Annotated in this window: 113 protein-coding genes and 4 pseudogenes (2 of these 117 cut by a window edge); 51 read left to right on the top strand and 66 right to left on the bottom strand. The window is 68.0% G+C overall.

Annotated elements, in window-relative coordinates; genetic code table 11:
* Together ACFVSU_RS13030 and ACFVSU_RS13025 are read left to right on the top strand one after the other, a co-directional pair.
* A protein-coding gene (locus ACFVSU_RS13030; RefSeq protein WP_387143293.1) for a hypothetical protein crosses the window boundary here: on the top strand, positions 1-888 show its 3' portion. The gene continues 264 nt to the left of window position 1, outside the view; 888 of the gene's 1,152 nt are visible here — the last part of the coding sequence; its start codon lies beyond the left edge, outside the window; the stop codon is at positions 886-888.
* Positions 889-1,118: 230 nt separating this feature from the next.
* The gene (locus ACFVSU_RS13025; RefSeq protein ID WP_387143290.1) at positions 1,119-1,664 is read left to right on the top strand and encodes a hypothetical protein; all 546 of its coding nucleotides are present in this window, start codon (positions 1,119-1,121) and stop codon (positions 1,662-1,664) included.
* A gap of 62 nt (positions 1,665-1,726) precedes the next feature.
* Here the strand turns inward: ACFVSU_RS13025 and ACFVSU_RS13020 are convergent, their stop codons facing one another.
* On the bottom strand, positions 1,727-2,941 hold the full coding sequence (locus ACFVSU_RS13020; protein ID WP_387143288.1) for an MFS transporter: 1,215 nt from the start codon (positions 2,939-2,941) through the stop codon (positions 1,727-1,729).
* A gap of 159 nt (positions 2,942-3,100) precedes the next feature.
* Between ACFVSU_RS13020 and ACFVSU_RS13015 the strand changes: the two genes are divergently transcribed.
* Both ACFVSU_RS13015 and ACFVSU_RS13010 read left to right on the top strand, forming a co-directional pair.
* Positions 3,101-3,508, top strand: coding sequence for a YciI family protein (locus ACFVSU_RS13015; RefSeq protein WP_310287479.1), 408 nt, complete (start codon positions 3,101-3,103; stop codon positions 3,506-3,508).
* Positions 3,505-4,653 (top strand): RNA polymerase sigma factor, encoded by a 1,149-nt coding sequence (locus ACFVSU_RS13010; RefSeq protein ID WP_387143285.1) that lies wholly within the window; start codon positions 3,505-3,507, stop codon positions 4,651-4,653. The genes ACFVSU_RS13015 and ACFVSU_RS13010 overlap by 4 nt, the downstream gene beginning before the upstream one ends.
* Here ACFVSU_RS13010 and ACFVSU_RS13005 read toward each other — a convergent pair.
* Positions 4,638-5,744 carry a fatty acid desaturase family protein gene (locus ACFVSU_RS13005; RefSeq protein WP_387143531.1) on the bottom strand — a complete coding sequence of 369 codons (1,107 nt, stop codon included), beginning with the start codon at positions 5,742-5,744 and terminating at the stop codon, positions 4,638-4,640. The genes ACFVSU_RS13010 and ACFVSU_RS13005 overlap by 16 nt on opposite strands.
* A 186-nt stretch (positions 5,745-5,930) precedes the next feature.
* Positions 5,931-6,134 carry a cold-shock protein gene (locus ACFVSU_RS13000; RefSeq protein ID WP_159849084.1) on the bottom strand — a complete coding sequence of 68 codons (204 nt, stop codon included), beginning with the start codon at positions 6,132-6,134 and terminating at the stop codon, positions 5,931-5,933.
* Positions 6,135-6,751: 617 nt separating this feature from the next.
* On the opposite strand from ACFVSU_RS13000, the gene ACFVSU_RS12995 reads away from it, so the two are divergent.
* On the top strand, positions 6,752-7,966 hold the full coding sequence (locus ACFVSU_RS12995) for an MFS transporter (protein WP_387143528.1): 1,215 nt from the start codon (positions 6,752-6,754) through the stop codon (positions 7,964-7,966).
* On the opposite strand, the gene ACFVSU_RS12990 is transcribed toward ACFVSU_RS12995, so the two are convergent.
* The 5 genes from ACFVSU_RS12990 to ACFVSU_RS12970 form a co-directional block, all read right to left on the bottom strand.
* A complete protein-coding gene (locus tag ACFVSU_RS12990; RefSeq protein WP_387143282.1) occupies positions 7,951-8,496 on the bottom strand; it encodes a hypothetical protein in 546 nt (181 codons plus the stop codon). The genes ACFVSU_RS12995 and ACFVSU_RS12990 overlap by 16 nt on opposite strands.
* 147 nt (positions 8,497-8,643) lie before the next feature.
* Positions 8,644-9,063 (bottom strand): hypothetical protein, encoded by a 420-nt coding sequence (locus tag ACFVSU_RS12985; protein WP_387143279.1) that lies wholly within the window; start codon positions 9,061-9,063, stop codon positions 8,644-8,646.
* A gap of 49 nt (positions 9,064-9,112) precedes the next feature.
* Positions 9,113-9,607, bottom strand: coding sequence for a hypothetical protein (locus tag ACFVSU_RS12980; protein ID WP_387143276.1), 495 nt, complete (start codon positions 9,605-9,607; stop codon positions 9,113-9,115).
* 122 nt (positions 9,608-9,729) lie between these two features.
* Positions 9,730-10,299, bottom strand: a complete 570-nt coding sequence (locus tag ACFVSU_RS12975; protein ID WP_387143273.1) for a dihydrofolate reductase family protein — start codon at positions 10,297-10,299, stop codon at positions 9,730-9,732.
* Between the two features lie 99 nt (positions 10,300-10,398).
* Positions 10,399-11,010, bottom strand: coding sequence for a TetR/AcrR family transcriptional regulator (locus tag ACFVSU_RS12970; protein WP_387143270.1), 612 nt, complete (start codon positions 11,008-11,010; stop codon positions 10,399-10,401).
* A 94-nt stretch (positions 11,011-11,104) separates the two neighbouring features.
* Here ACFVSU_RS12970 and ACFVSU_RS12965 point away from each other — a divergent pair, with 94 nt between their 5' ends.
* Complete coding sequence (locus tag ACFVSU_RS12965) at positions 11,105-11,695, top strand: hypothetical protein (protein WP_387143267.1); 591 nt, start codon at positions 11,105-11,107, stop codon at positions 11,693-11,695.
* A 76-nt stretch (positions 11,696-11,771) separates the two neighbouring features.
* Positions 11,772-12,920 carry a serine hydrolase domain-containing protein gene (locus ACFVSU_RS12960; protein ID WP_387143264.1) on the top strand — a complete coding sequence of 383 codons (1,149 nt, stop codon included), beginning with the start codon at positions 11,772-11,774 and terminating at the stop codon, positions 12,918-12,920.
* A gap of 20 nt (positions 12,921-12,940) precedes the next feature.
* Here the strand turns inward: ACFVSU_RS12960 and ACFVSU_RS12955 are convergent, their stop codons facing one another.
* The 12 genes from ACFVSU_RS12955 to ACFVSU_RS12900 all read right to left on the bottom strand — a co-directional run bounded on the left by ACFVSU_RS12955 (position 12,941) and on the right by ACFVSU_RS12900 (position 24,529).
* Positions 12,941-13,324 (bottom strand): DUF2255 family protein, encoded by a 384-nt coding sequence (locus tag ACFVSU_RS12955; RefSeq protein ID WP_387143261.1) that lies wholly within the window; start codon positions 13,322-13,324, stop codon positions 12,941-12,943.
* 70 nt (positions 13,325-13,394) lie between these two features.
* Positions 13,395-14,429, bottom strand: a complete 1,035-nt coding sequence (locus ACFVSU_RS12950; RefSeq protein ID WP_387143258.1) for a zinc-dependent alcohol dehydrogenase family protein — start codon at positions 14,427-14,429, stop codon at positions 13,395-13,397.
* Positions 14,430-14,451: 22 nt separating this feature from the next.
* Positions 14,452-15,864 (bottom strand): MFS transporter, encoded by a 1,413-nt coding sequence (locus ACFVSU_RS12945; protein WP_387143255.1) that lies wholly within the window; start codon positions 15,862-15,864, stop codon positions 14,452-14,454.
* Positions 15,865-15,935: 71 nt separating this feature from the next.
* Complete coding sequence (locus ACFVSU_RS12940) at positions 15,936-16,949, bottom strand: sugar phosphate isomerase/epimerase family protein (protein ID WP_387143251.1); 1,014 nt, start codon at positions 16,947-16,949, stop codon at positions 15,936-15,938.
* Positions 16,950-16,998: 49 nt separating this feature from the next.
* Positions 16,999-17,769: an SDR family oxidoreductase gene (locus ACFVSU_RS12935; RefSeq protein ID WP_387143248.1), complete on the bottom strand. Its 771-nt coding sequence runs from the start codon at positions 17,767-17,769 to the stop codon at positions 16,999-17,001.
* 34 nt (positions 17,770-17,803) lie between these two features.
* Positions 17,804-18,796: a LacI family DNA-binding transcriptional regulator gene (locus tag ACFVSU_RS12930; RefSeq protein ID WP_387143245.1), complete on the bottom strand. Its 993-nt coding sequence runs from the start codon at positions 18,794-18,796 to the stop codon at positions 17,804-17,806.
* 61 nt (positions 18,797-18,857) lie between these two features.
* Positions 18,858-19,634, bottom strand: coding sequence for an RraA family protein (locus ACFVSU_RS12925; protein WP_194396259.1), 777 nt, complete (start codon positions 19,632-19,634; stop codon positions 18,858-18,860).
* Positions 19,635-19,696: 62 nt separating this feature from the next.
* Positions 19,697-20,188 (bottom strand): RpiB/LacA/LacB family sugar-phosphate isomerase, encoded by a 492-nt coding sequence (locus tag ACFVSU_RS12920; RefSeq protein WP_387143241.1) that lies wholly within the window; start codon positions 20,186-20,188, stop codon positions 19,697-19,699.
* Position 20,189: 1 nt separating this feature from the next.
* Positions 20,190-21,101, bottom strand: a complete 912-nt coding sequence (locus ACFVSU_RS12915; RefSeq protein WP_194396261.1) for a carbohydrate ABC transporter permease — start codon at positions 21,099-21,101, stop codon at positions 20,190-20,192.
* A 1-nt stretch (position 21,102) separates the two neighbouring features.
* Positions 21,103-22,050 carry a carbohydrate ABC transporter permease gene (locus tag ACFVSU_RS12910; RefSeq protein ID WP_194396262.1) on the bottom strand — a complete coding sequence of 316 codons (948 nt, stop codon included), beginning with the start codon at positions 22,048-22,050 and terminating at the stop codon, positions 21,103-21,105.
* An 8-nt stretch (positions 22,051-22,058) separates the two neighbouring features.
* Positions 22,059-23,378, bottom strand: a complete 1,320-nt coding sequence (locus ACFVSU_RS12905; RefSeq protein ID WP_387143238.1) for an ABC transporter substrate-binding protein — start codon at positions 23,376-23,378, stop codon at positions 22,059-22,061.
* A gap of 62 nt (positions 23,379-23,440) precedes the next feature.
* The gene (locus tag ACFVSU_RS12900) at positions 23,441-24,529 is read right to left on the bottom strand and encodes a ribokinase (protein WP_387143235.1); all 1,089 of its coding nucleotides are present in this window, start codon (positions 24,527-24,529) and stop codon (positions 23,441-23,443) included.
* On the opposite strand from ACFVSU_RS12900, the gene ACFVSU_RS12895 reads away from it, so the two are divergent.
* The 8 genes and pseudogenes from ACFVSU_RS12895 to ACFVSU_RS12860 all read left to right on the top strand — a co-directional run bounded on the left by ACFVSU_RS12895 (position 24,486) and on the right by ACFVSU_RS12860 (position 33,834).
* Positions 24,486-25,457 carry a LacI family DNA-binding transcriptional regulator gene (locus tag ACFVSU_RS12895; protein ID WP_387143232.1) on the top strand — a complete coding sequence of 324 codons (972 nt, stop codon included), beginning with the start codon at positions 24,486-24,488 and terminating at the stop codon, positions 25,455-25,457. The genes ACFVSU_RS12900 and ACFVSU_RS12895 overlap by 44 nt on opposite strands.
* Positions 25,458-25,511: 54 nt before the next feature.
* Positions 25,512-26,570: a serine hydrolase domain-containing protein gene (locus ACFVSU_RS12890; RefSeq protein WP_387143229.1), complete on the top strand. Its 1,059-nt coding sequence runs from the start codon at positions 25,512-25,514 to the stop codon at positions 26,568-26,570.
* Between the two features lie 26 nt (positions 26,571-26,596).
* Complete coding sequence (locus ACFVSU_RS12885) at positions 26,597-26,791, top strand: hypothetical protein (protein WP_387143226.1); 195 nt, start codon at positions 26,597-26,599, stop codon at positions 26,789-26,791.
* Between the two features lie 33 nt (positions 26,792-26,824).
* A pseudogene (locus ACFVSU_RS12880) lies at positions 26,825-27,780 on the top strand (alpha/beta hydrolase).
* Positions 27,781-27,840: 60 nt separating this feature from the next.
* Positions 27,841-29,025, top strand: coding sequence for an MFS transporter (locus ACFVSU_RS12875; protein ID WP_387143223.1), 1,185 nt, complete (start codon positions 27,841-27,843; stop codon positions 29,023-29,025).
* 116 nt (positions 29,026-29,141) lie between these two features.
* Entirely contained in the window at positions 29,142-30,047 is a 906-nt protein-coding gene (gene ppk2, locus ACFVSU_RS12870; protein ID WP_310244997.1) for a polyphosphate kinase 2, read from the top strand.
* Positions 30,048-30,103: 56 nt separating this feature from the next.
* Complete coding sequence (gene arr, locus ACFVSU_RS12865; RefSeq protein ID WP_387143220.1) at positions 30,104-30,514, top strand: NAD(+)--rifampin ADP-ribosyltransferase; 411 nt, start codon at positions 30,104-30,106, stop codon at positions 30,512-30,514.
* A gap of 272 nt (positions 30,515-30,786) precedes the next feature.
* Positions 30,787-33,834, top strand: a complete 3,048-nt coding sequence (locus ACFVSU_RS12860) for a M14 family zinc carboxypeptidase (RefSeq protein WP_387143217.1) — start codon at positions 30,787-30,789, stop codon at positions 33,832-33,834.
* A gap of 117 nt (positions 33,835-33,951) precedes the next feature.
* On the opposite strand, the gene ACFVSU_RS12855 is transcribed toward ACFVSU_RS12860, so the two are convergent.
* The gene (locus ACFVSU_RS12855; protein ID WP_387143214.1) at positions 33,952-35,076 is read right to left on the bottom strand and encodes a Gfo/Idh/MocA family protein; all 1,125 of its coding nucleotides are present in this window, start codon (positions 35,074-35,076) and stop codon (positions 33,952-33,954) included.
* Positions 35,073-35,897 carry a sugar phosphate isomerase/epimerase family protein gene (locus ACFVSU_RS12850; RefSeq protein WP_387143211.1) on the bottom strand — a complete coding sequence of 275 codons (825 nt, stop codon included), beginning with the start codon at positions 35,895-35,897 and terminating at the stop codon, positions 35,073-35,075. Before ACFVSU_RS12850 ends, ACFVSU_RS12855 begins: the two co-directional genes overlap by 4 nt.
* A gap of 124 nt (positions 35,898-36,021) precedes the next feature.
* Between ACFVSU_RS12850 and arfB (ACFVSU_RS12845) the strand changes: the two genes are divergently transcribed.
* A complete protein-coding gene (arfB, locus tag ACFVSU_RS12845; protein ID WP_387143208.1) occupies positions 36,022-36,459 on the top strand; it encodes an alternative ribosome rescue aminoacyl-tRNA hydrolase ArfB in 438 nt (145 codons plus the stop codon).
* 31 nt (positions 36,460-36,490) lie between these two features.
* Here the strand turns inward: arfB (ACFVSU_RS12845) and ACFVSU_RS12840 are convergent, their stop codons facing one another.
* The 3 genes from ACFVSU_RS12840 to ACFVSU_RS12830 form a co-directional block, all read right to left on the bottom strand.
* Positions 36,491-37,132: a lysophospholipid acyltransferase family protein gene (locus tag ACFVSU_RS12840; protein ID WP_387143206.1), complete on the bottom strand. Its 642-nt coding sequence runs from the start codon at positions 37,130-37,132 to the stop codon at positions 36,491-36,493.
* 125 nt (positions 37,133-37,257) lie between these two features.
* On the bottom strand, positions 37,258-37,392 hold the full coding sequence (locus ACFVSU_RS12835) for a hypothetical protein (protein WP_387143203.1): 135 nt from the start codon (positions 37,390-37,392) through the stop codon (positions 37,258-37,260).
* A 67-nt stretch (positions 37,393-37,459) separates the two neighbouring features.
* Positions 37,460-37,816, bottom strand: a complete 357-nt coding sequence (locus ACFVSU_RS12830; RefSeq protein WP_387143200.1) for a metalloregulator ArsR/SmtB family transcription factor — start codon at positions 37,814-37,816, stop codon at positions 37,460-37,462.
* A 90-nt stretch (positions 37,817-37,906) separates the two neighbouring features.
* On the opposite strand from ACFVSU_RS12830, the gene ACFVSU_RS12825 reads away from it, so the two are divergent.
* The 4 genes from ACFVSU_RS12825 to ACFVSU_RS12810 all read left to right on the top strand — a co-directional run bounded on the left by ACFVSU_RS12825 (position 37,907) and on the right by ACFVSU_RS12810 (position 40,927).
* Positions 37,907-39,223 (top strand): NAD(P)-binding domain-containing protein, encoded by a 1,317-nt coding sequence (locus ACFVSU_RS12825; protein ID WP_387143197.1) that lies wholly within the window; start codon positions 37,907-37,909, stop codon positions 39,221-39,223.
* Between the two features lie 14 nt (positions 39,224-39,237).
* Positions 39,238-39,729: a GNAT family N-acetyltransferase gene (locus ACFVSU_RS12820; RefSeq protein WP_387143525.1), complete on the top strand. Its 492-nt coding sequence runs from the start codon at positions 39,238-39,240 to the stop codon at positions 39,727-39,729.
* 68 nt (positions 39,730-39,797) lie between these two features.
* The gene (locus tag ACFVSU_RS12815; RefSeq protein WP_387143194.1) at positions 39,798-40,205 is read left to right on the top strand and encodes an arsenate reductase ArsC; all 408 of its coding nucleotides are present in this window, start codon (positions 39,798-39,800) and stop codon (positions 40,203-40,205) included.
* Positions 40,202-40,927, top strand: a complete 726-nt coding sequence (locus ACFVSU_RS12810; RefSeq protein ID WP_387143191.1) for an aquaporin — start codon at positions 40,202-40,204, stop codon at positions 40,925-40,927. Before ACFVSU_RS12815 ends, ACFVSU_RS12810 begins: the two co-directional genes overlap by 4 nt.
* Positions 40,928-41,054: 127 nt before the next feature.
* On the opposite strand, the gene ACFVSU_RS12805 is transcribed toward ACFVSU_RS12810, so the two are convergent.
* From ACFVSU_RS12805 to ACFVSU_RS12790, 4 genes are all read right to left on the bottom strand, one after another.
* Positions 41,055-41,807 (bottom strand): ABC transporter permease, encoded by a 753-nt coding sequence (locus ACFVSU_RS12805; protein WP_387143188.1) that lies wholly within the window; start codon positions 41,805-41,807, stop codon positions 41,055-41,057.
* 127 nt (positions 41,808-41,934) lie between these two features.
* Entirely contained in the window at positions 41,935-42,876 is a 942-nt protein-coding gene (locus ACFVSU_RS12800) for an ATP-binding cassette domain-containing protein (RefSeq protein ID WP_387143185.1), read from the bottom strand.
* 7 nt (positions 42,877-42,883) lie between these two features.
* Positions 42,884-44,005: an outer membrane lipoprotein carrier protein LolA gene (locus tag ACFVSU_RS12795; RefSeq protein ID WP_387143182.1), complete on the bottom strand. Its 1,122-nt coding sequence runs from the start codon at positions 44,003-44,005 to the stop codon at positions 42,884-42,886.
* A gap of 65 nt (positions 44,006-44,070) precedes the next feature.
* Positions 44,071-44,661, bottom strand: coding sequence for a dihydrofolate reductase family protein (locus tag ACFVSU_RS12790; RefSeq protein ID WP_387143179.1), 591 nt, complete (start codon positions 44,659-44,661; stop codon positions 44,071-44,073).
* 66 nt (positions 44,662-44,727) lie between these two features.
* On the opposite strand from ACFVSU_RS12790, the gene ACFVSU_RS12785 reads away from it, so the two are divergent.
* Positions 44,728-45,408, top strand: a complete 681-nt coding sequence (locus tag ACFVSU_RS12785; protein WP_387143176.1) for a DUF2461 domain-containing protein — start codon at positions 44,728-44,730, stop codon at positions 45,406-45,408.
* 36 nt (positions 45,409-45,444) lie between these two features.
* On the opposite strand, the gene ACFVSU_RS12780 is transcribed toward ACFVSU_RS12785, so the two are convergent.
* Positions 45,445-46,494 (bottom strand): helix-turn-helix transcriptional regulator, encoded by a 1,050-nt coding sequence (locus tag ACFVSU_RS12780; RefSeq protein WP_387143173.1) that lies wholly within the window; start codon positions 46,492-46,494, stop codon positions 45,445-45,447.
* A 2-nt stretch (positions 46,495-46,496) separates the two neighbouring features.
* Between ACFVSU_RS12780 and ACFVSU_RS12775 the strand changes: the two genes are divergently transcribed.
* Together ACFVSU_RS12775 and ACFVSU_RS12770 are read left to right on the top strand one after the other, a co-directional pair.
* Entirely contained in the window at positions 46,497-47,729 is a 1,233-nt protein-coding gene (locus ACFVSU_RS12775) for an MFS transporter (RefSeq protein WP_387143170.1), read from the top strand.
* A 26-nt stretch (positions 47,730-47,755) separates the two neighbouring features.
* On the top strand, positions 47,756-48,799 hold the full coding sequence (locus ACFVSU_RS12770) for an alcohol dehydrogenase catalytic domain-containing protein (protein WP_387143167.1): 1,044 nt from the start codon (positions 47,756-47,758) through the stop codon (positions 48,797-48,799).
* Between the two features lie 468 nt (positions 48,800-49,267).
* On the opposite strand, the gene ACFVSU_RS12765 is transcribed toward ACFVSU_RS12770, so the two are convergent.
* Positions 49,268-49,753, bottom strand: a complete 486-nt coding sequence (locus ACFVSU_RS12765) for a GNAT family N-acetyltransferase (RefSeq protein ID WP_387143164.1) — start codon at positions 49,751-49,753, stop codon at positions 49,268-49,270.
* Between the two features lie 179 nt (positions 49,754-49,932).
* On the opposite strand from ACFVSU_RS12765, the gene ACFVSU_RS12760 reads away from it, so the two are divergent.
* The gene (locus tag ACFVSU_RS12760; RefSeq protein WP_387143161.1) at positions 49,933-50,613 is read left to right on the top strand and encodes a phosphatase PAP2 family protein; all 681 of its coding nucleotides are present in this window, start codon (positions 49,933-49,935) and stop codon (positions 50,611-50,613) included.
* A gap of 72 nt (positions 50,614-50,685) precedes the next feature.
* Here ACFVSU_RS12760 and ACFVSU_RS12755 read toward each other — a convergent pair whose 3' ends face one another.
* Positions 50,686-53,562: an HAD-IC family P-type ATPase gene (locus ACFVSU_RS12755; RefSeq protein WP_387143158.1), complete on the bottom strand. Its 2,877-nt coding sequence runs from the start codon at positions 53,560-53,562 to the stop codon at positions 50,686-50,688.
* A 111-nt stretch (positions 53,563-53,673) separates the two neighbouring features.
* On the opposite strand from ACFVSU_RS12755, the gene ACFVSU_RS12750 reads away from it, so the two are divergent.
* Complete coding sequence (locus ACFVSU_RS12750; protein ID WP_387143155.1) at positions 53,674-54,585, top strand: ABC transporter ATP-binding protein; 912 nt, start codon at positions 53,674-53,676, stop codon at positions 54,583-54,585.
* Between the two features lies 1 nt (position 54,586).
* Positions 54,587-55,327, top strand: a complete 741-nt coding sequence (locus ACFVSU_RS12745; RefSeq protein ID WP_387143152.1) for an ABC transporter permease — start codon at positions 54,587-54,589, stop codon at positions 55,325-55,327.
* A gap of 27 nt (positions 55,328-55,354) precedes the next feature.
* Here the strand turns inward: ACFVSU_RS12745 and ACFVSU_RS12740 are convergent.
* From ACFVSU_RS12740 to ACFVSU_RS12725, 4 genes and pseudogenes are all read right to left on the bottom strand, one after another.
* Positions 55,355-56,406, bottom strand: a pseudogene (locus ACFVSU_RS12740) (AI-2E family transporter).
* Positions 56,407-56,526: 120 nt separating this feature from the next.
* A complete protein-coding gene (locus tag ACFVSU_RS12735) occupies positions 56,527-57,159 on the bottom strand; it encodes a SemiSWEET family sugar transporter (protein ID WP_387143149.1) in 633 nt (210 codons plus the stop codon).
* 27 nt (positions 57,160-57,186) lie between these two features.
* Positions 57,187-57,993, bottom strand: a complete 807-nt coding sequence (locus ACFVSU_RS12730; protein WP_387143146.1) for an LLM class F420-dependent oxidoreductase — start codon at positions 57,991-57,993, stop codon at positions 57,187-57,189.
* Positions 57,990-58,916 carry a helix-turn-helix transcriptional regulator gene (locus ACFVSU_RS12725; RefSeq protein WP_387143143.1) on the bottom strand — a complete coding sequence of 309 codons (927 nt, stop codon included), beginning with the start codon at positions 58,914-58,916 and terminating at the stop codon, positions 57,990-57,992. Before ACFVSU_RS12725 ends, ACFVSU_RS12730 begins: the two co-directional genes overlap by 4 nt.
* Positions 58,917-59,017: 101 nt before the next feature.
* On the opposite strand from ACFVSU_RS12725, the gene ACFVSU_RS12720 reads away from it, so the two are divergent.
* Both ACFVSU_RS12720 and ACFVSU_RS12715 read left to right on the top strand, forming a co-directional pair.
* The gene (locus ACFVSU_RS12720; RefSeq protein ID WP_387143140.1) at positions 59,018-59,485 is read left to right on the top strand and encodes a cyclophilin-like fold protein; all 468 of its coding nucleotides are present in this window, start codon (positions 59,018-59,020) and stop codon (positions 59,483-59,485) included.
* Positions 59,486-59,585: 100 nt separating this feature from the next.
* Entirely contained in the window at positions 59,586-60,326 is a 741-nt protein-coding gene (locus ACFVSU_RS12715) for a phosphatase PAP2 family protein (protein ID WP_387143137.1), read from the top strand.
* A 56-nt stretch (positions 60,327-60,382) separates the two neighbouring features.
* Here ACFVSU_RS12715 and ppk2 (ACFVSU_RS12710) read toward each other — a convergent pair whose 3' ends face one another.
* Entirely contained in the window at positions 60,383-61,267 is an 885-nt protein-coding gene (gene ppk2 / locus ACFVSU_RS12710) for a polyphosphate kinase 2 (RefSeq protein ID WP_387143522.1), read from the bottom strand.
* Between the two features lie 189 nt (positions 61,268-61,456).
* Here ppk2 (ACFVSU_RS12710) and ACFVSU_RS12705 point away from each other — a divergent pair, with 189 nt between their 5' ends.
* From ACFVSU_RS12705 to ACFVSU_RS12695, 3 genes are all read left to right on the top strand, one after another.
* Entirely contained in the window at positions 61,457-63,028 is a 1,572-nt protein-coding gene (locus ACFVSU_RS12705; RefSeq protein ID WP_387143134.1) for a molybdopterin-dependent oxidoreductase, read from the top strand.
* A gap of 234 nt (positions 63,029-63,262) precedes the next feature.
* Complete coding sequence (locus ACFVSU_RS12700) at positions 63,263-63,835, top strand: YdeI family protein (protein WP_387143131.1); 573 nt, start codon at positions 63,263-63,265, stop codon at positions 63,833-63,835.
* Positions 63,836-64,046: 211 nt separating this feature from the next.
* Entirely contained in the window at positions 64,047-64,778 is a 732-nt protein-coding gene (locus tag ACFVSU_RS12695; RefSeq protein ID WP_387143127.1) for a flavodoxin family protein, read from the top strand.
* A 208-nt stretch (positions 64,779-64,986) separates the two neighbouring features.
* Here ACFVSU_RS12695 and ACFVSU_RS12690 read toward each other — a convergent pair whose 3' ends face one another.
* Positions 64,987-65,928, bottom strand: a complete 942-nt coding sequence (locus ACFVSU_RS12690; protein ID WP_387143123.1) for a diacylglycerol/lipid kinase family protein — start codon at positions 65,926-65,928, stop codon at positions 64,987-64,989.
* A gap of 696 nt (positions 65,929-66,624) precedes the next feature.
* On the opposite strand from ACFVSU_RS12690, the gene ACFVSU_RS12685 reads away from it, so the two are divergent.
* Together ACFVSU_RS12685 and ACFVSU_RS12680 are read left to right on the top strand one after the other, a co-directional pair.
* Positions 66,625-67,665 carry a CorA family divalent cation transporter gene (locus tag ACFVSU_RS12685; RefSeq protein ID WP_387143120.1) on the top strand — a complete coding sequence of 347 codons (1,041 nt, stop codon included), beginning with the start codon at positions 66,625-66,627 and terminating at the stop codon, positions 67,663-67,665.
* Between the two features lie 207 nt (positions 67,666-67,872).
* A complete protein-coding gene (locus ACFVSU_RS12680; protein ID WP_387143117.1) occupies positions 67,873-68,556 on the top strand; it encodes a DUF1345 domain-containing protein in 684 nt (227 codons plus the stop codon).
* Between the two features lie 137 nt (positions 68,557-68,693).
* Here ACFVSU_RS12680 and ACFVSU_RS12675 read toward each other — a convergent pair whose 3' ends face one another.
* A complete protein-coding gene (locus tag ACFVSU_RS12675) occupies positions 68,694-69,200 on the bottom strand; it encodes an alpha/beta fold hydrolase (protein ID WP_387143114.1) in 507 nt (168 codons plus the stop codon).
* A gap of 271 nt (positions 69,201-69,471) precedes the next feature.
* Between ACFVSU_RS12675 and ACFVSU_RS12670 the strand changes: the two genes are divergently transcribed.
* A complete protein-coding gene (locus ACFVSU_RS12670; protein ID WP_387143111.1) occupies positions 69,472-70,275 on the top strand; it encodes an alpha/beta fold hydrolase in 804 nt (267 codons plus the stop codon).
* A 44-nt stretch (positions 70,276-70,319) separates the two neighbouring features.
* Here the strand turns inward: ACFVSU_RS12670 and ACFVSU_RS12665 are convergent, their stop codons facing one another.
* Positions 70,320-71,135: a hypothetical protein gene (locus ACFVSU_RS12665; protein WP_387143108.1), complete on the bottom strand. Its 816-nt coding sequence runs from the start codon at positions 71,133-71,135 to the stop codon at positions 70,320-70,322.
* Positions 71,136-71,253: 118 nt separating this feature from the next.
* Between ACFVSU_RS12665 and arfB (ACFVSU_RS12660) the strand changes: the two genes are divergently transcribed.
* The gene (arfB, locus tag ACFVSU_RS12660) at positions 71,254-71,691 is read left to right on the top strand and encodes an alternative ribosome rescue aminoacyl-tRNA hydrolase ArfB (RefSeq protein ID WP_387143105.1); all 438 of its coding nucleotides are present in this window, start codon (positions 71,254-71,256) and stop codon (positions 71,689-71,691) included.
* A 62-nt stretch (positions 71,692-71,753) separates the two neighbouring features.
* On the opposite strand, the gene ACFVSU_RS12655 is transcribed toward arfB (ACFVSU_RS12660), so the two are convergent.
* Positions 71,754-72,230 (bottom strand): DUF6326 family protein, encoded by a 477-nt coding sequence (locus ACFVSU_RS12655; protein ID WP_387143102.1) that lies wholly within the window; start codon positions 72,228-72,230, stop codon positions 71,754-71,756.
* Between the two features lie 88 nt (positions 72,231-72,318).
* Positions 72,319-73,359 (bottom strand): NAD(P)-dependent alcohol dehydrogenase, encoded by a 1,041-nt coding sequence (locus ACFVSU_RS12650; protein WP_387143099.1) that lies wholly within the window; start codon positions 73,357-73,359, stop codon positions 72,319-72,321.
* A gap of 115 nt (positions 73,360-73,474) precedes the next feature.
* Here ACFVSU_RS12650 and ACFVSU_RS12645 point away from each other — a divergent pair, with 115 nt between their 5' ends.
* Positions 73,475-74,149, top strand: coding sequence for a TetR/AcrR family transcriptional regulator (locus ACFVSU_RS12645; RefSeq protein ID WP_387143096.1), 675 nt, complete (start codon positions 73,475-73,477; stop codon positions 74,147-74,149).
* 184 nt (positions 74,150-74,333) lie between these two features.
* Here the strand turns inward: ACFVSU_RS12645 and ACFVSU_RS12640 are convergent.
* Positions 74,334-74,525, bottom strand: a pseudogene (locus ACFVSU_RS12640) (recombinase family protein); the annotation flags it as partial.
* A gap of 221 nt (positions 74,526-74,746) precedes the next feature.
* Between ACFVSU_RS12640 and ACFVSU_RS12635 the strand changes: the two are divergent.
* Positions 74,747-75,292 (top strand): hypothetical protein, encoded by a 546-nt coding sequence (locus ACFVSU_RS12635; RefSeq protein WP_387143093.1) that lies wholly within the window; start codon positions 74,747-74,749, stop codon positions 75,290-75,292.
* A 338-nt stretch (positions 75,293-75,630) separates the two neighbouring features.
* Positions 75,631-76,977, top strand: coding sequence for a DUF1214 domain-containing protein (locus ACFVSU_RS12630; protein ID WP_387143090.1), 1,347 nt, complete (start codon positions 75,631-75,633; stop codon positions 76,975-76,977).
* Positions 76,978-77,353: 376 nt separating this feature from the next.
* Here the strand turns inward: ACFVSU_RS12630 and ACFVSU_RS12625 are convergent, their stop codons facing one another.
* The 4 genes from ACFVSU_RS12625 to ACFVSU_RS12610 form a co-directional block, all read right to left on the bottom strand.
* Positions 77,354-77,953: a DUF305 domain-containing protein gene (locus tag ACFVSU_RS12625; RefSeq protein WP_387143087.1), complete on the bottom strand. Its 600-nt coding sequence runs from the start codon at positions 77,951-77,953 to the stop codon at positions 77,354-77,356.
* Between the two features lie 99 nt (positions 77,954-78,052).
* Complete coding sequence (locus ACFVSU_RS12620; protein ID WP_387143084.1) at positions 78,053-78,493, bottom strand: DUF6153 family protein; 441 nt, start codon at positions 78,491-78,493, stop codon at positions 78,053-78,055.
* 513 nt (positions 78,494-79,006) lie between these two features.
* Positions 79,007-79,681 (bottom strand): response regulator, encoded by a 675-nt coding sequence (locus ACFVSU_RS12615; RefSeq protein ID WP_387143082.1) that lies wholly within the window; start codon positions 79,679-79,681, stop codon positions 79,007-79,009.
* A complete protein-coding gene (locus tag ACFVSU_RS12610) occupies positions 79,678-80,886 on the bottom strand; it encodes a sensor histidine kinase (protein WP_387143079.1) in 1,209 nt (402 codons plus the stop codon). Before ACFVSU_RS12610 ends, ACFVSU_RS12615 begins: the two co-directional genes overlap by 4 nt.
* A 151-nt stretch (positions 80,887-81,037) precedes the next feature.
* Between ACFVSU_RS12610 and ACFVSU_RS12605 the strand changes: the two genes are divergently transcribed.
* Positions 81,038-81,736 carry an ABC transporter ATP-binding protein gene (locus ACFVSU_RS12605; RefSeq protein WP_387143075.1) on the top strand — a complete coding sequence of 233 codons (699 nt, stop codon included), beginning with the start codon at positions 81,038-81,040 and terminating at the stop codon, positions 81,734-81,736.
* A complete protein-coding gene (locus ACFVSU_RS12600; RefSeq protein ID WP_387143072.1) occupies positions 81,733-83,037 on the top strand; it encodes an ABC transporter permease in 1,305 nt (434 codons plus the stop codon). The genes ACFVSU_RS12605 and ACFVSU_RS12600 overlap by 4 nt, the downstream gene beginning before the upstream one ends.
* Positions 83,038-83,629: 592 nt before the next feature.
* Here ACFVSU_RS12600 and ACFVSU_RS12595 read toward each other — a convergent pair.
* The 4 genes from ACFVSU_RS12595 to ACFVSU_RS12580 all read right to left on the bottom strand — a co-directional run bounded on the left by ACFVSU_RS12595 (position 83,630) and on the right by ACFVSU_RS12580 (position 87,511).
* On the bottom strand, positions 83,630-84,079 hold the full coding sequence (locus ACFVSU_RS12595) for a hypothetical protein (protein ID WP_387143069.1): 450 nt from the start codon (positions 84,077-84,079) through the stop codon (positions 83,630-83,632).
* Positions 84,080-84,130: 51 nt separating this feature from the next.
* The gene (locus ACFVSU_RS12590) at positions 84,131-84,358 is read right to left on the bottom strand and encodes a hypothetical protein (RefSeq protein WP_387143066.1); all 228 of its coding nucleotides are present in this window, start codon (positions 84,356-84,358) and stop codon (positions 84,131-84,133) included.
* 173 nt (positions 84,359-84,531) lie between these two features.
* Positions 84,532-86,256, bottom strand: coding sequence for a hypothetical protein (locus ACFVSU_RS12585; RefSeq protein ID WP_387143063.1), 1,725 nt, complete (start codon positions 86,254-86,256; stop codon positions 84,532-84,534).
* Positions 86,257-86,413: 157 nt separating this feature from the next.
* Entirely contained in the window at positions 86,414-87,511 is a 1,098-nt protein-coding gene (locus ACFVSU_RS12580) for an ATP-dependent endonuclease (protein ID WP_387143060.1), read from the bottom strand.
* Between the two features lie 868 nt (positions 87,512-88,379).
* Between ACFVSU_RS12580 and ACFVSU_RS12575 the strand changes: the two genes are divergently transcribed.
* Positions 88,380-88,940 carry a GNAT family N-acetyltransferase gene (locus ACFVSU_RS12575; protein WP_387143057.1) on the top strand — a complete coding sequence of 187 codons (561 nt, stop codon included), beginning with the start codon at positions 88,380-88,382 and terminating at the stop codon, positions 88,938-88,940.
* A gap of 87 nt (positions 88,941-89,027) precedes the next feature.
* Here ACFVSU_RS12575 and ACFVSU_RS12570 read toward each other — a convergent pair whose 3' ends face one another.
* Positions 89,028-89,552, bottom strand: a complete 525-nt coding sequence (locus ACFVSU_RS12570) for a hypothetical protein (RefSeq protein ID WP_387143054.1) — start codon at positions 89,550-89,552, stop codon at positions 89,028-89,030.
* Positions 89,553-89,643: 91 nt separating this feature from the next.
* Positions 89,644-89,952 carry a hypothetical protein gene (locus tag ACFVSU_RS12565; RefSeq protein ID WP_159841679.1) on the bottom strand — a complete coding sequence of 103 codons (309 nt, stop codon included), beginning with the start codon at positions 89,950-89,952 and terminating at the stop codon, positions 89,644-89,646.
* 265 nt (positions 89,953-90,217) lie between these two features.
* Here ACFVSU_RS12565 and ACFVSU_RS12560 point away from each other — a divergent pair, with 265 nt between their 5' ends.
* The 5 genes from ACFVSU_RS12560 to ACFVSU_RS12540 all read left to right on the top strand — a co-directional run bounded on the left by ACFVSU_RS12560 (position 90,218) and on the right by ACFVSU_RS12540 (position 93,046).
* Positions 90,218-90,736: a LysM peptidoglycan-binding domain-containing protein gene (locus tag ACFVSU_RS12560; protein ID WP_387143051.1), complete on the top strand. Its 519-nt coding sequence runs from the start codon at positions 90,218-90,220 to the stop codon at positions 90,734-90,736.
* Between the two features lie 43 nt (positions 90,737-90,779).
* On the top strand, positions 90,780-91,256 hold the full coding sequence (locus ACFVSU_RS12555; protein ID WP_387143048.1) for a hypothetical protein: 477 nt from the start codon (positions 90,780-90,782) through the stop codon (positions 91,254-91,256).
* A gap of 43 nt (positions 91,257-91,299) precedes the next feature.
* Positions 91,300-91,737 carry a hypothetical protein gene (locus tag ACFVSU_RS12550; RefSeq protein ID WP_387143045.1) on the top strand — a complete coding sequence of 146 codons (438 nt, stop codon included), beginning with the start codon at positions 91,300-91,302 and terminating at the stop codon, positions 91,735-91,737.
* A 432-nt stretch (positions 91,738-92,169) separates the two neighbouring features.
* Positions 92,170-92,562 carry a hypothetical protein gene (locus ACFVSU_RS12545; protein WP_387143042.1) on the top strand — a complete coding sequence of 131 codons (393 nt, stop codon included), beginning with the start codon at positions 92,170-92,172 and terminating at the stop codon, positions 92,560-92,562.
* A 43-nt stretch (positions 92,563-92,605) separates the two neighbouring features.
* Positions 92,606-93,046 carry a hypothetical protein gene (locus tag ACFVSU_RS12540; protein WP_387143039.1) on the top strand — a complete coding sequence of 147 codons (441 nt, stop codon included), beginning with the start codon at positions 92,606-92,608 and terminating at the stop codon, positions 93,044-93,046.
* 490 nt (positions 93,047-93,536) lie between these two features.
* On the opposite strand, the gene ACFVSU_RS12535 is transcribed toward ACFVSU_RS12540, so the two are convergent.
* The gene (locus ACFVSU_RS12535) at positions 93,537-94,571 is read right to left on the bottom strand and encodes a hypothetical protein (protein ID WP_387143036.1); all 1,035 of its coding nucleotides are present in this window, start codon (positions 94,569-94,571) and stop codon (positions 93,537-93,539) included.
* A gap of 107 nt (positions 94,572-94,678) precedes the next feature.
* Between ACFVSU_RS12535 and ACFVSU_RS12530 the strand changes: the two genes are divergently transcribed.
* Positions 94,679-95,347: a hypothetical protein gene (locus ACFVSU_RS12530; RefSeq protein ID WP_387143034.1), complete on the top strand. Its 669-nt coding sequence runs from the start codon at positions 94,679-94,681 to the stop codon at positions 95,345-95,347.
* Between the two features lie 1,205 nt (positions 95,348-96,552).
* Here ACFVSU_RS12530 and ACFVSU_RS12525 read toward each other — a convergent pair.
* The 6 genes and pseudogenes from ACFVSU_RS12525 to ACFVSU_RS12500 form a co-directional block, all read right to left on the bottom strand.
* A pseudogene (locus tag ACFVSU_RS12525) lies at positions 96,553-99,711 on the bottom strand (efflux RND transporter permease subunit); the annotation flags it as partial.
* Positions 99,712-99,802: 91 nt separating this feature from the next.
* Positions 99,803-100,174 carry a fluoride efflux transporter CrcB gene (gene crcB / locus ACFVSU_RS12520; RefSeq protein ID WP_387143031.1) on the bottom strand — a complete coding sequence of 124 codons (372 nt, stop codon included), beginning with the start codon at positions 100,172-100,174 and terminating at the stop codon, positions 99,803-99,805.
* Positions 100,171-100,584 (bottom strand): CrcB family protein, encoded by a 414-nt coding sequence (locus tag ACFVSU_RS12515; protein WP_387143028.1) that lies wholly within the window; start codon positions 100,582-100,584, stop codon positions 100,171-100,173. Before ACFVSU_RS12515 ends, crcB begins: the two co-directional genes overlap by 4 nt.
* Positions 100,585-100,746: 162 nt before the next feature.
* Entirely contained in the window at positions 100,747-101,715 is a 969-nt protein-coding gene (locus ACFVSU_RS12510) for a DNA topoisomerase IB (protein ID WP_387143025.1), read from the bottom strand.
* Between the two features lie 72 nt (positions 101,716-101,787).
* Positions 101,788-102,054: a Rho termination factor N-terminal domain-containing protein gene (locus ACFVSU_RS12505; RefSeq protein WP_387143022.1), complete on the bottom strand. Its 267-nt coding sequence runs from the start codon at positions 102,052-102,054 to the stop codon at positions 101,788-101,790.
* A gap of 36 nt (positions 102,055-102,090) precedes the next feature.
* Positions 102,091-102,975: an SDR family oxidoreductase gene (locus ACFVSU_RS12500; RefSeq protein ID WP_387143019.1), complete on the bottom strand. Its 885-nt coding sequence runs from the start codon at positions 102,973-102,975 to the stop codon at positions 102,091-102,093.
* A 213-nt stretch (positions 102,976-103,188) separates the two neighbouring features.
* On the opposite strand from ACFVSU_RS12500, the gene ACFVSU_RS12495 reads away from it, so the two are divergent.
* Positions 103,189-103,353: a hypothetical protein gene (locus ACFVSU_RS12495; RefSeq protein WP_181911764.1), complete on the top strand. Its 165-nt coding sequence runs from the start codon at positions 103,189-103,191 to the stop codon at positions 103,351-103,353.
* Positions 103,354-103,504: 151 nt separating this feature from the next.
* On the opposite strand, the gene ACFVSU_RS12490 is transcribed toward ACFVSU_RS12495, so the two are convergent.
* Complete coding sequence (locus ACFVSU_RS12490; protein WP_387143015.1) at positions 103,505-104,287, bottom strand: MerR family transcriptional regulator; 783 nt, start codon at positions 104,285-104,287, stop codon at positions 103,505-103,507.
* A 184-nt stretch (positions 104,288-104,471) separates the two neighbouring features.
* On the opposite strand from ACFVSU_RS12490, the gene ACFVSU_RS12485 reads away from it, so the two are divergent.
* On the top strand, positions 104,472-105,398 hold the full coding sequence (locus tag ACFVSU_RS12485; RefSeq protein WP_387143012.1) for a DUF4097 domain-containing protein: 927 nt from the start codon (positions 104,472-104,474) through the stop codon (positions 105,396-105,398).
* Between the two features lie 2 nt (positions 105,399-105,400).
* The gene (locus tag ACFVSU_RS12480; RefSeq protein ID WP_387143009.1) at positions 105,401-106,009 is read left to right on the top strand and encodes a PadR family transcriptional regulator; all 609 of its coding nucleotides are present in this window, start codon (positions 105,401-105,403) and stop codon (positions 106,007-106,009) included.
* Positions 106,010-106,169: 160 nt separating this feature from the next.
* On the opposite strand, the gene ACFVSU_RS12475 is transcribed toward ACFVSU_RS12480, so the two are convergent.
* A complete protein-coding gene (locus ACFVSU_RS12475) occupies positions 106,170-106,709 on the bottom strand; it encodes a universal stress protein (RefSeq protein WP_387143006.1) in 540 nt (179 codons plus the stop codon).
* A 168-nt stretch (positions 106,710-106,877) separates the two neighbouring features.
* Here ACFVSU_RS12475 and ACFVSU_RS12470 point away from each other — a divergent pair, with 168 nt between their 5' ends.
* Positions 106,878-107,075 carry a DUF3073 domain-containing protein gene (locus tag ACFVSU_RS12470; RefSeq protein WP_141895483.1) on the top strand — a complete coding sequence of 66 codons (198 nt, stop codon included), beginning with the start codon at positions 106,878-106,880 and terminating at the stop codon, positions 107,073-107,075.
* A gap of 78 nt (positions 107,076-107,153) precedes the next feature.
* Here the strand turns inward: ACFVSU_RS12470 and ACFVSU_RS12465 are convergent, their stop codons facing one another.
* The 4 genes from ACFVSU_RS12465 to purM form a co-directional block, all read right to left on the bottom strand.
* Positions 107,154-108,392 (bottom strand): CynX/NimT family MFS transporter, encoded by a 1,239-nt coding sequence (locus tag ACFVSU_RS12465; protein WP_387143002.1) that lies wholly within the window; start codon positions 108,390-108,392, stop codon positions 107,154-107,156.
* A gap of 242 nt (positions 108,393-108,634) precedes the next feature.
* Positions 108,635-108,862, bottom strand: coding sequence for a hypothetical protein (locus ACFVSU_RS12460; RefSeq protein ID WP_387142999.1), 228 nt, complete (start codon positions 108,860-108,862; stop codon positions 108,635-108,637).
* Positions 108,863-109,184: 322 nt separating this feature from the next.
* Entirely contained in the window at positions 109,185-110,645 is a 1,461-nt protein-coding gene (gene purF / locus ACFVSU_RS12455) for an amidophosphoribosyltransferase (RefSeq protein WP_387142997.1), read from the bottom strand.
* Positions 110,646-110,678: 33 nt separating this feature from the next.
* Positions 110,679-110,918: the 3' portion of a phosphoribosylformylglycinamidine cyclo-ligase gene (gene purM / locus ACFVSU_RS12450; RefSeq protein ID WP_387142994.1), read on the bottom strand. Its footprint extends 930 nt past the window's final position; the window shows 240 of its 1,170 coding nt (coding positions 931-1,170); its start codon lies beyond the right edge, outside the window; the stop codon is at positions 110,679-110,681.

Raw genomic sequence — 110,918 nt, 5'->3', positions numbered from 1 at the left:
GCCGCGTCGGTGAGCTATCGCCTTGCCGCCCGCGATCCGCGGCAGGCCTGGCTGAAAGGCGTCACGCGTGCTCGGCGGGCATGGATGACGGCGGCCGTCGGGGTCTCGCTCGCGGCGGTGTTCGGCATGGTCCAGTGGATGCTGTTCCACGCCGCATCGATGATCTGGCCGGGGGCTGCGGTCGACACGCTCACGGCGACGATGATCGTCGCGTTCGTGGCGGGCGGATGCGGCTACACGGCGTTCGCGGTCGCGGCACACGTCACCGCGACCCGGCTCGTGCTGCTGCTGTTCGCCGTCGTGGCGACCGGGTTCACGGTGAGCGTCGCGACCACGCAAGACGACGAGTGGTACCGGCTCAACTTCAGCGAACTCGGCGGCCGGGGCGGGATCACCTCCGCGGTGTTCAACGCGACCTTGATCATCGCGGGTGGGGTCACGGCGCTGCTCGCGATGTACCTCTTGACGAGCCTGCAGGCGTGGGCGCGCACCGAATCTCGAGTGACCCCCACGCGGGCCGTCATCGTCTACTTCGTGTTCCTTGCGCTGGCGGCGTGCTTCCTGGGTGCCGCACTCGTGCCGGTCACGTTCAGCCAGGTCGGCCACAACATCTTCGCCATCGGAATGGCCATCGTCTTCGGAGCGTTCCTGCTCGGCCTGCGCTGGGTGCTGCCGTGCCTGCGCTGGCCGATGATCGCGCTCGCGTACGCGGTCGCGGCGGGCATCTTCTTCTCGGCGAGCCTGTTCTGGATCGGGTACTACACCCTCGCCACGCACGAGATGGTCTGCGCCGGCCTCGTCGTCGGGTGGCTGCTGCTCTTCACGCGCACGCTTGCCACGGCAGAACGCGCGGATTCGGCGGCGGCGGAGACGGATGCTGCCACCTGACGACTGCGGCCTGGACAGGCGGACGCCGGAATCGGGAGCCGGGTCGCATCCGGCACGTTCACGATCGCGCGATGACGGGGCCCAAGGGTCGGTAGATGCTCCCCCGCCGCTCGGCGACGTGCCACGGGAGCGGTCGACGCGCTCGCTCGCCGGGTGGCTCGTCGACGTCGAGGATCGCGCGGGCGCGGCGGGATAGGCTCCGGGTGCCGGCTGAGGACGAGGAGTCACCGATGAAACGCCGTCTCTGCGTCGGTTCGGTGGTTCTCGCCGCAACACTGATCGTCGCAGGGTGTTCCACCGTGCCCGATCCACCTGCCGCGGTCGGGGAGGACTTCCCCGGCACCTGCATGCCGGCCGAGTTCTCGTGGCCCACCGACTTCCTCGACGCCCTGCCGGGCGAATCGCCCGCGGTCGGCGGCACCATCGTCGGCCTGCGCCTCGAGTACGTCGATTCCGCGTGGGTGTGGCGCCTTCGGAGCGTCGACACGAAGCAGGATGGGTTCGGCGAGCGCGTGGACGACCCGAGCTACGGCAAGGAGTCGATCGTCGACGTCCGGACGATGCGAGTGCTCGCGTCCCACGAAACGGAGCTCACAGAGGCGGAACAACGGATGTTGGGCACGAGCGCCTTCGCGGCGGCTCAACTCTCCGGCGAGCAGTGGCCGAGCCCGCTCATCATCGAGATGGCCCGGGTCATGGAGGACGGCACCCCGACCTGGCGGATCACGACGTGCGACACCGCCACCAACGAGCACTCCGTGATGACGGTGGACTGACGGCAGCTGGTCGGCGCCGGCGAAGCGGGTTCACGCAGAGGCAGTCGCGGATACCCGCCCGCTCACTGCCGATCGAACTCGCCGGCAGGCTTTCGCGCAAGCGCGCCCGCATCTTCGGGATGGCGCAGCCGACCCGCGAGCAGCAGCGCCGCCGCTGGGACGAGCAGGCACACCGCGATCGCGAGCCGAAGTCCCGCCCATTCGGCGATCGCTCCCACGAGCAGCGGCGAGGCGAGCAGGCCGACCCGCATCACCGTCGCGGCGGCGGCGAGGCCGGTCCCGGGGTCGAGTCCGGGCGCGCGTTCAGAGGCGTCCATCGCGAGCGGAATCATCGGCGCGATTCCGAGCCCGAGCAGGCCGAGGCCGACGGCGACGACCCAGGTCTCGGGAGCGAACACGGCGGTGGCGAGTCCGACGAACGCCGCCACGGAACCCACCCGCACGGTGCCGACGGCACCGATCCGGTCGACGAGCGCGTCGGACGCGAACCTGCCCAGCGTGAGCGCGCCCATCAGCGCGGCGAACGGGATCGCTGCTTCGGCGACGCCGGCACCGGTCTCCGCGACCACATACACCCCGCCCCACGTGGATCCGAGGTCCTCGAGGAAGGCGCCGATGGCAGCGATGGCGCACGCGGCGATGAGCATCGCGCTGAGCCGACCACGCCGATGGGAGTGCGGCTGCTCCGTTCGCGGGGCCGGCTCGGTGGGCAGCCGCACGAGCGGTAGCGCGCCGAGGCTTCCCACGATGATGACGGCACCCATGACGGGCAGGTGGACGGAGATCGGGATCGCGAGCTGAAGGGCGAGCGCGCCGAGCAGTGCGCCCGCGATCGCTCCGGCGCTCCATGCTCCGTGGAGGCCGTTGATGATCGACCGGCCCATCAGTCGCTGGATGGCGAGCCCGTGTGCGTTGTTTCCGACATCGCCCGTCGCGTCTCCGAACCCGATCGCGAACAGCGCCACCGCGAGGACGACCGGCGCGCCGGCGAAGCCCGCCCCGACCAGCAGGGCGCCGAGGATCGCGGATGACGTGACGGCGACCGGCACCGCGCCGAGGCGATTCACCAGCCTGCCCGCGAGGAGGCTGCCGACGACGGATCCCACGGGCCCGCACGCGACCATCAGGCCGAACGCCAACTCACCCAGGCCGAATCGATCCTTCAGCTCCGGGTAGCGGGTCACGATCGTCGCGAACACCAACGCGTTCGCGATGAAGAGCATCGAGACCCCGCGCCGCGCAGCCGATACTCGCGCAAGGGTGATCGGCGCGGTCATCCCTGGATTCTAGGGCGCTCCGCGTCGGTGCATCGCCCGATCTGCGCATCCCGCCTGCGACGGCCCGCAAGAAATTTCGCGAGCGATGTAGAGATCGCGTGTTCGGTTCCGTCTCCTATCTGAAGCGGCCAGAATGGGCCGCACGAATGGGAGGCTGTCATGGCCAAGTATCTGATGCTCAAGCACTACCGGGGCGGGCGCCCCTCGGTGAACTCGGTCCCGATGGATCAGCTCACGCCGGACGAGTGGGCCGCGCACGTCAAGTACATGCAGGACATGGAAGAGCGCCTCATCGCGTCGGGCGAACTGGTCTCGTCCGAGGGCCTCGCCTTCGAGGGAGCCTGGGTCCGCTTCGACGGGGAAGGCCGCCCGCCGGTCGTCGACGGCCCGTTCCCCGAGACCAAGGACCTCATCGCCGGCTGGATGATGATCGACGTCGACTCGTACCAGCGCGCGCTCGACCTCGCCTCCGAGCTGTCGGCGGCGCCGTGGGCCGGCGGCACGCCTCTCGGCGAATGGCTCGAGCTTCGCGAGGTGATGAGCGCGCCGCCCGCCGACGTCGGATGACCGAGACGGATGCTGCGGCTCTGCGCCGCGCGATCCCCGAGGTCGTCGGCATCCTCGTCCGGCGCGGCGCGGACTTCGCGTCGGCCGAGGACGCCGTGCAGACCGCTCTGGTGCGCGCACTCGAGCGACCGGGCCGAGACGGAGTCCGCGACATCCGTGCATGGCTCGTCACGGTCGCGTGGCGCGCGTTCCTCGATCAGGTGCGCAGCGAAACGGCGCGCACCGCGCGCGAGGAACGGCTCGCGCAGGAGCCCGAGCCCGGCCCCGTCGCGCATCACGACGACACGCTCGGGCTCTACTTCCTCTGCACCCATCCCGTCCTCACCCCGACGTCGGCGATCGCACTCACGCTTCGGGCCGTCGCGGGCCTGACGACCCGGCAGATCGCTGATGCCTTCCTCGTGCCGGAGGCGACGATGGCGCAGCGGATCAGCCGGGCGAAGCAGCGGCTCGTCGGCATCCCGCTGGATCAGCCGGGTGATCTGTCCCGCGTGATGCGTGTGCTCTACCTGCTCTTCAACGAGGGCTACTCGGGCGAGATCGACATCGCCGCCGAGGCGATCCGCGTGACCCGGCAGCTCGCCGTGCTCACCGACGAGCCCGAGGTGGACGGTCTCCTCGTTCTCATGCTGCTGCACCATGCGCGGCAGCCGGCGCGTGTGCGGGGCGGGCGGCTCATCCCGCTCGCCGAGCAGGATCGCACCCTCTGGGACGTGGATGCGATCACGGAGGGCGTCGCCATCCTGCAGTCGGCCCTCGCCTGCGACCGGCTGGGTCAGTACCAGGCGCAGGCTGCGATCGCGGCCCTGCACGCCGATGCGCCGACGGCCGACGAGACCGACTGGGTGCAGATCGTGGAGTGGTACGACGAACTGCTGGCGTTCGGGGACTCGCCCGTCATCCGCCTGAACCGGGCGGTCGCGGTCGGCGAGGCGGACGGGCCGCGGGCGGGCCTCGCAGCCCTCCACTCCGTGGGCGACGATGTGCCGCGGTACCACGCCGCGCTCGCGTACCTCCACGAACGGGCCGGCGAGACGGATGCCTCGGCCGGCGAATACGCGGAGGCCGCGCGCCGCGCGACCAGCGCCCTCGAGCAGGAGCACCTGCTCCGTCAGGCGGAACGCCTGCGTCAGGCTCGGCGGTAGGCCCCGACCATCGGGCAGTCGAACGGGTCGCGCGCGGCAAGGCCGACGCGGTTGAGGTACGCGATGACGATGCCGTACGAACGCCACAGCGTCGTCTCGGTGTACGGCACGCCGAGATGGCGGCACTGATCCATCACGATCTCGCGGGCGCGGGCCAGGTGCGGGCGAGGCATGTTCGGGAACAGGTGGTGCTCGATCTGGTAATTGAGACCGCCCATGAGCATCGTCGCCCACCAGCCGCCGCTGATGTTGCGCGAGGTGCGCACCTGCTTGGTGAAGAAGTCGAGCTTCGCGTCCTTGGCGATGATCGCCATGCCCTTGTGGTTCGGCGCGAACGAGGCGCCCATGTAGACGCCGAAGACGGCGAGCTGCACGCCGAGGAACGCGAACGCCATGCCCACCGGCAGGAAGATGAACACCGGCGTCAGGATCACGGCGAACCGCACGGCGATGAGCGAGAGCTCGATCCAGCGGTCCTTGACGCCCTCGCGCGAGAACAGGTGCCGGAACGCGTGCGCGTGCAGGTTCAGGCCCTCGAGCGTGAGCAGCGGGAAGAAGAGCCACCCCTGCTTGCGCGTCACCAGAGCGCGCCAGCGACCTGCGGACGCGGCATCCGTCTCGAGAAATGAGATCGCGTCGATCTCGATGTCGGGGTCCTTGCCCACCCGGTTGGGGTTCGCGTGGTGGCGGTTGTGCTTGTTGTTCCACCAGGAGATGCTGATGCCCACGATGCCGGCGGCGAGGAAGCGGGCGAGCCGGTCGTTCGCGGGGCCCGACGCGAGGATCTGCTTGTGCGCCGCCTCGTGCGCGAGGAACGCGACCTGCGTGAACAGGATGCCGAGGGCGCCGGCCATCAGGAGCTGATACCAGGTGTCGCCGAGCAGGATGAAGCCCGTGATGACGCCGCCGAAGCCCAGCAGAAGTCCGACGCCGACGAGAGCGTAGAACCATTCGGCACGGCGGAGGAGACCGGTCTCGCGCACAACCTGCGACACCTCGGTGTATGCGCGGGCCATCGGGGGGAACTCAGCCGTGCCGGCGTAGGTCTGACGAACGGGACCGAGCCGAGACTCGAGAGCGGTGGAGGAGATGATGCACCAGTTCCGATGAGGACCGTTTGGCCGCTGAAAGCCAGAGGCGGTTGCCCATCGCTGTCCTCAGGCTACGTGGGTCCACATGAGCCGACAGGAATACCTCTTGATTCGTGGGTGATGCCCAGGTGAACGACAGCGCCCGCCCAGGCCGAAGCCGGGGCGGGCGCTGTGAACGCGGGAGCGTCAGAGCGGACGGATGTTCGCCGCCTGCATGCCCTTGGGGCCCTGCTCGGCGTCGAACTCCACCTTCTGGTCTTCGCGGAGCTCCTTGAAACCGCTGCCTGCGATCGCGCTGAAGTGTGCGAAGAGATCGGCCGAGCCGTCATCGGGTGCGATGAAGCCGTAGCCCTTCTCGGAGTTGAACCATTTCACGGTGCCAGTGGCCATCGTGTCTTTCCTATTCTTCGGGCCGCCGGAGCGACCGGGGGTGCCGCGCCGACGAATGCGGTGCGGACGATCGGTGACCGGTGCCGGGGCCGACATCGGTGAGGATACGGATGCTGCGACCGCCGCGCGCGCGCCATCCGGCGTCGCATGGAGCCCGAGGTCTTCACCCCGGGGTCCGTGTGCGCGGAAACCGCGCGGCGTCGTGTCGATGAAGCCAGCGTATTCGTCGGAGCGCGTCGCGACATAGACATCGTCGTCTGCCTGTCGCCAGGCGAGCGCCTGGAGGTGGGAGTGCATGGTGAGGAATTTCGTTCGTTGGCGCGAAGCGGTGAGGCTTCGCGACGGCGGCGTGCAGAAGCCGCGGGAAGGATGAGACGTTCAGATCCGCGTCTCTACGATGAGGCAGAGAGGTGAACGCGAGGTTCCCCGAAGGGAACTCGCAACTATAGCATGCGCGGCTCCCTGCGCCCAAAGCGGGTAGCCGGAGGCGCGCGTCAGGGGTACGGTCGCGGTGTCGTCCGATTCCGGTGGAAAGAGGCGGTGCCGCGATCTCCAGGCCCCAAGCCGCAGTCGCCCTGCCCAGTCCGCGCAGGGTGCAAGGCACGTACTACACGCTGATGCTCGGCAACACCCTCGCCGCGTCGCTCATCTGGGGCGTCAACACGCTGTTCCTGCTCGACGCCGGACTCTCCAACCTCGAGGCCTTCGCGGCGAATGCCTTCTTCAGCGCCGGGATGCTCATCTTCGAAATCCCCACGGGCGTCGTGGCCGACACCGTCGGGCGTCGGGCGTCGTACCTGCTCGGCACGGTCACGCTGGCCGTGACGACGATCCTGTACTGGATGCTGTGGGTCTGGCAATCGCCGTTCTGGGCGTGGGCGCTCGTGTCGGTGCTGCTCGGTCTCGGCTTCACGTTCTTCTCGGGCGCCGTGGATGCGTGGCTCGTCGACGCGCTGAAGGCGACCAGCTACACGGGCAGCCTCGAGACCGTCTTCGGTCGGGCGCAGATCGTGGGCGGCGTCGCGATGCTGTCGGGGTCCGTGCTGGGCGGTGTCATCGCCCAGGTGACGAACCTCGGCGTTCCCTTCCTGCTCCGCGGCGCCATCCTGCTGGTGATGTTCGTCGTCGCCGCGCTGCTGATGCGTGACCTGGGCTTCACACCGGATCGGAGCGAGCGCCCGTTGCGCGCGACGCGCACCGTCCTGCGCGCCTCCATCCGCTACGGCCTCGGTGATCCACCCGTGCGGTGGCTGATGCTCGCGAGCCCGTTCACCGCCGGCGTCGGCATCTATGTGTTCTACGCACTGCAGCCCTACCTCCTGGAACTGTGGGGCGACGAGGAGGCGTACACCGTCGCCGGACTCGCGGCGGCGCTGGTGTCGGGCACCGCCATCCTCGGCGGCACCCTCGCCCCCTGGGTGCGCAAGCTCTTCCGGCGGCGCACCTCGACGATCCTGCTCGCGACGATCACCAGCGCGCTGGTGCTGGTCGGCATCGGACTCGTGCGCAACTTCTGGGTCGCCGTCGTGCTCGTCGCGCTCTGGGGCATCGCGTCGGCGATCGACGACCCCGTCCATCGCGCCTATCTCAACGACATGATCCCGTCGAAGCAGCGCGCCACCGTCCTCTCGTTCGATTCGCTCATGGGCTCCGCCGGCGGCGTCGCCGTCCAGCCGGTGCTGGGACGGGTCGCGGACGTCGGCGGCTACGGCGCCTCGCTGGTCTGGAGCGGCGTGATCTCTGCGGTGGCGGCTCCCTTCATTCTGTTGAGCCGCGCGCAGAAGCCGGCCGCCGACACGGCTCGCGAGGTCACACCTCAGACGCCCCAGTAGGCCAGGACGGCCTCGCAGAAGTCGTCGTTCGTGCCCGTCGAGCCGAAGATCTGCTCCTGGTCGATCACCTCGTCTGTCGCGGTGTCGATGGTCAGGCGCAACCGGATCTGCCCGGAGTTCTTGGCGAGGAGCTTGCCGTCGCTGTCGATGGTCCGCTCGCCGCCGGTGAGGAGCTGGGTGACGGTGAGCGTCCCATCGCCGTTGTCGACGACCTTGTGGTCCTTGGCGAGGGTGTTGGGCTGGATGTCGGTGACGGTCATCCCGTTGTAGGTGAACGTGCGCACGACGGTGAGCTTCTCGTGGAACCAGAACAGCCCGTCCTTGCCCCGATTCATGACGAAGCCGGACCCGGTCTGGTCGTAGGTGAACGTGGGCTGCAGCCCGACGCCGCAGAAGTCGTCTGCGACGCCGCTGTCCGAGAAGTCGAGACTGTAGCGCTCGAGGACGCCGGCATTCGCTGGGGCGGCCGCAGCGATGACGAGTCCTCCGGCGAGGAGCGCGGCGGCGAGGGGAGTGAGCTTCCTGAACATGGTGGTGCCCTTCGGGTGAGCGGACATGCGGACGGACGGTGTCCGCGCACGGTCACGCGCAGTTTCCCGAGAGGACCGGCTGCGTTGACGCCCTCCTTGCGCCAGAGGGTACTCCGGAGGTCGACGCGCCGACAGGCCGCCCGAGTGTCAGAGCTCGCGTGGGCGTCGGGGGTCGCGTGTGGGAATCAGCAGCACGATGCCGAGCAGCAGACTGACGCCGAGGGCGATCATCTCGCCGACGGCGTCGAGCATCGGCATGTGGCTCAGGTGAAGCGCGTGGTAGGCGAAGTGCAGCACGCCGAAGATCGTCCACGCGATCCCGAGGACGCGATAAGCGAGTTCGCTGCGCCAGATGAGGCATCCGATGCTGGCTCCCCCGAGGGCGAGATACATCGCTCCGACGTCGCGGATGAGGTGCTCGTTGAACGGGCCGTCGACGGAGACCCACGATCCGAGAACCCCTGGGAAGGAGTCATAGAAGGACTGGGGAAAGAAGTACGCCCACACCCCGACGAAGCAGGCGAGGAGTGCGGAGAGCGCGGCAGCCGCGGCGTGTAGTCGTCTCACACACACTTCGACGACGCAGCTCGCCGGAATGTGTCATCGCATCGCAGACTCACCACTCACGCGAGTCGCCCGAGTTGTCCTGGCCCAAGCGCAGGAAGCCGGGCACACCGGGGCGGTGGTGGGTCCTCCCGCCGTCGACGGGGGCCGTCTCATGCCCGGCCAGCTGGTGGATCCACGGCGGCTGCTGCTCCAGCGTCACCGACCCCGCCCCGGTCGTGAAGTACGCGGCGATGGGAGGGCTCGCGACGAACGCCGCAGCCACGACGACGCCATCTCGGATGCGCACCAGCGCATCGCGTGCCAGCAGATCGCGCATGAGCGTGGCGAACGCGCCGGGATCGACGGATGCTGCCTCCCTCGGCACGCCCGGCACCTCCGCGGCCAACTGGCCGACGATCGCCTCACGTTCCACGGTGGAGAGCCGGAAGTAGGCGGCGGCGTACGCGTTGTCAGCGACGCTGGCCGGCACGTTCCCGAGGACGTACGCGTATCGCGCGATCTGCTCGTCCGGGGTGATCGGCTGCTGAGCATGCCGCTTCTTCACGGTTCCTCCCACATGATGAGCGCCAGAGTACGCTCACCGACAACCACCGTCGATGGGCGGTGCACGGTCCAGCGACGAGGTACAGGCTCGTGTTCACGCGAGCCTGCACTCCGCGCCAGGAATCAGTACCGCAGGCGGTACCGAAGGTGCACCACTCCCCCCTCTCCCGACAGGGCTCTGATCCTCTCGAGTTCCGTGGGTCGATGGCTGGATGCCTCGAACAGCCGGCGCCCTCCCCCGAGCAGCACGGGGACCAGGTGGATCTCGATCTGGTCCAGCAGCCCGGCGGCGATCGCGCGCTGCGCCGTGGCGGCGCCGTGCACCAGCACATCCTGATCTCCGGCGGCACGTCGAGCCTCACGAAAGGCCTCCGCGATGTCGTTCGTGTACGTCACGAGCGGCATCGAGCTCGCCCATGCCGGAACCGGCCGACGGCTGAGCACCCAGATCGGCACACCGTCGTGATGGTCACCGTCCCAGCCCTGGGCAGGTTCGAAGGTGCCGCGGCCGGCCACCACAGCGCCGGTGGACATGAATTCCTCCACGATCCGCGTGTTCACCGCCCCTTCGGGCGGGAACACCCACTCGTGGAGCCTGTCGCCGCCGTCGCCGAGTCCGTTGTCATCGGTCTCGTTCGGCCCGGCGATGTAGCCGTCGAGCGACATGGACATGTACAGCACGGTGTCACCCATTCCGACTCCGATCTTCGTCGATCAACGAATTGTCCTCCCGTGGCGTCGACCCGCGTAGAGAGCCGAACCCCGTCCCGGCGGGCGTGTGCGACCGTGAAGTCAGGCTGCGAGTGCGGCGAGCACGGTGTCGCGCACGAGAGCGGGGGCCTCCTCCGCGGTGATCTCTCCGCGGTGCACGGCCGCGGAGGCGCCGTGCAGGATGGCCTGGGTGATGCTCAGCTGCCAGTCGATCGGAACGCCGTCGCGGAACTCTCCCGCCGTCCGTCCGCGTTCGAGAAGCGCGCGCACTCGCGCGGCCGGCTCATCATGAGCGCGTCGCAACTGCTCGGGTGAGAGCGCCTGGGATGCCGCGACCACGAGCGTCCCGAACCGGTGGGTCTGCTGCCACGACGCGACGAGCAGACGGCCCAGGGCATCGCGGGGATCTCCGTCGACGTCGACCCCCGCGAGGGCCCGCTCGGTCTCGGCGATCGCCCGACCGGCCACCTCGCGCAGGAGCGCGGCACGCGACTCGAAGTGCCCGTAGAGAGTGATGCGGCCGACGCCTGCTTCTCTGGCGATGTCGTTCACGCTCGCGTCCGGATTGGTCGCGAGCAGACGCGTGGCGGCGGCGACGATCGCCTCCACGTTGCGGACAGCATCCGCGCGCTTCGTGCGCGACGCCATAGCCGCACGGGCCTGGCCACTCGGAACGACACCGGACGTGGGCACGGCCACCTCCTGCACGAATCCCGTCGCACTTAATTCGTACAACAGTGTACAGTTTATAAATCGAACATCGATGTACGAGAAAGGCGGGACTCACGTGGACAACCTGACAGAAGCCGCCCCGCACACGCGGTCATCGACGCCCAGCCGCAGCCGGTCGGTATGGCGGACCGTGTGGCCGGCCGCGCTCGGCGTGCTCGTGGCCGCCGCGACGGTCTACCGGGTCGACGACGGACGCGATGTCGCCCCGGTCGTCGCCGCCTCCGGACTCGTCTACCTCGCGGCCGCCGCCACCGGCCGGCCATGGATGGCTTGGGCCGCCTTCGGCGTGACCCTTCCCCTCATCACGATCGACAAGTTCACCGAGTTCTCTGCGACACCGTGGATCCTCGCCCTCGCCCTGGTGCTGCTCATCGTCGGCCTCGCCACACGGGCGAACCGACCCTCCGACGGGATGCTCCTGCAGACAACAGCGATGCTGTTGCTGGGAGCGACAGCTGTCGTCGCGATCCTCCTCGACGCGCGGATCGGCGGACTGGTGGTCGCCGCAGCCCTCCTCGCGCACGCCGCCTGGGACCTCCACCACCTTCGCGCCCGGCGAGTGGTGGACCGCAGCCTCGCCCTCTTCTGCGCCGTTCTCGACATCCTCGTCGCGTGCTTCGTGGCGATCGTCTCAGTGACGGCCTGAATCCCGCGCCCCACCCTGCGCAAGATGCCCCGACCGGGACGTGGTCCGACGTCGCCGACGGTGGGAGACTCCCGGTATGACCACGCCGTTGGTGGATCTGCTGGGCACGCACATCAAGTGGGGCACCGTCCCGGGCGCCGTCGCCGTGCTCACCGTCGGCGACGACCCCGTCGAACCCGTCGCGGTCGGTCGCGCCGCGGTCGGCGGAGCGGAAATGCGCCCGGACGCGATCATGCGGATACAGTCCATGACGAAGGCGATCACCAGCGTCTCGGCGCTGCGTCTGGTCGCGTCCGGCCACCTGGGGCTCGACGACAGTGTCGAACCCTGGCTGCCTGAGCTCGCCGAACGCCGCGTGCTGGTCTCGCCGGACGCGATGCTCTCCGACACGGTGCCCGCGTCGCGGCCGATCACTCTGCGCGATCTTCTGACCAACACCAGCGGATACGGGATGATCCCCGTGCCCTCGCCGCTGCAGCAGGCGATGGCCGAGAACGGCACCGAGGCGGGCGCCGATCCTGTCGCCATGGGCGCCGACGAGTGGCTGGCGCGGCTGGCCGAACTGCCGCTCGCCTTCCAACCAGGACAGGGATGGCGCTATCACCACTCGTTCGCCATCTTGGGCATCCTCATCTCCCGCGTCACCGGTCGCCCGACCGGCGATCATCTCCGCGACGACCTGACCGGTCCGCTCGGAATGGTGGACACGGCGTTCTGGGCTCCGCTCGACCAGGCCCATCGGCTGCCTGCCGCATACCGGCACACCGATGACGGACTGACCGAGACCGAACCGGCCGGAGGAGGGTTCTACGCCGGCGCCCCACCCTTCGACGTCAGTCACGCCGAACTGGTCTCGACCGCCGACGATTACCTGGCTTTCCTGCGGATGCTCGTGCACGGCGGAATCGCGCAGACCGGCGACGCCCGGGGAGAGCGCATGCTGCCCGCCGACCTCGCCGCCGCCATGATCCGCGACCAGACCCCGCCCGCCGCCAAAGCCCCGGACAGCTTCTTCTCCCCCACCTTCTGGGACGAGATGGGATGGGGGTTCGGGGTCGGCATCGAGGCGACCGGCCCGCACGCCGGGCGGTTCACCTGGTCTGGCGGACAAGGAACCAACTTCTCCGTCGACCCCGACGGCACGATCGGGATCCTTCTCACCCAGGTCGAACTCGGCGATCCCGTCATCGAGCTGATCAGAGAGTTCCAGACGCTGCACGGATGACCCGAGGGCCCGGCCCGCACTCAGCGGCGCGGGATGAGACGAAGGGTGGATGCCGCGGCTTCCGCGGTCACCATGCTCCGGGCTGCGAGATCGCCGTACTTGCTGCGGTATGCGGCATCGACGTTCGCAGCATCCGTGTCACCGATCGCTTCGACGGTCACGTCGACCGTGGTGTCGCCGACAAGGACTCGCGCCGCCCCCGACCGCACGGCCCCGCCGTACCAACCGGTCTCGCGCCGATGCCACGTGCGAACGAAGACCTCGGCCCCGGCGACCACGGCCCAGATCGTCGTCCAGCGGCCGAAGCTGCCATCGCCGCGCGACGCCGAGACCTCGATCTCGATCGTGTCCGAAAGGACGCGCAACTCCTCGGACGACCACTCTCGCGACGGCTTCGAGGTCATGTGCGCCATTCTCAACCGGCGGCGGCACCTTCGCCACCAGCGACCGCGTCCGGCCCTCGAGCCGGCCGCTCTAACCGATGAGGATGCGGGACTCGGTGTCGTTGGGCCGGATCTGCAGCTTGCGCCCGTTGCCGGCTCGGAACATCTCCAGCGCCTCGGCGTAGTGATCGAGCGTGAAAGAGTGGCTGATCATCGCGGCCGCGTTGATGGCGCCGGCTTCGAAGAGCTCGACCGCGCGACCGAATGAGTTGTGCACAGCCATCGATCCGACGATCGTCACCTCGTCGCGATACACCCGGAACGGCGAGAACTGCGCGGTGCGATCCGCGGGGGCGACGCCGAAGTCCTGGAAGTAGCCGGCCGGCTTGACCCGGCTGAGCGCGTCTTCGATCGCGCGGATGTTTCCGGTGCAGTCGATCACGACGTCCCACTGCGCACGATCGGCGTCATCCGCCGAGGTGTGGCGCAGCTCGATCCCGCACTCCGCCGCCGTCTGGAGCCGGTCCTCGTTGAGATCGACGATCGTCACCGACGCGGCGCCGGCGCGCGTGGCGAGTTGTGCCATGAGCAGGCCCATCGTGCCCGAGCCGTAGACGAGGACGTGGTCGCCGAGGCGGCGGGGCAGCACGTCCCACCCTCGGATGGCGCACGCGAGCGGCTCGATGAGCGCGGCTTCGTACAGATCCGTCTCGGGCTTCAGCTTGTAGACGTTGCGCACCGGAGCCGTGAACAACTGCTGCGAAGCGCCGTCGGAGGCGACGACGCCGAGTCCGTCCCAGAACCTGCACAGGTTCTGATGACCGTTCAGGCAGTACTCGCAGTCGCCGCAGACGTTGCTGGGGTTGACGACGACGTGATCACCCACCTGAAGGTCCGCGACGCCGCCGGCAGCCCCTTCGCCGAGGGCGCGAACGACGCCCGTCGCCTCGTGACCGGGCACCAGCGGGAAGACAGTTCCCTCGAACTCGCCGTCCAGCACGTGGACGTCCGTGCCGCAGATGCCGACGGCCGCGGTCTCGATGAGGACCTCCCGGTACCCGGGGGCGGGCACCGGGCGGTCCTGTAGGGAGAGCTCTCCCTGGGAGCCGAAGACGATTGCACGCATGTGTGTCCCTTCCTCTCGTCGTCTACTGTGCCGACGCCGCGACGCGCGCGGCTTCGCGCGATGAGACGGAGTCGTCGCTCTCACGGAGTTCCAGCTCGCGCGCGATCTCGGCGAAGCGGGCGTCGGTGAGCGGATAGAAGGCGACGAGCACGATGCCGAGCGCCACCAGCACTGCAGGGACCGCGGCGAACGACATCCGGATACCGGCGAGCGCCGTATCCGATTGGATCGCCTGTCCTGCGACGTAGCCGCCCCATGCCAGTACGAACGCTCCCACGGCACCGCCGAGCGACGCAGCCCATTTCGTGACGAACGCGAAGACGGCGAAGGCGACGGCCTCGGCGCGCACCCCGGTGCGCCATTGCCCGAACTCGACGGTGTCGGCCTGCATCGCGAAGCACATCACGACGATGAGTCCCAGTCCGCCGTTGAACAGGCCGATGCCGGTGAAGCCGGCGACGACGCCATCGGCGAACAGCAGGACGATCGTGCCGGCGAGCGACGTCGTCGCAGCGACGAAGAAGGTCCGCCGCTTGCCGATGCGGCGCACGAGCCAGGGCGCCAGCAGCGCAGCGGTGACGGTGAGCGCGAAAGAGATCCCCGAGACGATCGGAGCGAGCTGAAGCGCGCCCAGGATGTCGCGCATGTAGTAGATCATCGCCCCGTTGAAGACCGCGGCCGCCGAGAAGCAGAGGAACGCCGCGAAGGAGATGATCAGGAGGGGTCGGTTCGTGATGAGCATGTGCAGGCCGTCTCGGGCGGAGACGGAACCGGAGGGTCGTGCCACACGCTCGCGGGTCCCGAAAGCGGCAGTCACGACGAGGATCGTGCCGATGACCCCGAGGATGAGGATGGTGACGGTGAACACGGTGCGCAGATCGCGGTCCGGGGTCAGCATCGGCAGCACGAGGGCGACGACGAGCGTCTGAACGCCGAGGAGCGTGATCGAACGGGCGCTCGAGAGCTTGGTGCGGTCGGCTGGTCGCTGCGTCATCGAGGCGCCGATCGATCCCAGCGGGATGTCGAGGCAGCTGTAGAGCACGCCGAACAGGGAGTAGGCGACGACCGCCCACGCGACGGTGCCGACCGGACCCAACTGCGGGATGGAGAACAGCGCGACCGTCGTGATGAGGATGGGGATCGGGATGATGAGCAGCCACCGGCGGAATTTGCCGAACCGCCCCGGCTTCCACTTGTCGATGATCAGCCCCAGTGGGATGTCCACGACGGCATCCAGTCCCCGCATCAGCAGGATGATCACGCCCGCGACAGCTGCCGAGATACCCGCGACATCCGTGAAGTAGAACAGCATCAGCGATGCCGTCGGGATCATGAAGAACGCGACGCCGGCCGTTCCCGATCCGAACGCGGCGAGCGAGCGGAACCTGAGCGGTTGCGATGCGGATACGGTTTCGGTCGATGCTCGTTCGGTCATCGTCTCTCCTTCGAGTGCGATGGGCGCTGCGGAACACGCTGCATCAGCAGTGGATCCCGCCGTGGCCACCGTCATGGATTCGGGTGTCGATCGCACGCGGCCGCGTGCGCAGTGTAAAGGGCGGAGCTGGCGAGTCGCAGTGCGGCGACGGAGTCGTGTTTCGCCTGCGCGGCGCTCAGCGCGTCGACGTCGAGGGTGTCCAGGGCGCGGGAGATCTGCTTGAGGAAGTCGATCGCCGCGTCGGCCGCTTCGACGCTGTCCTCGCGGAACGGGAACTGGTCGAGCTGCCACACACCCCGCCAGTCGTTCTTGCGGAGGGTGTAGAAGAACTCGAACAGCTCGATCGGATGGATGCTGCCGGCGATCATGTCGTCGTCCCACCCGCGGAGGTTGTCGTTGACGTCGATCCCGAACAGCCGGCCATGGTCGATCGCCAGCTGCGCGGAGTCCGCCGGCGACTCGCCGCCGAACAGTGCGTGCCCGAAGTCGAGGAGGACGCCGACGTTCGGGAGCCCGATCCGCTCGATCCCCAGCAGGGTGCGCGACACCGAGTGGTAGCTCATGTGCACGCGCGGCTCGCGTGGCTTGTACTCGATGACGAATCGCAGGTCCGGGTTCTCCGACGCGAGCCGGCCGACCCCTTCGATCGACGCGGTCCACAGCGCGCCGTGGTCGACCTGGAACGGGTAGTCCCAGCCGTCTTGGCCCGGCCACAGCTTGACGTACTCCGCGCCGAGTCGCCGCGCGACGCCGGCCGAATCGGTCACCAGCTCGTGCGCGAGGCGGCGCACTCCCGGATCCGGGTTCGTGAACGAGCCTTTCGCGAAGACGCGGGTGTAGATCTCCGGGGTGATGCCGATCACGCCGAGGCCGTTGCGGCGGAGGGCTCCCTCGATCTGGTCGTGGCTGAAGTCGCCGCCGAAGTACGGATAGTTGAGGTCGACGACGGAGAGGTCCCGCACCCGACCCGCCAAGTCGATCGCGTCCAGGATGGTACGAGGGTCCCCGTATCCGTCGGTGGCATAGCGGTCGACATAGGTGGCGAAGTGCCAGATCCCCGCGCCGAAGCGCTGTTCGTGCTGCATTGTCGTCCTTCTCGCGTCTGCGTCGTCGGCTGTGATCAGGTTCCGCGGGTCACCAGATGACGTGGCCGCCATCGATGAGGAGGTCGATTCCGGTGATGTAGGACGCGGCGCTGCTGAGCAGGAACGCGACCGGCCCCGCGATGTCATCGGGTTGCGCGTTGCGCCCGAGTGGCGTGTCGGCCGCGTACCCGGCCATGGCGTCCGCCTGCTCAGGGCGCTCGGTCATCGGCGTGACGGTGTAGCCCGGGCTGACGGAGTTGACCCGGATCCCGTGTGGCGCCCATTCCCAGGCCAGGCTCCGGCCGAGGTGGACGACGCCTGCCTTCGCCGTGTTGTAGTGCGCCTGATGCAGCCCTCGGTTGGCGATGGTCGCCGACATCGAGGCGATGTTGACGATCGCGCCGCCGCCGTTGCGCATCATCGCCCGCCCCTCGGCCTGCGCCGACAGGAAGACACCCGTCAGGTCGATGTCGATCACACGCTGCCATTGCCCTGGAGTCATCTCCTCCGCAGGAGCCGCGCCCGCGATGCCGGCGGCGTTGACGGCCAGGGCAAGCGGACCCAGCTCGTGCTCCACGATGAAAACCGCGCTGTCGAGCTGGTCGGCATCGGTGACGTCAGCGGTCGCGGCGAGGGCGAGACCTCCGATCGAGCGGATGCTGTCCGCCGTCTCGATCGCGCCGGCGGCCGTGACGTCGATGCACCCCACTGCAGCACCCGACCGCGAGAGCTCGAGGGCGATGGCCCGGCCGATTCCGCTTCCCGCACCCGTGACGAAGGCGACGGCGCCGTTGAAGCCGAAATTGATGGATGACGTCACTGATGTTCCTCGCAGATCTGCGCGTTCGTCGTCTTCATGCCGCCTCCTGATCGCATCCGCAGCTTCGTCGGACGACGAGCATGTTCTCGAGCGCGCGGTGGATGACCTCGGCGGGGCTGTCGATGAGGTGGGCGACCGCCTGTGCACCCATCTCGGTGATGGGCTGCGCGATCGAGCTGAGTGGCGGGACGGCGAACGCGCCGGCTGTCGTTCCGTCGATCGCGACCACGGCGACATCCCCGGGAACCGCGATCCCCTCCCGGTCCAGGCCGCGCAACAGGCCCAGGGCCTGAATGTCCGAAGACACCAGGACGGCGGTGGGTGCGGGCGTCTGTGCGGCGACGGCCCGCGCGGCAGAGAAGCCCCCTGCGAAGCTGAACGCGGCGCGCTCCGCCACCGACGGGTCGAGCTGCGCTTCGTCGAGCGCGCGCCGCCAGCCGTCCTGCCGTGCGTCGGAGACTCCGGCATCAGGACCGCCGACGAACGCTATGACGCGATGCCCGTGTTCGATGAGGTGCTGGGTTCCGACGTAGGCTCCGCGCTCATTGTCCGCGCGGATCGTCGAGATGGGGGCTTCATCGGGCGATCGGTCCAATGCGACGACGGGGATGGCGAGGTCGGTGAGGTCCGTCAGATCTTGATCGGCCGTCGCCGAGACGAGGATGAGGCCGTCGATCCGACGCTCGGCGAGGGACGCGATGTAGGTGCGCTCGCGTTCGATGTCGTCAGCGCTGTTGCAGACCATGACGGCGTAGCCCCGCGTGTAGGCGGCGTCCTCGATCGATCGGGCGAGTTCGGCGAAGAAGGGGTTCGACGCGTCGGGAAGGACGAGTCCAAGGGTGTTCGTACGGCCCATCCGCAGCGACCGCGCCAGACCATCGGGACGATAGCCGAGCGACTCGACCGCTTCGAGCACGCGGCGGCGCGAGGCATCCGATACCGGGCGGGGCCCGTCGTTCAGCACGTACGACACCACAGCGGCAGAGACCCCCGCCGCGCGCGCGACATCGTTCCTGGTGACGGCCACGTGAATCCTTTCGCTGAGGGGCGGGGTGTCCCCACCCCGCCCCTCGTGCTCGGTGCTGCCGTCAGGCGCGACGCAGCGTCTTGGCGAGCGTCTCGGCGGTCGGCGCGAACGGGTGCGTCTCGACGTCGAACTTCGACTGGGTCGACTCGTTGCGCGGGATGCCGAGCGCGTCGAACAGATAGCCGCGTGCGATCTTGTCCTGCTCGGACTCCTGGATGGCGTACTTCAGCACGCCGTCGATGATGTCCTCCGGCACGACGATCGCGCCGTCGCCGTCGGCGACGATCAGATCGCCGGGGTTGATGATCTGGCCGCCGATCTCGACGGGCATGCTGTGCCCGCCCCACTCGACGCGGCCCTGGTACATCGGCTGGACGACCCAGCGCGACCAGATCGGAAGGTGCTTCGACTCCAGCGTCTCGTCGGTGTCGCGGGCGCCGCCGTTGGTGAGGCACCCCTTCGCGCCGAGGGCGGCCCAGATCATCGAGTCCATCGATCCCACGGCCGGCGTCTGCGTGTTGCAGGTGTCGACCACGAGGAACGTGGTGTCGTCGATCAGGTCGGCCATATCGTTGGCGAACACCTTGCCGTACCAGTACTCGTACGCGTACTCGGTGTACTGCTCGGGGGTCATCGTCGGCACGACCTGCTGCGTCGGGATGTGACGCATGGTGTGCGCGAAACCCGCCGCCTTCGTGCGCCACAGCGGACGGATCTCGGGCGAGACCGTGCCGAAGTGGTGACGTCCCATCCAGTCCATCCCGTCACGGATGTCCGTCACCCGAAGGTTCTTGACGATCTCGAGGACTTCCTTCTTCCGCTCAGCGGAGAGAGCCATGGTGTGTAACCTTTCGTTGTTGTTGATGGCCTGCGCCAGGCGGCGCGGGTCGTGCGCAGGAGCTAGCGGGCTCCTTCGTGCCGGCCGCCCACGAGGCTCTGCGCCTCGCGGGTGGCCGCTTCCATGTCGGCGAGCTGCGCGACGCGCCGCCGGAAGTCTGGGTCGGTGCTGAACTCGGCCTCGAGGTAGGCCGTGATGACGTCCTCGGCGATCCTGCGGCCAACGATCCACGCGCCGAGGCACGCCACATTGACGTCGTCGTGCTCGACGCCCTGCCGGGCGACATACGTGTCGTGGATCACCGCGGCACGTATTCCGGGCACTTTGTTGGCCGCGATCGCCGCGCCGACCCCCGTGCCGCAGACGAGGATCCCCCGCTCGGCTTCGCCGGACGCGACGAGCGCGGTCACGCGCTGCGTCATCACCGGGAAGTCGACGGGATCGTCGTTGAGGGTGCCGACATCGATCACCTCGTGCCCGATCGATTCGAGGAAGCCCTTCACATGCGGCTTCAGCAGGAAGCCGGCGTGGTCGTTGGAGAGTGCGATGCGCATGTCAGCCCTTCAATCCGGAGGTGGCGATGCCTTCGACGAGCAGTCGCTGGAAGGCGATGAAGATCCCGAGCACGGGCAGCAGCGAGACGATGCTCATCGCGAACAGGGCGCCGAAGGCGGAGTAGGAGGTGGCGTCGATGAATGACCTCAGCGCCAGCGGCACCGTGTACAGCTCGGTGTCGGTGAGGTAGATCAGCGGTGTGAAGAAGTCATTCCAGCTGTAGATGAAGGTGAAGATCGCCGTCGTCGCGAGCGCCGGCTTGGACAGCGGGAGGATCACCCGGAAGAAGATCCCGAAATGTCCGCAGCCGTCGATACGGGCCGCTTCGTCGAGCTCGCGAGGGATGGCGCGGAAGAACTGCACCAGGAGGAAGATGAAGAACGCGTCGGTGGCGAGGATCTTCGGGACGACGAACGGCAGGTACGTGTTGATCCAGTCGAACTCGCGGAACAGGATGTACTGCGGGATCAGGATCACGTGGTGCGGCAGCATCAGCGTGGCGAGCATGACCGCGAACCAGACCTTCTTGAACTTGAAGTCGATCCTGGCGAAGGCGTAGGCCGTGAGCGAGCACGCGATGAGGTTCGCCAGCACGCACAGTCCCGACACCAGCAGCGAGTTGAAGATGAACCGCCAGAACGGCGTCCCTGCAACCCCGGCGAATCCCTGTTCGTAACCCTCGAGCGTGAAGTACTGGCCGGGCCAGATGCCGGGATCGTTGATCTGTGAGTCGTCGCGGAAAGACGCTCCCAGCATCCACAGCAGCGGGTAGAACATCACGGATGCCATCGCGATGAGCATGAGGTGGCGGTAGAACTGCCGCTTGCCGAGGGGACGGGGACGCTCACCGCGGCGCCCGCGCTTGTGGAGCGGCGGGACGACGACCGCTTCCGTTTCGGTGATCGTGGTCATGTCACTCGTCTCCGTAGTAGACGACGCGGCGGCTGAGCGTGAACAGCAGCACGGCGACGGCACCGCTGATGATCAGCAGCACCCAGCCGAGCGCCGACGCGTAGCCCATGTCGAAGTCGACGAAGCCGCGCTGGTAGAGGTACAGCGTGTAGAAGAGGGTCGAGTCCGCCGGCCCACCGGTGCCGTTCGAGACGACATACGCCGAGTTGAAAGCCTGGAACGCCGCGACGACGTTCATCAGGACGTTGAAGAAGATCACCGGGCTGAGCATCGGCAGAGTGATCGAGCGGAACTGCCGCCACGCGCCGGCCCCGTCGATCTGGGCCGCCTCGTACAGTTCGGTCGGGATGTTCTTCAGTCCGGCGAGGTAGATGATCATGGCCGCGCCGAACTGCCAGATGTTCAGGACGATGAGTGTGCTCAGCGCGGTGGAAGGCGTCCCGATCCAGGAGTAGCTCGTGTCGATGCCGACGACGGAGAGCAGGTTGTTGAGCAGGCCGTCGCTCTCGAAGATGAACCGCCAGAGGATCGCGATCGCCACGCTTCCGCCGATGAGCGACGGGACGTAGAACACCGCTCGATAGACCGGCAGGGCACGGATGCCCCGGTTGAGGACCGTCGCAAGAAAGAGGGCGAACACCTGGACCAGCGGAACGGAGACCAGAAGGTAGATGAACGTGACGCGCAGCGCCGCCCAGAACCGCGGATCGGACGTGAACATCCGCACGTAGTTCTCTGTCCCGATCCATTCGGCGTCCCCGATCACCGCGTAGTCGGTGAACGAGAGGTAGAGCGAGACGACGACCGGGCCGCCGATGATGAACACGAACCCCAGCAACCACGGCGTCATGAACGCGTAGCCTGCGAGATTCTCGCGCCGCCGGCGCGCCCGGCCGCTGCGTACAGCAGTCGGCACGGGGGCGACCGGGCGCTCGATGGTGGTGGTCATGGTCGGAGTCAGTTCAGTGCGTCTTCAGCCGAGGCGAAGAAGGCGTCGACGGCGGCGTCGACGGTCATCTCACCGAACGCGACCGACTGGTACAGGCGCAGCAGCTCGTTGCTGATGGTGTTGAGTCCTGCCGGGTACCGCGAGGTGGTGAGATCGCCGGCTTCGGTGAGGCCGCGAAGGATCGTGACGTTCTGCTTGACGCCATCGGGCGTCGCGTCGTCCTCGAGCAGCGCATCCTGCGCGTCGGTGTTGGTGAGGATGCCGTTGTCGGACTGGAAGGCGAGCGCCGCGTCCACGTCATTCGCGAAGAAGTCGATCCACGCTCCAGCCGTCGGCACGTTGTCGCAGGACTCCGGGATGGAGATGCCGTTGGAGCCGAGGATGTTCGCGGACTGGTCCTCGTCTTCGCTCGGGATCGAGACCTGTTCGATGTTCGAGGGCTTGCCCGCACCGGCGAGCGCCTGCTCGGTGATGTAGATGTGTGGGATGTCGCGGGTGCCGGCGACGGCGGCGCCGGTCGCCATCGGGGTGAGCTCGAGCGCGCCGTTCTGCTCGGGGATCGACGACGGGGGCAGGATCACGCCGGCGTCGGCGAGGTCGAGCCAGTACTGCAGGTAGTCGGCGAGCATCTCCTTGTCGAAGCCGAGCTCGTTGTCCTCGGTGAAGACCTCTCCCCCGTGGCCGATCACCCAGGAGGAGAAGGTGAACATGAGCCCGCCTTCGTTCTCCGCGGCATAGACGCCGGCAGGGAGCTTGGGCTGCAGCTGCTCGAGCCACGCCGCGTAGTCCTCCCATGTCATGTCGTCGTTCGGCTTCTCGAGGCCTGCTTCCGCGACCATGTCGGCGTTGTAAGCGAGCAGGCGGACGAAGGTGCCGGTGGGAATCATGAACTGCTCGCCGCCGATCTGACCCGCCTCGAGCACATCATCGGGAATCCCGCTGACGTCGATCTGACCCGACTCGATGAGATCGTCGAGCGAGCGCAGCACACCGTTGTCGGCATACTGTGCGAAGAACGTGCTCTGCGTCCCTGTGGCACACGGCAGGTCGTTGCCGGCGGCACGGACGGTGAGACGCTCGATGTAGGCGTAGTAGTCGGCCACTTCAGTCTTGATCGACGCTTCGGGGTACGCCTCCTTGAAGAGATCGCCGACAGCGTCGACCTTCTCCGCTCTGGCGGGCGTTCCCCAGAATCCGTACGCGATCGTGCCTTCGACGGCGCCCGAGGCGTCAGACGAACCACTGCCGCCGCCGCAGGCCGACAAGGCGACGGCTCCCGCAGCGAGCGCGGCGACCGCGGTCGTCATTCGGATGGACTTCTTCGACATGTGGTGCTCCTCTTCGTTGAGATGCGATCGTTCGTTCTGGTGTTGATCGCGGGGGTGGTTGGTCAGGCGATCGCCTCTGCGGCGGCGCGGTCCGGTTGCGACTGGGCGCCAGGGCTGGAGACGGACGCGGCTGCGGCGGTTGATGCAGCCGCCATCGCGGCGACGATGTCCTCGCGCCGCGCCAGCGAGGCGGCGAGCGTTCCGACGTAGACGTCGCCGGCTCCCGTCGTGTCGACGACGTCTCGCACGATGACCGCGTCGACCGCGGCGACTCGGCCGCGCGTGGAGGCGAAGACCGAGCCGCGCTCGCCGAGCGTCACGACGCAGGCGCAGCCGGTGGCCGTGACGACGGCAGTGGCCAGGTCGTCCGCGGCCGGGGCCGCGCCGACGAGCGATCGCGCCTCGGACTCGTTGACGACGAGGAGGCTGATGTCGGAAAAGGTGGTGCGCTCGAGTTCCGCGTAGGGGGCGAGGTTGACCACGACGGTCGCCTGCCTGCGGGCGGCGCCGCGGATGATCTGCTCGACGCGTGGGATGGGGATCTCGCACTGGACGACGACGATGTCGTTCCGTGCGATGTCATCGAGTGCAGCGTCCACCGTCGTGGCAGCGAGGTCGGCATTCGCGCCGGGCGCCACGATGATCTCGTTGCTGCCGTGGGCATCGACGAGGACGATCGCGACGCCCGTGGCTTCATCGGCGGAGCGGGCAGTCGAACTCGTGTCGATGCCGTGCGCGGCGAAGTTGGCGAGCACGTCGTCCCCCGGCTGATCAGAACCGATCGAGCCGACGAATGCGACCAGTCCGCCCGCACGGGCGGCGGCCACCGCCTGGTTCGCACCCTTACCGCCCAGGCCCAGGGAGTATGCGCCTGACAGCACCGTTTCGCCGGACCGGGGAAACTCCTCGACCACCAGCACGTGGTCGTGGTTCGCCGAACCGAATACGAACACCCGGCCGGTGTTCACAGCGCCGTCGCTCATGTTCTGTCTCCGTTGATCTACTCGTGTAGATAAGGAATCTACACGAGTAGATTGATTTTGCAAGGGGCAATTGGGGGAAACCTGCTCGCGAGGTCGGGTGGCGGTCGCGTCATAGGATCGCCGCATGGTCACGCGCAACGACGTCGCTCGCGCCGCCGGGGTGTCCACGGCGGTCGTCTCGTACGTGCTCAACGACGGGCCCCGCCCGGTTTCGACAGCTGCACGCGCGCGAGTGCTGGCCGCCATCGAGGAACTGGGCTACCGGCCGGACAGCGTCGCCCGCTCCATGCGCACCCGCACGACCAACTCGATAGGGTTTGTGCTCCCCGAGATCAGGCTCGAGTACTTCTCCGTGATGACACAGCGGATCACCGAGATCGCGCGTGCGCGCGGCCTCAGCGTCATCGTGGCCACGTCGAACGGAGATGTCGACGTCGAGCGCGAGCACCTCACCGACCTCGCCGGCAGACGGGTCGACGGAGTCATCCTGATGAGCGTCGACCCCGCGCAGGACTTGACCTGGGCTGCCGACCTGGCAATGCCGATCCTGCTCGTCGACCGGCCGATCGTCGCCGTCGAAGGTACGGCAGCCGCGACCGAGCACCTCATCGCATCCGGCCGCCGTCGCATCGCTCGCCTGAGCGCTGACGCGGAGGGTCAGATGACTCGCCGGAGAGACCGGGGCTGGGAGCGCGTCCTCCGTGAACGCGGCATCGCTCCTGCCGATGCAACGCTTCTGCGTGTGGACGGGTCCGAGTCCGCGGGCTACGAGACTGCGCGCGACCTTTTGACCAGCCCTCGCCGCCCTGACGGAGTGGTCATCGATTCGCCCCTGCATGCGGCAGCTTTCCTCCGTGCGGCCGCGGACCTCGACGTCCGTGTACCCTCCGAGATCGCGGTGGTGGCAATCGAGTTCGGTCGGGCGGCGGAGTACACCGTCCCCCGCCTCACGTCGGTCGACTCACCGTTGGATCAGATCGCCGAACGCGCCGTCGACGCGATCACGTCGGCATCCCGGGACGATCGCGTGCTCACGCTCGACGGGACGGAATTCACCCTCACTCCTCGCGAATCCTCGGCCTCCCCCCGGACGTAGGCGTCGTCCACACCGCGCGTAGACAGCCCACCCCGCCGGGGCCACGATGGTGCCATGTTCCGGGGGTTGGTCGGAAGATCGTGGCTCATCGTCGCGGTCGCCTCGGCGCTCGTCCTGTCGGGATGCACGCCAGACCCGACAGCTGAGAAGCGGGCGGCGAGCACGGAGATCTTCGAGGCGGTGGTTCCCGACGATACGCCGGGGTGTTCCGCCGCTGTCTCGATCGACGGGGACATCGTGTGGGCGGAGGCGCGGGGGGTGGCGAACCGCGAGACCGGCGAGCAGCTGAAGACGTCGACAGCGATCCACATCGCCTCCGTCGGGAAGCAGTTCACTGCCATGGCCGTCCTCATGCTTGCCGAGCAGGGCCTGTTGTCGTTGGATGATTCGCCCGCGGATCACCTGGACGGGATGCCGCCGTGGGTCGAGGATCTGACTGTCAACGACCTCATCCACCACACCTCGGGGATCGCAGAATTCCTCAGGTTGCCGTCGAGCAACTTCGGGGCACCCCCTTTGAACAACGACGACATCCTCGAGTTCGTGCGAACGAGCCCGATCGCTCAGTCGGGCACGCCCGGCGACTTCTCCTACTCGAACACGAACTACACGCTGCTCGCAGACATCGTCACCGAGGTCACCGGCGTCGAGTTCGCGGACTGGATGCAGGCCGAGGTGTTCGGGCCGCTGGACCTGGAGGCGAGGATCGGGCCGCCGATGCCATCCGACCCGGTCGGCTATGAAGCTGTCGGGGAGGACTTCATGGTCGCTGAGCCGTTCGCGTGGGAGGTCGTCGGACCGGGATTCGTCACGATGACAGCTTCGGAACTCGCGCGCTGGGGCGACCAGCTTCGGGTGCCGTCGCTCGTGAGCGCCAAGACGCTCGACGACGCTCTGGCTGATGGCGCACCTGTCGACGAGGGGTGGACCTATGGTCCCGGCCTGCTGGTCGCCGAGGACGGCACCTTGGGCCACGATGGAGCCGGGGCCGGCGACGAAACGAGCTTCGCGGTAAGTCCCGACCGGCACACCACGATCGCCATCTCGTGCAATCACGACGGGCTGCACCTTCCGACCGTCATGAACGACCTCGCGGCAGTGTGGGTCGGCTAGCCCGTACCGATCAGCAGGAGAGACACATGGATGAGCAGGACAAGCCGAGCAGCCAGGTCGGCTGGATCGGGATGCTCGTGTTCGCGGCCGGCTTCGTCGGTCTGGGTGTGTGGGGCTGGGCTACCGGCCAGGTCGCGTGGGGCGTCGGATCCGTCCTCTTCGGGCTGGTGTGGGGTTTCGCCGCCCTGAGAGCGCGAGCCAAGGCGAAGTCGGAGGGCTAGCTGCCGGACAAGCCTGTCCGGTGCGGCTCTACGATGGAGCGACGGTCGACGACGACCGGCGAGGACGGAGCTTGCATGGACATCTCGGCAGTGAACCCGGCACTGCGCACCGCGACGGAGAAGGCACCCGCGGTGAACATCGAGAACGGCGCGACGCGCTGGCTCGCCGCCACCGCGTCCTCCCTCATCCCCGGCAAGCGCGTCGACGGGGTCGAGCGCCGCACGCTCCGCCACGACGGCGTCAAGCTGCGGGTCTACACCCCCGCACAGCCTTCCGGAGCAGGCCTGCTGTGGATCCACGGCGGCGGGCTCGTGCTGGGATCGGCCGCGATGGACGACGTGCACTGTGGTGAGACCGCACGCGACACCGGCGTGACGATCGTCTCGGTCGACTACCGCCTCGCGCCGAGGCATCCGTCCCCGCAGCGATCGACGACTGCTTCACCGGGTGGCGGTGGCTGCGCGCCGACGCGGAGGCACTCGGCCTCGACCGCGAGCGCCTCGCGATCGGCGGGCAGAGCGCGGGTGGCGGGCTCGCCGCCAGCCTGGTCCAGCGCGCGATCGACGCGGGCGACCCGGTCGCGGCGCAGTGGCTGTTCTGCCCGATGCTCGATGACCGGACCGCCGCGGACCGCGGCCATGACGCTGCCGATCACTTCATCTGGAGCAACCGCTCGAACCGCGTCGGCTGGTCGTCGTATCTCGGTTCGGCCGTCGGCGCCGAGTCGCTGCCGCCCTACGCGGCGCCGGCACGCCGCGAAGATCTCCGGGGCATGCCGCCCACGTGGATGTACACCTCCGACATCGAGCTGTTCCATGACGAGGACGTCGACTACGCGAACCGGCTCCGGGAGGCGGGCACGGACGTCACGCTCGAGGTGGTCGACGGCGCGCCGCACGGATTCGAGGCGTGGGCGCCCGGCCACCCGATGGCGCGCCGGCTCTTCGCCACCGCCCGGGACTGGCTCGGGGAGCGCCTCGCGCCCTGATCATCTCCGGCCGATCCCCCGCCGATCGTCAGTCGTGTAACGCATGTTACATTTGCACGCGTGACGGATCTGCACCTTCGGCGAGGGGCTCTGGCGCCGCTGTATCTCGCCGGGTTCACGACCGCGTTCGGCGCCCATGGCGTGGCCAGCGTCCTGGGGGCCGAGTCCGAAGACATCGGCCTCTCCCTCCTCGGGCTCGGAGCGGTGCTGGCCCTGTACGACGTCGCCGAGGTGTTCCTCAAGCCGATCTTCGGTGCGCTGAGCGACAGGATCGGCACGAAACCGGTCATCGTCGGCGGCCTCCTGGCCTTCGTGGCTGCGTCGCTGCTCGCTCTCATCAGCCCCGCCCCGCTCGTTCTGGCCTTGGCCCGGCTGGGGCAGGGCGCCGCCGCAGCCGCCTTCTCCCCGGCATCCTCCGCCGCCGTCGCGCGGCTGGCGGGCAAGGAGCGGCTCGGCAAGTACTTCGGCCGCTACGGCGCGTGGAAGAGCCTCGGGTACGTGCTGGGTCCGCTCATCGGCGTCGCTCTGGTCTACGCGCTCGGCATCCAGGCCCTCTACATCGCGCTCGGCGCCCTGGCCGCCGGTGCCGCAGCCTGGGTATTGCTCGCCATGCCCGCGCTCCCGGTCATGCCGCGGCCCCGCTACACGATCCTCGATCTCGTCCGGCAGACCACCGAGCGCAGCTTCCTCGTGCCCACCCTCGTGCTGGCCACCAGCACGGCCGTTCTCGGCGTGGCGGTCGGATTCCTGCCGCTTCTCGCGACGCAGCTCGGCCTGCACCCCCTGACCGGAGCGGCCGCGGTAGCCGTACTCGCCCTCGTCTCGACGGTCGCCCAGCCCGTGATCGGACGACTGCGGGACACCGGACGCCTCACCACCCGTCTCGGCACGACGGCCGGCCTCGCGATCGCGGCCGCGGCGACGGTGCCCCTCGCGCTCGCCCCCTCGATCGCGACGCTGTTCACGGCCGCCGTCGCATACGGCCTGATGGTGGGAACCGTCACGCCGCTCGCCTTCGCACACCTCGCCGCGGCCACGCCGGAGGAGCGCATGGGACGGACGATGGGCAACGCGGAGCTCGGTCGAGAGCTCGGCGACGCCGGCGGCCCCCTCCTCGTCGGTGCGGTGGCCACCGCGTGGACGCTCCCTGCCGCGCTCCTCGTCCTCGCCGGCGTCACCGTCGGCGCCGGCACGATCGGCTGGACGACCCTCGGCGCACGAGCGAAGGACGCCGACACGGCGTGACCGTGGTGGGGACTCGCCGCCGCGGTCGCCCGGCGGCGTATCGGTTGGTCACCGGCGCCCGGGATAATGCGGTGCATGACGGTGCGGGTGTGCCGTCATGAAGGGAGCTGACGGTGATGGATGGCGTGCCGGTCGAAGGTCTGCGGGAGTACATCGAGCATCTGCGTCAGGAGGGCTACTCGGTGCGCGACGGGCACACCGCGGATCCGGATCTGATCGACCCGCACGGGAACCCGGTCTACACCTGGCAGGAGGGCTACCCGTACGGCGACCTGATGGACCGCGACGCGTACGAGTTCGAGAAGTACCGGCTGCAGATCGAGCTGCTCAAGTTCCAGTACTGGCTGGAAGACAACGGCCGGCGGGCGATCATCCTGTTCGAAGGACGGGATGCCGCGGGTAAGGGCGGCACCATCAAGCGGTTCACCGAGCACCTCAACCCCCGCACCGCGCGGGTCGTCGCACTCAGCAAGCCGACCGAGCGGGAACTCGGGCAGTGGTACTTCCAGCGCTACATCGAACACCTGCCGACGGCGGGCGAGATCGTGATGTTCGACCGCTCCTGGTACAACCGGGCGGGGGTGGAACGTGTGATGGGCTTCTGCACCGACGAGGAGTACCAGCAGTTCATGACGCAGGCGCCTCAATTCGAGCGGATGCTGGTGGACTCCGGCATCCACGTCACCAAGTTCTGGTTCTCGGTGTCGCGCACCGAGCAGCGCACCCGGTTCGCGATCCGTCAGCTCGACCCGGTGCGGCGCTGGAAGCTGTCGCCGATGGACCTGGCATCGCTGGACCGCTGGGAGGACTACACCCGCGCGAAGGAGGAGATGTTCCGTCGCACCGACAAGAAGCACGGCCCCTGGATCATCGTTCGCTCCAACGACAAGAAGCGCGCCCGCCTGAACGCGATGCGCTTCTTCCTCCGCCAGTTCGATTACGACGGACGCGACGACAAGGTCATCGGCACGCCCGACCCGCGCCTGGTGATGCGCGGCATCCGCGAGACCGCCGACGAGTAGCGAAGAGCGGCGCAAGAGAAGTTGCCGTCGGGGCATCCGTCGCCCAAGCTGTTGCGATGAGCGCTGCGCTGGACGATGGCCCGTTCTTCCATGGCACGAAAGCCGACCTGCGGATCGGTGATCTCCTGACCGCGGGCTTCCGCTCGAATTATCGGCCGGAGATCGTCATGAATCACGTCTACTTCACCGCGCTGCCCGACGGCGCCGGTCTGGCTGCCGAACTCGCACCCGGTGGCGGCGCGCCCCGCGTCTATGTCGTCGAGCCCACCGGCGAGTTCGAGAACGATCCGAACGTCACCGACAAGAAGTTCCCCGGCAACCCCACCCGCTCGTACCGCAGCGCCTCACCGTTGAAGGTCGTCGGCGAGACCGACGACTGGACCCGCCAGACCCCCGAAGCTCTCCGAGCATGGCGCGACCGGCTCGCAGCGCTCGCCGCGGATGAGCGCGGCGAGATCATCAACTGACGCGACGGAACACCCGCACGCCGGACGCCCGCGCGACGACCCCTGTTGACCGCCTTCGAAGGTGGGTCCAGGATGGGGACCGTTCGGCGCCGTGAGGGGAAATCGCGCCGACCTCGCCGGGGGTCTCCTCGGTCGGATACGTCAGCTACAAGGGAGTAGAGATGTTCCGTAAGGCTGCTGTCGCCACTGTGTCGGCTCTCGTTCTGACCGGGCTGGTTGCCACTCCGAGTTACGCGAGTCCACCGACGCCGAGCGGCGACGACCGACTCGCGGTGTATTCGGGCACCGTCGATGCCGATGGCCTCGCCGCCATCGTCGACCTCGGCGTCGACCGCAGCGAGCTCGTCATGACGCCGAGTGCGGACGGATCCGGGCTCGTCGACGTGCAGGTCATCCTGAGCGGCGGCCAGGTCGATGCCCTCGCCGCCGGGGGCACCGATCTGCAGGTTCAGGCCGACCCGTCGCGTCAGCGCCGGTCGCTCCAGCAGACCGACGGCGTCTTCCGGATGTACAGCGGCGACGGCGGCATCCTCGACGAGCTCATGGCGCAAGCTGCCGCGCACCCCAAGATCGCCGAGTTCCGTGTCATCGGCGAGACCGCTCAGGGCCGGGAGATCGGCGCCGTGCGCGTGACCAAGAACGTGGCGAAGACCAAGGACGGCAAGAAGCCGACCACGGTGTACGTCGCCGCCCAGCACGCCCGCGAGTGGATCACCCCCGAGATGGTGCGCCGGCTGCTCGACCTCTATCTGAGCCAGTACGGCACCGACGACCGCATCACCGATCTGGTGGACGACACCGAGCTGTGGTTCGTCCCCGTCGCGAACCCGGATGGCTACGACTTCACGTTCGAGGACGGCCAGCGGCTGTGGCGCAAGAACCTCCGCGACAACGACGGGAACGGTGAGATCACGGTCGGCGACGGTGTCGATCTGAACCGCAACTCGGCGACGCGGTGGGGCTACGACAACGAGGGCTCCTCGCCGAACCCTGCGAGCGACACCTACCGCGGGCCCTCGCCGGCATCCGAGCCCGAGACGCAGGCGCTCGACGGACTGTTCGCCGACATCACGCCGCAGTTCATGATCAACTACCACTCCGCCGCCGAGCTTCTGCTGCACGGCATCGGCTGGCAGGTGGCGACGCCCTCGCCGGACGACGTGATCTACGAGGCCATGGTGGGCGACGACGAGAACCCCGCGGTCCCCGGCTACGACCCCGACATCTCGGCGGAGCTCTACACGACCAACGGCGACCTCGACTCGCACATGCAGGAGGCGCACGGGACGCTGGGCTTCACCCCGGAGATGTCGACGTGCGAGGCGGCGGTGAACTCCGTCCCCGACGACGACTGGACCGAGGACGATTGCCAGTTCCTGGGCTTCGACTTCCCCGACGACGAGGCCCTCATCCAGGCGGAGTTCGAGAAGAACATCCCCTTCGCGCTGGCCGTGGCCGAGTCGGCGAGCGACCCCGACGACCCCGTCTCCGTCGTGGGCCGCGACGCGGAGGACTTCCGTGTCGACTCGTTCACGGTGTCGTACGGCGACCCGCAGACCGTGGCGGTCTGGGCGAAGAAGGCGCTGAAGGCCAAGAAGATGACGTACTCGATCAACGGCGGAAGGCCCCAGAAGGTGGACGTCACCGAGTGGGCCGGCGGCGAGCGCTACGGGTCAGAGAACGTGGACTACTACGCCGAGTACCGCGGCGTCGTGACGGGCGCGAAACCGGGCGACAGCGTCGAGGTGTGGTTCACCGGCACGGCCACGGGCAAGGACATCCCGAAGGGCCAGCAGGGGGCGGGCCCCCGCGAGAGCGAGCACTTCACGTACACGGTCGCGCAAGACACCGGAAACTCCGTCCTGATCGTCGCGAACGAGGACTACACCGGCGTGAACCCGACCTACCCGGCGGGCACGAATGCGCCGAAGTACGTCGGCGAGTACGTCGATGCCCTCGTCGCCAACGGCGTCACCCCCGACGTGTGGGATGTCGACGCGCAGGGCGTCCCCCACGACCTCGGCGTGCTCGGTCACTACGACGCGGTGCTCTGGTACCTCGGCGACAACAGGCTGACCCAGGATCCCGAGGACGAGCTCACGCAGTACGGGTCCGCGCAGCTTCCCGACCTCTCGGTCGCCGAACGGCAGCAGTACCTGACCATCGCCATGCGGGACTATCTCAACGAGGGCGGCAAGGTCGCCTACACCGGTGAGACCACGGCCTACTACGGCATCGGCGCGAGCATGTTCGGCGGCATCTACTACGGCCTGGACGGCCACCCCGATCAGGACTGCGTGGTCACCGTCGATCCGTTCGCGGACTGCCTGCTGCTGGCCGACGACTTCACCCAGTACTGGATGGGTGCGTACGATCGCGCGCCGCTGGCGGCCGAGGGCGTAGCGGGCACCGCTGAGCCGCTCGACGGCTTCCAGGCTCTCTTCGGCGGACCGGCCACCGTCGACAATCCGATCGACGAGGTCGGCGCCTTCACTCCGACCAGCGAACGGCTGCCGGTGGCCGACTTCCCGCAGTTCGAGAGCTGGGCGGCGGCGGACTACACCGATGTGACGGGCAGGCTCGTCGCGGTCGAGGGCGCCCTGGCAGCCGCGGCGACGCACGTCGACGACAGCTACCAGCGATTGGGTCGGACCTTCGACCTCACCGGCGTGACCGCCGCCGACGCGCCGAGGTTCGAGGCGCAGATCGCCTACGACACCGAAGAAGGCTACGACAACGTGATCGTGGAGGTGCACACTGTCGGTTCGGATGACTGGACGACCCTCCCCGACCTCAACGGCAACACCTCCGCCGACGTCCCGACGGAGTGCGAAGCGGGCTTCTACATGGGCGAGCACGCGCAGCTCGAGCACTACCTCACGCTCGGCGACCCCTGCCTGCCGACGGGCACGACGGGCCAGTGGAACTCCTTCACCGGCACGTCGGGCGGCTGGATTCCCGTGGCGTTCGATCTCAGCGCGTACGCGGGCAAGAACATCGAGGTGGTCGTGAGCTACGTCACCGACCCGTCCACCGGTGGTGCGGGCCTCATCGTCGACGACACCAGGCTCGTCGTCGGGGGAGCGCCGACGCAGGCCGAGGGCTTCGAAGCGGGCTTCGGCGCCTGGTCGGTGCTCGGTGCGCCCGACGGGAGCCCCGCGAACGCGAGCGACTTCGAGATCGCGGACGGCCTCGGCGACGTCGTCGCGGTCACGGCGACGCCCGACACCCTGCTGTTCGGCTTCGGCCTCGAGCAGCTCGAGTCGGATGCCGCTCGTGCCGACGTCGTCGCGCGGATGCTGGCGCACTTCGCCGGATAGTCGCCGGGTGACGGATGCTGCGCCCCGGGGTTCGCCCTTCGCCGCAGCATCCGTCACCATACGCAGAAAGCCGCGCCGCCCCTGAGGGGACGGCGCGGCCTCTGGTGCGAGAAGGTGTCAGAGCGTCGCGGCGAACGGATCGAAGTCCGCGGGCACCGACGGCACGGGGGCGACGGTGGTGCCGATCTCGATGGCCTGGCCGGACTCGACGGACTGCTCTGCGGAGAGCATGACGTCGAGCACGTGGAGTCCGAGCTGGCCGCTGGCGACGTGCGGGCGGTCCTCGGCGATGGCGCGCACCATGTCGAGGAGGCCGAGGCCGCGCCCGACGACGGCACCCTGCTGCGGGACGTCGATCCACTCCTGCTCGAACTTCGCACCGTCGCGCAGCACGCCGAGCGGCTTCACGTAGGCGATGCGGCCCTCGAACTGGTTGGGGTCGGGCAGCACGATCGTGCCTTCGGTGCCGTGCACCTCGAAGACGCCGTGGCGCTCGAGTGCCGAGTCGAAGCTCAGCAGGCTCTGCGCCTGCTGACCCGCCTCGAACACCGTCGTCAGCTGCACCGTCGTCGGCACCTCCACGGTGAAGTTGGTGCCGGCGATGGGGCCGAGGTGGACCGTGCGCTCGTCGCGCGCACGCAGGCCCGCCGCGAACACGCGGGCCACCGGTCCGAGGAGGCTCACCAGACCGCTGATGTAGTACGGGCCCATGTCCAGCAGCGGACCTGCGCCCGTGCTGAAGAGGAACGCGGGATCCGGATGCCACAGGTCGGGGCCCTGCGTCTGGAACGCGGTCTGCGCGAACAGCGGCTCGCCGATCACGCCCTCCGCGATCGCGCGCTTGGCCGTCTGGAAGCCCGGTCCGAGGATCGTGTCGGGCGCCGAGCCGACGCGCAGCCCGGCGGCGTCCGCGGCCGCCAGGATGCGGGAGACGTCGGCGAGGTCGAGTCCGACCGGCTTCTCGGTCCACACGTGCTTGCCGGCGTTGATCGCGGCCTCGGAGACCTCGACGTGCGCCGCAGGGATCGTGAGGTTCACCACGACCTGGACGTCCGGGTGGTCGAGCACCGCAGAGGCATCGCCGTGGACCGGCACGCCGTACTCTTCGGCCTTGCTCTGCGCACGATCGGGCAGGAGGTCGCCGACGGCCAGGACCTCGACGTCCGGGAAGGACGTGAGGTTCTTGAGATACGTGTCGCTGATGACGCCGGCGCCGATGATGCCGACTCCGACGCGGGTCATCGGACGAAGCCGCCGTCCTGCAGGAACGCGTAGGACGCCGCGATGTCGGCGAACACGTCGCCCGGAGCGTTGTCGTACTCGATGACCGCGTACTTCACCGACGGGGCGGCGTTCAGCGCGTCGGACAGCGCGACGACGCCCTCGCCGGGGTGGGTCTGCTGCAGGCTCTTCGAGGTGAAGGCCGGCGCATCGGGAGCGAACGGGTTGCTGGCGGGAACCAGTCCGTCCTTGATGTGGAGCGCGACGAGGCGGTCGCCGATGGTGCGGGTCAGCGCCGTGACGTCCTGTCCGCCGACGGCGGCCCAGTACAGGTCGAGCTCGATGGCGACGCGGTCGTCGGTCAGCTCGAGGAAGCGCTCGAAGGCGGTCTGGCCGTCGAACGAGGCGAGGAACTCCTGCGCGTGGTTGTGGTAGCCGACCGTGAGACCGAACCCGGCCGCGATGTCGACGAGGTCGTTCAGGCGGCGAGCGGTGTCAGCGACGCCTTCCTCGGTCAGCCAGCGGTCGGTCGGCACCATCGGGTCGATGACCGTGGTGGCGCCGATCGTCGCGGCGGCCTCGAAGACGACCTCCGGAGCGGGCGTGGGGATCGAGCCGTCGGGAGTCCACAGCTCGTCCGAGAGCAGCGGGGCGTGACCGGTCGGCGACGCGAGGCCGGCCGCGTCCAGTGCCGCGCGGATCTCCTGCGGGCGACGGACGAAGTCGAAGGCCTCGACGTTCTTCAGACCGATCGCGGCGAGCTTGTCCAGCGAGCCGGACATGTCGGCGGAGAAGGCGGCGGCCAGGGTGTAGAGCTGCACCGAGCTCTCGGGTCGAGTCACTTCGGACCCCTTTCGTACATCTTCGTGCGGATCGGCTGAACCGTGCCAAGGCAGATTAGCATAAAACCTCCACGTGGAGGTTTTGACTTCGCTTGTCGACCAGCCGGCGGAGGACGATGGACTCATGCCGGCCGCCCACCGTCCCGGACTTCGCATCAACGCGCGGGTCACCATCCCGGAGTCCGAGTTGTCCTGGCGGTTCTCGCGTTCCTCGGGCCCGGGCGGGCAAGGCGTGAACACCGCCGACTCCCGTGCGGAACTCGTCTGGGATGCGGCAGCATCAGCCGCCCTCTCCCCTGTTCAGCGAGAGCGCCTCCTCGCGCATCTGCACGGCCGCTTGGTGGGCGGAGTATTGACGGTCGCGGCATCCGAGCACCGCGAGCAATTGCGCAACCGAGATGCCGCACGCGCGCGGCTGGCCGCCGTCGTCGGCGACGCCCTGCGGCCGCCACCGCCGGCGCGACGACCCACCACACCCAGTCGTGGAGCCACGGAGCGACGTCTGAAGGCGAAGAAGCAGCGAACCGACGTCAAGCGGCTCCGTCGACCACCCGAGGACTGACCACTGAGGCGGTGCTTCTCCCGCAGTGGCCTCAGTCGCGCGACGTCGCGTTCACGCTGCCGGAGCGTTCCTGTCCGCTCAGGCGCGCGATCGCGGCCATCATGCGCTCGGTCATCTCGCGACGAGCCTTGCCGTCCGGCACGCCCTCGAGGTCCGCGAGGTCGAGCGGCTCTCCGAAGCGCACCTCCAGGCGCGGCCTCCCCGGCAGCAGGTGGCTGAGCGGCTTGACACTGCCGGTCCCGATCAGTCCGACGGGCACGACCGCGGCACCTGTGTCGCGGGCCATCCACGCCGCGCCACCGTGGCCCTCGTGCAGCTTCCCGTCGCGGGAGCGGGTCCCCTCGGGGAACACCGCGAACACGCTCCCGGCCCGGAGGATGCTGCTGCCCGCGTCGAGCGCGGCGCGGGCATCGCGACCGGTCGCGCGGTACACCGGAACACCGCCGATCGAGGTGAAGAACCGGCGCTTGACGCGGCCGAGCACCCCGGAGCCCGTGAAGTACGACGACTTGATGAGGAACTGCACCGGGCGGGCCGCGGATGTGGGGATGATGACCGTGTCGAGCGACGCGAGGTGGTTGCTCGCCAGCAGCACCGGCCCATGCTCAGGCACGTTCGCACGGCCGACGATGCGCGGACGGTACATCAACCAGAACAGCGGCCGCAGGACCACCCGCCCGAGAAAGTAGATGGCGCCGGGTCGCGGTGCAGGGCCGGGGTTCGGAGGTACAGGCGCTGTCACCTCGCCACCCTATCCGGCATCGTCGGGTGCGATCCGCATGCGGGAGAGGGTGACCGTCAGTGCCTCCCGCCGCGCACCACATCGGTCTGGTCGAGCAGCTCGGTGAGGTGCTCGGGCATGAAGCTCGACACCGGCCTCCGCGGTGGCCCCGAACCCGACGCGATCACCCTCGAGACCTTCGGCCGCGTCATTCCGGAGGCGTAGGAGACCTGGAGGCAGGCTGGCCCGAATGCGGCGCGCCGGCAACCGGTCCGTCAACTAGATGGTGAGGAAGTCAGCCACTCCGGTGAGAGCGTCGGGTTGGAGTCGGTAGTACGCCCAGGTGCCTCGCTTGGAGCGGGACAAGAAGCCGGCCTCGGTGAGGATCTTCAGGTGATGCGACACGGTCGGCTGTGAGAGGCCGACGGGTTCGATGAGGTCGCACACACACGCCTCCTGGCCCTCGGACGACGCCACGATCGACAGCAGCCGGAGCCGAGCGGGGTCCGCGAGAGCTTTCAAGGTGATCGCGAGGTGCTCGGCATCCTGCTGCCCGATGGGCTCCTTCACCAGCGGCGCGCAGCACAGCTCGCCGGTGGGCGCGGTGATGTCGGTGACCTCGAGCATCGTGACCATACATCGACATTAGTCGATATTGACAGTCATCGATATAGCTGTTCATACTGAGCATCGACGTTCATCAATATCCTGCGTTGGAGGCTCATCGTGACGCTGCTCGACCTCACACCCCGCACGGTCGTGACCGACCGGTTGGCGACGCTGCCGGTGGTGATCGTCGGGGCCGGCCCGATCGGGCTTGCGGCCGCGGCGAACCTGGCGGAGCGGGGCATCGACTTCATCGTCCTCGAGGCCGGGGAGCAGGCCGCCGCGTCCATCCGACTCTGGGGTCACACTCGACTGTTCTCGCCGTGGCGTCACTTGATCGACCCGGCTTCGCGTCGGCTTCTCGAGTCTGCCGGGTGGACGGTGCCTACCGACGAGAGACGTGCGCCGACGGGGCAGGAACTCGTCGACGACTACCTCGAACCGCTCGCTGCGCTGCCGGAGATCTGGTCGCGGATCCGGTTCGGCGCCCGGGTGGTGGCGGTGTCCCGGGAAGGCATGGACCGCACCCGCACCGCGGGCCGCGCCACGACACCGTTCCTGATCCGCGTCAGGACCGAGGAGGGTCTCGAGGAACTGACCGGGCGGGCCGTGATCGATGCGTCCGGCACGTACAGCTCGCCGAATCCGTTGAGCTCGTCCGGTCTCGACCCGCTCGGCGCCGGCGATGTGAACGGTCGCATGATCCACGCATTGCCGGATGTGCTCGGCGCGGACAGGGCTCGGTTCGCCGGTCACCACACCACAGTGGTCGGCGCCGGGCACTCCGCCGCCAACACTCTCATCGGCTTGGCGGAGCTGGCGCAGCTCGAGCCGGGCACCCGGGTGACCTGGTTGATCCGCAACGCCTCCGCCGTCCGCGTCTCCTCGTCCGCGGACGACGAACTCGCCGACCGCGCCCGGCTCGGATCACGGGTCGACCAGTTGGTCGATGCCGGGCTCATCGCGAAGATCGACTCATTCGAGATCTCCACCCTCAAGCCCCATGGCGACGGCGTCCGACTCATCGGCACTCGCCGCGGTGAAGCCGCAACCCATGACACCGACCTCGTGGTCGGCGCGACCGGGTTCCGACCCGACCTCGGTATGCTCCGCGAGGTCCGGCTGCAGCTGGACGACATCGTCGAGGCGCCGATCCGGTTGGCGCCGCTGATCGACCCGAACCTGCACTCGTGCGGCACCGTCGCCCCGCACGGGTTCGACGAGCTCCGCCACCCGGAGCCCGGATTCTTCCTGGTCGGCATGAAGTCCTACGGCCGCGCGCCGACCTTCCTGCTCGCCACCGGCTACGAGCAGGTCCGCTCCGTGGTCGCCTGGCTCGACGGCGACATGCGCGCCGCGACGGAGGTGCAACTCACGCTTCCCGCGACCGGCGTCTGCTCGACCGATCTCGGCGGCGGAAGCTCGTGCTGCTCGTGATCCAGGTCCGTGAGATGACGGCCGCGGACTGGCCGCGGGTGGAGGAGATCTTCGCCGCCGGGATCGCCGGCGGCGAAGCCACCTTCGAGACGACCACCCCGACCTGGGAGCAGTTCGACGCGGGCAAGGTCCTGGACGCCCGGCTGGTCGCCGTCGACGACACCGACACCGTGATCGGCTGGGCAGCCGCCTCCCCGGTCTCCGCACGGGCGGTCTACCGCGGCGTGATCGAGCACTCGGTCTACATCGACCCCGCGCACCACGGGAAGGGCATCGGTCGCCTCTTGCTCGACGCGTTCATCGACGCAGCCGAGAGCGCCGGGTACTGGACGATCCAGTCGAGCATCTTCCCGGAGAACACCACCAGCCTCCGGCTCCACGAACGCGCCGGATTCCGGATCGTCGGCCGACGCGAACGCATCGCCCGGTCCCAGCTCGGGCCGCACGGCGGCCAGTGGCGTGACACCGTGGTCGTCGAGCGACGCAGCGCGGTCAACGGTTTGTGAAGTCCGCGGGATCCGTTAATTCATAGACAGCGACCTATGCTTTGGGAAGAAGGAAGCGAGACCACCGCATGAGCAGCAAGCCCACCGTCCTGTTCGTCTGCGTCCACAACGCCGGCCGCTCGCAGATGGCCGCCGGCTACCTGCAGGCCCTCGCCGGCGACCGGATCGAGGTGCTCTCGGCAGGGTCGGAGCCCAAGGACCAGATCAACCCGATCGCCGTCGACGCGATGGCCGAAGAGGGTATCGACATTGCAGGGAATACCCCCAAGCTGCTCACCGTCGACGCGGTCCAGGAGTCCGATGTCGTGATCACGATGGGCTGCGGCGACGCCTGCCCGATCTTCCCCGGCAAGCGCTACGAGGACTGGCAGCTCGACGACCCCGCCGGCCAGGACGCCGACACCGTCCGCCGCATCCGCAACGAGATCCGCGGCCGCGTGGAGACGCTCATCAGCGAACTCACCCCCACCGCGTGACCGTCGACGCCCCTACGCTCGCCCGCCAACCACTCTGGCGACGTGCGCTCGCGGAGTTCCTCGGCAGCGGACTGCTCGTCACTGTCGTGGTCGGCTCCGGGATCGCCGCGCAACGGCTGTCGACGGATGCCGGGCTGCAGTTGCTCGAGAACGCGATCGCCACCGCCCTCGGCCTCGGCGTCCTCATCTTGCTGTTCGCGCCCGTCTCCGAGGCGCATTTCAACCCCGTCGTCTCCCTCGCCGACTACACCCTCGGGCGACGCGATCGCGCCGGGCTCACCGCACCCGCGCTCGTCGTCTACCTCGTCGCACAGGTCGCCGGCGCCATCTGCGGATCGATCCTTGCGAACACCATGTTCGCAACCCCCACGACCATCTCGACCACCGACCGCGCCACACTCGCGACGTTCCTCGCCGAGATCGTCGCCACCGCCGGACTCGTGCTGCTCATCATCGGACTCTCCCGCACCCGTCGCAGTGTCCCCGCGATCGCGACCGCGGTCGGCGCCTACATCGGCGCCGCCTACTGGTTCACCAGCTCCACCTCGTTCGCGAACCCCGCCGTCACGATCGGCCGCATCTTCACCGACACCTTCGCCGGCATCGCCCCGTCATCCGCCCTGCCCTTCATCGCCGCCCAACTCATCGGCGCCGCGATCGGCGCCGGCCTCGGCATCCTGTTCTTCAGCGCCGTAAGTCGGACCGCGATCCGCAAGAAATGACCGGACGGAAGGAGTTCTCGCCGCGTGCGCCTCATCCGCCGGTGCGGCCCGGATGTGACCAGCTCAGCCCCCGAGAGCTTGAGACGGCGATCCGCGCACGATCGCGCTGAGTTGACGCGGACCGCGGTCACGTCAGCACGTCTCGGGTCGTGAACCGCCAGACCGCGAGTGCCCCCGCGACCACGATCCAGACCACTTGCAGCAGAGCGTTGTCGAGGAACGTGTCCCACGAGATCGGCGAGCGCAGCAGGTCGCCGAAGTCGAGCCAACGGTCGGTGAAGAGGTAGGGGTGAACCGCCGACAGCTGCGGGATCTGGCCGACGATCTGCGCCGCGACAGCGAGGATCGCTGTGGCCGCCATGGCACCTACGGGCACCGTCGTGAGGGTCGAGAGCAGCACACCGATCGCTGCGAGGCCCAGCATCGACACCGACACGTACGCCACGACGGCAAGACACCGAGCCAGTCCCTCGGCGAGGCTCACCTGTGTTCCGCTCAGCAAGGTCAGCGGGCCGGCGCCGAAGAGGATCGCGCCGACGATCACGCCCACCGCGACCACCGCGAAGGTCGCGATCACGCAGAAGACAGCGGCGGCGACGTACTTGATCGCGAGGAGCGCGACGCGCCCTGACGGTGCGACGAGCAGGTAGCGGAGGGTGCCGAGGCTCGCCTCGCCGGCGATCGTGTCGCCGGCGACGACGCTGATCGTGAGTGGGAGGAAGAGCGGGATCGCGATCGTCAGCGCGGCGAGGCCGACGAAGACGCCGTTGTCGGTGATCTGGTCGAGGAACGCCGGCCCGCGGCCTGCACGGGTGCCGCCCGCGATCCGCACCGCGACGCCGAGGAGAACCGGGACGAGGCACAGCGCTCCGAGCATCATCCACGTCCGGAGGCGACGGAAGAGCGTCGCCAGTTCGCTTCCGAGAAGACCTGGAACCCCGCTCCCGCGCGCCTCGCCGCCCGACCCGGACGCCGCCGGAGCAGTGTCCGTCGGACGAGAGGCGGCATCACGCGACGACATCGAAGCCCTCCCCCGTCAGCTCGACGAATCTGTCCTCGAGGCTCGTCCGCTCGACCGTGATGCCGCGCACCCGCACGTCGGCCCGCACGAGGGCCGCGACGAGGTCTTCCGGCTCGGGTCCGTGCTCGCCGAGCGTGCCGACGAGGGTGAAGGGCGCAGCATCCGTCGTCTGAATCCCCGCGTTGGCGAGCACTTTTCTCGCGCGCGCGACGTCGGGGGTCTGCAGCTGCAGGCGGCCCGTGCCGTCACCGCGGCGCAGCTCGTCGAGCGTGCCCGATGCGACGAGGCGCCCCGCGCTCATGATGCCGGCGTGCGTGCACACCTGCTCGACCTCGGCGAGCAGGTGGCTCGAGACGAACACGGTCGCCCCCTCGCCGGCCAGCGAGCGGATGAGTCCGCGCACCTCGCGCGTCCCCTGCGGGTCGAGCCCGTTCGTGGGTTCGTCCAGCACCAGCAGCGCGCGGGGAGCGAGCAAGGCGTTGGCGATGCCGAGGCGCTGCTTCATCCCGAGCGAGTACGCGTGCACCTTCTTGTCGGCCGCCGTGGTCAGCCCGACGCGCTCGAGTGCCTCCTCGACGCGTCGACGACGGGAAGTGGATGCTGTGTGCCGGGCCGCCGCGTCGAACCGGTGCAGATTCTGCCTGCCGGTGAGGAACGGGGCGAACGCCGGACCCTCGACGAGTGCGCCCACCTGCGGCAGCACGGTGTGAAGTGCGTCGGGGACGGGCTGCCCCAGGACGCGCGCTTCGCCCGCGGTCGGGCGGACGAGGCCGAGGAGCATCCGGATCGTCGTCGTCTTACCCGACCCGTTCGGCCCGAGGAACCCGAACACCGCACCATGCGGCACGTCGAGCGCGACCGCATCCACAGCGGTCTGCGCGCCGAACCTCTTGGTCAGACCGGAGGTCTGGATCGCGAGATCGGCCACTGCGGGCTCAGTCGCCGGCCGCGATGTCTGCGAGGTGATCGGCGCTGACGGCACCCGCGAACACGCGTCCGTCGTCGGCGAAGTACACCGTCACGAGCGCCGTCTCGAGCACCCGGCCGCCTGCGACCGGACGGGTCAGGCTCTCGAGCGTCGCCTGCTGCTCGCTTGTCGCGCCCGGAGTGCTCGTGTCGGCCGGTGGCAGCTCGACGACGGCGGTCCAGCCTTCGCCATGCACGACCGGCTGATGGGCAGCATCCGCCCCTGTATCGCCGGCGCCGGGCGTCGCTGCGTGGTCCGGGGCCGACAGCGACTGGTTCTCGACGGTGTATCCCGGCGCGGGGGTGTACGTGAGCGTCCCGGGGTCGGGCGCCGAGAAAGAGACGTCCGTGAACGCGACGTCGAACGCGGGCGGGTCGGCGCCGCGGGCGGTGATGGATGCTGCGAGCGCAGCGCCCGTCTCACCGTCGATGGCGAAGCGCACCTCGCCGATGAGGCTGGCGTCGTCGTTCGGCGCGAGCACGAGCTCGTACACGTCACGGCCAGCCACGCGCCCGTCGGTCCCTACTGAGATCTCCGTCGAGTCGCCGAGCTTGGTGAGAGCATCGTCGAGCATCTGCTGCGGGGTCTGTGCCGTCGCGTCAGGCTGCTTCTGCGGAGCGGTCATGTCGCCGCTCGCCGTGTAGTGCCTCGCAGTCTTGGTCTCGGAGTCGACGAACCAGCCCTCCCCCGCGGCCCGGTCGATGTAGACGTCGCGTTCGGCGAGGCGATCGAGCACCTGCAGGCGCGACTTGTCGCCATCGAGATAGACCTTGGCCGTATGCGAACCGGTGAGGAGGTCGATGGCCTCGGAGGCGTCGGCGCTCGAGTCGTCTGTGCCCGACGGGCCCGTCAGGCTCGACAGGTCAGGCAGGCCGAGATCCGACGTCTGCTCGATCGTCCCGGTCAGCGCGGTGACATCGCTTGCGGCGGCGAACTCGAGGAGCTGGGCGGGAGTCTTGTCGGGAAGATTCACCCGGGCGTCGGCGGCTGCGGGAATGACCACGGCCGCGGTGACGGCCGCGGCCAAGACGAATGCGCCGGCGATCGGGAGCCAACGAACTGGTGACCGGCGTGGATGCCGCCTATCCATGGGGAAAGGCTACGCCTCGGCGCCGGCCCGCGGGCTGGGAGATGGATAGGAGAACGCGGCCCCGCTCAGATCGGCAGGCGGCGCACCCGATACCGGAGGTGAAGCACCCGGTTGCCCTGCACAACGACGTCGGGGTCTTCCAACAGGTGCTGCGAGTCGATGGAGCCGAAGTAGCGCTTGCCGGACCCGAGCACGACCGGTGCGACGTCCATGCGCACCTCGTCGACGAAACCCGCGGCGAGCATCTGCCCGCCGACATCGCCGGCAGCGACCTCGACGGTGCGGCCGTCGGCGAGCTCCTTCGCTTTGATCACCGCCGCCTCGATGCCGTCGACGAAGTGGAACGGCGCGTCGGGGTCCCAGCACTCGGGCGCCGGTCGGTGGGTCACGACGACGACGTGATCGATCCCGCTCGGAGGCTTCCCGTCCCAGCCGTCGGTGATGTCGAAGACGTGGCGGCCGGCGATCGTCACTCCGATCTCATCCCAGTAGGGCCGGATGTGGTCGTAGGACGCTTGCGACACGTTCAGCACGCCGCTGTCATCCAAGGGCACGTCACCCCTGACCAGCCATTCGAACAGGGGACCGGGATCGTCGTTCTCGGCCGCGATGAAGCCGTCCACCGACACCGATGCATTCATGACCACTTTTCCCATGGCGTCCTCCTCTGTCCGGAGTCCCCAGTCTCGTGTGGCCCGGCATCCGCTCGCTACGATCGGCGGGTGGGATTCGAAGGACTCGATCGCGACGCCGTCTCGTTCTACGCCGAGCTTCGCGCCGACAACACGAAGACGTGGTGGACGGCCAACAAAGCGCGCTACGACGCGGTCGTTCGCGGACCGTTCGAGGAGCTCGGCGCAGAGCTCGAGCCCGAGTTCGGTGCGGTGAAGATCTTCCGCCCGTATCGCGACGTCCGCTTCAGCGCCGACAAGACCCCGTACAAGCTGCACATCGGCTTGGTCTCGCAGGCACGGGTGGCGCACTACCTGCAGCTGAGCGAGGACGGCCTGATGCTGGGCGGCGGCGTGTATGACGTGCCGCCCGCGGCGCTCGCCCGCTTCCGCGAAGCCGTCGACGATCCGCGCACGGCCGAGGATCTGGACGCGCTGCTCGCGGACCTGCGCGGCGCGGGCTTCGAGCTCATGCGCAGCGACGCCCTCAAGACCGCGCCGCGCGGCTACCGCGCCGACCACCCGCGCATCGAGCTGCTGCAGCTCAAGCGGCTCGCGGTCGGCAGGCGCGAGCCTCCCGCCGACTGGATGTGGACGCCCGACGCGTACGACATCATCGCCGAAGACTGGCGCACCGTCTCGACCTGGTGCGCCTGGCTGACCGAGACGCTCGGCCCCGAGCTGCTCGAGGCCGCCCAGTCGTCGAGGCGGGGTGCCGGCGAACGGATGTGACCGGTTCGCGGCCGACGCGCCAACGCGCCCGAGGGGCTAGCTGGGCAGGTCTTCGGCCACGCGCCCGGTCTCGCCGGGGGCGTTCGTCGCAGCCCAGCTCGCGAGGAGCTTGATGCGGTCCTCGTGAGGGGTGCCCGGCTCGGCGGTGTAGAGGTTAAGGGTCCGCGCCGCACGGTTCGGGTTGGCGAGCTCGGCGGATTGATAGGTGAGCTCGAGGTTGCCGACGACGGGGTGGCGGAGGCGCTTGAGTCCTTCGTGGCGGCTGCGCACGTCGTGAGATGACCACAGCCGGGTGAAGTCGTGGCTGCGGGTGGAGAGCTCTCCGATGAGTTCGCGAAGCGCGCGGTCGTTGGGTTCGCGCCCGGCTTCGGCCCGCAGCAGGGCGACCGTGGCGGATGCGCCCCCTTCCCAGTCGACGAAGAAGTCGCGAGCGGCGGGGTCGAGGAAGTGGAAGCGGGCGAAGTTCGCCCGGTCGCGGACGGCGGTGGGGCTCTCGAACATCGGGGCGTGCAGGGCGCGGGCCAGCGCGTTGGTCGCGAGGACGTCGAGCCGGCCGTTGCGGAGGAACACGGCAGACAGCGTCACGGAGTCGATCAGCCAGCGGACCGGGCCGTCGAGAGCCCCATCCTTGGGACGAGGCTCGCGCCGCACCGTGGGGCGGGCGGCCTTGGCGAGATCGAAGAGGTATTCGCGTTCGTCGTCGTTGAGCTCGAGAGCGCGCGCCACGGCCCCGAGGACCTCTTCCGAGACGCCGGTGATGTGTCCCTTCTCGAGGCGGGTGTACCACTCGGTGCTCACCCCGGACAGCACCGCGACTTCCTCGCGGCGCAGGCCCGGCACACGTCGGCGGCTGCCGGCGGGCAGCCCGACCTGCTCGGGGGCGATGCGTCCGCGCCGGCTGACGAGGAAGTCCCGGATGTCATCGCGGTTGCTCGGGCTCTCCATTCCCCCACGGTAACCCCGGGCGCGGCGCCGTAGGGGGTGGAGCCTGTACCCCCTATAAACCCGACCTCCCGCGCCTGCGAGCGCCGGGATGTGATGGATGCTGTCGCCGCGAGATCCGCGGACATCCGAAGGAGTCGCCACCGATGACCACCGACAGCATCCAGGCCGCCCGGCCGCGAGAGACCGCCCCGTCGACCGCCCCGTCGCGGGCGCGGCTGCCGCTCGTCGTGTACGTGCTCGCGGTGGGGACGTTCCTGATGCTGACGACGGAGTTCGTGGTTGCCGGCATCCTTCCCGAAGTCGCCACGGATCTGCAGATCTCACTCGCGCAGGCGGGAAGCCTCATCACGGTCTTCGCCGCCGGGATGATCATCGGGGCCCCGCTCATGGCGCTGCTCACGATGCGGATGTCCAAGCGACTCACCCTGATCACCGCGATGCTGATCTTCGTCGCCGGGCACGTCACCGTCGCCGTCACCTCGGACTTCGCCATCCTGCTCGGCGCCCGCTTCGTCACCGCGGTGGCGACCGGTGCGTTCTGGGCGGTCTCGGCTGTGGTGGCCACCCGCGCGGCCGGCGCGAGCGCGGGCGCCCGCGCCCTCGGCGTCGTCACCGCGGGCGGCGCACTGGCGACCGTCCTCGGCGTCCCCATCGGCGCGTTCATCGCACAGGCGGGCGGCTGGCGCACCACCTTCTGGGCGCTCGCGGTCGCCGCCGTCATCGCGACCGTTCTCGTCGCCCGTCTCGTGCCTTCCGACGATCCGGACCAACCTCCCCCGTCACTCCGGCGCGAACTGGGCGGAGTTCGCTCAGGCCGTCTCTGGCTGGCGCTGCTGGCGTGCATCACCACGACCGGCGGCGTGCTGGCCGCATACTCCTACATCGCGCCGATCCTCACCGATCAGGGCGGCGTCGATGCGGGCTACGTCCCGCTCGTGCTCACCGGGTTCGGCATCGGGTCGTTCGTCGGCACGGTGCTCGGCGGCCGCTACGGCGACCGTCACCCCGGCCTCGTCACGATCCTCACTCCCGCCGTGACCACCGCGATCCTGGCCGCCATCAGCGTCACCGCGGGCGCCCCGCTCGTGATGACCGGGCTCGTGGTTCTGCTGGGCCTGTTCGGACTGAGCGCGAACGGGGTGCTCATCCATCTCGTCGTCCGCTCCGCCGGGCGCGCAGCGACGCTCGGCTCCGCGCTCGCGGTATCCGCCTTCAACGCCGGTACCGCCATCGGCACCGCGATCGCCGGTGCCGCGCTGTCCAGCCCGCTCGGCACTCACGGGCCGGCAGCCATCGGAGCGGTCATCGTCGCGCTCACCCTCATCCCGACCATCGCGCTCGCGGTTCTGCGTCATCGCAGCCCGGCGCACTCCTGAACCTCTACCGCAAAGGAAACACGAATATGCGTGCCACGCTCATGTACGGTGCCGGCGACGTCCGCATCGAGAACGTCCCCGACTCCCGCATCAAGAACCCCACGGACGCGCTCGTCCGGATCACTGCGTCCTGCATCTGCGGGTCCGATCTGCACCCCTATCACTCGATGGATGCTGCGGCCGCACCTGCCCGCATGGGTCACGAGTTCCTCGGCGTCGTGGAAGAGGTCGGGCCCGACGTCGTGACGGTGAAGAAGGGCGACCTCGTCGTCTCGCCGTTCGCGATCTCCGACAACGTCTGCGAGATCTGCAAGGAGAACCTGCAGACCTCCTGCCTCCACCACGAGGCCGGCTTCTGGGACGGCATCCCCGACGAAGGAGGCCAGGCCGAAGCGGTGCGTGTGCCGCTCGCTGACGGAACCCTCGTCAAGCTGCCTGTCGCCGCCGACTCGGCGCTGATCCCGTCGCTGCTCACGCTGTCGGACGTGTTCGGCACCGGGTACCACGCCGCGGTCGCCGGCGGCGTGAGGGCCGGCTCGTCGGTCACCGTGATCGGCGACGGCGCGGTCGGACTCCTCGGAGTGCTGTCGGCGAAGCGCCTCGGTGCGGAGCAGATCATCCTCATGGGCCGCCATCGGGTGCGCACCGACCTCGGCCGGGAGTTCGGCGCGACGGACGTGGTCTCCGCCCGAGGCGAGGAGGGCATCGCCCAGGTGCGCGAGCTCACCGGCGGGCACGGCACCCATGTCGTGCTCGAAGCCGTCGGGTACATGTCCGCGTACGAGCAGGCGCTCGGCGTGGTCCGTCGCGGTGGCGTGATCAGCCGCGTCGGCGTACCCCAGTACGAGGACGCGCCGATCGGTTTCGCGAGCCTGTTCCGCCACAACATCCGCCTCGCCGGCGGCCCCGCACCCGTGCGCGCGTACATCGACGAGCTGATGCCCGACATCCTCGACGGGAAGATCAACCCCGGAAAGGTGTTCGACGCCACCACCGACCTCGAGGGCGTCCCGGCCGGATACCGCGACATGGACCAGCGCACCGCGCTCAAGGTCCTCATCGCCTCGTGACCACCACCCACTGATCGATATCGCCACTGCCAGGTGCGGAGGCTCCCGACACGCGTCGGGAGCCTCCGTGCTTAAGAGGCGTCCACGGGCTGGTCGTGGGGCGAGCGCCGAGCATTTGTAGGATCGGCGCGTGGCCGATAGCTCCGAAGTTCTGCTCTGCTGCTTTCTCTGGGCGCGCGACGGCGAAACCGTCGGGCTCTCCCACTACGAGGACCGCGTCCTCGCGCTTGTTCCCCGCCACGGTGGGGGGGGTCCTCCAGCGGGCCGTGAGCGACGGCGCCGACGGGAGACCGCACGAGGTCCAGCTCTACCGATTCCCCGACACCGGGGCGCTCGATGCCTATCTGGCTGACCCCGATCGTCAGGCGCTCACGGGCGACCGAGACAGGGTCGTTGCGCGTACCGAACTGTTTCCCGTGACGCTTCGCTGACGGCGCATCCGTCGACGGCTGAGGAGCGCGTGGGAGTTCACGTCCGGTCTGTCGCTCGGGCTCGGCGATCTCCTGGTCGGGTGGCGCGGAACAGAACGAGATGCTCACGGTTCGCTTGCGCGCCGAGAATGGTGGGCAGGCGTGCGATCTCCTCGAATCCGAATGCCGCATGCATCTGCAGAGAGGCGATGTTGTCTTCGTCGGTGAAGTAGTGGACAGTGTCGGCACGCGCCCACACCCACTCGACGCGCACCCGGGTCAGAGCGAGGCCGATGCCCTCTCGGCGGTGGGAAGGATGTACGGCCAGTCCACCGAGGTAGTACCCCTGCGGCGCACCGCCTTCGGGCGTCGATTGGTGGTGGGTTTTGGCGGCCGCGACGATCTTGCCATCGACGACTGCGACGACGACGAGCCGATCGTCCGAGTGATCGAGAACTGCGGGGTCCCAGGCTCGCCTCCCGCATGCTTCATGGACGGCGTTGATGTCCGCGAGGTCGTCGGCTGATGCCGGCCGGATGATCACGTCGTTGAGCGTAGTGCGCAATCTGAGGTGTGTCCGGGAGGGGAAAAGCTGACCTACGAGATCATCCTTCCCGAATCCCCGGATCTCGCGCGATCGCCTGCCTCCCGCGAGTTCCCGCACGCCTGACGCAGCCAGATCCCGACCCAATCCCATCCCAGCCGCGCCACTAGCCTGTGGGCATGCCGTTGCTCCGAGCCGTCGTCCTGCCGGGGCTCGTCGCGATCGCCGTGTTCGCTGCGGCTGGACGGACGATGCGGCTCCTCGGCGGCGACGACCCGCGCGAGGACGGGGCCGTGCGCGCGCTCCAGGATGCGTTCGGACACCGGCCGGACGACCGCGATGCCGTCGTCGCGACTGACCCCGCCGGCCCGACCGGGCCACGCGAGCCGATCGATCGGGTCACCGCGCCGCTCTCCTGGTACTCCGGCGTGCCGCAGACCATCGCCAACGGGGCGATCTGGTGCGGCATCACCTGGCTTCTGACGCGCGACCCGCGCTCAGCGGTCGCTCCCGCAGCGGCGCTCGCCCTCGAGACCGCGTGCTTCGTCGCATCCGCGGCCCTCGTGAGACGACCACGACCCGAGCGGGTGTGGCGCCCGGAGCAGCCGCACGCGACGTCGTCGTTCCCCTCCGGGCACACGGCGGCAGCCTTCGCGCTCCACGGCACGCTCGCCGACCTGCTCGATCGCCACGGCGCGCGTGGCGCTCGGTTCCTCGGCCCCCTTCTTCGGTACGGGATTCCCGGGGCCATCGCGTTCTCGCGGGTGTACCGCGGCCAGCACCACATCTCGGACACCGTCGCGGGCGCCATCCTGGGACGGTGGACCGCTGCTGTGGTGCGGCAGGAGCTGATCTCGTAGCGGGTGGGACGGGCGCCAGGCGACCGGCTGCGCTTCGGCGCAGGTGCCATCGAGCACCAGCGCCGACAGATCTCAGCGACCATCTCCCGGGGTCGGCGAGGCGCTCATCGATGAGTCTCTGATGCGGCCGAAGGAGGCCGCTGCCGGCGGCGTCCACAGCAGCACGATGACCGCGGCGGCCACGGCTGCGCTGACCGCCGAAGTCCAGTCCCAGCGGTCGCTCCCGATCAGCAACAGCACGCTGAGCGCGGCCAGCAGTCCGAACCAGACGGTCACCAGCAGGCGGGAGAACCCGCTGCCCCGGCGGAGTCCGGCAGCAGCGCTCAGCACGAGCAGCCCGAGCAGGATCAGTCCGGCGCCGGTGAGTGAGAAGACGGGAATCGTCGCAGCATCGGGCGCGTCGTAGCGAGCCAGCAGCACGGCCGTTCCCAGCAGCACCGAAAGCAGGGCGCCCCCGTAGGCCAGCACGGCGACCACCGTGGTCACGACCAGGGCCCCGCGGGAGCGCTGGGGCGCGGGAGCTGCTCGCCCCTCTGACTCGGCCGCCGTGGTCGCTCGGGTGAGGCGGCGATGCGCGTATCGCACGACTTCGATCGCCAGGATCATCACGATCGCGATTCCTGCGATCACAGGCGCGAGATCCTCGCCCGGGTCGGCCAATTCGAAGAACGTGGTCGCGAGCGGAATCGTGAAGACGCCGATCAGCGCGATGAACATCGCTCCGATGATGAGCACCTTGTATCGATTGAGCGGGCGCGACAAGACCGCCAGCACCCAGATTCCGACGATGGCAAGGATGATCGTCGCGCCGGTGCGCAGCTGCGGCTCACTGACCCCCAGCCCATTCGCGACGAGGGTGTACCAGGTCAGACCGAGCGCGATGACGATCCCGGACGGGACGGCGAAGAGCAGCGACCGTCGCAGGAATCCCGGGATGTAGCGCTGCGCGTTCGGCATGAGCGCGAGGAAGAACGCCGGGATCCCGATGGTCAGGCCGTCAGTGATCGACAGCTGCCTCGGCAGGAACGGGAATTCCAGCACCAGCACGCCGAAGATGATCGCCAGTGCCGTGGCGTAGACGGTCTTGTTGAGGAACAGCATCGACACGCGTTCGATGTTGGCGATGGCCTGTCGTCCTTCGGCGACGACGTCCGGCAGGTGTGAGAACTGACCGTCGAGGAGCACCAATCGGGCCACTGCCTTCGTGGCGGCCGATCCTGAGTTCATGGCGATGCCGATGTCCGCCGTCTTGATCGCCAGCGCGTCGTTCACTCCGTCGCCCGTCATCGCGACCGTGTGCCCGCGGCTCTGAAGTGCGACCACCATCCGCTTCTTCTGCTCGGGGGTGACCCGTCCGAACACGGTCTCGTGCTCGAGCACGTCGGCCAGGGCGGAATCGTCATCGGGGAGCTGCCGGGCATCGAACCCGTCGGGCACGTCGAGCCCCACCTCGCGGGCGATGGCAGCGACGGTGCGGGGGTTGTCGCCGGAGATGATGCGGATGTCGACGCCCTGCTGACGGAAGTACTCGAGGGTCTGCGCGGCATCCGGTCGCACGGTCTCGCGGAATGTCAGCACCATCACCGGCGCGAGGCCGGACGGCAGCACTTCCGCCGCGACCTCCCGGTCAGTGAGCACCTCTGCGGACAGCGCCAGCACCAGCGTCCGCCGGCCCGACTCGGCGAGGCGGGTCACGGTTGTGCCGAGCTCGCCGGACGCCGAGGTCGCGGCATCCTCGAAGATCATCTCGGGCGCGCCCATCACCCAAGTGCCGGACTGATCATCGAGCGACACGGCGCTCCACTTTCGCGCCGACGAGAACGGGATGTAACGGGATGCCTCGAGTGAGGGATCCGCGTACACGTCGCGCATCGCCCGCGCCGTTGCGTTCGCATCGGGCGCGGCCGCGTACCATCCGAGGACGCGATCGGCCGCTGAGCGAGCCGGTTCGGGAGCGTCGCTCAGCGGGACCGCGCGGTCGAACGCGATGTCGCCGATGGTGAGCGTTCCGGTCTTGTCGAGGCAGACGACATCCACCCTGGCCAGACCTTCTACGGCCGGAAGCTCGTTGACGAGCACCTGCTTGCCGGCGAGCTTCGCCGCCCCCACCGCGAAGGCGATGCTCGTCATCAGAACGAGACCGAGGGGGATCATCGCGGTCAGTGCGGCGATGGTGTTGACCACCGCCTGCACCCAGGAACCCGACGTGAACGCAGTCTCGTAGCCGCCGGCGACCATGATCTGCGCGTTGAAGACGAGCAGCCCGACGGGCCCGATGATCCAGCCCACCCACTTCAACACGCGGTTGACCGATGACCGCAGTTCGCTCGCGACCAGTGAGAACCGCTTCGCTTCGCCCGCGAACCGGTTCGCGTAGGAGTCCGCACCCACCTTGTCGACACGGGCGTAACCCTCCCCGGCCACGACGATCGACCCCGACAGGGCCTCGTCGTCGGGGCGCTTGTCGACAGCATCCGACTCGCCCGTGAGCATCGACTCGTCGATCTGCAGGGCGCGCGCACCGAGAACGACGGCGTCTGCCGCAACCTGATCGCCGGCCCGTAGCACGAGCACGTCATCGACGACGACCTCCGACGGTGGGATGTCCCGCTCGACGCCGTTGCGCAGGACACGCGCCGACGATGCGTTGAGGAGTGCGAGCCGATCGAGCGCCGCTTTGGCGCGGAACTCCTGTATGCACCCGATGATCGAGTTCGCGAACGCCGCGAAGCCGAACAGCGCGTCCTGCCAGCGCCCCACGAGGAAGAGGACGAAGAAGCACGCGAACACGATCCCGTTGAAGAGGGTGAACACGTTCGCTCGAACGATGTTCCACGCGCTGCGACTCGAATCGGGGCGATAGAGGTTCGTTCGGCCGGCCGCGACTCGCTGCGCGACCTCGGCCTCGGTCAGTCCGGTTGGCTGGGTGTCGAGCTCTACGGGCGGCACGGGTTCAGGGTAGCGGCGTTCCACAGGGGGCCGCCGAGCAGTGGGGTTCTTTGATGCCTTGCCGCCGAGAGGCGATGGTCAGCTGTGGAGCGGACTGTCAGACTGACTCGCGTGGCGATCATCGAGGTCCGCGGGCTCCGCAAGACCTATGGCTCGACGGTCGCCGTGGACGGGATCGACCTCGAGGTCGATGAGGGCGAGATCTTCGGCATCCTGGGACCGAACGGGTCAGGCAAGACCACCACAGTGGAGTGCATCGCCGGTCTGCGCAAACCTGATGCCGGCGCCGTCCGGGTGGCCGGGTTCGATCCGGTGAGGAACCGGGACAGCACAACGAAGCTTGTCGGCGTCCAGCTCCAGCGGGCCGGGCTCCCGGCGAAGCAGACGGTGCGCGAAGCGATCTCCCTCTACGCGTCGGTCTACGACGACCCCATCGACGGCGTCGCCCTCGCCGACCGGCTCGGTCTCGGCCCGAAGCTCGATACCCGCTACGGCAATCTGTCCGGGGGACAGCAGCAGCGCCTCGCCATCACGCTCGCGCTGGTCGGCCGACCACGGGTCGCGCTTCTCGATGAGCTCAGCACGGGCCTGGACCCGCGGTCCCGTCGCGAGGTGTGGGACATCGTCGACGAGACCCGAGACGCCGGCACCACCATCGTTCTGGTCACGCATTTCATGGAGGAGGCCCGCCACCTGTGCGACAGGCTCGCGGTGATCGACCAGGGTCGCATCACCGCGCTCGACACCCCCGAGGGCGTGATCGGGGGGATCGGAGCTCCCACCGTGATGAGCTTCGCCACAACGATCCCGGTGGATACTCCGCTGCTCGAAGGAGTCTCGGGCGTCGCAGCCGTGCGCAGGCGCGACGACGGGAGGGTGGAGCTGAGCCTCACGGACGAGGCCGTCCTCCCCGTGCTGCAGGTGCTCGCCGATCGCGGCGTGCATCCTGATCGCCTCCGCATCGTGGACGCGACGCTCGACGACGCCTTCCTCGACCTCACCAGCCGCGAGGGGCAGGAGTGACATGGCTTCGTCCACACTCGCCCTGCTGAAGTCCGAGCTGCGACTGTTCTCGCGCGAGCCCGGCTACGTCTTCTGGATCGTCGGGTTCCCGGCAGCGCTGATCGTCGCCCTCGGTTTCGTTCCGGTGCTTCGTGAGCCGTTGGGAGCGGGCGGGGTCAGCTTCCTCGCGCTGTATGTACCCGTCGCGGTGATCTTGGCGATGCTCATGGCGTCGTTGTCGGCGCTCCCGATCGTGCTCGCCGCATATCGGGAGCAGCGGATCCTGCGTCGCCTCGCGACGACACCGGTGAAACCACGTACCGCGCTCCAATCGCAGTATCTGATCTACGGTGCCGCAGCGATCGTGGGCGGTGCCTTGCCGATCCTCCTCGGATTCTTCGTCTACGGGGTCGCGCTGCCGCGGAACGCGATCGGCTTCATCCTCGTCTACCTGCTGGTACTCGCGTCGTGCCTGACTCTCGGCGGACTCGTCGGAGGCGTCGCCCGCACGGCGAAGGTCGCGACGGCGTTCGGGACGGCGCTGCTCTTCCCGATGATGTTCACCGCGGGCGTCTGGTTTCCCGTGCAGGCGATGCCCGGGCTGCTGGGTGACATCGTGGCGCTGACTCCGCTCGGCGCGGGAGCACTCGCCCTCGCTGCCACCTCGGCAGGCGACTGGCCCAGTCTCAAGGACATCGTCGTCATGGTGGTGTGGACGGCGATCCTCGGCACCGCCGCCGTCCGCTTCTTCCGCTGGGAGTAGCTCAGCGCCATGCGACCGTTGACGTCGTCACCGCTCGTTCTGCCGGGGGATGACGACCTGCCGGTAGATGATCAGGATGCTCGCCGCGATCGGGATCGCGACCAGCGCGCCGAGGATTCCCAGCAGCGCCCCGCCGGCGAGTGCGGCGATGACGACGACGGCGCCCGGCACGGATACGGCACGGTTCATGATGCGCGGGGAGATCACGTAGGCCTCGATCTGCATGTAGACGAGGTAGTAGATCGCCGCGATGATCCCGGTCGTCGGTGAACCGAGGCCGGGCAGGAAGCAGACGCCCACGATCAGCACGGAGCCGGTCAGGGTTCCTACGAGCGGGATGATCGAGAAGACGAACGCGATGACGGCCAGCACCGCGGGGAACGGTGCACCGATGATGGTGAGGAAGATCGCGCTGAGCACGCCGTTGATCACGCCGAGGCTCACCTGTCCCATGACGAAGTAGCCGACGGAGTCGGTGATCTGCTCGCTCAACTCCATGAAGCGCGCCCGCTTCGACGCGGGAACCAGCTGGAACACCGCCCTCTTGAGGTTCGGGACGGCCGCGGTGAAGTAGATCGTCAGATGACGACGATGAATGCCCCGGTGAGTCCGCCCAGAATGGTGGCCCCCACGGCGATGAGTCCCCCTCCGATGGACGCGTAGTCCAGCGAGCCCAGCCAGTCCTGCACGTACTTCGTGATCTCCTGCAGATCCACACCGGGAAACACGCTCGTGATCCACCCTTCGAGGCCATCCACGAGGGCACCGGACTGGACGCCCTTCGTGATCGCCTTGACGAGCTGCCCGATCTGCTGGGAGATGATCGGCACGATCAGGAGCATCACCCCGGCCAGGAGGATGAGCACGGCCAGCAGCGTGACGAGAACGGCAACCCATCGGCGCAGTCCCCGCGCCTGCAGCCATGTGACGACGGGATCCAACCCCAACGAGAGGAACAGTGCGGTCCCCACGTACAGGAGGATCGTGGAGAGCGTCTGGATCCCCCCGATCACGAAGAGCCCCACTCCCACACCGAGCGTCGCGATCAGCGCCGTGCGAAAGGGCTGCTGGAGTTTCATGTCGGCCTCCTCAGTCCTCCGCCCGAGTCGACAGTATGTCGACGGCGTCGACCTCGCCGGGGATGGCGATCGCCTCCGATCAGGCGTATAAGGCGTGCACGACCACGTGGCCGGGCGGGACTACTCCCGTTGAGGCGAGCGCGGGGCGGCCTGGCAGGACGGCATGGGCGGGAGCCCGAGGACGCGGGCGGGGTACCAGGCGAGGTTGAAGAGGGCGATGATGCCGGTGGTGGTCGCGGCGATGATGGTGCCAGTGTCGGGTACGAGCAGCGCCCAGGCCAGCCAGATCATCTGGTTGACGACGGCGAGGATGAGGAACAGGACGGAGACCCCGTCGACGTGCCGAGCGCGGACGAGGGCGACGCTCTGACCGGCGTTGGCGAGAACGGCGGGAATGATCGCGACGGCGCCATAGGCTCCTGAGCCGAAGAGCTGATCGATGAGGACCGTGAGAGCGGCCAGCCCGAGCCCTGGAGCCAAGGTCAGCAGGAAGCTCCGCTTCAGCTGCCGCGACATCAGGTACAGGATCGGCACCGTCGACAGCAGCGAGAGCGCGCTTGCGACGACTTGCGGGGCCTGGCCGATGGCGATGCCGTGCGCGGTCCAGCCGAGGTTGACGGCAAGGAACGCCTGCCAGGCGGGAAGGGACAGCCCCTCCACGTTGCGGGTGCGTGCCAATCGCACCAGCTGTGGAAGGCCGAGGACGACTGCCGTGACGGTTCCCGCCCACCCCAGGATCTCGGTCTCCGTCATCGCCGCGGTCTCACACCGTCGCTGTCATCACGAGTTCTTCTGGTCCCGCCAGGCCAGCCAGTCCGGGACGACGGACAGGTCGTAGTCGGGACCGGCTACCCCGACAGTGAACAGCGTCGCCCCCATCGCGTGGAACCGATCGGCGTCTGCGGTGGTCCGGTGGGCAATGGAGTCGAGAACCCCGACCGAGATCTCGATCTCCGACATGTCGCGGCCGACCGCGCGTGCGTGGTCGGCGAGCACCACGAGCTTCCGCTCCATCGTCGGGATGTCGCTGTAGCTGTGCCAGATGTCGGCATGGGTGGCGACGATGCGCAGCGTCTTCTTCTCACCGGCTCCGCCGATGAGGATCCGGATCTTCCGAGTGGGCGGCGGGTTGAGCGTGCCCCAGCGCTCCTCGATGACGGGGAGGTCCCGCGCGAGGGCGTCCAGCCGCCGCCCGACGGTGCCGAACTCGTACCCGTACTCGTCGTAGTCGCGTTCGAACCAGCCCGAGCCGGTCCCGAAGATGAAGCGGCCCCGGCCCGTCCCGTGGGCGCTGATCCGGTCGATCGTTCGCGCCATGTCAGCCTGCAGGCTCGCGTTGCGGTAGCTGTTGCAGTTCACCAGCGCCCCCAGCTCCACGCGGCGCGTCTGCTCGGCCAGCGCGGCGAGCATCGTCCACGACTCGAAGTGCGCCCCGTCGGGGTCGCCGGTGAGCGGGAAGAAGTGGTCCCAGTTGAACAGGATGTCCACGCCGAGTTCTTCGAGTTCGGCGGCCCGATCGCGGATCAACTCGTAGGTCGCGTGCTGCGGCTGCAACTGCACAGCCATGCGCACGGGTCGGGCGGTCATGGCGTTTCGCCGGCCTTCCTGATGCTCGGTTCGGGAGCGGACTGCTCCGGATGCTGCGCCGCCGGCGCGGCAGGTGAGGCCCAACTGCCCAGAAGCTGCAGCGCCCCGTGATCGGCTGAGCCCGGTTCGGCGGTCAGCACGGTGAGCTGGACGCCGGCCTCTCCCACGAGGTCCAGGCCGTTGAAGTGGAGGGTGAGGTCGCCGACCGCATGGTGGTGGAACCGCTTCACGCCGGACTGGTGCTCCCACACATCATGGCGCCCCCAGAGCGTTCGGAAGTGATCGCTGCGGGTTGAGAGCTCGCCGACGAGATCGTGCAACGGCTTGCTGTGCGGGTCACGCCCCGCCTCGGTACGCAGCTGCGCGACGTTGATGCCGGCGATCGCCTCCCAGTCCGGGTAGAACCGGCGGGCGACGGGCTCGAGGAAGATGAACCGGGCGAAGTTCGGCGGCGTGGTCGTCGAGGTCGCCAGCATCTCATCCATCAGCGCGGCGGCCAGCGGGTTCCACGCCAGCAGATCGGTCCGGCCGTTCCCGACCATCGCCACTGCGGACTGCATCGAGTCGAGGAACCACTGGATGCTCGGCGACGGCCGCCACACCGGTGCCGGCTTTCCGCTTCTGCGACTGGCGGCGGTTGTCCCCGCCGCCTGGTGGGCGAGGCGGTACAGGTACTCGCGCTCGGCGTCGTCCATCTGCAACGCCTTCGCCACCCCGTCCAGCACCGCCTCGGAGGCGCCGGCGATGCCGCCCCTCTCCAGCCGCGCGTAGTACTCGACGCTCACCCCGGCGAGCGCGGCGGCCTCACCGCGACGCAGACCCGGCACCCGGCGGTCGCCGCCGCGCGCGAAGCCGACGTCCTCGGGCTCCACTCGTGCGCGTCGCGACATCAGGAAGTCGCGGACCTCGGAACGGTTGTCCATGCACACAGGCTAGGTCGCCCCGCCACCGGGCTGGGATGCCCTGCCAGGGCACGTCAAGCCCGGGACTCCCACCGATCTACGAGAAACCGTTGGCTGGTGACATGCCACAGCTCTCACTCCTCACGCTGGCGCCGCAACGACTGCTCAACAGCGTCGTTGCCGCGCTGCTGCTGCTCACGGCGCCTGCGCTCTCCCAGGGCAGCCCCTCCCCTGCCCCGCAAGCCGTCCTCGCGGTCGACGACTCCACGACGGCCGCGCAGTTCGGCGCGCTGCTTCCCTTCACCCTGACGTTCCACGACCGGATGGGCACCGCCGTGTTCGCACAGGTGCCGACGTTCCTCGCCCCCGACAGCACAGATCCGATGAACGAGTATCGCGCCGGCGACGTCGCGTACGTCACCTCAGATCAGAGCATCGTGGTCTTCCTCACGGACGGCTCCGCCGTCCCAGATCACGGCCTCATCCTCCTGGGTCACCTGACACAAGGGCTGGACGACCTCGTCGACTGCCGACAAGACTGCCCGGTTGAACTCACCGCCGACCCGATCGGCTCGGACACGACGGGTTGACACCCGAACACCCGCAGTCACTGCTGCACACCGGCCCGACTCTCATCAAGGCCCTGTGTCCCCCAGCCCATCTGAGCGGACGCGAACGTACGATCAGTTGATGGACGACGAGGTCTCGGAGCTGGTCCACGGCGCCGCTCCCGCGCCGGTGCGGATCGCTCGTCTATGGTGGGTGGTTTCGGCGGCCGCCGCGCTGCTGCTGGTCGTGCTGTTGGGCGCACTGATCTTCTACCGTCAGGCCGACAAGCCCTTCGGTTTCGAAGTCGAGTGGATGTCCGAGCTGGTCGAGGCGCGCGCGCCGATCTTCACCGTCCCCGCCCTCGTCTTCAACTGGATCGGCGGCGGTATCAGCGGGATCGCGATCGTTCCCCTCCTCATCGTCACGGGGCTGCTGGTCTGGCGACGGCCGTGGGGGGCTCTCTATTTCGTCTGCGCCACAATCGCGAGCGAACTGGTCGTACTCGTCATCAAGAATCTCGTGGGTCGCCCCCGACCGACCGATATTCTCGTCGTCGCCGACTTCGGCTCATTTCCGTCCGGCCACAGCGCGAATGCCGCAGTCATCGCGACAACACTGGGAATCGTCTTCTGGCGCACCTGGGTGTGGATCGCAGGTGCCGCGTACACGCTGCTGATGATGCTCAGCCGCACGTACCTCGGCGCGCACTGGATATCAGACACCATCGGCGGGATGCTCATCGGCGTCGGCGTGGCCGTGATCGTCTGGGCACCATTCGCCTATCTGCTCTACCGCGAGCGTCGAACCCCGCATCCGCCGATCTGGATCAGAGTCCCTCCGCCGGCGCCCACCGTCGAGAACCCGCCACCCGCGCCGGAGTGACCCCGGGCAGGCGTTCTTCGCCGAGCCGTCGCCTGGGCGAGCTGCTTCACCGGCTCTCAGCTGACCTTCTTGCCGAGTTGGGCGGCGATGTCGGGAACGTAGCGGAACTGCTCGATAGGTGGTCGCTCGTAGTCGTCCGCCTTCGGGCGGTCGGGAATCGTTATCTTCGGCCGGTCCAGGTGACGGTAGGGAATGCTCTCGAGGAGGTGGCTGATCGCGTTCAAGCGCGCGCTGCGCTTGTCGTCGCTCTCGACGACCCACCACGGCGACCCTGGCGTGTCGGTGGCGGCGAACATGGCGTCTTTCGCGCGGGAGTAGTCCTCCCACCGGCGAATCGACTCCAGGTCCGTCGGCGACAGCTTCCACAGTTTGATCGGATCTTCGCGCCGCGCGAGAAAGCGCGCCTGCTGCTCGTCATCCGAGACCGAGAACCAGTACTTGATCAGAATGATGCCGTCCTCGATGAGGTGCTGCTCCAGGACCGGCACCTGCCGCAGGAACCTCTGGTACTGCTCATCCGTGCAGTACCCCATGACCCGCTCCACCCCGGCTCGGTTGTACCAGGACCGGTCCATCAGCACGATCTCGCCTTTGGTGGGCAGGTGCTCGATGTACCGCTGGAAGTACCACTGGCCCCGCTCGCGCTTGGACGGCTTGGCGAGCGCGACGACGCGCGTATGCCGGGGATTGAGGTACTCGGTGACCCGTTTGATCGCTCCCCCCTTGCCGGCGGCGTCACGGCCTTCGAAGATCACGACGACACGCGCGCCCGATTTCGCCACCCATCGCTGCATCTCGACCAACTCGATCTGAAGGCGCTTCAGCTCGGCCTTGTACAACCGCTTGGGCGCCGGCCGCACCGACGTCTTCGTACTGCTCTTCTTCGCCACAGCTCCCCCTGCGTTCACCCGGCGACGATCACCGCGCTTTCCGCCGCGCATCATCCTGCCCGCCGACGTCAACGCCGGCCAGGGCTTGCGCTGCGCGCCGAGTTGAGGCAGGGCAGCGCGGTCCAGCGGGTTGTCGGATGCTGCCACGGCGGCTGGGTCGGCCGCCGCGCGTCCGATCCGATCGCGGTGGCGCTCCGAACAACCGTCGAGCACACGGCTCGTGAACCGGGGGGGTGCACCGTGGCAGAACGACGATCGCGCAAGTTCCTCGCACTCGCGGCGCTGGCCGGCGTGGTCAGCGCCGTGGCGTTCCTCGCGGTCTCGGAGCTGGTCGCGCTGCTGGTTGCTCGGGAGGCCAGCCCGATCCTGGCCGTCGGTTCCTTCGTGATCGACATCGTTCCGCAGCCGCTCAAGGAGCTCGCGATCGCCACCTTCGGCGAGTTCGACAAGATCGCTTTGCTGGCCGGGCTCGGGCTTGCGGTGGTGATCGCCTCCGCGATCGCCGGGGTGCTGCAGTTCCTGCGGCCGCCCCTCGGCGTCGTCGCACTCGGTATCGCGGGGGCGCTCTCGGTCGCGGCGATCGTGACCCGGGCAGGCGTCACTCCGCTTGCATTCCTGCCGCCGGTGATCGGGGCGATCGCGGGCTCGATCGTGCTCATCGTGCTGTGTCGGCGCCTTCGAGGCTGGCAGCGTTCGACGGCTGGATCGGAGCCCAGGGGTGCGGCGAACGGGAGCCCAGCGGGGATCGACCGGCGCCGGTTCTTCATCCTCGCCGGTGTCACCGGCGCCGCCGCGGTGATCGTCGGCGTCACCGCGCGAGCGGTGAGCATGGCCACCTCGTCGGTGGAAGCAGTCCGGCGGGCATTGCGACTGCCCGCGCCGCGGTCGACCGTGACGGTGCCCGCAGGGGCCGAACTCGACATCCCGGGCGTCACACCCCTGATCACCCCGAACGCGGACTTCTACCGGGTCGACACCGCCCTGACCGTTCCCACCGTGAACCCCGACACCTGGCGGCTGGTGGTCGACGGCATGGTCGACCGACGCGTCGAGCTCAGCTTCGACGATCTGCTCACGATGGGGTTCGATGAGTACGCGATCACACTCACATGTGTGTCCAACGTCGTCGGGGGCGAGCTCGTCGGAAACGCGATCTGGCTGGGCGTGCCCGTGCGCGACATCCTCCGCCTCGCGGGGCCGCAGTCCGACGCCGACATGGTGCTCTCCCGCAGCATCGACGGGTACACGGCCAGCACCCCGCTGTCGGCCCTCACTGACGACGGGCTCGACGCGATCCTCGCCATCGGGATGAACGGTGAGCCGCTGCCACTCGAGCACGGATTCCCCGTCCGAATGGTGGTGCCCGGTCTGTACGGCTATGTCTCCGCCACGAAATGGCTGACGGGACTGAAGGTCACCACGTTCGCGCAGGACCAGGCGTACTGGACCCCCCGCGGCTACAGCGAACGAGCACCCATCAAGTTCTCCTCACGAATCGACACCCCCAAGATCGGAAAGACCGTCGCCGCGGGCCGGATCCCGATCGCCGGCGTCGCGTGGGCGCAGTCCGTCGGCATCGAAGCCGTCGAAGTGCGCATCGACGACGGCGACTGGCAGCCGGCGACCCTGTCGACCCCGATCAACACCGACACCTGGGTGCAATGGTTCGTGGAGTGGGATGCCACACCGGGCACCCACTACGTCTCGGTGCGAGCCACCAACAAGGACGGCGAACTGCAACTCGAGGATGCCGCGCCGATCGCACCCAACGGCTCCTCGGGCTGGCAGCGCTCCCTGATCTCGGTCGCTTAGCGCCCATCCCGCCCGCCTACGACGGGATCAGCTGAGCGCCGGTTGCGCGTCAAACGCCGTTGGGTCACAGAGGCCCCAACACGGCGTCAGGTTCGGCGTGAAGTTCGAGCTGGTCGAGCACGGGCTCCAACTCGCGCTCCTTGAATCGGCGTCCCGAGAAGACTTCCGGATGATGCGCGCACCTTGGGAAGGCACGGAAGTCGCCGACACTCTGACGATCCCTATCGTAAGGCTATGGCCGACCGCGCGAACAAGCCCGAACTGCACGTGGACACCGTCGCGGACTGGGAAGCCTGGCTCGACTCGGACCCTGACCCGAACGGGATCCGACTTCGACTGCGGAAGACGACCACGACCCGACCCGGCATCACCTACGCCGAGGCGCTTGATGTCGCACTGTGCTTCGGGTGGATCGATGGGCAGAAGCAATCCCTCGACGCCGACTACTTCCTGCAGACCTTCACACCCCGACGACCGCGGAGCATCTGGTCGAAGGTCAACATCGGCCACGTGACCCGGCTGATCGAGGAAGGTCGCATGCGTCCCCAGGGGCAGCTCGAGGTCGACCGCGCCAAGACCGACGGTCGATGGGACCGCGCATATCGGCAGCGCGACGGCGACCTCCCGGCGGAGTTGCGGGAGGCACTGGAGGCGGACCCGAAGATCGCGGAAGCCTTCGCATCTCAGTCGGCGCAGAACCGGTTCGCGATGGCCTTCCGCGTCGCCAACCTGAAGCGGCCCGCATCGCGCGCTGCCCGCGTCGCCGAGTACGTCGAGATGCTGAAACGGGGCGAAACCCTCCACTGACGATCAGCCGCCAGCGCGGCCGAGCGACGAGGGTCGGCTACCGCGCGACGAGCGAAAGCGGAACGGCCCTCGTGCATCGCGCCGTTCGCGGGCGGGAGGTCGGCGACGAGGAGCCATCCCCACTGGAGCGATCCGTACAATTCTGGGTCGCGGCTCGGCGATGTGAGCTGCGGCCCTGCGGCCGACGCGAGGCGGGCGTATCGTCGGCGGCATGACCGACCCGACTCGGCCGCCCGCGACCTACGACGATCTCCGCGCGGTCTACATCGACTGCACCCTCAAGCGCAGTCCCGAACTGTCCCACACCCAGGGCCTGATGGATCACAGCATCGACCTCATGCGCACACAAGGCGTTGGAGTGGACGTGATCCGGTTCGTCGACCACGACGTGGCCACCGGGGTCTACCCCGACATGCGGGACCACGGCTGGGATACGGACGCGTGGCCCGACGACATCTGGCCACTCATCGATGCCGCCGACATCCTGGTGATCGGTGGGCCGCTGTGGCTCGGCGACAACGCGTCGATCACCCGCAAGCTCATCGAACGCCTCTACGCGATGAGCGGCCTGTTCAACGACCGCGGCCAGTACGTCTATTACGGCAAGACCGGCGGCGCGATCATCACAGGGAACGAGGACGGCATCAAGCACGCGTCCATGGCGATCCTGTACAGCCTGCAGCACATCGGCTTCGTGATCCCACCGGCCGCGGATGCCGGCTGGATCGGCGAGGTAGGCCCAGGTCCGAGCTATCTCGACCCGGGATCGGGCGGCCCCGAGAACGACTTCACCAACCGCAACACCACGTTCATGACCTGGAACCTGCTGCACCTGGCCCGGATGCTCAAGGACGCCGGCGGAATCCCCGCGTACGGCAACCTGCGGAAGAAGTGGGACGAGGGCGAGCACTTCGGGTACGACGCTAACCCTGAATACCGCTGATCCGCGCGCATGCGATCGCAGTTCCGGATGCTGCGCCCTGACGCCGGGCGAGTGCCCATCGCGGCCGACCGATGGAGAAAATCAGGCCGGGTGTGTCGGCCCGTCATTTGACGAGCGAATGCTCGGGTGTCACGACGGCGGTGAATTCTCGGAAGATGTCCGTTGCCGCGGGTTTCCAGCTGCTCGGACATCGATGTGCGGGTCTCCTTCATCGCACCGTTATCGCCGACGGCTGAACCGTCACGGTGAACTCGCGCGTTTCGCCGAGCTCTTCGCCGTCGACTTCGAGGAGTCGCGGCGAAGGGAGGGTCACTGCGAGTGTCTCGGCTCGCCCACGTTGAAGCGATTCCGAGCCGGACTCTGCGGTCTTCTCGGTCGTGCTCATGAGGCGCTTCAGCCCGTCGTCCCACACCATGGTCTTCACCGTGCTCAGCCACTGCGCGAGTCCCTCGGCGCTGAGCACGAGGAAGTCCAGTTCGCCATCCGAGGGGTCTGCATCCGGCATGATCTTGACGCCGCCTTGCAGGGTGCCGCAGTTGCCGACCAGCAGCGTATGCCCCTTCTCGTTCCACGGTTCTCGACCGTCCGCGGCAATTCCGAAGGACAGAACGTCGCTCCCGGATATTGCTCGTCCGAGCGATTCGACATAGGCGAGCCAGCCCGCCCGATCCTTGAGCTGCTCGTCGGTCTCCGCGATCATCTGCGCATCGAGCCCGAACCCGACCATCACGACGAACCCGTGTCGCTCGGTGCCACCCTCCGTCGTCACCTCGATCCAACCCACGTCGACTGCCCGGCCCTCACCCTCCAGCGCCCGCCGGAACGCCGCCCGAGCATCGTCGATGGGCACATCCAGGTTTCGCGCGAACAGGTTGCCGGTGCCCAGCGGAATGATCGCCAGCTGGACCTCGGCCATCGATTCAGCCAGGTACTCCGCGACGGCACGGACCGTGCCGTCACCGCCCGCGACGATGAGCACATCAGCCGGAGCCTCCAGAGCCCGCGTGGCAGCTCCCCGACCAGGATCGTTTTCCGTCGTCTCGAACCAGCGGACGTCGGCGGTCGGCATCCCGTCGAGCGCGTCGGCGAGCGCCGCTTCGAGAGGTTCCTTCTCTGTTTTCGATGGATTCCAGACGATCGCGATGCGCATCGGTCGGCCTCTCTTCTCTCCGCGGCGATCTGATCGCGGCGCTATCGGTGGAGCGGTGTGATCGGGGGCACGTGCGGAATAGGCACCGGCCGGGTGCGTCCGGACTTCGGTCCGGTCGCCCGGGTCAGATCCTGCAGGACCGCCTCGGCGGTGAAGTAGCGAGTCGGGCGGCTCGTGGGTTGCGCCCAGACCACGCGAACCCCTTCCGCGTGGGCGTCCGTGATCACGGCGACGATGTGCCGAGGGTCCGTCTCGGGAAGGCGAGCCGCTCGGATGACCCATGTCGACTGGTCGTGGCGGAACAACTCGAAAGAATCGGCGGCTCGGGGATCGCCGCTGCCGGACATCACCACTCCGTGATCAGGCCCGTGCGGACCATCTCGGCACGCAGGTCGTCCTCGAAGTCGTCGGCCTGATCGCGCAGGGACTGGTCGTGGTCATCCCAGCTGCTGGCTGCGCTCATGGGTGATCTGGCCATCTCGTCGGTACCTCCGTGGTGTGAACGCTTCCACTGTCACCGAGACGGCCCTCCGCACAACGGGGGTTGACAGCGGCTAGGACGGCGTGCCCGGCAGCATCCCCGGCGGACGATGGGGGAAGCAGAACCTCCGGGCGGGAATCCCCGGGTCGACCGAAAAGTCAAGGGGGGTCAGCTTTCCACCGCAGCAGGTCAGGCTCCCGTCCCGGAGGACATTCATGCTCGAGTCGACAAGCAACCGATTGCCGCGGACGCGCGATCATGCCGCACCACCGCACACCTCGCCGGACGTCTTCCTCGTGGGTGGCTCGATCGAGCCCGGGGGTGTAGCGCTCGATGACGTCCCGGACCTCGTGCACCGCACGCGAAGGAAGGACGAGTTCGTCTGGCTGCATCTCGTCGAACCCGACGAGGACACCGTGCGTCAGGCGCGCGACGTGCTCGGCATCCACCCGACCGCGGTGGCCGACGTGGTCTCGCGCCGGCAGCAGCCGAAGATCCAGAAGTTCGACGAGCATCTTTTCGTCATGTTGTGGAACGTGCTGCGGCTGCCGGACGAGTCGCTTCTCCTGGGCGAGACCTACCTGTACATCGGAGAGGGCTGGCTGCTCACCGTTCAGCGCGGTAATGGCGCTGAACTTCCCGATCTGCCGAAGCTTCTTCATGAGGCACCGGACGACGTCCGCGCCGACACGCTGCCGGCGGCGCACCAGATCATGGCGCAGATTGTCGACGGCTACGCGAAAGCGGCCGCCGACATCGAGACGGCGCTCGAGGAGCTCGAGGAACAGGTCTTCAGTGAAGACGGCCGCGAAGACCATCACCGCATCTACCGGATCCGCAAGAACATCGGCCGCGTCGACCGCGCCGTCTCGAGCATCGCCGCGGCCCTGCACGAGAGCACCCGGCACCTGGAGACCCTCACCGTCGGCAACGAGCAGATCCTGCCGCACCTGCACGACCTGCTCGACGACGCCGCCGGAACGGCCGCCCTGATCAACAACCAGAGCAAGGGCCTCGACGCCATCCTCTCCAGCCACGAAAACAACGTCGCCGCCCGGCAGAACCAAGACATGCGCACCATCTCCGCATTCGCCGCGCTCCTCGCCGTGCCCACGCTCATCGCCGGGCTCTACGGGATGAACTTCAAGAACCTCCCGCTCGTGCAATGGCAATACGGATGGATCGTCATCGGACTCAGCATCGTCACCATCGACCTCATCATCTACGCGCTGTTCAAACGCCGCCGCTGGCTGTGAACCGCGCGAGTCCCGCACAACCGCCCAGCCGACAGATCTTCTCAGCCCTGCAGCACTCGCTCGAGAGTTCGCATCGCCTGCTGGAAGAAGACGGCATTGGTGTGTTCGTAGTAGTGCGCGCCACCGATCGCGCACGAGTCCGCGTTTCGATGGCACCGCGACCGCTGACCCAGGCTGACCCCTCACCGATGCGAGTACGATCGCGCCATGCACGCGCAAGCGCGTCCGACACCGGCCTTGGCGGGTGAAGGACGCCGAAATCTCGTGTCCCTGGGCGTCGCCGCGGTCGTCGCGGTCATCGCCCTGCTCGCCTTCAACGCTCTCTGGCCGATTCGATTCACCACCGACGCCGTCGTCCTCACGGTCTTCGTCTTCTGGATCGCCTACTCGCTGTCGTTCCTGGCCCTTACCCAGTACACGTTCGGCCGTGTGGACGCCCCGACGCTGCGGGCCTGGCTGTCGGCGACGAACTCCCCGAGCCGGAGCCTCGCGCTCCCGGCAAGTGCGGTGCAATGGGCGGTGCTCGCGCTCGTATCCGTGATCCTCGTGCTGATCCTGCCCGGGCTGCTCGACAGCCCGCTCGCCAATGCGCTCAGCTTCGTCGTCGTGATCACGGCCTGGTTGGTGACCGTCACGGCTTACGCGATGCACTACGCCCGACTGGATGCACAGGAGGAGTCGTTCGAACTCCCCGGCAAGAGAGCCGACGCCCCCGTCTTCGCGGACTACTACTACCTCGCCGCGCAGATCGCGACGACCTTCTCATCGGCCGACATCAACGTGCTCACGACCCGAGCCCGATCCATCGTCACCGGGCAGACATACATCGCCTTCGCCTTCAGCACCTTCATCATCGCGCTGCTCATCAGCGTTCTCTTCCTCACCACCTGACGCTTTGCAGGAAGCGTAGAGACTCCGGGGTCGCTGAAGTCACGTCGCCACCGGATCCCTCTGCGGGCCCATGCCACGATGAGCGACGATCAGCGTGCGTTCGGCTACGCCACTGCCGGCGACGGTCGCGTGCGGCGCTAGGTGCTCGACAGATCGCTGGCGATCGCGGGAGCGAGGCCGTCGAACTGGTGACCACCGGAATCGTATGCATGCACGGCGGCGCGGGTGAGGCGTGCAGAGTTGAGCGCGAGATGGGCGAACTCCACGACGTCGTCGTCACGACAGTGGTGAAGCGAGATGTCCTGTCCGAGCGCGGGGCCGGTGAACGCATAGTCTGCGACGTCCCAGCCTTGTGGGCTCCAGTCGGGCATCGCGAGCAGAATGACGCGCCGGGGCGTCTCCTGCTCACGCTCGGCCAGAACGCGCAGCAGGATCGAGGCTCCGAACGAGTGGGCGGCGACCAAGTCCTCGGGACTGACAGCGTCCAACGCGGCTCGCACGGGGGATGCCTGATGATCGAACGACATGTCGTCGTCGGGGAAGCGCGGATACTTCAACGGTTGGCCGAGTTCGACTGCGATCGCTTCGGCCAGCGGGCGGTCCTCTCCGTACCCGCCAGCGCCGTGCAGGAAGAGCAGCGCCATCAGTTCGACCAGCGCAGACCGGCGTGATTGCCCCGACTCAGAGCCGCGCAGACTGCATTCGCGCGCGCCATGACGGCTGCCGGATCGTCGGACCACGCGGCCTGATGAGTCATGTCGCGATCCTTCCGCGCGCTCGGCGTTCGCTCAACCCCACCGATCCAACCGATCCACGTGCGGCGGCCCACACGATCCGAGAGGCTCGCGTCCCCGTCCAGCTCGACTCGAAGTCGTCGCGGCTGCGGTCGACGCCGCGGAGGCGTAGGTTCGCGTCATGGATGAGGTTCTCGTCGACGGGCTGCGCATCGCGTACCGGCGGAGCGGGAACGGGCCCCCGCTCGTGCTGTTGCACGGCGCCTTCGAGGACTCTCGGATCTGGGCTGATGAATTACGAACCCTGAGCCCGCACATCGACGTGATCGCGTGGGACGCGCCCGGCTGCGGTGCCTCCGGTGAGGTACCCAGCGGGTGGAGTGGCGCGGACTGGGCGGCCGCAGCATCCGGATTCATCACTGCCCTGGGGCTGACGACGCCCGCCGTCGCGGGGCTCTCCTTCGGGTCGGTGATCGCATTGCTGCTGGCTCGCGATCACCCGGCCCGCGTGGGGCGGCTCGTCCTGATCGGTGGGTACGCGGGTTGGGGCGGATCTCTGGACGCGGATGCGCTGGCACAGCGCATCACGGCGGTGCGGTTCACTACATCGCACCGGGTCGAGGAGTGGGCGGAAGATTTCCTCGATTCCGTGTACCCGCAGGGCGTGGCGGCGGAGCGTCGAGCGCGCGCCCGCATCCTCATCGACGACTGGCGACCCGAGACGACCGCGGCGATGATCGACGTCATGACGCAGGATCTGCGGCCCGCCCTGCCCCGGATACACACGCCGACGTTCGTCGTGCGCGGCACAGCAGACTCCCGCAGCCCCCGGAGCGCCTCGCTCGACCTGTGCGCGTTGCTTCCGGATGCCCACCTCCTGGAGATCACCGACGCAGGCCACGACTGCAGCGGACCGGAACTCGACGCTCTCCTCCAGCGCGCGGCACGCGAGGCGCAGATCGACCCGACACCGACACTCAAATGACATCGCGTTTGGTCCCACCTCGGTGCGAGGCGGGAGAGGGCGCATCAGCTGTCGTCGATCTCCATGGTCATGTAGGCCCCACCGCCCCATCCGAAGGTCACCCGCTGATCCGGTGTCATACCCAGGGGTCGCTGATCTTCGGCGAGTTCGTCAAAGGCGAGCGACACCCCAACCACCCCCTCCGCGGCGGCGTCGTGGGGAATGCACTGCGCTTCGGTCGCGGTGCCCTCGGTCAGCAGCAGGCAGTTCTCCGATCCGTGTCTGGTCGAGACTCTGGCGACCCATAGCTCCCATCCGTAGTAGACGCCGAGTGGCTGCGCCCAGGTTGTCACGCCATCGGCGGGGAACATCGCCACAGCGGGCCGCGAGGAGACGTCGATGAACTCGCCGCTCACCCGGTCGACGAGCAGCGGGATGGTCACGCGACCATTCGCGGTGAGGTCGGGTGCCATGGGCCTTGCGGGAGAAGGCGCGATGGCCGAGCCAGCGCGGATCGGGTCCGGCACCGTCTGCAGCCCGTGGACAGCGCCGAGGGCGGCCGCGAACAGCGTGACCGAGGCGACGAGCCCGACGATCAGAAGGCGGCGGGGCGAGCGGCGGCCGGTGGCCGGTCCGTCGACCGCCGAGCCCGCACCGGGTGCCGGTCCTTCGTGAGTGAAGGGAGCGGGGATGGATGCCTCGGGCTCTGGGGCGCCTGCCGTCCACGACGGCGCGGGTGCGGCCCCATGCCGGGCTGCGCGGGCGAGCCCTTCGAGCTCGGACAGACGCTCCAGCGCGACGTCGTCGCCGACGATGTCGGCGTCCCGGCCGTACGCGCGGCGACGTAGTGCGTCCAACTCGGCACGGGCAGCGGCATCCATCGTCAGCCGATCCTGCCCCCGCCAGGGGTGCGCGTCTTCGAGCTCGCCACGCTGTCACGCTACGCCCCGCCGCCCAGGGGCCGCTCATCGAGCTGGTGATCGGAGGGATGATGGACTCATGCCGGCCGCCCATCGCCCCGGACTTCGAATCAACGCACGGGTCACCATCCCGGAGTCCGAGCTGTCCTGGCGGTTCTCGCGTTCCTCCGGCCCGGGCGGGCAAGGTGTGAACACCGCTGACTCCCGAGCGGAACTCGTGTGGGATGCTGGCGGATCGGCCGCCCTGTCCCCCGTCCAGCGAGAGCGACTCCTCACGCACCTGGGCGGCCGTCTGGTGGGCGGGGTCCTGACGATCGCAGCTTCCGAGCACCGCGAACAGTTACGCAACCGGGATGCGGCGCGCACACGGCTGGCCGCGATTGTCGCTGAAGCCCTGCGGCCGCCCCCACCGATGCGCCGGCCTACCGCACCCAGTCGTGGAGCCAAGGAGCGACGCCTGAAGGCGAAGAAGCATCGCACTGACGTCAAGCGGCTCCGTCGCCCGCCCGACGATTGACCAGCGACGCCGCCTTCAAAGCGTGTGGCGGACGACGCGCATACGCGGGCCGCGTCACATGGTCACTGTCGAAGGCCGGTCGTCGCGCGACCGGCGGGGACAGCGGAGATTCGAGGCCACGCCCAGGCGGAACGCAGGATGAAGGCCAGGAGCAGCACCTCGATTCCGATGGAGATGACGTAGAAGGCGATCCACTCCCAGGTCGTCCCTGCCGCATTGAAGATCGAGTAGGGGATGAGGAGTGATGCGACGACGAGGTTCGTGACGCGGTTCGCCCGATCGGGCAGCGTCATGGAGAGCATCACCATCACGGCGGGGATCGACACCGACACGAGGAAGACGGTCAACAACGTGGGGCTGATGTCGAACCTCCAGACGAGGCCGTTCAGGATGCCATCGACGACGCCGGGCTTGTAGAAGTTGAGAACGTCCACGTAGACGTAGAGGAACATGAAGCTGGTCCACGCGGCAGCAAGCCTGGCCTGCACGGGGATCCGCCGGCTGTCGAGTGTGTTCGGGGTTTCGGTTCGGGTGGTCATCGGTTTCTTCTTCCTTGAGGAGCCGTCCCTCCACCGGAGTGGCGGCAGCGCTGGGTGCGGGTTGGGTCGTTCTCGGCGGGGATGGTCGTCAGATGGTGACCACGACCTTCCCTCGGGTGTGCCCGGCTGCGACGTAGCGGAGGGCGTGGGCCGCTTCGTCGAGGGGGTAGGTGCGATCGATGACCGGCCTGACCCGCCCGGTTGCGAGCAGGTCAGCCAGGGCGAGCAGATCCTGGCGCTTCCCGATCGACGTGAAGGGTCTCAGTTGCTGACGGGTGAACGCCGACAGCACGCGCGCTGTGACGATCCGACCGAGGGGGCCGAACCAGCGGCCGCCGCGTCCGCTGTTGGGGATGAGAACGCCTGTGGGCGTGAGCGCTCCGCGGAGGGCCGCAAGGGGCTGGGCCTCCACACTGTCGAGGATGACGTCGTAGCGCTTCCCGGTGCCGGTGAAGCCGGTCGCCGTGTAGTCGACGACGTGGTCAGCACCAAGCGACCGGACCAGCTCGACGTTGCGAGTGCTGCACACGCCCGTCACCTCGGCGCCGAACGCCTTGGCGATCTGCACGGCGAACGTTCCCACGCCGCCCGACGCGCCCGTGACCAGCACCGACTGGCCCGGTCGAACGTTCGCGATGTCGCGCAGGGCCTGCAGCGCCGTCATACCCGAGGTGGGCACCGCGGCCGCGTCCACGACCGACAGATCGGCAGGCACCGTGACGAGGTTCTCCGCCGCGACGCAGGCGTACTCCGCGAGCGCTCCGGTGGTGCTCCAACCGAACACACGGTCGCCGGGGGCGAGCGCCGTGACATCCTCCCCGACCGCTGCCACCACGCCGGCAAGGTCCCTGCCGGGGATGCCGTGGCGGGGCCGGCGGAGCCCGAACACCAGGCGCACGACGTACGGCTCACCGGTCATGACGAAGTAATCGCCCGGATGCACCGAGGCCGCGGCCACCCGGACGAGCACCTCGCCTCGACCAGGTATCGGCAGCCCGAGCTCGGTCAACTCGAGCACCGAGGGCGGGCCGTAGTGACGCTGGATGGCGGCCCGCATCGTCGCCGCGCCGGTCGGCTTCGCTTCCGGCACCAGGCCGGTTGCAGCATCCGATCGCTGTTCGATTCTCACAGAAGCCTCCTCACACGAGCCGCTGCTTCGCTAGCTCGTACACTGTACGTCGTACGCTGTACTATTGCCCGTACGCTGTACGATTGTCAAGCCCTACGAGCGAGCAAGGAGACCCGTGTCCGCGAAAGAACAACGCCAGGTCCCCTCAGACACAGGGCTGAGCAAGCAGCGGGTCGTGCTCGAGGCGATCCGGCTCGCCGACCGCGAAGGGGTCGGCGGGCTGAGCATGCGCCGGCTGGCCGGCACGCTCGGCGCCGGCGCGATGTCGCTCTACCACTATGTGGCGAGCAGGGATGAGCTGCTCGACGCCATGATCGATCTCGTGTTCGACGAGATCGAGCTCCCACCCGAAGGGACCGACTGGCAGTCGGCGATGCGTCGGCGGGCGGTATCCGCCCAACAGGTTCTGGCCCGTCACCCCTGGGCGAACGGCCTCATGGAGTCGCGGACCTCGCCGGGGCCTGCGAACCTCCGCCACCACGAAGCGGTCACCGCCTGCCTGCGGAGGGCCGGCTTCTCGCCCTTGATGGCGACGCATGCCAACTGGCTGCTCGACAGCTATGTGTACGGTTTCGCCCTGCAGGCGGCCAGCCTGCCGTTCGACACCGCCGATGAGCTCGCGGAGATGGCCGAGGACGTCTATCTGCCCCAACTTCCTCCTGACGAGTTCCCGTATCTCAACGAGTCCGCCGCGGCGCTGGTCGATGCCGGCTTCGACCCGGCGGAGGAGTTCATCTTCGGCCTCGACCTCGTCCTAGCTGCCCTCGAGCCACTGAGAACCGCCGGATAGCAACTCCTGGGGACCTCGGCACCGCATTCGGCCCGAAGCCCGCAGGAGTACCAAGAGCTCCGGGCGGACATGGAGCAGCTGCTGCCCGCATGGGAACATCCCGACGAGCAGCAGGCCCTGGACGTCCAGCAGGCACTATGGGGCGCCGGGCTCATGCGCGCGGCAGCGGCGTTCGATTTCCTCAGAGCGTGTCAGCTTCCCGGACTGCGGCGAGCGCTTCGCGCAGTCCGCGCCTGGCCCGGTTGGTGCCGGTCAGCCCGTGATCGACGTAGATGTTCGAATCGAGGAATCCCCGTCGCACCAGTGCGTCTCGCTGCGAGGTGAGATCTTGATCCGCTGTGGAGACCCTGGCGTAGCCAATCAGTATTCCGTTCATGCCGCCGACGGTGCCACCGTCAACGCGGAGGCGCACCCGAGTTGGATCCCCATACGGGTACCTGCGCGCGAGTGCGGCGATGGCGTGCTGTCTGGAAGCGTCGGTTGAACCCGGCATGCCGCGCCAGAGGTCCCTGAACCCGCGCTCTTGCGCGGCACGGGCCTGTACGCCACTCTGTGCGAGAAGGGGCGATGGCGCCCCGAAGACTGGGGGAGTCACCTATGTTCGCTTTCCGTGCTCTGCCGCGCCCGATCGCGGTCGTCCTCGCACTCATGCTCGCGCTGATCCTCGCGGTTCCCTTGATGGGCGCCAAGGGGGGCAACTCCGCCAACGCGAAGGCCTGCCAGAAAGGCGGCTACGCGGCGCTCGCCACGGATGAGGACCCATACACGGCGTTCGCAAACCAGGATGCATGCGTGTCATATGCGGCGCAGGGAAGCATGCTGACGTCGCTCGTCGTCGTGCACGGCAGCGCCGAGTTCGTGTGGGTCGAAGCCCAGCAGAGGTGCGCCTTCTTGTTCGACGCGACGGTCCCCGCAGACATGAGGTCCGACGTCAGGGTCAATCTCGCGAACTCGACCTCGATCGCATATACGGCCTTCCCGACCACTTACCCCGCCTACGGATCGTTCACGGTCCCGGCAGGCGTGACCATGACCTCGGCGGCCGGACGGTACTACCCGAGCTCCCTCGGACCGTTCACGTCGTTCCCGGTGACCGTCGACCCCGAGCCGTGCGGGCCGGGATCGTCGGCCACCGACAGCTGAGACCGCCGCGGGCAAGCTCCCAACGCCCCGGATCGCGCCCGGGACAACGGAGGTCCAGTCCCAGAACGCGGATCGATCCGGATCCGCTTGCGGGCGATGAACACAAGGGGAGCGTTGAGCGCGCATCCGGTTAGATCTTCATCGCGAAGACGCGGTGCGCGCGGACGGATGAACCGCCGAGCTGCACGCGAGCAGTGAACGAGGAGGTGGAGTCCATCGGGCATCGGCGACCCTTGTCTGCGACGTGCGCCGCGCGACTGTGGTCGGGTGTCTGCGTCGTGGTTCGACGGCGGGGCACCCGTAGACTCCGAATCGTCGTGTCGAGTCGAGGAGGTTTCGTGGTTCAGCAGCGGGTGACGGAGGCGTACGCGGCGGAGGTCGCACGGACGGCGTATCTGTGGGGGTGGCCGCTGGTCAACATCCACAACCGGCGCGTGTTCATGGAGCAGCTGCCCGGTCCCGGCCTGTTGGCCGGGATCGTGCCGGCCGGACCGCCGAACCACATCGGGATGCTGCACGACTACATCCGCCCCGAAGAGCGTGTGGTCGCCTGCCCGAACCAGGATGTCGCGTACGGCTTCGGTCCGCTCGACGCGAATCTCGGCCCTGCAGTGGTGCAGGTGCCTGATTTCGGTGACCGGTTCTGGGTGTACCAGGTGGTGAACCAGCGCACCGACTCGTTCGTCGAGCTCGGGAAGATGTACGGCACCAAGCCTGGGCACTACTTGCTCGCCCCGGAGGGCTGGGACGACGAGGTGCCGGACGGCATCGCGGGAGTGTTCCGGTACGACACCCGCTGCGGCGTGGTGATCCCGCGGGTGTTCCTCGACGACACCGCGGAGGATCGCGCAGCAGTGCTGCCGCTGATCAACCAGATCGCCGTGTACCCGCTGGCTGACTACGACGGCACCATCAAGGTCACCGACTGGACTTCGGTGCCGAGCTTCGGCGCCGCGGGGTCGACCTCCGGGCAGGAGGAGACGCAATGGGTGAAGCCGGAGACGTTCTTCGAATCGTTCGGCGAGATCCTCGACGAGGTGCCGCCGCTCCCGGGTGAGGAGGCGCTGTACGACTGGTTCCGTGTCGTGCTGGCCGCCGCCGCGGGAGACCCGAAGATCGCTGCCGCCGCCCGACAGGCCGCGCTCGACGCCGACGCGATCGTGAAGGAGCTGTTCGAGTTCCGCCACTACGGGCTCCCGGTCGCACACAACTGGACCACGCAGACCGCCGGCGCCCGGTTCGGAACGGACTACCTGATGCGCACCGCCGTCGGGAAGTCGAACATCTTCGTCAACACCCCGAACGAGACCACCTACTTCTACCAGGACCTCGACGCCGACGGTGCCCGGCTCGACGGCACCGGGAGCTACACGGTGCGCTTCCCCGCCGGCGGGCTGCCACCCGTCCAGGGGTTCTGGTCGCTCACCGTCTACAACAAGCACCACTTCTTCCACGCGAACGACCTCGACCGGTTCTCGCTCGGCACCAAGAACAAGAACCTCACCTTCGCCGACGACGGCTCGCTCACCCTCACCGTCGGCGGCGAAGCCCCCACAGACCCGGCGCTGCACGCGAACTGGCTTCCCGCACCGGCCGAAGAGTTCTCCGTCTACCTGCGCGCCTACTGGCCCGACGACGCGATCCTCGACGGCACCTGGACCCCACCCGCCATCACCCGAAACTGACTCACCGCACCGCGGGCATCTTCAACGGCTACCGGAGAATCAACGGAATCCTCACTCGGACGGTGAGCGTAGGCGGAGCCCCAGACGTGCATCTGGCTCGTTTGGGTTCACAGACGGCGCAGCGTATCGGACCGGAGTCGTCACCTTGCGGTGCGCCGATGACGGTGCCCTCGGCCATCATGGCATCGCGCCCTGGTCCTTTCCCCGCCCGATATCCAGATCGAGAACAATTGAAATCCTGTGAACACGCGAGGCTCCGCACGACGGTTGCGAGCGTCCGCGCGCGGAGGTCGGCTACGAATCGGCGATGATCTATTGCGTAGACACGCGGGGCTCGGGTGTGGGGCGGCGCTGTGACCGGCCGCCCCACACGGGGTCACCGCTGAGCGAGCAGCTCCTCCATGGTGGCGATCTCGGTGGTCTGATCCGTGACGATCTTCTTCGCGAGAGCGACCGCGTCCGGGTTCTGGCCGGACTTGACTTCGGTCTCGCTCATCTGGATCGCACCCTCGTGGTGCACGATCATCTGCTCCAGGAACAGACGACCTGCTTCCGGTCCCGCGGCCGCCTCCAGGGTCGCCATGTCGTCCTGGGACATCATCCCGTCGCCATGGTCCATCCCCCCGATGTCGTCGCGGCCGTCGGCGACGCGCCATTCCTCGAGCCAGCCCTGCATCGTCTCGATCTCGGGCGCCTGCGCGTCCTCGATCTTCGTCGCAAGATCCACCACTTGAGGATCGACGTTCTCCTTCGAGAGGACGCTTTCGGCCATCTCGATGGCCTGCTGGTGGTGCGGGATCATCATTGTTGCGAACATCACGTCCGCGTCGTTGAAGTCGACCGAGCCCGAGTCGCCCATCATGCCGGACTCGTGGTTCATCCCCGGCATGGCGGGCTGTTGCGGGGAGCAGCCGGCCAGCACGAGTGCGGCGGTGAGGGCCACCGGAGCGAATGCGATCGCGCGGATTGTGTTCATCGGCGTGTGTCCTTTTCATGTCAGTTTGAAGCAGGGTGAATCGTGCCGTGGGCACCTCGGAGCGGCCCCGGGAGGCGCCCCGCGACTACTCCCTATGAATCACGTTCGACTGACCGAAAGGACGAGCAGTGATGGTGCCCGTGCGTGTGCCCGCCTCCGGCGGGCCAGCCCTGGCGCGAGGCCTAGGAGAAGATCCTGCCCCCCGACCCGGCCCAGGGCGAACGGCACCGCTACCACGAGAAGCGTGACCAGCAGCCCGAGCACGCAGGCCATCGTCAGCATCGAGTGATCGGGGGCGGGCGTGGACGGACCGCAGTCACAGGGCTCGTGGCCGACGAGTCCGGCGTGAGCGATCATCCACGCATTCGGCATCTCCGCCGGTGCGGCAAGCGTCGCGGTGGGCCGTGAGTGGGCGATGTCGCCGCCGCCGAGTGTGTGCATCGCGAGCAACCCGAGGATCACGCCGAGCGCAAGCGCGACGCACATCACTCCGCGGACGAGGGAAGACCACGACCAGGCGAATGCACGGATGGTCCTCACCTGGTGGGTCTCCTTCCTCTGCGGTGCTGAGGCATCGTTGGATGCCGCCGGGCGAACCGTGACTCAGCTTGCGCGTGCGTATCGGATGGGATCCCCGTCCCAGAGGGGCGGGCAGTAGGCAGCACGACCAGTACCGCTACCCCTCGTCGTCTCCATAGTGCTGCAGTGGTGCGACGGTGCAAATCAAGGGTCGCAAACCTTCCTTCCGAAGGTACCCCATGGGGGTATCGATAAGGTCACGGAACGCATGACGACCTGAAGCACCCAAGAGTTGTCCAACGACTCCTGCGCTGCGGATCCGTCCACGGGTGCTGGCAGGGTAAGGCACGCCGGGCGCATCTGAGCGCTTCCGCGAACTCGAGTGGCCCAAGCCGAGCTGCAGATCCGCCGTCACCGGGTAGGGCCAGCGGTCGCCCCTCCAACGGGATCCGCAAACGGGCAACGCACGTAAGCGGGACGACACGAACGGCCTGCAGGCCGTTCGGTCGGCATCCCTGAACGTGCCGCGTTGGGTCATGGCGATCCGGGGGCGAGGAGTCCGGTTTCGTAGGCAAGGATCACGAGCTGGGCGCGGTCGTGTGCGTGCACCTTCGTCATGACACGGTTCACGTGGGTCTTCGCGGTGTGTGGCGAGATGTGCAGGTCGTCCGCGATCTCCTGATTCGACCGGCCGCGCGCGACGAGGAGCAGGACCTCGAGTTCGCGCTCGGTGAGGGCCTCCAGCTCCGGGGGGATGCTGCGCAGCGGCGCCGCGGTCCGCTGCGGGGTGACGTACTTCGTGATGAGGCTCCGGGTCGCCGCCGGCGAAAGGAGCGCCTCGCCGGCGTTCACGGCGTGGACGGCGTGGACGATCTCGTCAGGCTCGGAGCCCTTGCCGATGAATCCGCTCGCGCCAGCGCGCAGAGCGGTGACGATGTACTCGTCCTCTTCGAAGGTCGTGAGGATCAACACGCGGGTCGAGGCGAGGTCGGGGTCGGCGCAGATCGCCGCCGTCGCAGCGATGCCGTCCAGTCGCGGCATCCGGATGTCCATCACGATGACGTCGGGACGCAGCCGCGCGGCGGCGGCGACGGCGTCCTGCCCGTCGACCGCTTCGCCCACGACCTCGATCCCCTCCGCATGCGACAGGATGTCGGACACCGCCTGGCGGATGAGGGACTGGTCGTCGACGACGAGCACGGTGGTCATGGGCGCCGGTCCGTCCCGAGCGGGAGGGTCGCCGCGACCCGCCACCCGCCCGGTGTCGGTCCCGTCTCGACGGTGCCTCGTGCGGCTGCGACGCGTTCGCGCAGGCCGATCAGACCGAGAGTGGAGCCCGTGCCGCCGACGGATGTCTCACGCGTGGGAGGAGTATCGACGGGGAGAGTCGGATTGGTGACCACGATGTCGAGTGTGTCAGCCCCGGCCCGGATGAGGACGTGGGCGCGAGACTCGGCGCCGTGCTTGTGGGCGTTCGTGAGTCCCTCCTGGATGACGCGGTAGGCGACGATCTGAGCGGGTGTCTCGGCCTGGGCGAGGTCACCCTCGATTCGGATCGTCACGGCGAGCCCGGCGTCCTCGAACTGGCCGACGAGGTCGCCGAGTCGTTCGAGGCCGGGCTGCGGTGAGATGTCGCGGGGACCGTCATCGTCCGTCCGGAGGACCTCGAGGAGCGCGCCGATCTCGCTGAGCACCGTGCGCGCGGCGCTGCGGATCGTGCGGACGGCATCCTGAGCGTCCTCGGGACGCGACGGGATCGCCGAAGACGCGACGCCCGCGTTGAGGCTGATCACGGCGATCTGGTGCGCGACGGCGTCATGCAGGTCACGGGCGATCCGCAGGCGCTCCTCCGACACGCGTCGCTTCGCCTCGGACTCTCGGGTCTCTTCCGCGCGTTCGGCGCGCTCTGTGATGGCGGCGATGTACTCCCGGCCGGATCGCGCTCCGTCGCCCGCCGCGGCGGCGAACGCGACCGTGATCACGACGGCGAAGGCCCGCAGATCGAGGAGGCTGCTGAGCGAGGCGAGGACGTTGATCGCGATGATCGCGGCGATCGTGACGAGAGTCGTGATCAAGGCGGCCCGCCGCCGCAGTCGATTCGTGGCGCCGAACATCGCGATCGCCATGGCCAGCACCAAACCGGGCCAGAGAGTTCCGGTGAACCCCGCGGCCGCGTACAGCGCGACGCATGCGGCGAGAACGGCGATCGGCCACCGGCGTCGCAGCGGAAGGATCAGCGCCGGAGCCAGCACGAGGGTGAACGTGAACACACTGTCCGGGCGGAAGTCCACCTGCGGGAACGGGAGGTAGGCCGAGGCGACGACGAACACGGCCGCGATGACATCGCCGATCCAGGTCGGCACGCGCGGATGCGGCCCGCTGCGGCCGCTCTGCCGTCCCGCCTCGCGTGTCATCAGTCAAGTCTGGCGGGGATGGCGGCGCGCGGCATCCCTCCCCCGCGGCATGCCGAGTACCGCAGCCGCAGTATGCGAAGTGTCCACTGAGGGGTGACGCGGTGGAGGACGCGAGCGGCGAGGCTGAAAGTCCACCTCACTCAGGAGCCTCATGAATACGCCGATCATCTCGGTCCGGGACGTGCACAAGTCCTATGGCCGGGGCCAGAACCGCTTCGATGCCTTGAAGGGGGTGAGCTTCGACATCCGCGAGGGCGAGAGCATCGCGATCGTCGGCAAGAGCGGCTCGGGCAAATCCACGCTCATGCACGTGCTCGCGCTGCTGGATGCCCCGTCCTCCGGCACGGTCGAGCTCGAGGGCGTCGACACCGCGACGCTGCGCGGCGGCGCGCTCAACCGCACTCGCAACAAGACGTTCGGCTTCGTCTTCCAACAGTTCTTCCTGACGGGCAACTCGTCCGTGCTCGAGAACGTGATCCTGCCGCTCAAGATCGCCGGCGTCGGCCGCTCCGAACGGCGCCGCCGCGGCCTCGCCGCGCTCGCACAGCTCGAGCTCGACGACAAGGCCAGGAACAAGGCCGTCAACCTCTCGGGCGGTCAGAAGCAGCGCACCGTGATCGCGCGGGCGCTCGTGAACAACCCGCGGATCATCTTCGCTGACGAGCCGACGGGCAACCTCGACACCGCGACCGGCGCGATCGTCGAGGACATCCTGTTCGCGCTGAACCGCGAGAACGGCATCACCCTCATCGTCGTCACCCATGACGAGGAGCTCGCCAACCGCTGCGACCGGCGCCTGTTCATCCGCGACGGCCTCCTGGTCGAGGACTCCGCGGCGGTGGCCGCATGAGAACCGTCGACCTCATCGGCTCCGCCGTCACGAACACGTTCCGCTCCAAGACCCGCACGATCCTGACAATCCTCGCCATCTTCGTCGGCGCCTTCACGCTCACCCTCACGAGCGGTCTCGGCACCGGGATCAACGCCTACATCGACGACACCGTCACCTCGATCGGCGCCGCAGACGTCATGACGGTCACCAAGACCCAGGAGACCGCGACCGGCGTCGCAGCGACCGGACCGGTCGAGTACGACCCCGACGCCATAGCGAGCGGGCAGCCCGGCCCTCCCGGATCGACCGTCGTCGCCCTCACCCCCGCAGACCTCGACACCCTCGCGGGCATCGAAGGTGTCACCGACGTCGTCCCGACGCGCTCGATCTCGCCCGACTACATCCAGGCCGGCGACGGCACGAAGTACGTCATCGGCGTGGGGAGCCTCATCGCCGGCCAGACCATCCAGCTCGAGGCGGGGGCGGCACCGGATGACGACGCGACCGAGCTGCAGCTCGTCCTGCCCGTCGCGTTCGTCGAGCCAATGGGCCTCGGCGACGCGGACGGCGCGATCGGGCAGACGGTGACGATCGCGATCACGGATGCCGAACGCACCCAGCACCTCGTCGAGGCGACCGTCGTCGGCGTCGCGGAAGAAGGACTCGCCTCACCGACCGGCGCCAGCCTCGTGCCCAACACGGCACTTGCCGATGATCTCTTCCACACGCAGAACATCGGCGTACCCGCCGACGAGGTGGAGCGCTACGCGCAGGCGAGCGTCTTCTTCGACCCGGCATCCACCGAAGACGACATCACCGCGCTGAAGGACCGACTCGCCGACGAGGGCTTCACCGGCTCGACCGTCGCCGACCAACTCGGGATGTTCAAGACCGTGATCGACGGCATCGTGCTCGTGCTCAACGCGTTCGCGATCATCGCCCTGCTCGCGGCGAGCTTCGGCATCGTCAACACGCTCTTCATGTCGGTTCAGGAGCGCACGCGCGAGATCGGGCTCATGAAGGCGATGGGTATGGGCAATGGCCGTGTCTTCAGCCTGTTCAGCCTCGAAGCCGCCTTCATCGGCTTCCTCGGCAGCACCATCGGCGTGGTCATCGCGATGCTCGTCGGCGCAGGTGTGAGCTCCGCGCTGTCCGGTTCTCTGCTCGCAGACCTGCCCGGCCTCACGCTCATCGCCTTCGACCCGCTCTCGATCGCGGTCATCATCGTGGTCGTCATGACGATCGCCTTCCTCGCCGGAACGCTACCCGCCGCACGCGCCGCGCGCGCCGACCCGGTCGACTCGCTCCGCTACGAGTGATCACAGTGGAGGAGGGGTCCGGAACCTCCCGGCCCTCCTCCGCTGACGATCCGGCAAGACCCTCCCAGCCGACGGCGGGATGTGGTTGCCGCGGCATCTCTCTTAGGCAGCGGCGGCGATCGTGTGCCGACAACCGCTGCGAACGTTGACCAGGATGGCGCAATGTTGGGCCCAGGCGCACTCGGCACTCCTTGAGTGGGCGCAGGGATCCCCAATCGCGCATCGCCCGATCAAGGCGCCGCGAGTACGCAGCCGAACGGAATCGCAGTGTGGGAACGACGGCCGCCGCGCTCGTCGGGTTCTCGGTGAGTGGTTCGTTCTGGATGCTATGCCTCTGGGTCATCCCTTACGACGAGGGTGCGGTCGCGGTCGCGGTCGATGCGGCCCTCAACAACTATGTCGCCGTCCACTACGCCGCGCGGCCAGGAACCGGCTGCGCGTGCTGGGGATTGGGCGCCTCGATCAGCCCGTTCATCGTGAGCTACGCTCTCTCCTCCGGCACAAATGGTCCGCCAGTACGACGTATGTCCTAGCGGGCGGAAGATCGGTGGGCTGACCTGGCGGAATGAGCTCGACACGCCGGGAGGCGTCGCTACGCCGCTCCCACGTGCCTGGACGCGAGTACGACGAACATAGCGCGAGTCATCGAAGCCTGGTCATTCGCCTCTGCGAGGAGCGCTTCATTCGCCGGCAGGCGCTCGTCACGGTACGCCCGCAGCGCCATCCGATGAGCGTGTGCTTCCTTCATGAACTTGCTCGCGGTGTGCGCGACTTCGTCAGGTCCGAGAAGTTGCAGCGCGCCGACTGCCCGAACCGCAGCGGCATCTACGCTTCGCCTGTACTCCGGGTCATCGTCACCGAGCCCGATCTGCTCCACCGCTGACAAGAATCCGGAGTAGACGCGGAGACGGTTGTCGCGGAGCCACTTAGTGTTCTCGCGCCGATGCTGGATCAGAGCGCCGATGCCACCGGCGATGATCGTGAGGACCACACCGCCGAAGATCGAAAGCAACGCAAGAGCGGTCGGGTCGATCGGCGGCACGGCCACAGTCTGTCGTTCACCCACCAACTCGGGGGGACGACGCGCGGGCAGCTACACGAACGCCGCGGCCACCTGCAGCAGCGTCCCGACGATCATCAGCGTCCCGACGATCGCCAGCACCGCCGTGCCGCCGAGGCTGAACCGCACCGCGCCTTGCTGTGTCGTCTCCGAAGCGTCTCGTGCCTCGCGATGCTGAGCCGCGAGCGCCCGCGTTTCGTGATCGATGGTGCGCTGTAGGGTCGCGATCTTGCCCGCCTGCTTCTCGTACTGACGCCGCACGATCCCTCTGCGTACGTCGTACGGATGCGGGGCGTCCGTCGCGCGCCTTGGCGCCAACGCTCCGCTCTACCAACGTCGTAGGATCGCACGCGTTGTCAGCCGTTAGATCAGCGGGCCCGATCGGTGCCGTTGTCGTGCAAAGGTGGTGCGCTCTCCGGCGAGACTGAGCTTTCCTACGCTGCGTCGCCCTCACCGGTGAGCGCGAACCGTGGATGTTCGTCGATTCCGCTGAGGCCCCAGGGCCTCACCTCGATCTCCTCTTTCATGTTGTTGAGGGCGCGCGAGAAGATGACGACACCGCCGTGTTCTTCTAGCGGTGCGAAGCGGACGGTGCGCGGTGTGATGGGGTCGGCCTTTAGCGCAGCCACGTGAGCGCCCCCGTCCACTACGCGCCCGCAGCCGACGGCGAACGTGACATCCGACAGCAGGAGTTCCTGTCCGAGAAGCTCCCACGTCCACTCGTCGGGGTTCGCACTGTAAGGAAGGCCTTCTGAGGTGAGCCATTCCTCATCGCGTTCGCGAAGAGGGGGCGTGACGGTAAAGCTCAGGTCATCCACCCCTGGCACTAGGCTCCCGATGCCCTCGAAGAACCGACGAATGACCCTGGCCCAGATTCGGTCGAAATCGCTCGGTCCAGTTGTGGGAACGGAGAATTCGATGCCAAGCTCACGCTCGATGGCAGCCAGATCCTCGGCGAACTCGACCAAGCTGGCCGGCGGTGCCGGATTTCCCTCGTCGAAGCCGACGGTGAAAGGCTGCACGCTCTCGATCGCGAGTGTCAGCTGGCGTGCGTGGGAGAGTGCGGTCAGAAAGTTCAGCGCGCGGTTCGCCTCCGCACCGGAGAGCCCCTGTAGTGCCACATCGAACTTCATCGTGCCACCGTCCGGCGCGTGCTTATCGAAGTAGAAGGCGAACTCGACGCCCTTGCATACGAGCAACTTCAGCTGCGCGCCCTTAGCCCCCGTCGATGCACGGACACGGAGCGCCGTGGGCTGAGCGAGTGTCTTGTTGTGCGCCGAGCGGAGCACAACTTTCACGGCCAAGTCCAAGTCGTTGTCCAGCGGGACGAGCTCCACTCCGAGCACGTCGACGACACCTGCAAACCACTCGGGGCCGTGGCGTTCGAAGCGGGTGACTACGTCAGCCGAGAACTGCAGCGGCTCGAGGAGACCGTAGTCGATGGCCTGCCGGTAATGTTCCGCGAGCTCCGTCGCGTTCGTGAAGTCTGTCTCCATCGTGATCCGAAGCGGTTCCCGCTCGTGAGCATCAGCGCGTCGGGCGACAAGGCGCTCGATGCGCACGCCGTCGAGGGTGCTGAACTCAGTACCCCAGTACAAGCTGCGCGCTGAAATCCGCTCCTGCAGGCGGTCGATTTCGGTGGTCAGGTCGTCGGGCCTGGTGAGAAGCGCGGACTCCCGACCGACCAGTTGCAGGGCAGCCAGATTGGCGTCCCTATTGATGTAGTCCTCGACCTCGGGGAACTGGGTGAGCATTTCATCCAGCCGCGTGCTGCCGATGCGGCCGATGCGGGGGCGGTGCAATCGTCCGTTGAGCCCGTTCACGAAACGGCGCTCGCCGGGGGTGAAATTCGCCGGAATGACGAGAACCCACTTGGCAGGGTCATGTTGCAACGCCGCTTTGAAGGAGCTCCTTATCTGCGCGCGCCTGGTTGTCTTGCGGTCGCCGGAGAATCCGCCCGGAAAGTGCTTGAGCTGGTAGATGGCCACGAGTTGTCCGGTCCTCCGTACCCGGACATCGAGGTCGATACCTGCGTCACCGCCACGCCCATCCACGGCCTCGACGACCAAGCCCGGGTTGTCAAGCTCAATTGTCTTCGTGATGAGCAGTTCGGCAGCGCGATTGAACTTCTCCTCGCCGAGAATTCCCCAGTCCAGCATCCAAACCTCCACCTCCCATTTTATCGGTGGGGCTTTCGGCGCCTAACTGCGCGGCGGCTTGTGGTGAGCCCAGTCGGCGAAAATGAAGAGTAGACGGCGGCCTTGACTCGCGAGCCCTGTCCACGCCAAGCCCGCGAGGGGCATGGCGATTCCTGGGCTAGATGGGTGTGCCCTTGATCATCTGCGCGAGCGCCGTCACGTGCTCCATAGAATCTGGCTTGATGCAACCCTCGCCGCTGGACGCGATCGCCGCGGCAACGACGGTCTTTGCATCGTCGACGAGGTCTGGCCTCGAAGGAATGCCCAACGTGAGTGCTGCCGCCGTGAAATTCGCCGACCACTTCCGCGATCGGTTCGAGAAGTGGGACGACTTAAAGGTCCGAGCAAACCCCGTGCTCAGGGCATCGAGGTAGACATCAGGTCGCACCACATCCTCAAGCTCGGCTTGGGTGGTCCGTCCTCCCAGAACAAATACATTTCGCTCGGGAAGTACTGAGGCGTCGCGGATGCGGCGGGCCTCTTCGCGTCCTTCAGCGTCGTCATCGAGGACGACGAGTATCCGGCACACTGTGGATTTTTCTCTTTGGATCTGGGACCGCATCTTTCCCGCCCCCTTGGTGGCTCTGAACACGACCCGCCCGGCGGAGATGTCCGCGCCGAGGGACGAGTCGACCTCGCTGAGGAGAACAGGAATCGCCTTCTCGTCGGTCAGGCCCTCGACGAGGACGACAATCTCGGCCGACGCCAGATTGTCATGCAGCGCGACACCCAGGGCATCGCGGATGACCGCCACACTCTTCGCGGGACGCGCGGCGTTCTTGAGGACAAGGATGTTGGACGACACGCTTTCGCGATTCACGAAGATGGGATTGTGTGTCGCCAGCAGAACCTGTTGCGCCTGGGATAGCTCTTGGAACAGTTGCTGCAGCTCGTGCACTGACGCTGGGTGTAGATGCGCCTCGGGCTCATCGATGGCGAGAATGACGCTGTGCCCACGCGCTTGCTCTTGAGCAAGTTCCTGAATGAGGGCCATCGTGACGAGACTCTTGATGCCGTCGCCTTTGTGCTCGATCGAAGTAACCGCACCGTCGTGCACCGACAACTCGTCAACTGAATCTGTACGCTCGACGTCTGCGGTCTGCAGTTCGATTGATCGAACGGAAGGGATGTACTTCTGGACCGATTCAGTGAGGTCCCGACCGATACGTTGCACGGCGTGTTGGCGGAGTTCGTTGAGCCGCTCAGTGAGCTGCACGTACTCTTCCGACTGCTAAGCGAACGCATGCGAAGCCGGGATAGTTCGTTGACCAGGCCAAGAGCCTGATCGCTAGTCCGGATAGCCGGAACAGAGACGAATGTCACTCGACTAGAGACGAATCGAGCAATTTCGCGAGAGCGTGCCTTATGAGTTGCCGCCCCACGCCCCGGCTTGAGCACGCCAAAAGAAGCGGACAGACGCCCAAGGGAAATTTCGATCGGCAGGTCGCCGTTATTCGCGATGCCTGTCTCGTCCGTGAAAGCCCTAATCTCGTCGTCGTCTAGGCGGAACCGGAGACGGATCACCGTCGGTCGTGCTCCGCGCTGGTCTTGCTTGCCCAGTGGATAGTCATCACTCCAGCGATATCCATGCAGGAGCCGTCCGTTGCGGGTCAAGCGACCACGTCGAAGCAGAGTCGCTGCCTGAGGACCCGAAACCGACCCGTCTTTCAGCTGATAGTCAGACACCATAGGCCAACGCCGGATGATGTCCATGCCGACAGCTACCGCGCGCAACAGATTTGACTTGCCCTCGTTGTTGGGCCCAACGAGCGTTGTCATGTCGTCGAGCGCAAACTTGGTTTGCGAAGTGATCGACCGATAGTTTTGCACCGCAACTTCGACGAGCCGCACTCTTCTCCCCGTACCGCCTCGTGCGACCGGGACCCTGCCGTCCGGGTCGCACTATCCCAACCCAAAAGTGGCCGCATTGGCCGCGTCCAAAGCTACTGCAGGTGGTCGGCCTTGCCTTTGTTATCGTGCGTCGTGTTGTCGGCTTCCGGCACAATTGGCACTGAGGGGGTCGACCGAGCAGACAGGCGAGGGGGACGAGCGCTGCGAGGCTTGCAGCCCCGCGATGAGGAAGCATGGTCGATATGACGTACGCCGAAGTACTGCCGGGGACGACGATTCTTGAGACTGACCGGCTTGTGCTGCGTCGCTGGTTGGTGGCCGACGCCCCGATGCAGCGGCGACTGTGGTTTGAGCGTGATCCTCGGGTTCCGCCACACCGACGGATCTCACCTGACGGTCACCCGAGCGTCGGGGATCTCGAGGACTGGATCCGCGAGGATGACCCGTCGGCACCCTTGGGCCTGCTGGCGGCAGTCCGGAAGGACAGCGGCGAGGTTGTCGGCTACTGCGGCCTCATCGCGAACACCCACGGTCAGGACGGCGAGCCCGAGCTCGCCTATGAGTTCCTCCGGGATGAATGGGGGCAAGGGCTCGCGACGGAAGCGGCGCACGCAGTGATCGGCTGGGCCGACTCACTCGGGTACACCCGACTGTGGGCGACCGTCCGTGACTGGAACAGCGCCTCGCGACGCGTCATGACGAAGCTCGGTTTCACGCAAACATCACGGGTCGATCCGGACGCCGAACACGGAGACTCGCTCTTCTACGTCAAGGATCTCGTGCCCGATTGCTGACCGCTCAGACGGCGTCCGGGGGTGCGCCAAGCCCTCGCGGGCGAGCACGCCAACCGGTCGTCGAGCGAGCGTCGAGGTGAGACAGACTCAGCTCGAAACCGAAGGTGCACGAAACACGAACCGATCTTGTGCGGACCATACGTGTTCGTCGTCGCAGCGATAACCGCGCAGCCAGAGCTGTCCCTCGACGACCCGAAGATAGAAACCCTTCGGATAGTCAACGTCATCGCTCAACGCTTCGGATGCAACCGTGAGCGAACCATCAGGTGCCTTGCCCGATGACATCACTGCATCCGTCGAGGGCGCTTGGTCTGCGAGAGTCAAACGCAGATAGGGACCAGTGTCAGCAGGACAGAGCAGGAGACCCTGCTGGAGTCCGAGCTCGAGGATCTCCGACAGCACCGCACCATCGGGGCGACCCAGGTCAGCGACCGTTCGCTCGGTAACGGCAATCACGCGAGCGTCCTCGCGGTCGAAGACGTCGGCGTCGAGCAATGTTTCCGCGTGCACGTTGACAAGGATGCCCCGCGAGGTGAGCGCGCTTCTCAACTGATCTCGGGACCGCCCGCCGACGGTGACCTCAAGCAGATCAATGCGTGAGCTATTCGTCATGCTTCCGGATCCTTCATAGTGCCGTGCAGTCTTCAACCCTACGGGTGACGACGGACGTAAGGCGGTCGCTGAACGGACGTCCGCCTCGCTGCTACTCGACGACGACGTCGGCGAACGCGGCGACCTCGCTGCGAAGCCGGGCGGCGACCCACTCGCGATCGCGCAACCACCGTTGACGGTTAGCTTCGGTGTCCCAGCCTTCGAACGGATCGCAATGCCGTTCCCAAAAGGCGTACCAGCCGGCCAAGTCCTCCGCGAGCTCGGCCGATAATCCGTACGTCTCGGGCGACGTGGTGTAGCCCACATCCCAGGTTGGGGTGGAGTTCTCCCAGAGTGGCCAGCGGTGCCCGTGATCCGGAAACAACCGGATGACGCGGCGCTCGGGCGGTACCTGCTCCATAGAGCGAAGCTACCCGGCCGTAGCCCGTAACCGGTCGACCTTCGTGCAGCGCACGCATGGCGCGGGTCGTGGGCGGACTTGACCGCGTTCGGTCAGGGGGCCTTGAGCGAGCCGCGACAGCGCTGAGAGTGCGGCGGCTTGGCGCACCCCTCGAGTGACTCGTGTACCTCCTCCGGCGAAGTGCGTGCGCAGGTCGGGCCCGGGCGAGGGATGTATCCGTCTCCTATTTGTTCTAGGGAACACGCAGTCCACTAGGGTCGTCCGCATGGACCGTGCCGCGAAGATCGCTGCTGGGATCGCCGTGCTCGTCATCGTTGGACTCGTCGCCGTCGCCGCGCCCGCCGTCGCGACAGCGACGGGAGCGTTGTCAGAATGGGCACTGTTCAGCCCGGGTGAGGAAACCGAGCCTGCAGCTGCAGTGCAAGCCGAGGATGTCGTCGGCGCTGAGGGCGAACCCCTGATGTCTGCGGGCAACGGCACCTGGTTCTCCGCGGAGGGTCCCGGCGACTGTGCAACGAACGCAGCGATCCACCCCTACGGCGCTCACGACCCCAGCGCGAGACTGGCGGGTGAGCTGACCGATATGGGAGCGAGCGAGTACGCATCCGGCGAGGTCGGGTACACCGCTGACGGCCTGATCGAGACGTACACGGTCGCGAGCGGCGACTCGCTGATCGCCATCGGCGAGCGATTCTGCGTCGACTACGTGACCGTCGGCGCGTACAACGACCGCTTCGGCTCGAAGGTGATCCAACCCGGCGACGTTCTCGTCCTGCGCCCGTAGCACTGCCTAGATGACGATGGCACCTCCCGCCACCTCTCCAGACGTGACGCCATTCACATTCCGTGACGTCACGTTCTACACGCTGACGGTCTGGGCGACGTTCCTGGTTCTCTCCCTGGCATACGGCGCCATCAGGTACCCGGACACGTTCCGTGACACCGGGGCATTGCCCCTCCTCGGCGCCACGGTCGTCGCCTACGCCGTCATCGCATTGGCCCTCACCTGGCTGGGCGCGCCGTTCGCGTGGCTGCTCGGGTGGGCGCTGCGCGGCGTCCACCGTCGCTGGGTTCACGTGGTCGCGTTCGGCCTGCTCGGGTTCGTCGCGGCCGCCGTGATCGCGTTGGTTGCAGCGGCTGGAGCGCCGATCTCCGGGTCGATCCTGCTCCTCTCGGTGATCGTCGCCCCGGTCTGCGGCGGGTGCACCGCGTTCGCACGCTGGGTGGCCTTCCGTCTCCGTGACCGCCGGCGGGCGATGTCTGAACGGGCGGGCGTGAGCGTAGACAGAGTCGCAGGCTCATAACGATCTCCTCGCGCGAGGCCCGATCGCGCCGAGACTAGGGTCCATGCGACGACTCGCTTCTTCGATCGCGGCAGCCGCAGTGATCGTCGCGCTCACTGGCTGCACATCGTTTCCGATCCCGTTCGCGTGCCCCGCGATCGGGTACAGCAGCGCCGCATCGATCCAGCTGTCGGCACCCACGACCGGGCTGACCCTTGAGCTGTGCAGCGGGGAGGATTGCACACCGGGGCCTGTCGAGGAACCGGTAGAGGTCGGATCCACGGCGACACCTGTCGCGACCGGGATATTCGGCCTCGAGGGCGACAGCGTCGCTGGGTGGACCGCAACACTGCTCGACGCCCCCGCGCTGATGGGATACCGCGTCTCTGACGCTGCCGGGGCAATCGTCCAGGAGGGCATCCTTGACGTCGACTGGGTACGCATCGACGGCACCCAACAGTGCGGCGGCAATCGGCACGCTGACGTCGTCATCGACCTGTAGCCCTGCGAGCGCAGTCGACGCCCGCAGCCTTATCGACCTCCTCGGCTACAGCGGCCAGACCATCACGCTCCACGCCGCATGCTCAGGCGCACCAATGGCTGACTACGTCGAGCTACGGCGTCGCGCGACGCGAGCGTGATCACCTGGCCACTCCGCCCCGTACCTTCGCTTGATCTGGAGTCGGACCGAGCGCCTGCTCGTCACGACGCGCCATCATGTGTATGCGGCTTGTTGGCTTCCGCCAGGGTTGCATGCGAGCATTCGCATGTGAACTGCACCGCCAAGCTCGTTCTGGGGGTATCCGCTGTCGCGATCGCGCTTTCGCTCACCGGGTGTACCGCAGATCAAACGGCGTCAGAACGCTCTCCGGAGGTCACGTCGGCCGCCCCGACGTCAGCGCCGACAGCCCCAACGGAGTCGGAGGCGCCCGCCATGACGCCCACACCCACGCATCCAGTGGACCCACGGGATACCGCGTACACCGCAGAGGTCGCCGCTTGGGCTGACGAGATTCCTGCGGGCTTTGCGTGGCCCGCGTCGATCACGGGTCTCCCCGCTGGTCGGTTGCACGGGAACGGTGACTGGTCGCGCTATACGACCGCCGACGGGATCTACCACTGCATGTTCGTCTACGCAGCCTGGGATGCCTACTTCGTCGACAACGACGCCCCCGCTTCCAAGGAATTCGGAGCCCGCGCCGACGCGACCATGCCCGAACAGCCCGACCCGAGGTGGGTGATGTGGGCCGACGGAACCATCCGCGACCAGGAGCTCGCGAGCGAGAGCGGCATCTGCAACGGTTTCGTCGGAGATCTGCGCATATAGATGACAGCTCGATGAAGCACCCGGGTAAGGGTAAGGAGACCTGGTGACGGCGCGAAGCGAGGCAGACACGGACGATGCGCCACGACCGTTGTCTCGGAAGGACCGACGCATCATCGCGTGGACTATCGCCTTGATCCTGCTCGGCGGCTACGTCGTTTGGCAACTGATCGGCCTCGCGGCCGCGAAAGACTTCGCCCCGCCATCGTGGCTGATCACAGCGCCAACCGGCGCAACGATCGTGGGAGAACCCCGGATCAATTGGGCGCCCTATCGGGCTACGACGTATGTGACGATTCGTCCGGCGGACGGGCAGAAGCCACATCAGCTCGTCGAGGAGATGGGACTGTCTGCGCAGCCCACTCAAATCGGCCCGACGCCACTGGACTGGCGACCCGTTTGGGTCTACAGCAGAACCACACAAGGCGGGGACGTCGAGCTGCGCCTGGTATACCTGCGGGACTCGATCGACATCATCACGCCCTGACGACGGCAAAGACGCGCCCAGAGTCTTGACACCAGCTCATCGAAGGGTCCGATCGAAGTCTTGGTGCCGGTAACCGTTGCGCCGACTCGGGCGACTGCCCTGGTGATGACGATGACTACGACGATCTGGTCATGCCGATCCGTGGATGACTAGAGGACGGTGCGACCGCGAGCCGATTGAGCTTTCGGCTCGTGGGCATTCTTCGGCGTCAGTATGGGCTCGCGTACGCTGACGACCTTGCTGGGCTGAGATTGGCGCGATCGCTTCACGCGTGGTCGCAAACGCTCCCGGCTGCCATGGATCGATAGACGGTCGGCGCGAGGGCCGTGCGCGTTTGAGGCGCCAGGCGTGCCGGTCAGACCGCGTTCGGTGGGCGGTCGATTCGCGTGCTGATACTGGGCTGGGTAGGGGCGCTCGCAGCCTCGACGGAGCCGAACGGTGGCGGCCTCATGAGAGGGCGAGCAGCCGGATCCCACGGCAGATACGGAAGCTACCGGGGACTCGGCTCGTCGCACCCTGTGCGAAGGAGTTGCGCGAACTGAGCGAGACGGGGAAGCGACGTGAGCACGTGGTGCCCCAGCTCGACGCTCCTGGCCTGGTCGACCAGCGTTAGCACTTGTGCGGGGTGCCCTGCAGCTCGGATTGTTTCGGCCAAGTCGATGCAGTCACGTTCAGAGCACACCTCACTTGCCGCGCCTCTCCATATTCTGGCGGGAGTGACGCCCTGGACATTCGTCAGCAGAGGGCCGAGCCCTCGCGTCAAGCCGAGGATCGGGAGGTTTGCGTATTTCCATTGATGTCGCCACGACTTCAGCCTGCGGTCAACCACTGCATTCTCAGGGGACAGGAGCTCGAACGCCGTAACATCGCCGAACCCAACGGCCTCGTTCTCTTTCAGATACTCGGCCTTCCTCGCGGTTTCGACACCAAGCAGGTTGCGTGCAAGCCGAACGAATGCAGATGGGCCGAGGCGTACAGCATTCACTGGCTCGATCAGGTCTACTGAAGCCGGTTCGCCGAGCCCGCTCGCCGCCATCGCGGAGACCATCTGAGCGCCCAAAGACTCACCGACCAGTCGAACGCCGCTCAGTTCCTCACCAAGGACTCCCGTCACGGCGCTGAACTGTGCATGAACGAGTGGGCCGAAGTTGCCTCTCATCGCACGCAACAGATCCAATGTTCGGACCGAGGATTTCTTCGTTCTTTCGGGGTTGTCGATGTCCATGGTGACGCCGGGAGTCTCGACGCCAGCGAACCGCCACCCAGTGGTGGCTGCGAGGACTTGTAGTCGGCGGGTGACGAGCGGGTCGATCCGGTAGTCGAAGCTCATCGGGAAGATCGCCGTCTCGAGGAATCCCTTCGCCGGTTCGGCAACCACAACGTTAAATCCCTCTTGCGAGTCGGGTCGCCAGCGAGCTGCACGCACCCGCGTTGCACCCTCGCGGAGTGCCTCGGCGAGGAGGAGGCGGTTCGCCGGAAGCTCCACATCCACGCGAAGGGTGCGGTTGAGGTCTGGGGACGCCACAAGTCCAGTCTGTCTTAACGTGTCGCGCAACCACTTCAGCAGGCGCGATGGGCCATAATCCACTTGCAGCGACACAGTTGTCCAAGGCACCAATGGGGAGGCGCCAGATGACCGACGAAATCGAAGACCTTGAGCTCGAGACGCTCACCAAGAAGGAGTCAGTCGAGTTCTGGCAGCGCGAAGTTCATTACTATGAGCGACGGGCCGGCGAACAAGGCGTGATGGCCAACCGAATCGTGACGCTCGCCGTCGCCTTCACCGCGGCAATACCTGTCGCATGGACAGCTCTATCCACGGCCCAGGGCTTCATACAGTTGCTGATCGCGTTCGGTATCCCAACCGTTATCTTGTTGCTTCTGGCGAATGCCGTACGCCTGCTGCATGAGATGGAACGCTTGCGCCGCTACGTGCAACATGCCGAGACGGAACTGATCCGCGTCGCAGACGGCGATGACGCGCTCAGGTCATATCGCAGATGGGCGGACATCGGAGGCAAGAAGGACATGCCAGTGGCATTGACCTCGCTGATCGTTCTTCTAATTTTGGCCATCGGCGCGGTCGGTGTTTTCAGCTTCGTTACGGTTGTCGCGACCGACGTGAACCCGTGGTCGCCCGTCATATATGGGATTGCGGTCACGCTTTCCCTGCTTCTCATAGCGGGCCTAGTGACGGTCTACGTCCATGCACGCGCCGTCGGCAAGAAGCTGGACGCCGCCAGGGTTGTAACGTCGGATCCCGCAGCCAACTCAGTTGAGCGGGAAGATCCTGTGGCCTAACGTTTGCTCCGACGCCCGTCATCCCGACACTTCCATTGCACGGTGCCGTCTCAGACAGCTCGACCTTCGACCGGTCCGAAGCTCAAGCGTCGCGGCAACGGTCGTTCGGAAGGCGGTCGTTCATCGCGCAGACACGACCGCGACTTGGGGCGCTGACGGGCACTTGCGCGGGCATGCTCGTATACCCGGCCCGGTGAAAGTCTGCGTGTGGCCGCGCTATTCGCGCGGCCACACGGGGGTCGCAGCATTACTCGTGTTGCGACGCGCGGGATGTCTCAGTGACCGTCCTGCGGACGATCCTCGCCACTCTCGGGCTCGCCAGAACCCTCGTCGTGCGATGTTGCTTCGTCCTCGGCCGCGCCACCCTGCTCGTCCGTCGTTGGCCCAGCCTCATCAACCGAGTCTTCATCGTGATCGGCCCCGGGCGAGTTATCGCCGTCGTCCGCGGCGTCGCCGGCGGAAGCCGGGAGGTCTTCCGGCTGGTCGGCGGACTCCGACGCATGCTCAGACTCACTGGACTGCGCGTCCGCGACCGCGCCTGCCTCCGCAGAGTCGCCGGCGAGTTGGGTCCCGGATTGGTCTTCCACCTCAGACTCGCCGGCCTGTTCCGGCGCCGCGTCGGAGACGGGCTCGGAGTCCTCCGCCTGCTCGGCGGTCTCCTCCCGCTCGAGTTCGTCTGTCGGGACCGAAGTCAATTCCGGCTCCTCGACCTCCGCCGCCGACTCGTCGTCGAGGGCGCCGTCCGTGTCAGTCGTCGGCTCACGGTGGCCCGCGGCGTCCGTCTCCGCTTCGTCCGACGCCTCCGCATCCGCCTCCGAACCAGCCTCGGGCTCGGACACGGCAGCACCCACAGGCGTGACCTCAGTGGCCTCCGCCTCGGGCTCCGCTGCCTCCGCCGACTGCGCCGCAGGCTCAGCCTCGACGGGTGCCGGGGTCGAGTCCGACACCTCGACGTCGGGGCCTTCCTCGATCACAGGAACCGCGACCTCGGAGGTTTCGGCGGCCGAACCGCCAGCCCCACGCTGCCGCCGCTGCCGGCGGGTCTCGAACGCCGCGGCACCCGCAGGACCCGCGACCCCGGCAGCATCCACAGCACCCGACCCCGCAGCACCCGCGACCCCGGCAGTACCCGAACCCGCAACCTCACCCGAAGCCTCGGCACCAGCGGCAGCCGCGCCCGCACCAACGCCGGCGCCAACGAGCACGCCCGCGGCCGCAGCATCCGTGCCGCCATCAGGCCCATCGCCCTCCGGAGCCGGGCCACCGCCGTCACCCTCGTCGCGACGGCGCCGGCGCTCAGCGCGCCGCTCCTTCGCGCCCTCGACGAGGTTGTACAGCGTCGGGAGCACGAGCAGCGTCAGGACGGTCGACGACACGAGGCCGCCGATCACGACGATCGCGAGGGGCTGCGAGATGAAGCCGCCCTGGCCGGTGATGCCGAGCGCCATCGGCGTGAGCGCGAAGATCGTCGCGAGCGCCGTCATGAGGATCGGGCGCAGACGGCGCGAGCCACCGGCCACCGTCGCGTCGTGCGCGGTGAGGCCCTTCTCGCGGTACTGGTTCACGAGGTCGACGAGCACGATCGCGTTCGTCACCACAATGCCGATCAGCATCAGCACACCGATGAGCGACGCGACGCCGAGCGGCACGCCCGTGATGATCTGCAGCAGGATCGCGCCGGTCGCCGCGAAGGGCACCGACACGAGCAGCAGCAGCGGCTGGCGCAGCGACTTGAAGGTCGCGACCATCACGATGTAGACGATGAGGATCGCCGCGAGCAGGGCGAGGCCGAGCTGCGAGAACGCGTCCTGCTGCTGGGTCACGACACCGCCGAGCGTGGCATCCGCCGACGACGGCAGGTCGGCGTCGGCCAGAGCCGTCGTCACCGAGGCCGTGGCGGTCTGCAGGTTGTCGGTCGACGGGGTCACCGTGACCGTCGACGTGCGCTGGCCGCCCTCGGTGGTGATCGAGGTCGGACCCTCGCTCTCCTCCACGGCGGCGACGTCGGAGAGCGGGATCGGGCCGGTCGCGCTCGGCACCTGCAGCTGCCGCAGGTCGTCGAGCGACGCGGGCGTCTCGGACGCCGCGAGGTACACCGTGAGCGACGTGTCGTCGATCTCGACCGTGCCGATCGACTGCGGCTGCATCGTGTTCGACACCAGCGCGCCGACGGCGACCTCCGAGAGGCCGAGCTGCGCTGCCTTGTCGCGGTCCACCGTCACGGCGATGTACGGCAACGAGGCCGACAGGTTGCTCGAGACCTGGCCCACGCCGTCGGCGCCTTCGACGGCCGAGATGACAGCATCCGTCGCGTCCTGAAGGGTCGACGAATCCGGAGCCGTCACGTCGATCGCGATGTCGGTCGAGCCGAATCCGCCCCCACCCGCGGCGACCGTGATCTCGCCGGCGTCGTCGAGGTCGGCGACCGCCTTCTGCACCTCTTCGCGCAGCGCGACCTGGTCGACGCCCGGGTCGGTGGTGATCGAGTACGTGATGCCGCTGCCGCCGCCCGAGAAGGCGTCGCGCAGGGCCGAGCCGCTCGAGCCGATCGACACCTGCACGGTCTCGATGCCGTCGATGTCGAGGAGCACCTCCTCGACCTGCTCCGCCGCGGCGCTCTCGGCCTCGAGCGAGGGGGCCGGGCCGATGTCCTGGGTCATCGTGAACGTGTTCTGACCCGAGTCGCCGAGGAAGTTGGTCTTCATGAACGGCGCTGCGGCGATCGTGCCGACGAGCACCAGCACGGCGAGGGCGAGCGTGATCCACGAGTGCTTGAGGGTCCAGCGGAGGATCGGCAGGTACGACTTCTGCAGGCGGCTCGGCGGCGCGGCCGGGTCCTCCGGGTCGACCGCGACCCCGCTCTCGTCGAGGATCGGCTTGCCGGGCTTGAGGAACCAGTAGGCGAGCACCGGCACGATCGTGAGCGCCACGAACAGCGACGCGGTCATGGCGATCGTCACGGTCATCGCGAACGGGCGGAACAACTCACCCGTGACATCGCCGACGAACGCGATCGGCAGGAACACCGCCACGGTCACGATCGTCGACGCCGTGATGGCCGACGCCACCTCACGCACGGCCCGGCGGATCGAGTCGCCCTTGTCGGCGTCGCCGACGTAATGCCTCTTGATGTTCTCGATCACGACGATGGAGTCGTCGACCACGCGTCCGATCGCGATCGTGATGGCACCGAGCGTCAGGATGTTCAGCGAGTAGCCGAACGCCTGCAGGCCGATGAACGTGATGAGGATGCTCGTCGGGATCGAGATCGCCGCGACGAGCGTCGAGCGCACCGACAGCAGGAAGACGAAGATCACGAGCACCGCGAACAGGAGGCCGAGCAGGCCCTCCTTCGCGAGGGTGTCGATCGACTCCTGGATATACGGCGCCTGGTCGAACACGACAGTGAACTCGGCGCCGTCGAGCGAATCCTCGAGGTCGGGCAGCACCGCGAGCACGCCGCGCGACACATCCACCGTGTTCGCAGCGGGCAGCTTCGTCACGGCGATCGTGAGCGCCGGCTCGCCGTTCACGCGCGAAACGGTCGTGACCGGGTCGGCCTCTTCCGCGACGGTCGAGACGTCGCCGATGGTCTTCTGGCCGGCGACGAACTGGTCGGCGGTCGACGGCACGAGCGGCAGGGCCGCGATCTCATCGACCGACGAGATCTTCGAGCCCGTCTGCACCGTGAGCGTCTCGTCGCCCTCGGTGATCTCGCCGCCCGGGAACAGCACGCCGTTCTGGTCGAGCGCATCGCGGATCGCCTGCTGCGTGTAGCCCGCGGCGGCCAGCTCCTCCTGGTTCGGCGTGATCGTGACGCGCTGGCCTACGCCGCCGACGATCTGCGCGGCGTTGACGCCCGCGACATCTTCGAGATCCGGGATGACGGATGCCTCGAGCTGAGCCTGGATCGTCGCCTCGTCGTCGTAGCCGGTCACGGCCAGCTGAATGACGGGGAAGTCGTCGATGCTCGCCGAGATGACGTTCGGCTCGACACCGGTCGGCAGCTGCGACTTGATGCGGTTGATCGCCTGCGTCATCTTCTGCTCGGCGGTCGCGAGGTCGGTGCCGTAGGTGAACGACGCCTGCACGATCGAGGCATTCGTGGTGCTCGTCGCACTCGTCGACTCGAGCCCCGGAACGCCCTGGATGGCGGTCTCGATGGGCACCGAGACGTCGTTGCTCACGACCTCAGGCGACGCGCCCGGGTACGTCGAGACGACGATCAGCGCGGGGAACTCGATCGACGGGATCAGTTCCTGCTTGAGGTTCGTGAGCGCGAGTCCGCCGAAGATGGCGGCGACGATCGTGATCAGCGCGATGAGCGCGCGGTTCTTGAGGCTCAGAACGGCGAGGTTCGACACACGGAGGCCTTCGCTGGTGAGGTGATGCAGGGGGAGGGGCGGAGCCCGCACGATACGGAGATGTATCGCGTTTCAGTATTTCATGCGGCTCTCATGAAACCGCTCCCCCGAGGAGGAGGCCGAGTCCCGCCGCGATGGCGGCGAACGCGAGCGTGCCGAAGAGGTTGAGGGCCGCATGCCGCCAGCGCTTGCGCTGGGCGAGCAGCACGGTCTCGACCGAGACGGTGCTGAACGTCGTGTAGCCGCCGAGCAGACCGAGACCGAGCACCAGCGACAGTTCGGGGGCGATGGCCGTGCCGAGCCCGGTGATCACGCCGAGCACGAACGAGCCCGAGACGTTGACCACGAGGATCCCGATCGGGAACCGCCCGCCGCCCGACGGCGTGAGCCACCGGTCGACGACGTACCGGAGCCCCGCGCCGACGCCGCCCGCGAGCGCGGCGACGAGCAGCCACGGGCTCACTCGGCGTCCTCCGGGTACTCGATCTCACCCGGCCGGTCGGCGATCCGGCGTCCGATGAACAGTCCGACGACCGCGCCGACGACACCTGCGATGACGGATGCTGCGGCCAGCCCCGCGGCGAGCCACGGCGTGGCGACCCAGAGGGCCGTGGCCACCGCGAACGCGCTGTAGGTGGTGAAGCCGCCCATGATGCCCGTGCCGAGGAACGAGCGGAGCATCGGCCGCTGGTCGTCGAGCCAGCCGACGACCACGCCGAGGACGAGGGACCCGACCACGTTTACCCCGAGCGTCACCCACGGCACCGCCGTCGGATCGGTCACCGGGTCGAGCACGAGCGCGCGGGCGAGGACGCCGATCGCCCCGCCGGCCACCGTCACCCCGAGGATCCGTGGATCGACGGGCTGCGGCATCCCTTCACGCTACTCGCCCCGCTGATCCCGGATACCCAGGGCGTTTCGTCTTCGCGCGCCAGAGCGCGCTCCGCTCAACGACCGGGAATCTCTTCTCCCCCCGCTCGTTGAGCGAGCGAGGAACGAGCGAGACGAAACGCCCGCACCCGGCGCACACGCGGGTCAGCGCCCGGGGCGCAGCAGACCCCGGATCGCGGACTCCGGCGTGATCGACAGATCGAGCAGATTCCCCTCGCGGTATCGCGTGAACACGCGCGGGTCGATGTACGAGCCCCGCGCGACCGCCGGGGTGTTGCCCAGCGCCTCCGCCGTCGCCTTCACGGCGAGCACCTCGGCGCGCTTGCGGTCGGTCTTGGTGTCGACGGTGCCGATGCGCGCGAGCGCCTCGGCCGCGAGGATCGTTCCCCGCAGCGTGCGGAAGTCCTTCGCGGTGAACTTCCCGCCCGTGAGCGCCCGCACGTACGCGTTCACCTCTGTCGGGGTCAGCGCCACGCGGCGCCCGCCCCGCTGCCACGCGAGCAGCGGCGACCGCGGCCGGCCCGCGGCCAGCAGCTCCATCACGGCGGCGAGGTCGGCGTCGTCGAGCTCGAGCACCTGGTGCTTGCCGCTCTTCCCCGGAAACGCGAACGAGACGACGGATGCCTCGACCGAGACATCCCGTCGCTGCAGCGTCGTGAGGCCGCGGCTGCCGTGTGCGGCGAGGTAGCGATCCGAGCCGATGCGCGGCGCGGCGTCGTCGAGCAGGCGGAACGCGACCGCCAGCACCCGCTCGCGATCGAGGTCCGCACGGCGGATCGACGTGGTGACCCGCGCCCGAGCACGGGGCAGCGCCTCGGCGAGCGCGAGCGACCGCGCGAACTTGCCGCGGTCGCGGCCCGCGGTCCAGTCGGGGTGGTAGACGTACTGCCGTCGGCCGGCGTCGTCGACGCCCACGGCCTGGATGTGCCCGTCGGGGCGCGTGCTGATCCACACCTCCTGCCACGCGGGCGGGATCACCAGCCCGTGGATGCGATCCAGGTGCCGGGGCGCGGGTGCGCGGCCCTTCGCGTCGAGGTACCGGAAGCCCGACCCCGCCCGCAGCCGACGGAAGCCGGGGTCCTCGTAGGGACGGACGCGCGCGAGTTTCGGCATCCGTTCACGCTACCGAGGTCGTGGGGTCGGCCGACGGGCTCGGGTTACCCGCCGGCCGAGTCTCCCCCCGCGTCAGTGGTTGCGGATCATCGAGATGAGCTCGGACTTCTTCTTGCCCGAGTACCCCTTCAGGCCCAGCTCCTTCGCGCGCTTGCGCAGCTCGGGCACCGTGCGGTCGTCGTAGTCCTCGGCGTTCCCGCCGCGCTTGCCCACCGTCTTGCGGCCCTGCGCCGCCGCGGCATTCGAGATGCGCGCGGCCTTCTCCTTCGAGACGCCGTCCTTGCGGAGCTCCTCGTACATCTCGCGGTCTTTGAGACTCGATCCGCGCTGTCCTGGCATGGCTTCCTCCTTCGTCCACCGCCGCGGGGGCGGGTTTCACAGGCCCTTGCCTCCGGTCACGGGCAGGATCGCGCCCGACGTGTATGACGCGTCGTCGCTCGCGAGGTACACGTACGCGCCGGCGAGTTCGGCGGGCTGACCCGCGCGGCCGAGCGGCGTGTCCTGTCCGAACGTCGCGAGGCGCTCAGCATCCCTTCCCGTCGCGGGAATGAGCGGGGTCCAGATGGGTCCCGGCGCGACACCGTTCACGCGGATGCCCTTCGGCCCGAGGTCCTCGGCGAGCGCCTTGATGAAGGCGACCTGCGCAGCCTTCGTCATCGCGTAGTCGATGAGCCCCGGCGACGGGTTGAACGCCTGGATCGAGGTCGTGACGATGATCGACGACCCGGGCTTCAGGTGCGGGATCGCGGCGCGCGCCGTGAACATCTGCGCGTACAGGTTGGTGCGGAAGACGCGGTCCAGCTCTTCCGTCTCGAGGTTCTCGAGGCCGTCGCGATCCTTCTGATACGCGGCGTTGAGCACGAGAACGTCGAGCCCGCCGAACTCGGCGACGGCACGCTCGACGATCTCGGCGCAGAAGTCCTCGTCACGCAGGTCGCCCTCGAGCGGCAGCGCCCGCGCGCCGCTCTCGGTGATCCAGCGGACCGTGTCCTGCGCGTCCTCCTGCTCTTTCGGCATGTGGGTCAGTGCGACATCCGCGCCTTCGCGCGCGAACGCGATCGCGACGGCCCGGCCGATGCCGGAGTCGCCGCCCGTGATGAGAGCCCGGCGTTCCGCGAGGCGCAGCGCGCCCTGATACGAGCGTTCGCCGTGGTCGGGCTCGGGACGCGTGTCGTCGGTGAGGCCCGGCTGCTCCTGGTGCTGCGCCGGGAAGCCGTCCTCGTGGTGAGCGGTCGTCGGATCGGTCGCGGATGTGCTCATACCCGCGAAGCTACGGTCGGGCAGTCGGGGTCGCACAGGGGTTGACTTCCCCGCGGTGCGGCCCTAGGCACAGGGGCCGTGAGCCCGGCGTATCACCGGAAAACCGGCGTCGTCAACCCCCTACGGACCGTGCCCCACCGGTGCCACTGTCGAGATGTGCCCACGAGGCACGCGATGCATCACATGCATCGACGACGAAGAAGGAGAGCTCCTATGAACCTCGCCCTGATCATCATCATCGTCGTCGCGATCATCCTTGCGATCGTCGGCGGCCTCAATTCGGCGCTGAGCTGGCTGCTGTGGGTGGCCATCATCGTCGGCGTCATCGCCCTGATCGCCTTCCTGTTCCGGGTCATCAGCGGCGGACGAGGCACCTGACCCCTGCACCACAGGATCAGTTGACGGACGGATGCCGCGGCCACTGCTGGCCGCGGCATCCGTCTGTCTTCTCCCCCATCGGCGCTCTTCCTGCTCACCTGTCACGAAATGCCGGTCGCGCCAGCACATCGCGACAGGTGAGCGAAGCGGGCTACAGGTTCGCGTCCGCGTAGACGCGGAGCGCGTCGCGCACGAACTCGGCGCCGTGCGTGCCGCCCTGGCTCGTCGCGTAGTTCGCGCCGAACCGCGGGTCGGCGACGTACATCTCGCCGAGGCCGATCACGTAGGCCTTGACGTCGCCGCCGGGCGCCGCCGCGGGCGTGCCGGGAATCCCGGTCAGCCACTCGACGTGCCGCTTCGCGACCGCCTGGGCCTCGTCGCTGTCGGGGGCGATCCCGGATTCCGCGGCCGCGATCCAGTCACGGCCGAGGTCCGAGACACGCTGCTGCCACGCGGCCTTCTCGTCGGCGCTCATCGAGCGCCACCAGCGGTCGCTGTCGGCATACGCCTTCCTGCCCCAGCGCTGTTCGACCTCGTCCTTGTACTGCGTGTGGTCGAAGCCGTCGAACATGTTCTCTGCCATCAGTCGTTCACCTCCTCTCACTGCACTGATCGTGTTCTCGACCGACGCGATCTGCCGCGCCAGCCGGTCCTGCTCCTGCCGGAGCCATGCCAGGTGCGCCTCGAGGGCGGGCACCTCGCCGGTCTCTCGCTCCATCACCGCGGCGATCTGCGGCAGTCCGAGTCCGAGCTCGCGCAGCAGCAGGATGCGCTGCAGCCGCACGAGCGCGGCCTGGCCGTAGTACCGGTAGCCGTTGTGGCCGATGCTCGACGGCGCGAGCAGGCCGATGTCGTCGTAGTGACGGAGCGTGCGGCTGGTGGTGCCGGCGAGCTTCGCGATCTGCTGGATCGACCACTCCTGCTCGTCCTCCATGACGACCTCCTCTCGTTTCGTCGTCGGTTCGTCGTGAACACCACGCTAAAGGTTGACGTTGCGTCAAGGTCAAGCGGGTTGGAGCAATCTTCTTGACAAGAACGCGATATATCGTGTTACTCTCGTGGCACGCGATATATCGCGATACGGATCACCCCCTAGAGATACCGCAGGAGAAGCAGTCATGACCCTGGAGAAGTGGATCATCCACCCGGGCGAGACGCGCGTCATCGACATCGAGGACGTGCGCACGCTCAAGATCGGCCTCGTCGGCGGGCAGGTCGACGTGATCGCCCATGACGAGCCCGGCATCCGCATCGAAGTGCACGAGGTCACCGTCAAGGACCTCCGCATCGAGGTCGCCGACGACCACGTCGAGATCGACCACCCGCAGCTGCGCTGGGACAACTTCCTCGAGGTGTTCCGCAACTTCGGCACCTCCGGCCCCAAGGCCGAGATCAGCGTCGCGGTCCCCCGCGAGATCGCCCTCACCCTCGGCGTCGTCAGCGCCAGCGCCCTCGTCTCGGGCCTGCAGAACAACGCCTCGCTCAACACCGTGTCGGGCGACATCATCGTCGACGGCCTCACCGGCGACCTGTCGATCAACGCCGTATCGGGCGACGTGCAGGTGCGCGAGCTCGTCGGCTCGCTCAACGCCAACAGCGTCTCGGGCGATGTGGCCGCCACCGGAACCCTCCGCAAGGCCACCATCGACACGGTCTCGGGCTCGGTCCTCGTGGACTCCGCCGGCGACATCCTGTCGGTCGGCCTCAACACCGTCAGCGGCACCTCGACCGTGCGCCTCGACGAGGGCCACCCGGCCAATTACGTCATCCGCAGCGTCAGCGGCAAAGTCCAGGTCGACGGCGTCGTGCGCTCCGGCAACGGCACCGGCCCGACCACCAACTACGCCGGCTCCGTCGGCGAGCTCTCGGGCAGCTTCGCCGACGTGCGCGCCCACAGCGTCTCGGGCAGCATCACGGTGCTGCGCCGCGCGGCTTCTCCGGTGACGGATGCTGCGCCTCACGCGTCCGTCGACGCACCCGCGTCGGCTCAGGCCGAGCCCGCGAGCTCGCAGCCTGCCGCCGGTGTCGATGAAGAGGAGTGGTGAGCATGGCTCCGGTCTTCTCGCACGGCGACCTGCGCCTGTACCTGCTGAACCTGCTCGATGAAGGGCCGCGCCATGGCTACGACATCATGCAGGCCCTGTCGGACCGCACCGGGGGCACCTACACCCCGAGCGCCGGCACCATCTATCCGCGTCTGGCGAAGCTCGAAGAGGAGGGCCTCGTGACCAAGACCGTCGACGGGCGCAAGACCGTCTACGCGATCACCGAAGCCGGCCACGCCGAGGTGCAGTCGCGCGCCGGCGAGCTCGAGGGCATCGAGGCCGGCCTCGCCGACTCGGTGCGTCTCATCGCCGACGAGGTGCGCGGGAGCGTCCGGGAGGCGATGAAGAGCCTCCGCGCCGACCTCGCCGCCGCCTCCCGCGACGAGCGCGAGTCCACGCCGCAGCCCTCCCGCGAGGACGACCCCCGCGTCCGCAGCCGTGAGCAGGTGCAGCGCGTCGACGCCCTCGTGAACGAGTTCCGCGCCAACGTGCGCGGCGACGTCCGCGTCCACGTCGCCCGCGGCGGCGAGCTCGCCGCGTCGATCGTCGACCAGCTCGCGAGCGATCTCGACCGTGTGGCCCGCGAGGTGACACGCGCGCTGCGCGGCTGAGCCCGCAGCATCCCTCAGTCGAACGCCCTGGGTTTCCTCGGATGCCCAGGGCGTTTCGTCTCGATTGCTCGACGACCGGTGCTTTGGCCCCCGGTCGTTGAGCGAGCGAGGAACGAGCGAGACGAAACGCCTCGCGCCTGCGAACGAGTCCGACCGCCGGTCAGGCGGGCCAGATCTCCTCGCCGTCGGGGACGGGCTCGCCGAGCGGGACGATCAGGATCGGGCGGTGCTGGCGGTGCGCGAGGCGCGCGCCCACCGAGCCGGTGAAGAACTCGCGGACCGACTCGCCGAAGCCGCGCTTGCGCGTGCCGACGACGAGCAGGCGCGCGTCGATCTCGTCGGCGAAGTGCTTGATGGCCATCGCGGGGTCGCCGACGAGCTGGCGCACCGTCCATTCCGGCGCGGATTCGCCGAGGACGGATGCTGCGGCATCCTGCACCTTCGCGAGCTCGCCCTCGCCGGCGGCGATGTTCATGTCGATGGGCGCCGAGTGGACGTACCCGTCGGGGTCCTCGTAGGTGACGAAGCGTGTGACGTCGACGTGCACGACCACGAGCGGCGCCTGGAAGAGCTTCGCGTAGCGCGCCGCCTCTTTCAGGACGCGCGGCGACTGGTCGGGGATCACACCCGCGATCACCGCCCCGTGCAGGCTCGCATCAGTCGTCGCATCGCCTTCCGGCTCGGATGCCTCGTCGGTCATATGTCCGCACTCCTCGTCCACCGGTGGCGTCGGAACCGCCGGGGTACGGGGGCTCCGTGTTATCCTGAATGCTACTCTTACCGGTTCGAAGCCGGATTCGTGAATGCCCGGGTTTGCGAGGCTGAGAGCCCGCAAAATAGCCCGCGATCCTAAATGAGGGGGTCTCGCATGGGGCGTGGCCGTCAGAAGGCGAAGCACACCAAGATCGCCCGAGAGCTGAAGTACGACACGTACAGCGTGAACTACTCGGCGCTTGAGCGCGAGCTCGGTCACCACAGTGAAGACGAGTACGTCGACAAGTGGGCCGACCAGTACAACGACGAAGACGAGGACGAGACCTCGCCGCTTTCGTCGTCGCAGGCGTAACACCCTCGCACGTCGGCTGCCCTCGCGGCGGTCTGACCGGTGTTCGTCGACCCCGAGTCCTCGCTGTCGCGGGATGCCTCACCAGGCGCCGTGACGCCTGGCCCAGTCGTCCTCGACGGTGTGGGGGCGGGCCGCGACAACCCCTGCGGGGATCGCTGCCGCGACGACGATCGCCAGCACGATGAGCGGACCCGTCCACGAGTCCGTCGCCTCGTGGAGCAGGCCGATGCCGAACGGGAACAGCGCCGCGATCGCGTAACCGCCGCTCTGCGCGAACCCGCTGAGCGCGACCGAGCCCTCGTGCGTGCGCGTACGCAGGCCGAGGAGCACGAGGATCATCGGGAACAGCAGCGGTGCGAGCCCGAGCAGCACGACCCAGAGCCACGGCGCGGCGGTCGGCGCGAAGAGGAATCCGGCGATGCCGGCGAACCCGCACGCGACCGCGACCCCGAACAGCAGTCGGGTGGCGTTCCAGCGCGTGACCAGCAGGGGCACGACGAGGGATGCCGGCAGGCCCATGAATCCGAAGAGCGACAGCAGCGCACCTGCCGTCGCCGGCGTGACGCCCGAGATGTCGACGAGCAGCTGGGGCATCCACGCGAACGACGTGTAGGCGATGGTGCTCGACACCGCGAAGGAGACGAGCAGCGCCCACGCGAGCGGGATCCGCCACATGCGGCCGAACGCCTGCGGGCTCGGCTCTTCGAAGTCCTCGTCGTCCTTCTCGGCCTGCTCGGCGCGGTGGCGCAGCGCGAGACCGATCCACGGGATCATCGCCACCAGGGCGAAGACGGCCCACAAACCCAGCGAAAGGTGCCAGTCCGCAGCATCCGCCATCGGAACGGCGATGAGGGGCGGCAGGAAGGTCGACACGGCCATCGTGGTCGAGAAGATCGTCGTCATCAGGCCGATGCGGTCGGGGAAGTAGCGCTTCACGAGCGGCGGCAGCAGGATGTTGCCCGTGCCGACCGCGGCGAACACCAGCGCGGTGCCGGCGAGCAGCAGTCCCCAGCTCGGCGCGAAGCTGCGGGCGACAAGCCCGAGCGTCACGACCGCCATGGCCGCGACCGCGAGGCGTTCGAGTCCGAACCGGCGCTCGAGCGCGGGCGTCAGCAGCCCGAAGATCGCGAAGCACACGGGCGGCGCCGTGCCGATGAGCCCGATGACCGCCGGCGGGACGGCGAAGTCCGCGGCGATGTGGTCGTAGAGGGGCGACAGCGAGGCGACCGCAGAGCGCAGCGAGAACGCGAACAGCACGATGCCGACGAGCGCGAGGGTCCTCCCCTGCCAGAGCGGGCGGGCAGGAGACGACTTCACTCCCCAAGCCTACGGGCGCGGATGGATGCCTCGGCCCGCCGCGTCCGGCCGGTTCAGGTGGCGCAACACGCGGGATCAGTGCGCACACCCCGCGTGTCGCGACCCGCGAACGCTGCGGGCCGCGCGGAACCCTGGCCTCAGGTGGCGCGACACGCGGGATCGACGCGCGCACCCCGCGTGTTGCGACCCCCGAAGCGCGCATGCACGGGACCGGATGCCTCGGCCCGCGGCGGCCCTCCTTGTCAGGGTTCGTCGGGCATCACGTCCGCCGCACGCTCCTGCGACGCAACCCGGCGGGCGTGTATCGCGTCTGCCGTGCGCCGCACGAGGCGGGCGAGGCCGTGGTTGAACGCGGCGAGTCCCATGACCACCGCGAATCCGAGCCCGACCAGCAACCCGACGACCGCTCCTGCGATCACCGGCAGCATGAGGATCCACACGAGGAACCCGACGGGGTCATCACCCGGCACGGCGCCAGCCTACTCAGCGGTCAGGACCCACCCACAGTCCGCATCAGCCCAGGCCGCAGCATCCGTCTCCCAGATCAGGCGAGCTGGACGAAGTGCGGCGGAACGGATGCCGCGGCCCGCGGTGGCACGCCTGTCCAGGTGGCGCAACACACGGGATCAGTGTGCACACCCCGCGTGTCGCGACCCGCGAACGCTGCGGGCCGCGCGGAACCCTGGCCTCAGGTGGCGCGACACGCGGGATCGACGCGCGCACCCCGCGTGTTGCGACCCCCGAGGGGCGAATGCGCGGGAACGGATGCCTCGGCCCGGCGCAGGCGGGAGGTCAGGACTCCTGCGAGCCCTCGACCCAAGCCAGGTACTCGTCGGTGACGGTGCCGGTGATGTAGCGGCCGTCGAAGCAGCTCATGTCGAGGTCCTCGACGTCGGAGCCCTCGAGGATCGCCGCCTTGAGGTCTTCGACCTCCTGGTAAACGACGAAGTCGGCACCGAGCTCCTCGGCGATCTGTGGGATCGTGCGGCCATGGGCCACCAGCTCGTGACGCGACGGCATGTTGATGCCGTAGACGTGCGGGTAGCGCACGGGCGGCGCGGCCGAGGCGAACGTGACGCTCTTGGCCCCGGCATCCCGTGCCATCTGGATGATCTCCTTCGACGTCGTGCCGCGCACGATGGAGTCGTCGATGAGGAGCACGTTCTTGCCCTTGAACTCGCTCGACATGGCGTTGAGCTTCTGGCGCACGCTGCGCTTGCGCGCGGCCTGGCCCGGCATGATGAAGGTGCGGCCGACGTAGCGGTTCTTGTAGAAGCCCTCGCGATACTCGACGCCGAGCTTGCGGGCGACCTGCATGGCCGCGGGCCGCGACGAGTCGGGGATCGGCATGACGACGTCGATCGCTTCCTTCGGCGTGTACTTCGCGATGGTGTCGGCGAGGCGGTCGCCCATGCGAAGACGCGCTTCGTAGACCGAGATGCCGTTCATGACCGAGTCGGGACGGGCGAGGTAGACGTACTCGAACGAGCACGGCACGAGCTGCGGGTCGACGGCGCACTGCTGCGTGTGGAGGTTGCCCTCGAGGTCGATGAAGACGGCCTCGCCGGGGTCCACGTCGCGCACGACCTCGAACTCGCCGTTCTCGAGCACGAGCGACTCGCTCGTGACGACCCACTCGTAGTGGCCGTCCTCGTTCTTGCGGGTGCCCAGGATGAGCGGACGGATGCCGAACGGGTCACGGAACGCCAGCAGACCGTAGCCCGCGATCAGCGCGATGGCCGCGTACGAGCCCTCGACGCGCTCGTGCACGCGGGTCACGGCCTGGAACACCTGCGCCGGGTCGAGTTCGAGGCCCGACATGGACGACTGCAGCTCGTTCGCGAGGACGTTGACGAGCAGCTCGGTGTCGGACGACGTGTTGAGGTGGCGGCGGTCCTTGTGGAACAGCTCCTCGGTGAGCTCACGCGTGTTCGTGAGGTTGCCGTTGTGCACCAGCACGATGCCGTACGGGGCGTTCACGTAGAAGGGCTGCGCCTCTTCCTCGTTCGACGCCGTGCCCTTGGTCGCGTAGCGGACGTGGCCGAGGCCGATCTCGCCGAGGAGCGCGCGCATGTCGCGCGTGCGGAACGACTCGCGCACCTGCCCCTTGACCTTGTGCATGTGCACGACGCCGTTGCGCTCGGCGGTCGAGATGCCCGTGGAGTCCTGACCCCGGTGCTGGAGGAGGAGGAGGGAGTCGTAGATCTCCTGGTTGACGGACCCGCGGCCCACCATTCCGACGATTCCGCACATGGGTGTTGCTAGCTCCTGCTGTTCGTGCCCGGCTCAGCGAGCCGCGTGATCCGCGTATGCCGTGTTGTCTGAATAGGCACCCACGAGGCGCACCGCGCCGCCGTCGACGCCCTTGGCGCCCTGCTCCCAGTGGCCGTCGGCCGGGCGGTCGCCGGTGTGCACGACACCCACCTGCCACGTCGCGATGCCTTCGCGGGAGAGAACGGATGCTGCGGCCTCGGCCTTGTCGGCCGACACGACCGCGAGGAACCCGATGCCGAGATTCCAGGTGCC

The sequence above is a fragment of the Microbacterium sp. NPDC058062 genome, assembly GCF_042885375.1.
Taxonomy (GTDB): domain Bacteria; phylum Actinomycetota; class Actinomycetes; order Actinomycetales; family Microbacteriaceae; genus Microbacterium; species Microbacterium trichothecenolyticum_C.
The sequence above is the reverse complement of the archived record's forward strand: the minus strand, read 5'-3'. Positions and strand labels throughout refer to the sequence as shown.

Excerpts from the sequence above, each read along its gene's own strand:
- ACFVSU_RS13025 (WP_387143290.1), top strand. The coding sequence starts at position 1,119 with ATGAAACGCCGTCTCTGCGTCGGTTCGGTGGTTCTCGCCGCAACACTG.
- ACFVSU_RS13020 (WP_387143288.1), bottom strand. The coding sequence starts at position 2,941 with ATGACCGCGCCGATCACCCTTGCGCGAGTATCGGCTGCGCGGCGCGGG.
- ACFVSU_RS13015 (WP_310287479.1), top strand. The coding sequence starts at position 3,101 with ATGGCCAAGTATCTGATGCTCAAGCACTACCGGGGCGGGCGCCCCTCG.
- ACFVSU_RS13010 (WP_387143285.1), top strand. The coding sequence starts at position 3,505 with ATGACCGAGACGGATGCTGCGGCTCTGCGCCGCGCGATCCCCGAGGTC.
- ACFVSU_RS13000 (WP_159849084.1), bottom strand. The coding sequence starts at position 6,134 with ATGGCCACTGGCACCGTGAAATGGTTCAACTCCGAGAAGGGCTACGGC.
- ACFVSU_RS12995 (WP_387143528.1), top strand. The coding sequence starts at position 6,752 with ATGCTCGGCAACACCCTCGCCGCGTCGCTCATCTGGGGCGTCAACACG.
- ACFVSU_RS12990 (WP_387143282.1), bottom strand. The coding sequence starts at position 8,496 with ATGTTCAGGAAGCTCACTCCCCTCGCCGCCGCGCTCCTCGCCGGAGGA.
- ACFVSU_RS12975 (WP_387143273.1), bottom strand. The coding sequence starts at position 10,299 with ATGGGTGACACCGTGCTGTACATGTCCATGTCGCTCGACGGCTACATC.
- ACFVSU_RS12960 (WP_387143264.1), top strand. The coding sequence starts at position 11,772 with ATGACCACGCCGTTGGTGGATCTGCTGGGCACGCACATCAAGTGGGGC.
- ACFVSU_RS12955 (WP_387143261.1), bottom strand. The coding sequence starts at position 13,324 with ATGACCTCGAAGCCGTCGCGAGAGTGGTCGTCCGAGGAGTTGCGCGTC.
- ACFVSU_RS12950 (WP_387143258.1), bottom strand. The coding sequence starts at position 14,429 with ATGCGTGCAATCGTCTTCGGCTCCCAGGGAGAGCTCTCCCTACAGGAC.
- ACFVSU_RS12945 (WP_387143255.1), bottom strand. The coding sequence starts at position 15,864 with ATGACCGAACGAGCATCGACCGAAACCGTATCCGCATCGCAACCGCTC.
- ACFVSU_RS12940 (WP_387143251.1), bottom strand. The coding sequence starts at position 16,949 with ATGCAGCACGAACAGCGCTTCGGCGCGGGGATCTGGCACTTCGCCACC.
- ACFVSU_RS12925 (WP_194396259.1), bottom strand. The coding sequence starts at position 19,634 with ATGGCTCTCTCCGCTGAGCGGAAGAAGGAAGTCCTCGAGATCGTCAAG.
- ACFVSU_RS12920 (WP_387143241.1), bottom strand. The coding sequence starts at position 20,188 with ATGCGCATCGCACTCTCCAACGACCACGCCGGCTTCCTGCTGAAGCCG.
- ACFVSU_RS12915 (WP_194396261.1), bottom strand. The coding sequence starts at position 21,101 with ATGACCACGATCACCGAAACGGAAGCGGTCGTCGTCCCGCCGCTCCAC.
- ACFVSU_RS12910 (WP_194396262.1), bottom strand. The coding sequence starts at position 22,050 with ATGACCACCACCATCGAGCGCCCGGTCGCCCCCGTGCCGACTGCTGTA.
- ACFVSU_RS12905 (WP_387143238.1), bottom strand. The coding sequence starts at position 23,378 with ATGTCGAAGAAGTCCATCCGAATGACGACCGCGGTCGCCGCGCTCGCT.
- ACFVSU_RS12895 (WP_387143232.1), top strand. The coding sequence starts at position 24,486 with ATGGTCACGCGCAACGACGTCGCTCGCGCCGCCGGGGTGTCCACGGCG.
- ACFVSU_RS12890 (WP_387143229.1), top strand. The coding sequence starts at position 25,512 with ATGTTCCGGGGGTTGGTCGGAAGATCGTGGCTCATCGTCGCGGTCGCC.
- ACFVSU_RS12885 (WP_387143226.1), top strand. The coding sequence starts at position 26,597 with ATGGATGAGCAGGACAAGCCGAGCAGCCAGGTCGGCTGGATCGGGATG.
- ppk2 (WP_310244997.1), top strand. The coding sequence starts at position 29,142 with ATGGATGGCGTGCCGGTCGAAGGTCTGCGGGAGTACATCGAGCATCTG.
- arr (WP_387143220.1), top strand. The coding sequence starts at position 30,104 with ATGAGCGCTGCGCTGGACGATGGCCCGTTCTTCCATGGCACGAAAGCC.
- ACFVSU_RS12855 (WP_387143214.1), bottom strand. The coding sequence starts at position 35,076 with ATGACCCGCGTCGGAGTCGGCATCATCGGCGCCGGCGTCATCAGCGAC.
- arfB (WP_387143208.1), top strand. The coding sequence starts at position 36,022 with ATGCCGGCCGCCCACCGTCCCGGACTTCGCATCAACGCGCGGGTCACC.
- ACFVSU_RS12835 (WP_387143203.1), bottom strand. The coding sequence starts at position 37,392 with ATGACGCGGCCGAAGGTCTCGAGGGTGATCGCGTCGGGTTCGGGGCCA.
- ACFVSU_RS12830 (WP_387143200.1), bottom strand. The coding sequence starts at position 37,816 with ATGGTCACGATGCTCGAGGTCACCGACATCACCGCGCCCACCGGCGAG.
- ACFVSU_RS12820 (WP_387143525.1), top strand. The coding sequence starts at position 39,238 with ATGACGGCCGCGGACTGGCCGCGGGTGGAGGAGATCTTCGCCGCCGGG.
- ACFVSU_RS12815 (WP_387143194.1), top strand. The coding sequence starts at position 39,798 with ATGAGCAGCAAGCCCACCGTCCTGTTCGTCTGCGTCCACAACGCCGGC.
- ACFVSU_RS12805 (WP_387143188.1), bottom strand. The coding sequence starts at position 41,807 with ATGATGCTCGGAGCGCTGTGCCTCGTCCCGGTTCTCCTCGGCGTCGCG.
- ACFVSU_RS12795 (WP_387143182.1), bottom strand. The coding sequence starts at position 44,005 with ATGGATAGGCGGCATCCACGCCGGTCACCAGTTCGTTGGCTCCCGATC.
- ACFVSU_RS12790 (WP_387143179.1), bottom strand. The coding sequence starts at position 44,661 with ATGGGAAAAGTGGTCATGAATGCATCGGTGTCGGTGGACGGCTTCATC.
- ACFVSU_RS12775 (WP_387143170.1), top strand. The coding sequence starts at position 46,497 with ATGACCACCGACAGCATCCAGGCCGCCCGGCCGCGAGAGACCGCCCCG.
- ACFVSU_RS12770 (WP_387143167.1), top strand. The coding sequence starts at position 47,756 with ATGCGTGCCACGCTCATGTACGGTGCCGGCGACGTCCGCATCGAGAAC.
- ACFVSU_RS12760 (WP_387143161.1), top strand. The coding sequence starts at position 49,933 with ATGCCGTTGCTCCGAGCCGTCGTCCTGCCGGGGCTCGTCGCGATCGCC.
- ACFVSU_RS12745 (WP_387143152.1), top strand. The coding sequence starts at position 54,587 with ATGGCTTCGTCCACACTCGCCCTGCTGAAGTCCGAGCTGCGACTGTTC.
- ACFVSU_RS12735 (WP_387143149.1), bottom strand. The coding sequence starts at position 57,159 with ATGACGGAGACCGAGATCCTGGGGTGGGCGGGAACCGTCACGGCAGTC.
- ACFVSU_RS12730 (WP_387143146.1), bottom strand. The coding sequence starts at position 57,993 with ATGACCGCCCGACCCGTGCGCATGGCTGTGCAGTTGCAGCCGCAGCAC.
- ACFVSU_RS12725 (WP_387143143.1), bottom strand. The coding sequence starts at position 58,916 with ATGGACAACCGTTCCGAGGTCCGCGACTTCCTGATGTCGCGACGCGCA.
- ACFVSU_RS12720 (WP_387143140.1), top strand. The coding sequence starts at position 59,018 with ATGCCACAGCTCTCACTCCTCACGCTGGCGCCGCAACGACTGCTCAAC.
- ACFVSU_RS12715 (WP_387143137.1), top strand. The coding sequence starts at position 59,586 with ATGGACGACGAGGTCTCGGAGCTGGTCCACGGCGCCGCTCCCGCGCCG.
- ppk2 (WP_387143522.1), bottom strand. The coding sequence starts at position 61,267 with ATGCGCGGCGGAAAGCGCGGTGATCGTCGCCGGGTGAACGCAGGGGGA.
- ACFVSU_RS12700 (WP_387143131.1), top strand. The coding sequence starts at position 63,263 with ATGGCCGACCGCGCGAACAAGCCCGAACTGCACGTGGACACCGTCGCG.
- ACFVSU_RS12695 (WP_387143127.1), top strand. The coding sequence starts at position 64,047 with ATGACCGACCCGACTCGGCCGCCCGCGACCTACGACGATCTCCGCGCG.
- ACFVSU_RS12690 (WP_387143123.1), bottom strand. The coding sequence starts at position 65,928 with ATGCGCATCGCGATCGTCTGGAATCCATCGAAAACAGAGAAGGAACCT.
- ACFVSU_RS12685 (WP_387143120.1), top strand. The coding sequence starts at position 66,625 with ATGCTCGAGTCGACAAGCAACCGATTGCCGCGGACGCGCGATCATGCC.
- ACFVSU_RS12680 (WP_387143117.1), top strand. The coding sequence starts at position 67,873 with ATGCACGCGCAAGCGCGTCCGACACCGGCCTTGGCGGGTGAAGGACGC.
- ACFVSU_RS12675 (WP_387143114.1), bottom strand. The coding sequence starts at position 69,200 with ATGGCGCTGCTCTTCCTGCACGGCGCTGGCGGGTACGGAGAGGACCGC.
- ACFVSU_RS12670 (WP_387143111.1), top strand. The coding sequence starts at position 69,472 with ATGGATGAGGTTCTCGTCGACGGGCTGCGCATCGCGTACCGGCGGAGC.
- ACFVSU_RS12665 (WP_387143108.1), bottom strand. The coding sequence starts at position 71,135 with ATGGATGCCGCTGCCCGTGCCGAGTTGGACGCACTACGTCGCCGCGCG.
- arfB (WP_387143105.1), top strand. The coding sequence starts at position 71,254 with ATGCCGGCCGCCCATCGCCCCGGACTTCGAATCAACGCACGGGTCACC.
- ACFVSU_RS12655 (WP_387143102.1), bottom strand. The coding sequence starts at position 72,230 with ATGACCACCCGAACCGAAACCCCGAACACACTCGACAGCCGGCGGATC.
- ACFVSU_RS12635 (WP_387143093.1), top strand. The coding sequence starts at position 74,747 with ATGTTCGCTTTCCGTGCTCTGCCGCGCCCGATCGCGGTCGTCCTCGCA.
- ACFVSU_RS12625 (WP_387143087.1), bottom strand. The coding sequence starts at position 77,953 with ATGAACACAATCCGCGCGATCGCATTCGCTCCGGTGGCCCTCACCGCC.
- ACFVSU_RS12615 (WP_387143082.1), bottom strand. The coding sequence starts at position 79,681 with ATGACCACCGTGCTCGTCGTCGACGACCAGTCCCTCATCCGCCAGGCG.
- ACFVSU_RS12610 (WP_387143079.1), bottom strand. The coding sequence starts at position 80,886 with ATGACACGCGAGGCGGGACGGCAGAGCGGCCGCAGCGGGCCGCATCCG.
- ACFVSU_RS12605 (WP_387143075.1), top strand. The coding sequence starts at position 81,038 with ATGAATACGCCGATCATCTCGGTCCGGGACGTGCACAAGTCCTATGGC.
- ACFVSU_RS12600 (WP_387143072.1), top strand. The coding sequence starts at position 81,733 with ATGAGAACCGTCGACCTCATCGGCTCCGCCGTCACGAACACGTTCCGC.
- ACFVSU_RS12585 (WP_387143063.1), bottom strand. The coding sequence starts at position 86,256 with ATGCTGGACTGGGGAATTCTCGGCGAGGAGAAGTTCAATCGCGCTGCC.
- ACFVSU_RS12575 (WP_387143057.1), top strand. The coding sequence starts at position 88,380 with ATGGTCGATATGACGTACGCCGAAGTACTGCCGGGGACGACGATTCTT.
- ACFVSU_RS12570 (WP_387143054.1), bottom strand. The coding sequence starts at position 89,552 with ATGACGAATAGCTCACGCATTGATCTGCTTGAGGTCACCGTCGGCGGG.
- ACFVSU_RS12565 (WP_159841679.1), bottom strand. The coding sequence starts at position 89,952 with ATGGAGCAGGTACCGCCCGAGCGCCGCGTCATCCGGTTGTTTCCGGAT.
- ACFVSU_RS12560 (WP_387143051.1), top strand. The coding sequence starts at position 90,218 with ATGGACCGTGCCGCGAAGATCGCTGCTGGGATCGCCGTGCTCGTCATC.
- ACFVSU_RS12550 (WP_387143045.1), top strand. The coding sequence starts at position 91,300 with ATGCGACGACTCGCTTCTTCGATCGCGGCAGCCGCAGTGATCGTCGCG.
- ACFVSU_RS12545 (WP_387143042.1), top strand. The coding sequence starts at position 92,170 with ATGACGCCCACACCCACGCATCCAGTGGACCCACGGGATACCGCGTAC.
- ACFVSU_RS12530 (WP_387143034.1), top strand. The coding sequence starts at position 94,679 with ATGACCGACGAAATCGAAGACCTTGAGCTCGAGACGCTCACCAAGAAG.
- ACFVSU_RS12515 (WP_387143028.1), bottom strand. The coding sequence starts at position 100,584 with ATGCCGCAGCCCGTCGATCCACGGATCCTCGGGGTGACGGTGGCCGGC.
- ACFVSU_RS12510 (WP_387143025.1), bottom strand. The coding sequence starts at position 101,715 with ATGCCGAAACTCGCGCGCGTCCGTCCCTACGAGGACCCCGGCTTCCGT.
- ACFVSU_RS12505 (WP_387143022.1), bottom strand. The coding sequence starts at position 102,054 with ATGCCAGGACAGCGCGGATCGAGTCTCAAAGACCGCGAGATGTACGAG.
- ACFVSU_RS12500 (WP_387143019.1), bottom strand. The coding sequence starts at position 102,975 with ATGAGCACATCCGCGACCGATCCGACGACCGCTCACCACGAGGACGGC.
- ACFVSU_RS12495 (WP_181911764.1), top strand. The coding sequence starts at position 103,189 with ATGAACCTCGCCCTGATCATCATCATCGTCGTCGCGATCATCCTTGCG.
- ACFVSU_RS12490 (WP_387143015.1), bottom strand. The coding sequence starts at position 104,287 with ATGGAGGACGAGCAGGAGTGGTCGATCCAGCAGATCGCGAAGCTCGCC.
- ACFVSU_RS12485 (WP_387143012.1), top strand. The coding sequence starts at position 104,472 with ATGACCCTGGAGAAGTGGATCATCCACCCGGGCGAGACGCGCGTCATC.
- ACFVSU_RS12480 (WP_387143009.1), top strand. The coding sequence starts at position 105,401 with ATGGCTCCGGTCTTCTCGCACGGCGACCTGCGCCTGTACCTGCTGAAC.
- ACFVSU_RS12475 (WP_387143006.1), bottom strand. The coding sequence starts at position 106,709 with ATGACCGACGAGGCATCCGAGCCGGAAGGCGATGCGACGACTGATGCG.
- ACFVSU_RS12470 (WP_141895483.1), top strand. The coding sequence starts at position 106,878 with ATGGGGCGTGGCCGTCAGAAGGCGAAGCACACCAAGATCGCCCGAGAG.
- purF (WP_387142997.1), bottom strand. The coding sequence starts at position 110,645 with ATGTGCGGAATCGTCGGAATGGTGGGCCGCGGGTCCGTCAACCAGGAG.